Annotated in this window: 97 protein-coding genes and 1 tRNA gene (2 of these 98 only partly in view); 55 read left to right on the top strand and 43 right to left on the bottom strand. The window is 34.2% G+C overall.

What is annotated here, in order from left to right; genetic code table 11:
• Together ACFSJT_RS06090 and ACFSJT_RS06085 are read right to left on the bottom strand one after the other, a co-directional pair.
• Nucleotides 1–1,217, bottom strand: partial view of an OmpA family protein gene (locus ACFSJT_RS06090; RefSeq protein ID WP_378319330.1) — the 5' portion only. The gene continues 181 nt to the left of window position 1, outside the view; 1,217 of the gene's 1,398 nt are visible here — the first part of the coding sequence; it begins with the start codon at nt 1,215–1,217; the stop codon falls past the left edge of the window.
• Between the two features lie 285 nt (nt 1,218–1,502).
• Nucleotides 1,503–4,655 carry a UvrD-helicase domain-containing protein gene (locus ACFSJT_RS06085; RefSeq protein ID WP_378319329.1) on the bottom strand — a complete coding sequence of 1,051 codons (3,153 nt, stop codon included), beginning with the start codon at nt 4,653–4,655 and terminating at the stop codon, nt 1,503–1,505.
• 191 nt (nt 4,656–4,846) lie between these two features.
• On the opposite strand from ACFSJT_RS06085, the gene ACFSJT_RS06080 reads away from it, so the two are divergent.
• On the top strand, nt 4,847–5,455 hold the full coding sequence (locus ACFSJT_RS06080) for a superoxide dismutase (protein ID WP_378319328.1): 609 nt from the start codon (nt 4,847–4,849) through the stop codon (nt 5,453–5,455).
• Between the two features lie 264 nt (nt 5,456–5,719).
• Here the strand turns inward: ACFSJT_RS06080 and ACFSJT_RS06075 are convergent, their stop codons facing one another.
• Both ACFSJT_RS06075 and ACFSJT_RS06070 read right to left on the bottom strand, forming a co-directional pair.
• On the bottom strand, nt 5,720–7,618 hold the full coding sequence (locus ACFSJT_RS06075; protein ID WP_378319327.1) for an amidophosphoribosyltransferase: 1,899 nt from the start codon (nt 7,616–7,618) through the stop codon (nt 5,720–5,722).
• A gap of 82 nt (nt 7,619–7,700) precedes the next feature.
• Nucleotides 7,701–8,630, bottom strand: a complete 930-nt coding sequence (locus tag ACFSJT_RS06070; RefSeq protein WP_378319326.1) for a PfkB family carbohydrate kinase — start codon at nt 8,628–8,630, stop codon at nt 7,701–7,703.
• A 375-nt stretch (nt 8,631–9,005) separates the two neighbouring features.
• Here ACFSJT_RS06070 and ACFSJT_RS06065 point away from each other — a divergent pair, with 375 nt between their 5' ends.
• Nucleotides 9,006–10,076, top strand: coding sequence for a carbohydrate-binding protein (locus ACFSJT_RS06065; protein ID WP_378319325.1), 1,071 nt, complete (start codon nt 9,006–9,008; stop codon nt 10,074–10,076).
• Between the two features lie 441 nt (nt 10,077–10,517).
• On the opposite strand, the gene ACFSJT_RS06060 is transcribed toward ACFSJT_RS06065, so the two are convergent.
• Together ACFSJT_RS06060 and purN are read right to left on the bottom strand one after the other, a co-directional pair.
• Nucleotides 10,518–11,153 (bottom strand): ribonuclease H1 domain-containing protein, encoded by a 636-nt coding sequence (locus ACFSJT_RS06060; protein ID WP_378319324.1) that lies wholly within the window; start codon nt 11,151–11,153, stop codon nt 10,518–10,520.
• Between the two features lie 253 nt (nt 11,154–11,406).
• Nucleotides 11,407–11,985, bottom strand: a complete 579-nt coding sequence (purN, locus tag ACFSJT_RS06055) for a phosphoribosylglycinamide formyltransferase (RefSeq protein ID WP_378319323.1) — start codon at nt 11,983–11,985, stop codon at nt 11,407–11,409.
• A 182-nt stretch (nt 11,986–12,167) separates the two neighbouring features.
• Here purN and ACFSJT_RS06050 point away from each other — a divergent pair, with 182 nt between their 5' ends.
• The 5 genes from ACFSJT_RS06050 to pyk all read left to right on the top strand — a co-directional run bounded on the left by ACFSJT_RS06050 (nt 12,168) and on the right by pyk (nt 16,508).
• Nucleotides 12,168–12,401 (top strand): acyl carrier protein, encoded by a 234-nt coding sequence (locus ACFSJT_RS06050; protein ID WP_024768509.1) that lies wholly within the window; start codon nt 12,168–12,170, stop codon nt 12,399–12,401.
• Nucleotides 12,402–12,419: 18 nt separating this feature from the next.
• A complete protein-coding gene (fabF, locus tag ACFSJT_RS06045; RefSeq protein ID WP_378319322.1) occupies nt 12,420–13,673 on the top strand; it encodes a beta-ketoacyl-ACP synthase II in 1,254 nt (417 codons plus the stop codon).
• On the top strand, nt 13,673–14,410 hold the full coding sequence (gene rnc, locus ACFSJT_RS06040) for a ribonuclease III (RefSeq protein WP_378319321.1): 738 nt from the start codon (nt 13,673–13,675) through the stop codon (nt 14,408–14,410). Before fabF ends, rnc begins: the two co-directional genes overlap by 1 nt.
• A gap of 179 nt (nt 14,411–14,589) precedes the next feature.
• The gene (locus ACFSJT_RS06035) at nt 14,590–15,081 is read left to right on the top strand and encodes an IPExxxVDY family protein (protein WP_378319320.1); all 492 of its coding nucleotides are present in this window, start codon (nt 14,590–14,592) and stop codon (nt 15,079–15,081) included.
• Nucleotides 15,081–16,508, top strand: coding sequence for a pyruvate kinase (gene pyk / locus ACFSJT_RS06030; RefSeq protein ID WP_378319319.1), 1,428 nt, complete (start codon nt 15,081–15,083; stop codon nt 16,506–16,508). Before ACFSJT_RS06035 ends, pyk begins: the two co-directional genes overlap by 1 nt.
• Before the next feature lie 46 nt (nt 16,509–16,554).
• On the opposite strand, the gene ACFSJT_RS06025 is transcribed toward pyk, so the two are convergent.
• The 6 genes from ACFSJT_RS06025 to ACFSJT_RS06000 all read right to left on the bottom strand — a co-directional run bounded on the left by ACFSJT_RS06025 (nt 16,555) and on the right by ACFSJT_RS06000 (nt 24,434).
• Complete coding sequence (locus ACFSJT_RS06025; RefSeq protein ID WP_378319318.1) at nt 16,555–16,968, bottom strand: response regulator; 414 nt, start codon at nt 16,966–16,968, stop codon at nt 16,555–16,557.
• Nucleotides 16,969–16,992: 24 nt separating this feature from the next.
• On the bottom strand, nt 16,993–18,444 hold the full coding sequence (locus ACFSJT_RS06020; protein WP_378319317.1) for a PAS domain-containing sensor histidine kinase: 1,452 nt from the start codon (nt 18,442–18,444) through the stop codon (nt 16,993–16,995).
• Nucleotides 18,445–18,492: 48 nt separating this feature from the next.
• Complete coding sequence (locus ACFSJT_RS06015; protein WP_378319316.1) at nt 18,493–18,888, bottom strand: DUF2721 domain-containing protein; 396 nt, start codon at nt 18,886–18,888, stop codon at nt 18,493–18,495.
• A 254-nt stretch (nt 18,889–19,142) separates the two neighbouring features.
• Nucleotides 19,143–19,718, bottom strand: a complete 576-nt coding sequence (locus ACFSJT_RS06010; RefSeq protein ID WP_378319315.1) for a hypothetical protein — start codon at nt 19,716–19,718, stop codon at nt 19,143–19,145.
• Nucleotides 19,719–19,813: 95 nt separating this feature from the next.
• Nucleotides 19,814–21,127, bottom strand: coding sequence for a helix-turn-helix domain-containing protein (locus ACFSJT_RS06005; protein WP_378319314.1), 1,314 nt, complete (start codon nt 21,125–21,127; stop codon nt 19,814–19,816).
• A gap of 454 nt (nt 21,128–21,581) precedes the next feature.
• On the bottom strand, nt 21,582–24,434 hold the full coding sequence (locus ACFSJT_RS06000; RefSeq protein ID WP_378319313.1) for a VPS10 domain-containing protein: 2,853 nt from the start codon (nt 24,432–24,434) through the stop codon (nt 21,582–21,584).
• Between the two features lie 224 nt (nt 24,435–24,658).
• Here ACFSJT_RS06000 and ACFSJT_RS05995 point away from each other — a divergent pair, with 224 nt between their 5' ends.
• The 11 genes from ACFSJT_RS05995 to ACFSJT_RS05945 all read left to right on the top strand — a co-directional run bounded on the left by ACFSJT_RS05995 (nt 24,659) and on the right by ACFSJT_RS05945 (nt 39,360).
• Complete coding sequence (locus ACFSJT_RS05995; RefSeq protein WP_378319312.1) at nt 24,659–25,951, top strand: aminopeptidase P N-terminal domain-containing protein; 1,293 nt, start codon at nt 24,659–24,661, stop codon at nt 25,949–25,951.
• Between the two features lie 170 nt (nt 25,952–26,121).
• A complete protein-coding gene (locus ACFSJT_RS05990; protein WP_378319311.1) occupies nt 26,122–27,777 on the top strand; it encodes a tetratricopeptide repeat protein in 1,656 nt (551 codons plus the stop codon).
• A 120-nt stretch (nt 27,778–27,897) separates the two neighbouring features.
• Entirely contained in the window at nt 27,898–28,200 is a 303-nt protein-coding gene (locus ACFSJT_RS05985) for a hypothetical protein (protein WP_378319310.1), read from the top strand.
• A 133-nt stretch (nt 28,201–28,333) separates the two neighbouring features.
• Complete coding sequence (locus ACFSJT_RS05980; RefSeq protein WP_378319309.1) at nt 28,334–29,827, top strand: autotransporter outer membrane beta-barrel domain-containing protein; 1,494 nt, start codon at nt 28,334–28,336, stop codon at nt 29,825–29,827.
• Nucleotides 29,828–29,886: 59 nt separating this feature from the next.
• On the top strand, nt 29,887–31,761 hold the full coding sequence (locus ACFSJT_RS05975; RefSeq protein WP_378319308.1) for a hypothetical protein: 1,875 nt from the start codon (nt 29,887–29,889) through the stop codon (nt 31,759–31,761).
• Nucleotides 31,762–31,831: 70 nt separating this feature from the next.
• Nucleotides 31,832–33,604, top strand: a complete 1,773-nt coding sequence (locus ACFSJT_RS05970) for a hypothetical protein (RefSeq protein WP_378319307.1) — start codon at nt 31,832–31,834, stop codon at nt 33,602–33,604.
• Nucleotides 33,605–33,797: 193 nt separating this feature from the next.
• A complete protein-coding gene (locus ACFSJT_RS05965) occupies nt 33,798–34,436 on the top strand; it encodes a hypothetical protein (RefSeq protein WP_378319306.1) in 639 nt (212 codons plus the stop codon).
• Nucleotides 34,437–34,474: 38 nt separating this feature from the next.
• Entirely contained in the window at nt 34,475–35,377 is a 903-nt protein-coding gene (locus ACFSJT_RS05960; protein WP_378319305.1) for a hypothetical protein, read from the top strand.
• A gap of 45 nt (nt 35,378–35,422) precedes the next feature.
• Nucleotides 35,423–36,040, top strand: coding sequence for a hypothetical protein (locus ACFSJT_RS05955; RefSeq protein ID WP_378319304.1), 618 nt, complete (start codon nt 35,423–35,425; stop codon nt 36,038–36,040).
• A 295-nt stretch (nt 36,041–36,335) separates the two neighbouring features.
• Nucleotides 36,336–38,837, top strand: coding sequence for a WG repeat-containing protein (locus tag ACFSJT_RS05950; protein WP_378319303.1), 2,502 nt, complete (start codon nt 36,336–36,338; stop codon nt 38,835–38,837).
• A 16-nt stretch (nt 38,838–38,853) separates the two neighbouring features.
• Nucleotides 38,854–39,360 (top strand): nuclear transport factor 2 family protein, encoded by a 507-nt coding sequence (locus ACFSJT_RS05945; RefSeq protein WP_378319302.1) that lies wholly within the window; start codon nt 38,854–38,856, stop codon nt 39,358–39,360.
• 101 nt (nt 39,361–39,461) lie between these two features.
• Here ACFSJT_RS05945 and ACFSJT_RS05940 read toward each other — a convergent pair whose 3' ends face one another.
• From ACFSJT_RS05940 to ACFSJT_RS05925, 4 genes are all read right to left on the bottom strand, one after another.
• Nucleotides 39,462–39,953 (bottom strand): hypothetical protein, encoded by a 492-nt coding sequence (locus ACFSJT_RS05940; protein WP_378319301.1) that lies wholly within the window; start codon nt 39,951–39,953, stop codon nt 39,462–39,464.
• 99 nt (nt 39,954–40,052) lie between these two features.
• Nucleotides 40,053–40,457 (bottom strand): hypothetical protein, encoded by a 405-nt coding sequence (locus ACFSJT_RS05935; protein ID WP_378319300.1) that lies wholly within the window; start codon nt 40,455–40,457, stop codon nt 40,053–40,055.
• 103 nt (nt 40,458–40,560) lie between these two features.
• The gene (locus ACFSJT_RS05930) at nt 40,561–41,136 is read right to left on the bottom strand and encodes a hypothetical protein (RefSeq protein ID WP_378319299.1); all 576 of its coding nucleotides are present in this window, start codon (nt 41,134–41,136) and stop codon (nt 40,561–40,563) included.
• Between the two features lie 27 nt (nt 41,137–41,163).
• Complete coding sequence (locus ACFSJT_RS05925; protein ID WP_378319298.1) at nt 41,164–41,409, bottom strand: hypothetical protein; 246 nt, start codon at nt 41,407–41,409, stop codon at nt 41,164–41,166.
• Nucleotides 41,410–41,774: 365 nt separating this feature from the next.
• Here ACFSJT_RS05925 and ACFSJT_RS05920 point away from each other — a divergent pair, with 365 nt between their 5' ends.
• On the top strand, nt 41,775–42,149 hold the full coding sequence (locus ACFSJT_RS05920; RefSeq protein ID WP_378319297.1) for a VOC family protein: 375 nt from the start codon (nt 41,775–41,777) through the stop codon (nt 42,147–42,149).
• A gap of 141 nt (nt 42,150–42,290) precedes the next feature.
• On the opposite strand, the gene ACFSJT_RS05915 is transcribed toward ACFSJT_RS05920, so the two are convergent.
• Complete coding sequence (locus ACFSJT_RS05915) at nt 42,291–43,634, bottom strand: cytochrome-c peroxidase (protein WP_378319296.1); 1,344 nt, start codon at nt 43,632–43,634, stop codon at nt 42,291–42,293.
• Nucleotides 43,635–43,753: 119 nt separating this feature from the next.
• Entirely contained in the window at nt 43,754–45,028 is a 1,275-nt protein-coding gene (brnQ, locus tag ACFSJT_RS05910) for a branched-chain amino acid transport system II carrier protein (RefSeq protein ID WP_378319295.1), read from the bottom strand.
• Between the two features lie 37 nt (nt 45,029–45,065).
• Here brnQ and ACFSJT_RS05905 point away from each other — a divergent pair, with 37 nt between their 5' ends.
• Both ACFSJT_RS05905 and ACFSJT_RS05900 read left to right on the top strand, forming a co-directional pair.
• Entirely contained in the window at nt 45,066–45,848 is a 783-nt protein-coding gene (locus ACFSJT_RS05905) for an alpha/beta fold hydrolase (RefSeq protein WP_378319294.1), read from the top strand.
• Between the two features lie 205 nt (nt 45,849–46,053).
• Complete coding sequence (locus ACFSJT_RS05900) at nt 46,054–46,323, top strand: hypothetical protein (RefSeq protein WP_378319293.1); 270 nt, start codon at nt 46,054–46,056, stop codon at nt 46,321–46,323.
• On the opposite strand, the gene thiL is transcribed toward ACFSJT_RS05900, so the two are convergent.
• Nucleotides 46,324–47,370, bottom strand: coding sequence for a thiamine-phosphate kinase (gene thiL, locus ACFSJT_RS05895; RefSeq protein ID WP_378319292.1), 1,047 nt, complete (start codon nt 47,368–47,370; stop codon nt 46,324–46,326). It lies immediately after the preceding gene.
• 161 nt (nt 47,371–47,531) lie between these two features.
• Between thiL and ACFSJT_RS05890 the strand changes: the two genes are divergently transcribed.
• From ACFSJT_RS05890 to sufD, 6 genes are read left to right on the top strand one after another with little or no spacing between them, the layout of a single operon-like run.
• Nucleotides 47,532–47,861: a HesB/IscA family protein gene (locus ACFSJT_RS05890; protein ID WP_378319291.1), complete on the top strand. Its 330-nt coding sequence runs from the start codon at nt 47,532–47,534 to the stop codon at nt 47,859–47,861.
• Nucleotides 47,862–47,921: 60 nt separating this feature from the next.
• Nucleotides 47,922–49,367, top strand: coding sequence for a Fe-S cluster assembly protein SufB (gene sufB, locus ACFSJT_RS05885; protein ID WP_378319290.1), 1,446 nt, complete (start codon nt 47,922–47,924; stop codon nt 49,365–49,367).
• 25 nt (nt 49,368–49,392) lie between these two features.
• A complete protein-coding gene (locus ACFSJT_RS05880) occupies nt 49,393–49,803 on the top strand; it encodes a hypothetical protein (protein WP_378319289.1) in 411 nt (136 codons plus the stop codon).
• Nucleotides 49,804–49,844: 41 nt separating this feature from the next.
• Complete coding sequence (sufC, locus tag ACFSJT_RS05875) at nt 49,845–50,597, top strand: Fe-S cluster assembly ATPase SufC (protein ID WP_378319288.1); 753 nt, start codon at nt 49,845–49,847, stop codon at nt 50,595–50,597.
• Between the two features lie 34 nt (nt 50,598–50,631).
• A complete protein-coding gene (locus ACFSJT_RS05870; RefSeq protein WP_378319287.1) occupies nt 50,632–51,033 on the top strand; it encodes a four helix bundle protein in 402 nt (133 codons plus the stop codon).
• Between the two features lie 43 nt (nt 51,034–51,076).
• Complete coding sequence (gene sufD, locus ACFSJT_RS05865; protein ID WP_378319547.1) at nt 51,077–52,390, top strand: Fe-S cluster assembly protein SufD; 1,314 nt, start codon at nt 51,077–51,079, stop codon at nt 52,388–52,390.
• A gap of 165 nt (nt 52,391–52,555) precedes the next feature.
• Here sufD and ACFSJT_RS05860 read toward each other — a convergent pair whose 3' ends face one another.
• Nucleotides 52,556–53,908: a serine hydrolase domain-containing protein gene (locus tag ACFSJT_RS05860; RefSeq protein ID WP_378319286.1), complete on the bottom strand. Its 1,353-nt coding sequence runs from the start codon at nt 53,906–53,908 to the stop codon at nt 52,556–52,558.
• A 79-nt stretch (nt 53,909–53,987) separates the two neighbouring features.
• Between ACFSJT_RS05860 and ACFSJT_RS05855 the strand changes: the two genes are divergently transcribed.
• The 9 genes from ACFSJT_RS05855 to ACFSJT_RS05815 all read left to right on the top strand — a co-directional run bounded on the left by ACFSJT_RS05855 (nt 53,988) and on the right by ACFSJT_RS05815 (nt 61,378).
• A complete protein-coding gene (locus ACFSJT_RS05855; protein WP_378319546.1) occupies nt 53,988–55,202 on the top strand; it encodes an aminotransferase class V-fold PLP-dependent enzyme in 1,215 nt (404 codons plus the stop codon).
• 206 nt (nt 55,203–55,408) lie between these two features.
• Nucleotides 55,409–56,374, top strand: coding sequence for a zinc metalloprotease (locus tag ACFSJT_RS05850; protein ID WP_378319285.1), 966 nt, complete (start codon nt 55,409–55,411; stop codon nt 56,372–56,374).
• Between the two features lie 181 nt (nt 56,375–56,555).
• Nucleotides 56,556–57,569 (top strand): zinc metalloprotease, encoded by a 1,014-nt coding sequence (locus ACFSJT_RS05845; RefSeq protein ID WP_378319284.1) that lies wholly within the window; start codon nt 56,556–56,558, stop codon nt 57,567–57,569.
• 37 nt (nt 57,570–57,606) lie between these two features.
• A complete protein-coding gene (locus ACFSJT_RS05840) occupies nt 57,607–58,323 on the top strand; it encodes a DUF4377 domain-containing protein (protein WP_378319283.1) in 717 nt (238 codons plus the stop codon).
• A gap of 40 nt (nt 58,324–58,363) precedes the next feature.
• Nucleotides 58,364–58,786, top strand: a complete 423-nt coding sequence (locus ACFSJT_RS05835) for a SufE family protein (RefSeq protein ID WP_378319282.1) — start codon at nt 58,364–58,366, stop codon at nt 58,784–58,786.
• A 47-nt stretch (nt 58,787–58,833) separates the two neighbouring features.
• Entirely contained in the window at nt 58,834–59,160 is a 327-nt protein-coding gene (locus tag ACFSJT_RS05830; RefSeq protein ID WP_378319281.1) for an SUF system Fe-S cluster assembly protein, read from the top strand.
• Between the two features lie 57 nt (nt 59,161–59,217).
• Nucleotides 59,218–59,655, top strand: coding sequence for a PaaI family thioesterase (locus ACFSJT_RS05825; protein WP_378319280.1), 438 nt, complete (start codon nt 59,218–59,220; stop codon nt 59,653–59,655).
• Entirely contained in the window at nt 59,655–60,164 is a 510-nt protein-coding gene (locus tag ACFSJT_RS05820; protein ID WP_378319279.1) for a DUF2480 family protein, read from the top strand. Before ACFSJT_RS05825 ends, ACFSJT_RS05820 begins: the two co-directional genes overlap by 1 nt.
• 281 nt (nt 60,165–60,445) lie before the next feature.
• Entirely contained in the window at nt 60,446–61,378 is a 933-nt protein-coding gene (locus tag ACFSJT_RS05815) for a DUF3078 domain-containing protein (protein ID WP_378319278.1), read from the top strand.
• A gap of 226 nt (nt 61,379–61,604) precedes the next feature.
• Here ACFSJT_RS05815 and ACFSJT_RS05810 read toward each other — a convergent pair whose 3' ends face one another.
• Together ACFSJT_RS05810 and ACFSJT_RS05805 are read right to left on the bottom strand one after the other, a co-directional pair.
• The gene (locus tag ACFSJT_RS05810; protein WP_378319277.1) at nt 61,605–61,802 is read right to left on the bottom strand and encodes a GNAT family N-acetyltransferase; all 198 of its coding nucleotides are present in this window, start codon (nt 61,800–61,802) and stop codon (nt 61,605–61,607) included.
• On the bottom strand, nt 61,803–62,033 hold the full coding sequence (locus ACFSJT_RS05805) for a hypothetical protein (RefSeq protein WP_378319276.1): 231 nt from the start codon (nt 62,031–62,033) through the stop codon (nt 61,803–61,805).
• A 140-nt stretch (nt 62,034–62,173) separates the two neighbouring features.
• Here ACFSJT_RS05805 and ACFSJT_RS05800 point away from each other — a divergent pair, with 140 nt between their 5' ends.
• Nucleotides 62,174–63,202, top strand: a complete 1,029-nt coding sequence (locus ACFSJT_RS05800) for a DUF3078 domain-containing protein (protein ID WP_378319275.1) — start codon at nt 62,174–62,176, stop codon at nt 63,200–63,202.
• Nucleotides 63,203–63,299: 97 nt separating this feature from the next.
• Here ACFSJT_RS05800 and hflX read toward each other — a convergent pair whose 3' ends face one another.
• Nucleotides 63,300–64,511, bottom strand: a complete 1,212-nt coding sequence (gene hflX, locus ACFSJT_RS05795; RefSeq protein ID WP_378319274.1) for a GTPase HflX — start codon at nt 64,509–64,511, stop codon at nt 63,300–63,302.
• Nucleotides 64,512–64,634: 123 nt separating this feature from the next.
• On the opposite strand from hflX, the gene ACFSJT_RS05790 reads away from it, so the two are divergent.
• Nucleotides 64,635–65,609, top strand: a complete 975-nt coding sequence (locus tag ACFSJT_RS05790; RefSeq protein ID WP_378319273.1) for an endonuclease/exonuclease/phosphatase family protein — start codon at nt 64,635–64,637, stop codon at nt 65,607–65,609.
• A 151-nt stretch (nt 65,610–65,760) separates the two neighbouring features.
• A complete protein-coding gene (locus tag ACFSJT_RS05785) occupies nt 65,761–66,240 on the top strand; it encodes a hypothetical protein (protein ID WP_378319272.1) in 480 nt (159 codons plus the stop codon).
• Between the two features lie 68 nt (nt 66,241–66,308).
• On the opposite strand, the gene ACFSJT_RS05780 is transcribed toward ACFSJT_RS05785, so the two are convergent.
• Nucleotides 66,309–67,031 (bottom strand): hypothetical protein, encoded by a 723-nt coding sequence (locus ACFSJT_RS05780; RefSeq protein WP_378319271.1) that lies wholly within the window; start codon nt 67,029–67,031, stop codon nt 66,309–66,311.
• Between the two features lie 336 nt (nt 67,032–67,367).
• Between ACFSJT_RS05780 and ACFSJT_RS05775 the strand changes: the two genes are divergently transcribed.
• Entirely contained in the window at nt 67,368–71,426 is a 4,059-nt protein-coding gene (locus ACFSJT_RS05775) for a T9SS type A sorting domain-containing protein (RefSeq protein WP_378319270.1), read from the top strand.
• A 110-nt stretch (nt 71,427–71,536) separates the two neighbouring features.
• Here ACFSJT_RS05775 and ACFSJT_RS05770 read toward each other — a convergent pair whose 3' ends face one another.
• The 8 genes from ACFSJT_RS05770 to ACFSJT_RS05735 form a co-directional block, all read right to left on the bottom strand.
• On the bottom strand, nt 71,537–71,788 hold the full coding sequence (locus ACFSJT_RS05770; RefSeq protein ID WP_378319269.1) for a hypothetical protein: 252 nt from the start codon (nt 71,786–71,788) through the stop codon (nt 71,537–71,539).
• A gap of 687 nt (nt 71,789–72,475) precedes the next feature.
• Nucleotides 72,476–74,098 (bottom strand): S41 family peptidase, encoded by a 1,623-nt coding sequence (locus ACFSJT_RS05765; protein WP_378319268.1) that lies wholly within the window; start codon nt 74,096–74,098, stop codon nt 72,476–72,478.
• Nucleotides 74,099–74,140: 42 nt separating this feature from the next.
• Nucleotides 74,141–74,518 (bottom strand): ribonuclease P protein component, encoded by a 378-nt coding sequence (gene rnpA, locus ACFSJT_RS05760; RefSeq protein WP_378319267.1) that lies wholly within the window; start codon nt 74,516–74,518, stop codon nt 74,141–74,143.
• A gap of 159 nt (nt 74,519–74,677) precedes the next feature.
• The gene (locus tag ACFSJT_RS05755; protein ID WP_378319266.1) at nt 74,678–76,507 is read right to left on the bottom strand and encodes a M1 family metallopeptidase; all 1,830 of its coding nucleotides are present in this window, start codon (nt 76,505–76,507) and stop codon (nt 74,678–74,680) included.
• 9 nt (nt 76,508–76,516) lie between these two features.
• Nucleotides 76,517–78,193, bottom strand: coding sequence for a S8 family peptidase (locus tag ACFSJT_RS05750; RefSeq protein WP_378319265.1), 1,677 nt, complete (start codon nt 78,191–78,193; stop codon nt 76,517–76,519).
• A gap of 8 nt (nt 78,194–78,201) precedes the next feature.
• Entirely contained in the window at nt 78,202–79,062 is an 861-nt protein-coding gene (locus ACFSJT_RS05745; RefSeq protein WP_378319264.1) for an MBL fold metallo-hydrolase, read from the bottom strand.
• A gap of 146 nt (nt 79,063–79,208) precedes the next feature.
• Nucleotides 79,209–81,473 (bottom strand): SulP family inorganic anion transporter, encoded by a 2,265-nt coding sequence (locus ACFSJT_RS05740; protein ID WP_378319263.1) that lies wholly within the window; start codon nt 81,471–81,473, stop codon nt 79,209–79,211.
• A complete protein-coding gene (locus ACFSJT_RS05735; protein WP_378319262.1) occupies nt 81,474–82,334 on the bottom strand; it encodes a universal stress protein in 861 nt (286 codons plus the stop codon).
• A 132-nt stretch (nt 82,335–82,466) separates the two neighbouring features.
• On the opposite strand from ACFSJT_RS05735, the gene ACFSJT_RS05730 reads away from it, so the two are divergent.
• Both ACFSJT_RS05730 and ACFSJT_RS05725 read left to right on the top strand, forming a co-directional pair.
• The gene (locus ACFSJT_RS05730; RefSeq protein ID WP_378319261.1) at nt 82,467–84,302 is read left to right on the top strand and encodes a cation:proton antiporter; all 1,836 of its coding nucleotides are present in this window, start codon (nt 82,467–82,469) and stop codon (nt 84,300–84,302) included.
• Nucleotides 84,303–84,421: 119 nt separating this feature from the next.
• The gene (locus tag ACFSJT_RS05725) at nt 84,422–84,673 is read left to right on the top strand and encodes a hypothetical protein (protein ID WP_378319260.1); all 252 of its coding nucleotides are present in this window, start codon (nt 84,422–84,424) and stop codon (nt 84,671–84,673) included.
• A gap of 34 nt (nt 84,674–84,707) precedes the next feature.
• Here the strand turns inward: ACFSJT_RS05725 and ACFSJT_RS05720 are convergent, their stop codons facing one another.
• Nucleotides 84,708–85,736, bottom strand: coding sequence for an endonuclease/exonuclease/phosphatase family protein (locus ACFSJT_RS05720; RefSeq protein ID WP_378319259.1), 1,029 nt, complete (start codon nt 85,734–85,736; stop codon nt 84,708–84,710).
• A gap of 176 nt (nt 85,737–85,912) precedes the next feature.
• Here ACFSJT_RS05720 and ACFSJT_RS05715 point away from each other — a divergent pair, with 176 nt between their 5' ends.
• Together ACFSJT_RS05715 and ACFSJT_RS05710 are read left to right on the top strand one after the other, a co-directional pair.
• Nucleotides 85,913–88,795 carry a carboxypeptidase-like regulatory domain-containing protein gene (locus ACFSJT_RS05715; protein WP_378319258.1) on the top strand — a complete coding sequence of 961 codons (2,883 nt, stop codon included), beginning with the start codon at nt 85,913–85,915 and terminating at the stop codon, nt 88,793–88,795.
• A 71-nt stretch (nt 88,796–88,866) separates the two neighbouring features.
• Entirely contained in the window at nt 88,867–90,216 is a 1,350-nt protein-coding gene (locus ACFSJT_RS05710) for a DUF5689 domain-containing protein (RefSeq protein ID WP_378319257.1), read from the top strand.
• A 24-nt stretch (nt 90,217–90,240) separates the two neighbouring features.
• Here ACFSJT_RS05710 and ACFSJT_RS05705 read toward each other — a convergent pair whose 3' ends face one another.
• The 4 genes from ACFSJT_RS05705 to ACFSJT_RS05690 form a co-directional block, all read right to left on the bottom strand.
• Nucleotides 90,241–90,687, bottom strand: coding sequence for a GNAT family N-acetyltransferase (locus ACFSJT_RS05705; RefSeq protein ID WP_378319256.1), 447 nt, complete (start codon nt 90,685–90,687; stop codon nt 90,241–90,243).
• Nucleotides 90,688–90,693: 6 nt separating this feature from the next.
• Entirely contained in the window at nt 90,694–91,605 is a 912-nt protein-coding gene (locus ACFSJT_RS05700) for a cation diffusion facilitator family transporter (protein ID WP_378319255.1), read from the bottom strand.
• Nucleotides 91,606–91,608: 3 nt separating this feature from the next.
• The gene (gene rpiB / locus ACFSJT_RS05695) at nt 91,609–92,043 is read right to left on the bottom strand and encodes a ribose 5-phosphate isomerase B (RefSeq protein WP_378319254.1); all 435 of its coding nucleotides are present in this window, start codon (nt 92,041–92,043) and stop codon (nt 91,609–91,611) included.
• 552 nt (nt 92,044–92,595) lie between these two features.
• A complete protein-coding gene (locus tag ACFSJT_RS05690) occupies nt 92,596–92,835 on the bottom strand; it encodes a DUF2007 domain-containing protein (RefSeq protein ID WP_378319253.1) in 240 nt (79 codons plus the stop codon).
• 470 nt (nt 92,836–93,305) lie between these two features.
• Here ACFSJT_RS05690 and rnr point away from each other — a divergent pair, with 470 nt between their 5' ends.
• The 3 genes from rnr to ACFSJT_RS05675 are packed head-to-tail and all read left to right on the top strand — an operon-like array spanning nt 93,306 to nt 96,970.
• Nucleotides 93,306–95,504, top strand: a complete 2,199-nt coding sequence (rnr, locus tag ACFSJT_RS05685) for a ribonuclease R (RefSeq protein WP_378319252.1) — start codon at nt 93,306–93,308, stop codon at nt 95,502–95,504.
• Between the two features lie 56 nt (nt 95,505–95,560).
• Nucleotides 95,561–96,235, top strand: a complete 675-nt coding sequence (locus tag ACFSJT_RS05680; RefSeq protein WP_378319251.1) for a head GIN domain-containing protein — start codon at nt 95,561–95,563, stop codon at nt 96,233–96,235.
• A gap of 39 nt (nt 96,236–96,274) precedes the next feature.
• Nucleotides 96,275–96,970 (top strand): LysE family translocator, encoded by a 696-nt coding sequence (locus ACFSJT_RS05675; protein WP_378319250.1) that lies wholly within the window; start codon nt 96,275–96,277, stop codon nt 96,968–96,970.
• Nucleotides 96,971–97,004: 34 nt separating this feature from the next.
• Here ACFSJT_RS05675 and ACFSJT_RS05670 read toward each other — a convergent pair.
• Both ACFSJT_RS05670 and folB read right to left on the bottom strand, forming a co-directional pair.
• Nucleotides 97,005–97,075: transfer RNA gene (locus ACFSJT_RS05670), tRNA-Cys, on the bottom strand.
• A 96-nt stretch (nt 97,076–97,171) separates the two neighbouring features.
• Nucleotides 97,172–97,528: a dihydroneopterin aldolase gene (gene folB / locus ACFSJT_RS05665; protein WP_378319249.1), complete on the bottom strand. Its 357-nt coding sequence runs from the start codon at nt 97,526–97,528 to the stop codon at nt 97,172–97,174.
• Nucleotides 97,529–97,667: 139 nt separating this feature from the next.
• On the opposite strand from folB, the gene ACFSJT_RS05660 reads away from it, so the two are divergent.
• Entirely contained in the window at nt 97,668–99,710 is a 2,043-nt protein-coding gene (locus tag ACFSJT_RS05660; RefSeq protein ID WP_378319248.1) for a glutamine--tRNA ligase/YqeY domain fusion protein, read from the top strand.
• Between the two features lie 55 nt (nt 99,711–99,765).
• Here ACFSJT_RS05660 and ACFSJT_RS05655 read toward each other — a convergent pair whose 3' ends face one another.
• From ACFSJT_RS05655 to ACFSJT_RS05640, 4 genes are all read right to left on the bottom strand, one after another.
• A complete protein-coding gene (locus tag ACFSJT_RS05655) occupies nt 99,766–100,275 on the bottom strand; it encodes a hypothetical protein (RefSeq protein WP_378319247.1) in 510 nt (169 codons plus the stop codon).
• 251 nt (nt 100,276–100,526) lie between these two features.
• Entirely contained in the window at nt 100,527–101,477 is a 951-nt protein-coding gene (locus tag ACFSJT_RS05650; RefSeq protein ID WP_378319246.1) for an SPFH domain-containing protein, read from the bottom strand.
• Between the two features lie 323 nt (nt 101,478–101,800).
• Complete coding sequence (gltX, locus tag ACFSJT_RS05645; protein WP_378319245.1) at nt 101,801–103,312, bottom strand: glutamate--tRNA ligase; 1,512 nt, start codon at nt 103,310–103,312, stop codon at nt 101,801–101,803.
• A gap of 94 nt (nt 103,313–103,406) precedes the next feature.
• Nucleotides 103,407–104,462: an alkane 1-monooxygenase gene (locus tag ACFSJT_RS05640; RefSeq protein ID WP_378319244.1), complete on the bottom strand. Its 1,056-nt coding sequence runs from the start codon at nt 104,460–104,462 to the stop codon at nt 103,407–103,409.
• A 100-nt stretch (nt 104,463–104,562) separates the two neighbouring features.
• Between ACFSJT_RS05640 and ACFSJT_RS05635 the strand changes: the two genes are divergently transcribed.
• The 7 genes from ACFSJT_RS05635 to ACFSJT_RS05605 all read left to right on the top strand — a co-directional run.
• The gene (locus ACFSJT_RS05635; protein WP_378319243.1) at nt 104,563–107,976 is read left to right on the top strand and encodes a DUF4175 family protein; all 3,414 of its coding nucleotides are present in this window, start codon (nt 104,563–104,565) and stop codon (nt 107,974–107,976) included.
• Entirely contained in the window at nt 107,969–108,388 is a 420-nt protein-coding gene (ybeY, locus tag ACFSJT_RS05630; RefSeq protein WP_378319242.1) for an rRNA maturation RNase YbeY, read from the top strand. Before ACFSJT_RS05635 ends, ybeY begins: the two co-directional genes overlap by 8 nt.
• An 86-nt stretch (nt 108,389–108,474) precedes the next feature.
• A complete protein-coding gene (gene mnmG / locus ACFSJT_RS05625; RefSeq protein ID WP_378319241.1) occupies nt 108,475–110,346 on the top strand; it encodes a tRNA uridine-5-carboxymethylaminomethyl(34) synthesis enzyme MnmG in 1,872 nt (623 codons plus the stop codon).
• Complete coding sequence (locus ACFSJT_RS05620; RefSeq protein WP_378319240.1) at nt 110,346–110,825, top strand: hypothetical protein; 480 nt, start codon at nt 110,346–110,348, stop codon at nt 110,823–110,825. Before mnmG ends, ACFSJT_RS05620 begins: the two co-directional genes overlap by 1 nt.
• A gap of 738 nt (nt 110,826–111,563) precedes the next feature.
• The gene (locus ACFSJT_RS05615) at nt 111,564–112,415 is read left to right on the top strand and encodes a class I SAM-dependent methyltransferase (RefSeq protein ID WP_378319239.1); all 852 of its coding nucleotides are present in this window, start codon (nt 111,564–111,566) and stop codon (nt 112,413–112,415) included.
• 229 nt (nt 112,416–112,644) lie between these two features.
• On the top strand, nt 112,645–113,178 hold the full coding sequence (locus ACFSJT_RS05610; RefSeq protein WP_378319238.1) for an OmpH/Skp family outer membrane protein: 534 nt from the start codon (nt 112,645–112,647) through the stop codon (nt 113,176–113,178).
• 308 nt (nt 113,179–113,486) lie between these two features.
• Nucleotides 113,487–115,343 carry the 5' portion of a T9SS type A sorting domain-containing protein gene (locus ACFSJT_RS05605; RefSeq protein WP_378319237.1) on the top strand. Its footprint extends 96 nt past the window's final position, so the window shows 1,857 of its 1,953 coding nt (coding positions 1–1,857); the start codon lies at nt 113,487–113,489; its stop codon lies off the right edge, out of view.

Here is a 115,343-nt window from a genome sequence, read left to right as displayed (position 1 = left end):
AGTTTATTACTACCAGCGCTATCAGTATGACCTTCTACGGTAAACTTAGCAGTAGGATATTCTTTTAAGATAGCGATAATATCATTAAGTACTTTGTTAGATTCAGCTTTGATACTTGATTTACCAGAGTCGAATAATACCTGAGCAGCATACTCATTAAGTGTTTTCTGTACTTCTTCTGTTACTTCTGGACATCCGTTGTTTGCAACAGTACCCGCAACATCAGGACAGTTATCATCTTTATCTAATACACCGTCACCATCTTTATCTTGGTAAGGACATCCATTGTTAGCGGCAGGACCAGCTTCGTTAGGACAACCATCTTTAGCGTCGGCGATACCATCACCATCTGCATCAGGACATCCGTTAAGTTCTGCTAATCCAGCAACAGTTGGACATTCGTCTTTAGGATCAGATACACCGTCACCATCAGTATCAGGACATCCGTTAAATTCTGCAGTACCTGCAGTATCAGGACAATCGTCTTTAGCATCAGTGATTCCGTCACCGTCAGTATCAGGACATCCATTGAATTCCTCTAAACCAGGAACATCTGGACATTCATCATCTTTGTCATAAACACCATCACCATCAGTATCTTTACCTCCAAAAGCGAAAGTAATTCCTGCTGAGTGTTGGAAGTGTGTTGGAGGATAATTATTTACTTCATAATCCTCGAATACATGCTTGTAAGTAGATTGAACATTGAATGCTAAGTTCTCAGTTAACCAGAAGTTAAATCCTAAAGAACCATTTAAAGTTCCAGCACCTATTTCATCCAACCAAGTGTACCCACCACCTACACCTAAGTAAGGGTCAAACCAACTCGTTTTTAAAACATTTTTAAGGCTGTAGCTAATTCTACCATCAACAGCATAGTAAGACAAATCGTCTGCGGTAACTTCTGTACCATCGGGAAATTCTCCCAGTTTTTCTATCTTGTTAACTGACCCAGAAGCGGTAAAAGAAAAACCATCTCCTATATATCTACCAACAGATATTTTGGAAACAGAAGGAAGGATGTTCCAGTGGTCACTAGCATTGAAGTATTCGTCGAAAATTTCTCCTTGAAATGGTAGATCACCACCCGTAGGAAAGATGTCAACGGCATTAACGCCTATAGAAACCGCCCAAGGATTGTTTTCATCTTGTGCATTCGCAGTACTAACCCCTAGTACTAGTAACGAAGCCACTAAAAATCTGCTAAGATGTTTCATATTCAATAATTTAATTTTTAAGTGTTAATTAGAGCAAATGTAATATGTTAAACATAACTGTCAAAGATAAATCTAATAAATTTTTCTTAATAGGCCAGTAAATATAGCTGTTTTCAAGGGTCTTGAAGTTTTTTCTTACAGTATCTTAAACCCAAACAAAACAAAAATTTTAACCTTTACAGAGAAAAATAATAGTATTCATCTCAACAATTATGGTACAATTATAAGATAAAAATACCTTTTATCCTTAAAATTCTTTTAGTAATTATAAAAATCGTATTTAATTTATACGTATTTTAAAGTGATTCTTTCATTAAAATAAATCAGGATTTTGTTTTCTATGACATATCCCATATCGATAAGAATATCACTATATTTATGTATCTGTTTTGTATGAGATTCATTATAAGTACCAGTCTTATAATCAATTATTGTTGTGCAATCATTTTTATCGACCACAATTCTATCTGGACGAAACAAGTTTCCATTTGAAATAATATCACGCTCATTATACACCTTATTTTCTTTGGAAAAATATTTTGATAATTTTGGGTGATTTGTGAGATTTAGTATCTCCTGAGCTAATATTTCTTTTTCAAAAATAGTTATTTCCCCTTTTGTAAATGCTTCTTCTATTACGCTATTTATGTCCTCTTTGGTATAAATTGAAGACATAAGATCATGAATTAGATTTCCTTTTTCTATGGCATTTTTTTGAGCTGTATCCCATAATTTACTCGAATTTGTAACAACATTAACCTTGTAGGTTCTAGAAGAATCGCCAAAATTAGAAAGTTTAATAGCTTTTGCTTCATGTTTTGTTTTTACAGCCATATCTGGTGGCTTCTTAAAATTACCGAATGAATATTGCTTAGTTTTAGTATTCCATTTTCCAACATCTTTTAAATATGCTATTAATTTTCCGGAAAATTTATTGGGATTACTTTCTCCTTTACTGTTGAGTTCTAGTTTAGAAATTATATACAACTGCTCTTTTGCCCTAGTTAGTACAACATATAATAAATTAAAGGTATCTAACTCTAACTGCGCTTGTCTTTCTAAGACCACATTATTGGCATCCTCACTATAATCGGCAATATTTTTACTGTAATCAACAAAAACTTCTTTAAATCCAAAATAGTCCTCTTTGGTAACACCAAGCCAAGTCTTGGGTTCTATTTCTCTATATATATCTATATTGGCGAAGGGATAAATCACACAAGGAAACTCTAAGCCTTTGGCTTTATGAATGGTCATAATCTCTATAGCTTCTTTGGTATCGGGTGCGACAATGCCCAACTTGTCTTTCTTATCCTCCCAAAACGAAAGAAAACCTATCATCCCTTCTGTATTGCGTTGTGTAAAAGTGAATACCACATCTAAAAAAAACTGAATATATGCAGGAGTAATTTGTGCCAAATTAAAACTACTAATTATATATTCTACAGCATCATATAGAGGTCTTATTGCCAATTGATCAAAATCAAAATCTATACCTAGGGCTTCTAATTGGGATAAGAACCCTATCTTATTTTTGCCTATCATTTTTTGCAAAAATGAGTGTTTTTCTTGAGCAGCAATATCTTTGGAAAGGAAATGTAGTACATCAACTTTTGCCTGAAGATTATCAGGTTGTACATACCATGTAATTAAATCAATGATAAATATAACCTCGGGAGCGTTTTTTATCAATAATGTTTCTGAAGAGATTATAGACAGCCCTTTGTCGGCAAGAAAATTGGCGATCACCACACCTTCTTTTTGTTTTCTTACAATAATACAAATATCATTGGGCTTGTATCCTTTATCTTGAAGTTCGATGATTGTTTCATAAACTTTTAGAGGATAAACTTCCTGTTCTTCGGTAGCATTTTTGGTATCAATAAAAGATATATCTACATAGCCATCTTTTTTAGAATTTACTTCTTGATTATTACCCAAAAGATAGAGTTGCTGATGTTTTTCATTACTAAAATCCTTAGATAAAAAAGTAAAAAAACTATTGTTAAACTTTACAATCTCTTCATGACTTCGGTAATTTTTTGGCAGATTAAGCACGCGTTTATCTTTCACCGAAAAAGGATTTTGGTCTGAAGATAGTTCTATAAATTGTTCTGCTTTTCCTCCTCTCCATCTGTAGATTGCCTGTTTCGCATCTCCAACAATTGTAATCCTCCCTCTTTTTCCTGTTAATGTTTCACTAGCCACGGCGTTATCAATAAGAGGAATCAAATTATTCCATTGCAGTTCTGAAGTATCTTGAAACTCATCGATAAAATAATCTCGATATCGCTCCCCTAACCGCTCATAAATGAACGGAGCAGGTTGTCCTTGAATACTTTTGCTTATAATTGAATTGAATTCTGAAATCAACAAAATTCTCCTTTCCTTTCGAATAGCTATTAATTCTTGATTAATAGTATTCAAAACAGATAGCGGAGTAAGGTTTTTGATACAGTTTTTAAAAAAATGATTCTGAGTCAACCCTAATTTTGTGGCTAAAAAAGCTTCTTCGATCGTAGGTCTAAGATGATCAATAATACTTTTTTTATCTTGATCCAATTTGTTACTGTAAAAGGAAGCGTTTCTTATATCTTGTTTCCAAACAGCTTTAAAATCGATATTGGTTTCTCCCTCTGCCAGCTTTTGAAAATGATTAGGGATCGATCCTCTTGTAAAGTCAGCATAATCAATTCCATTGTCTTTTAATATTTCAAGAACGCTTGCTGCCTTTGAAATAATAGTTTTTTTGTTTTCGGTGATTTTTTTATACAAAAGTTTTTTAAGCCCTTCAAAATCATCATATGTTTTATTAGAGAGGTTATTAAGGTGCTCCCGGTCATTTTCGCTAAAAAGAAGTCTCGCAACTTTATTAAGCTCTACTGTAATATCCCAGCTTTTGTCTTCTTCCAGTTTACTTATTGCAAAATCTATAATTAGTTTGGTAAGGGTATCGTCTAATCCGATTTTTGCTATCACATTATCTACAGCCTCTTCAATTAATTTTTCTGTATCCATTTCAATCTCAAAATTCATAGGTATTCCTAAATCATGAGCGAACGTCCTAAGTATTCTGTGTGTAAATGTATCAATGGTAACAATATCAAAAGCAGCATAATTATGAAGAATACTCTTTAAAACCCTATTCGCTTTTTGTTTAAGTTTTTCTTCAGTGATTTTGGTCTCGACAACCAGATCTTTGAGTATATCCTTATAATCAGAAGGAGTACTATGGTGGCTTATCGCAACTAAGTTTTCTAACACCCGCATTTTCATCTCGGCCACAGCCTTATTGGTAAAGGTAATGGCTAATATATTTTTATATGAATCTTGGTATTCTCCTTTTAATAAAGTAATAAGATATTCTTTTACCAAAGTGTAGGTTTTTCCAGCTCCGGCAGCGGCATTATATACAGTAAAAGCAGTATTTAAGTTCAACTATTTTTTTACTAAAATACTAAAAGAAGGTGTTTTTATCACATTTACTTAAATAATTAAATGTATAAATATCTATTTGGTTACCCATCAATGGTTTTAATTAATTTATAACAATTATTAATTTTTATTCATCCCACTAATTGTTAAATTTGGTGTCATTTTCATTTTTTATTAATCAAATAAATTAAAATATGTCATTCGAATTACCAAAATTAAACTACGCTTTTGATGCGTTAGAACCCCATATAGATGCCCGAACTATGGAAATTCACCATGATAAACATCATGCTGGGTACACCAAAAAATTAAATGATGCTATAGAAGGTACGGGCCTAGAAGGCAAAACAATAGAAAACATTCTTATTAACCTTGACATGTCTAACACTGCAGTAAGAAATAATGGTGGTGGATATTTTAATCACAATTTGTTTTGGGAAGTTATGTCACCAAATGGAGGGGGTAAACCTTCTGGCGAACTTGCCGATGCTATCAATTCTTCTTATGAATCTTTTGACGCTTTTAAAGATGAGTTTTCAAAGGCTGCAGGTACTCGTTTTGGTTCAGGTTGGGCTTGGCTATGCGTACATAGTGGCGGAAAAGTAGAAATATGTTCTACTCCTAATCAAGATAATCCTCTAATGCCAGGTGTTGGTTGTGGAGGAACTCCTATCTTGGGTATAGACGTTTGGGAACATGCATATTACTTACATTACCAGAATCGTCGTCCTGATTATATTTCTGCATTTTATAATGTAATTGATTGGAATGAAGTTTCTAGCAGATATGCTCAGGGAAAATAAATAAAAACGATTTTCAAAAAAAAGTAAAGAGTCGCAAAATTGCGACTCTTTTTATATGTAAATATTACGGAATTTCATAAAATAAAAAAAGGTGGAAAGTCCACCTTTTTTTGCCCCAAATCTACCATGAACTTAACCTACTTATGCTATGGCTTTGCTAATATAAGACGGAAAATCATTGTGGAAAAATGTTTTAGATAAAAGGTCAAAATAATTGTTGAAATACACAAATTAACCATTTTTAACATCAAAATATTTTTATTTTTAGTATGCTCTTTCGTTTTTACCTTCAAAGAAATTTATAAAAGCCTTGTTTACCACTCTATTACCACCAATTGTTGGATAATCTCCTGTAAAATACCAGTCACCAAGATTCTTAGGACAAGCCTGGTGCAGGTTATCTACAGTTTGATAAATAATCTTTACGTCGGCATTTACGGTCTTATCACTTAAAAGCTCAGCTATTTTATCGCTTATTTCCTGATCAGAAAATCCGCTGTAAATCTCTTTTACAAAATTTTGAACTTCAGCATCTGCTAGATTTTCTTGAGCCTTGCATTTTTCATAAACTTTTTCTACAAGGTCGTAGTTGCCATCTTCTTTCAAAAGCTCTAATGCAGCTTGAAAAGCAATTAAGCCTTCTAATCTTGCCATATCTATTCCATAACAATCCGGATACCTAATTTGAGGTGCAGAAGAGACAATAACAATCTTTTTTGGATTTAATCTATCCATCATTTTGATAATACTCTTCTTAAGTGTAGTTCCTCTAACAATGCTATCATCTATAATGACCAGATTATCGTCTGATTTTACGACGCCATAAGTAACATCATAAACATGCGCCACCAAATCATCTCTGCTGCTATCTTCTGTAATAAAAGTTCGAAGCTTTGCGTCTTTTATAGCAATTTTTTCTGTTCTTAATCTAGCAGAAAGAATTTCAGATAAGCGTTCATCCGTTAGTGTCTCCTTCTCAGATAGAATGGTTTCATTTTTTTGCTTATTTAATTCATCCTGTGCGGCCTCTACCATTCCATAAAAAGAAGTCTCTGCAGTATTCGGGATAAAGGAGAAAACTGTGTTCACTGTATCATGATTGATTTCTTCCAAAACCTGAGGCATTATTAACTTCCCTAGATCCTTTCTTTCTTTATAAATTTCTGCATCACTTCCTCTAGAAAAATATATTCGTTCAAACGAGCAAGCTTTACGCTCTAGGGGTTCGATGATTCTTTTTACAGAAGTATCTCCGTTCTTCTTTACAATAATTGCTTTGCCTGGGTCTAATTCTACTATTTTAGCGAAAGGAACATTAAATACGGTTTGTATGACTGGTCTTTCTGAGGCAACTACCACCACCTCATCATCTTTATAGTAGTATGTGGGCCTAATTCCTGCAGGGTCCCTAAGTACAAATGCATCACCATGGCCTAACATTCCCGCCATGGCATATCCACCATCCCAATCCCTGGAAGATTTTCTAAGAATTTTGGCAACATTTAACCGCTCTACTATTTGTGGAGAAGCATCAATCTTGTTATATCCTTCTTTTTTTAATTGTTTATATAATTTTGCCACTTCAGAATCAAGGAAATGACCAATCTTTTCCATTACGGTAACAGTATCTACTTTATCTTTAGGATGCTGTCCTAGTCGCACAAGATTGTCAAACAACACATCATTGTTTGTCATATTAAAATTACCTGCAACAATAAGATTACGATGCATCCAGTTGTTCTGCCTTAAAAATGGGTGAACACTCTCAACACTATTTTTACCAAACGTTCCATAACGTACATGTCCTAGAAGAACTTCTCCTATATAGGGTATATTTTTTTTCTGAAGAGTAACGTTATCTGTATATTCTGGATGGTCAACAAGTTCTTTGTTTATTCTATCATTTATTTGAGAGAAAATATCCTGAATTGGTTGCGCTGCAATAGAACGCACCCTGCTTATATATCGTTCCCCAGGAGGAGTATCTAACTTAATGCTTGCAAAACCAGCACCATCCTGGCCGCGGTTATGTTGCTTTTCCATCATTAGATACATTTTATTCACTCCATAAAATGCACTACCATATTTCTCTTTATAATACTCTAACGGTTTTAATAGTCGTATAAATGCAATCCCGCATTCGTGTTTTAACGCATCACTCATTGTATTCCGAAATTCTAAGTTGTTGTGTTGAGTATATCATAATTAAAAAATCCCTAAAAACTTTGTTTCAAGGTCAAGTTAATTAAGACAATTCTATTTCAAATTGTGTTAATTCTTTAAATTGTTTAAGCCTCTTCTGAACTTCTTCCCTATCTAAGTTCTCCATGCGTTCTGTCCCAAACTTTTCTACACAAAACGAAGCTAAGTTAGATGCATGAATAATTGCATTTTTCATACTCTCGAAAGAAATATCTCCGGTCTGTGTCAAATATCCTGCAAACCCGCCTGCAAAAGTGTCTCCAGCACCTGTTGGGTCAAAAACTTCTTCTAAAGGTAATGCAGGTGCAAAGAAAATTTGATCTTCATGAAATAATAATGCCCCATGTTCACCTTTTTTAATCACCACATATTTTGGGCCCATTTCTTCTATTACTCTTGCTGCTTTTACCAAAGAGTATTCTCCACTTAACTGTCTGGCCTCTTCATCATTTATAGTGATAACATCTACCTTGGAAATTACTTTGCGAAGATCATCAATGAAAGCATCTTCCATCCAAAAATTCATAGTGTCAAGAATCGCAAGTTTTGGTTTGCTTGTAAGTTGATCTAAAACACCAAGCTGAACTAATGGATTCAGATTTCCCAACACAACAATCTCAGCATCCTTATAGGGATCAGGAACAACAGGATTAAAATCTGCCAGCACATTAAGATGTGTTTCTAAAGTGTCTCTAGAATTGAGATCATTATGATATTTTCCGCTCCAGAAAAAAGTTTTCCCCCCTTTGACCACCTCGATGGCAGACGTATCGACATTTTTTTCTTCTAAAGTTTTAAAATAGTCTTCTGGAAAGTCTTCTCCAACAACAGAAACAATAGCTGAGGAGATATTGAAATTAGATGCAGAAAGTGCGATATATGGTGCTGCCCCGCCTAAGATTTTATCTGTTTTTCCAAATGGGGTCTCGATAGCATCAAAGGCCACAGAACCTACAATTAATAATTTGCTCATAAAAATAGCGTATATTTTTTTTGCAAATATAGGTTTTCCTTTGCATAAAACCTTTCCATTTTTAGAAAGCTATAACCACGTGGATAAAATAGTATCCAGAACAGATCCTATCCTAAAAAATTTATAAGGGTTTCAACCAAAATTATGCATTAAAAGGTATGTACTCCTGAAATAATAAAGCTTTGACTTCTTTTTTCTTAAGATTAACAATACACTTTTTGTTTATACTATGAAACAACTCTTAAAATTTTAACATTAAAAATCCTAATAATTCGACATAATTTTAGATTTTTAAGAAATTTTTATGAAATATGTGAAAGATCTTCTTCATGAAGACACTTCATTGTTTAATCACAAACTCAAACTTAAATTAATATGAAAAAAGTGAATGTAGCGAAGCTATTTGTAGCAATTTCGGCTTCGTTTTTATTGTCAAATTGTGAAAAAGAAGCTGTTGACGATGTTGTAGCAACAGATCAATTAGCAGCTTCAAAAAGTATTCCTCATGTATGCATTGCAAAATGGGACATGCATAATGGTGCAAAAGCTGCCAGTATTAAAGTAAAACAATGGGAACCTGGTCAAACTATTAGAGTTAAATTTTTGAATGGAAATAATTTTGTTCAATCAAAAGTTAGACAGTTTGCAGTAGAATGGGAAAACTATGCAAATCTTAAATTCGAATGGGTATCTTCTGGTAGTAGTGCCAACATAAAGATTGCATTTAGAGAAGGGCAATATGCTAATGAAACCGGTTCTTGGTCCTACTTGGGAACAGACTCTAACAGCTTTGCGCATAGTATGCATTTTGGTTGGTTTGACAATAATACTACCGATGAGGAATTTAGAAGAACAACAATTCATGAATTTGGACATGCACTTGGATTAATTCATGAACATCAAAACCCGGTTGCAGGAATTAATTGGGATACCGAAGCTGTTTATGCCTATTATGCAGGACCACCAAATAACTGGACAAGAGCTCAGGTCGATAATAATCTTTTTAGACGTTATGAAGCGAATATTTCCAATTATAGCCAGTATGATCCATTATCAATTATGCATTATCCTATCCCTGCAGAGCATACATTAGATAGAGTTGCTGTAGGTAGAAATACCCGTTTGTCAGACACGGATAAATCTTTTATTGGTACGATATATCCATTTTCTGGTACTGGAGGAGATATATGTGCAGGTGTAGATGAATATGTAAGTGGAAGATCGTATGCCGTAGGTGATAAAGTAACGTATCAAGGAACATTGTATCAAAGAACAGCTAGTGGGTGGAACAACCTAGGTCCTTGTCCTAGTAATGACCCATGTGCAGGTATAGCAGCATATGTGAGTGGTCGATCGTATGCTGTAGGTGATAAAGTGACTTATCAGGGATCATTATATGAAAGAACAGCTAGTGGATGGACTAATTTAGGACCATGCGGAGGATAACAAAAAGTAAATCTTGCTAAATTAGCTTGATTAAAATAAATAAAAATACCCGGGAGGTAACTCCCGGGTATTTTTGTATGTAAAATTGATAAAAACATTATATCTATTTTCTTGCGACCTTTGGAATAACAGCTTATGAAAACCGATTGTCAAAATAAAAAGTAGTTTCCAGTTCCAAGTAATTCTGCGCACTGTATGAAAATTGCGATATTATCATCACTAGAAACGAAAAAAGATTTTAAAGCCTCTAGAATTTTAATAATGAATCCTTCAGAATATCCAAAAAGTATACACATTTAATGATTCTACAGAACTTACTTAATTTGATCCTGACTTATATTTCCAAAAAATACTTAAGCCTAAAACCGTTTTTATAATAAGATACTATTATACAGTACACTCATCAAATTCCTGTAGCATTGCTCTGGTGTGCCTTAGCGTTTATTTTCTCCCGAAATCTGCCGGGATTTCTCCCCAGGCTTTGGTCTCCCATTTTACAATTTTGGTAGTATACGTGTTTTCTTTGAGCCATTGTATCGCCCGGTCAACCAAATCGAACATTTCCTTGTTTTTAGAAGTTCTCTTTAATTTTGTTCTGCACATTTTTTGTTTTACCCATCCTATAGCAATCTTAGAATCAGAGTAAATGATACGATCACTATTTTTCTTTTTAAGATATGCCAACCCGTGTACAAGAGCCAAAAACTCTCCAATATTATTTGTACCTTGCTCAAAAGGCCCTTGGTGAAACAATTGTTTTTCTGTTTGTGTATCAACGCCTCGATATTCCATTCTACCAGGATTACCGCTTGATGCTGCATCTACAGCAATAGAATACAGGTTGGGTTCTCCTATCTTTGACAACTGCGCCGCAGTAAGTGTTCTTTTGGGTTTGCTCTTGCCTTTATAATCTTCATAATCCCCATTATATGCCTTTTTGGCTACATCAAAAGAATCAAAAGATTTATATTTTGCCATGGGATATCCTTTTACAGCTGCTTTGCAATCATCCCATTTGGTATAAATCCCAGGTCTGTGCCCTTCCCAGACTACATAAAATTTTTCTTTTTTTGCCATTACTTAATAGTTGATTGTTGTTTCTTGTTTGTTGATAGAAATTATCTTCTAGAAGTTTTTTTGCGTTAGGGATTACTCATTGATTTCAGCTGTTTTAAGAAATCGTGAATGCACAGCATTTGCAGCGGTATCCCTTTTATTTCGTACCCTTCGAGAACCTCAGGGTACAAGGTAAAAAGATATAACGAATAGCCTGCTCAAACGCTATCAGTAAACCCTAACGGCTTATTCTCCCACACCCTCATTTACTGCCTCATCCATCATCTCTCAAACCTAAAACCTTTTCTATAACGGCTGGAAAGTATTTATATTCTAGCTCATGAATTGCTTTTGCCACATCTTCTGCAGAATCCTCCTTATGTATAGCAGTTTTGGCCTGAAAAATAATCGCTCCTTCATCGTAATGTTCATTTACATAATGAATGGTAATTCCGCTTTCTTTTTCTTGATTTCTTACAACTGCTTCATGAACATGACGCCCATACATTCCCTTTCCTCCATATTTTGGTAAAAGTGCCGGGTGAATATTGATCACTTTATTTGGAAATACATCGATGATCTTTTTGGGGAAAATCCATAAAAACCCTGCAAGTACAATGAGATCAGGATTAGCATCTTTTAAGATGTTAAGTACATCATTTGTATTATAAAATGAGTCTGCGTCAAAGTGTAATGCCTTTACTTTGAGATCATGAGCGCGTTTTAAAACTTTGGCATGCAGGTTGTTAGAGAACACATGTGTTACCTCGGCAATGTTTTGCTCGTGGAAGTATTTGATGATGTTTTCGGCATTGGTACCAGAGCCGGAAGCAAAAATTACAATACGCTTCATAGTGTGAAAGGTTGTTAATTAGAGAGTACAAAAAAAATAATTATTATTCAATTTTAGGCAGCAAAAAAGCCAATACTTCCCTATATTTGATAAAAACACAAATACATTTTTGCGGGATTATGGGGTTTTAAAATAAAGTTTTTTATTTTTGCCTCCTAAATTAAAAATTAAAATTAAAAATTATGTCAGACATTGCATCAAGAGTAAAAGCGATAATCGTTGACAAATTAGGTGTAGACGAAAACGAGGTTGTAAACGAAGCAAGCTTCACCAATGACCTGGGTGCGGATTCGCTAGACACCGTAGAATTGATTATGGAATTCGAAAAAGAATTCGATATTCAGATTCCAGATGACCAAGCTGAGAACATTGCAACAGTTGGTCAAGCAATATCCTATATTGAAGACGCAAAGTAACAAACTTCACAACAAAGTATGAGCCTTAAGCGAGTTGTAGTCACAGGACTGGGTGCCTTAACACCCATTGGTAACAATATTGAAGAGTACTGGGAAGGATTATTAACCGGAAAAAGCGGTTGTGCTCCTATTACTTATTTTGATACCGAGAATTTCAAGACTAAATTTGCTTGCGAAGTCAAAAATTATTCTCCAACAGATTATTTTGATAGAAAAGAAGCACGCAAACTTGATAAATTTGCCCAGTATGCCATTATAGCTTCTGAAGAAGCTATAAAAGATGCTGCTATTGATCTTGAGAAGGTGGACAAATTTAGAGTAGGTGTAATCTGGGGTGCAGGAATTGGTGGATTAGAAACTTTTCAGGAAGAAGTAATTGGCTATGCCAGAGGAAATGGAACACCTCGTTTCAATCCATTCTTCATCCCGAAAATGATTGCCGATATTGCTCCCGGACATATCTCTATAAGAAATGGTTTTATGGGACCTAACTATACCACGGTCTCTGCTTGCGCTTCTTCTGCAAATGCGATGATAGATGCCTTAAATTATATTCGTTTAGGACATTGTGATATCATTGTTACAGGAGGTAGTGAAGCGGCAGTAACCATAGCTGGTATGGGAGGCTTTAATGCAATGCATGCCTTATCTACAAGAAATGAAAGTCCAGAAACTGCTTCTAGACCCTTTGATGCAACCAGAGATGGTTTTGTCTTAGGAGAAGGCGGTGGTGCGCTTATTCTTGAAGAATATGAACATGCAAAAGCAAGAGGTGCTAAAATCTATGCCGAAGTCGTTGGTGGCGGAATGTCTAGTGACGCATATCACATGACAGCACCACATCCCGACGGAATAGGTGTAGAGCGCGTGATGCTTAATTGTTTAAGAGATGCAGATGTACAGCCAGAACAAGTAGATACCATAAACACTCATGGCACCTCCACTCCATTAGGAGATGTCGCAGAATTGAAGGCTATTACTAAAGTTTTTGGCGATCATGCACCTAACATCAATATAAATTCAACAAAGTCTATGACAGGACACTTGCTTGGTGCAGCTGGAGCTATAGAAGCAATTGCTTCTATTCTGGCAATGCAAAAAGGTATTGTGCCTCCTACGATCAACCATACTACGGTAGATGAGAACATAGATCCAAGTTTGAATTTGACTTTGAACAAAGCGCAAAAACGTGATATTACCTACGCAATGAGTAATACTTTTGGTTTTGGAGGCCATAACGCTTGTGTGTTATTCAAAAAATTAGATGAATAATGAACGTTATTCGCAACATATTAAATTCCCGCTCTGAAAAGAACGGGAATTTTTTTTCCAAAATTCAAAAAATACTTGGGTTTAAACCCAAAAATATTAAACCATATGAAAAAGCCTTTACCCATAGATCTTTAAACCTAAAAGATAAAAAAGGAAATGCCGTCAACTATGAAAGATTAGAGTTTCTTGGAGACGCTATGTTGAGTAGCGTTATCGCTGCTCATTTATTTAAAGAAGTTCCTGAAGGTAATGAAGGATATCTTACCAAAATGAGAGCTAAAGTGGTAAGTAGAAAACATCTAAATGAACTTGGAAAAGACCTAAAATTGATTAATTTGGTGAGAACCAACATCCCAAAATCCCAATTTGGAGTAAATATTCATGGAAACCTTTTTGAAGCGTTAATTGGCGCTATCTACCTTGATAGAGGATTCTCCTATTGCGAACGGTTTATACAAGAAGCGGTAATTAATCCTTATGTAGATATCGAAAGCCTGGAAGGGCAAATCATTAGCTATAAAAGTTTACTGATAGAGTGGTGCCAAAAAGAGAAAAAAGTGTTTAACTACGAAATCTATGAAGATACAGGAAAGGATGAAATGAAACATTTTGCTGTAAAACTATGGATCGATGAAAAAGTGGTTGCAAAAGCTAGAGCCACCTCAAAGAAAAAAGCTGAAGAGAAAGCTTCAAAAAGAGCTTTTTTTGCGTTTCAATCTAGGATAACATCCTCATAAACATTTGATTTTTTATTATCTTTTTTATCAAAACCCTTTTTAACTGAAGACTTTCATTTTTCATTTCTAAAAGATACTAACTCAATCGTTTTCGTTTAATATCTTTATGTTTAATTAAACCTGTTAGGGTATTTTATTTGTATATTTCGCGTTAATTCTGAAAACAAAATTAGTTTAAAGTGGCTATTCAAAAGTTAGTTTTAGATACGTTTGATGATGATGATTACGAATTAATTGCCATTCATAGCTCATTACCTTCCTACAGGCTAGCCTTTTTGTTGAATAAAGCCCTTAATCTAGCACTTTTCAGAAAAAAAGAAGACATTAATTTTAAGTACGATAATATCGTAGCTAATTTTCCAATATATCAATATCGTGATCACCTGCAATACAACACATATCATCTTTTGGGAAACAAATTTACAATCAAGATAGCGTCTAAGAAAGATGCCTCTGAGGGATTATTTGCCGTCAAGGAGGATTCTTATGTTACAAAATACTTAATTCCAGAACTTAAAAATGTCGATTATTTTTTAAAGATAAATACAGAGACATCGACTTTTTTAAGTAAACCACAATTAGCAAAGATATTAGATATCTCTCAAGTTATTACGGCTTACAATGTCGAATATGCTACACTTAAATCGAAGAACAACTTAATATTTGAATAATGCCAAAACGTAAAAGAACTAAAATAGTCGCTACCCTGGGACCAGCTACTAGTACTAAAGAGACTTTAAAAAAAATGATGGAGGCAGGTGTAAATGTTTTCAGAATTAATTTCTCGCATGCAGACTATAATGATGTTAAAGAGCGTATAAAAATGATACGAAAACTGAGCGAAGAGCATGGATATAATGCAGCAATTCTTGGAGATTTACAAGGTCCTAAGTTACGGGTTGGTGTTATGAAAGGTGATATCATAGTGGATGATGGAGATCTTATTGATTTTGTGACGGGAAAACCTTTTGAAGGAACTGCAGAGAAGGTATATATGAATTATGAAAACTTTCCGAAGGATGTAAAGGCTGGTGAACGAATACTATTGGATGATGGCAAACTTATTTTTGAAGTCGTTTCTTCTAATAATAAGGATACTGTGCAGGCTAAAGTGATACAAGGTGGACCTTTGAAGTCTAAAAAAGGAGTTAACTTACCTAATACTAATATTTCCCTTCCTGCATTAACAGAGAAAGATGTTAAAGATGCCATTTTTGCTTGTCAGCAAGAAGTAGACTGGATTGCATTATCCTTTGTGCGTCATGCCCAGGATTTGATGGGGCTTCAGGACTTGATCAAAGAACATAGTAAGCATAAAATTCCTATTGTTGCCAAAATCGAAAAGCCAGAGGGTGTAGACAATATTGATAAAATTGTTGCCTACTGTGATGGTCTTATGGTCGCCAGAGGAGACTTGGGCGTAGAAATACCTGCACAAGAAGTTCCTTTGATTCAGAAAAAACTAGTTCTTAAAGCCAAAACAGCAAGAATACCGGTTATCATCGCCACACAGATGATGGAAACGATGATCGATAGTCTTACTCCAACAAGAGCCGAAGTAAATGATGTGGCTAATTCGGTAATGGATGGTGCTGATGCCGTTATGTTATCTGGTGAAACTTCTGTAGGTAAATATCCGGTACAGGTAATCGAAACGATGACGAAGATTATTCGTAGTGTCGAAAATTCTGATTTAATTACTGTTCCTCAAGATCCTCCACATATTAGAACTAATAGATTTATTACTAAATCCATTTGCTATCATGCTGCGCATATGGCGAATGATATTGAGGCAAAAGCCATTTGTACTTTAACTAATAGTGGATATACAGCATTTCAGATCTCGGCCTGGAGACCTAGTGCACATATTTTAGTATTCACCAGTAATAAAAGAATACTTTCTCAGCTTAGTCTGTTGTGGGGTGTAAAAGCTTTTTTCTATGATAGATTTGTTAGTACAGATGAAACCGTAGAGGATATTAATCGAATTGCATCAGAAAAAGGGTTCGTTGTCCAAGGCGATATGTTGATTAATCTCGCCGCTATGCCAATTACCGCAAAGGGAATGGTAAACACTTTAAGAGTTTCACAAATTTAGGACTCTAAAAAAACAATAAAGTGGCTTCTATAAAATGAAGCTGCTTTTATGTCCTTTTCCCTGAAAATATAGTTTCAAGGTCATCGATAGTGACCGGTTTTATGAGATAATCCTTTACAGAATTAATACTCTTGGCTCTTTCTATATCAACAGGATTAATAGAAGAACTTACCACATAGAGTGTGATTGCTTTTCCTAATTTGTTTTTAATCCTGGTAAAATTATCTAAAAACTCCCAACCATCCATTACCGGCATATTTAAATCTAAAAAAATGATTTCTGGGATGCTTTTTTGGTCTAAATTGCTTAAGATTACTTCAAAATAATTGAGTGCAGCTTTTCCGTTTTGAAATACCATTAGATTTTGACAAAGATTTTTGGCTTCGATGATCTTTTTTACCAAGCTTACATACATATCATCATCATCGATAATACACGCCAATGCTATTTTATTACTCATTATAAGTGGGGTTTGAGCGTTTATCTAAAATTCTATAATAAATGTTGTACCATTGTCTACTTCGCTCTCTACTGAAATAGTACCATTTAACGATTCAACCTGATTCTTAGTTAAAAACAAGCCGATCCCTACTGCATCTTTATTGTAATGAAATGTTTTATACATACCAAAGACTTTATCTTTAAATAATTTCATATCTATTCCTCTACCATTATCTTTCACCTCTAAATATTCATTGTTTTCTTTTGAATAGGTCTTAATGTGAATAATCGGATCTCTATCCTCATGCCTATATTTAATAGAATTTGTTATTAGGTTAAGTAATATACTTTCTAAATAGGCGGGTATGTAGTTAATCTCTTCTAAATCATTAAAATCTGCTTCTATTGTTGTTTTGCTTAAAGCAATCATTTGTCCGATACCACTCATCACCAAATTAAGAGCATCTTGAAACTTAATTACTTTTTTTTCTTGATCCTTATTGGTATGTATTGCTACAATCTCATTAAGATGTTCTATTGTTGTATTGAGGCTATGCGATATCTGTTTAACTTCGTTAACTAGCTCTATTTTTTCTTCTGGATTATCTATATCTTCTATCAACTGAACAAGTAGCGAAAGATTACTGGTATGAGATCTAAGATTATGGGATACTATATGGGCAAAATTGAATAATCTTGAATTCTGAGATGTAATAATATCCATGGATCTTTGAAGTCGTAGTTCTTTTCTTTTTATATCATCAATATCCTGAAAAACACCTCTAATCCCAATAATTTCTTTGTTTTCATTATATACGGGTTTTCCAATGGCTCTCACCCAAAATATTCTGCCATTTGCAGTGACCATCTTTATCTCTGTATTAAAAGGTGTGCCAACCATAGCGCAGTTAAAAAACAGATCTGCAGCTTGTTGCCTTGAGTCTTCTGCATAATAATCGGCAGAGTCTTTAAGAGAAGGAATATAATCGTCTGGATATTCTAAAATTCGTCTCGTCTCAAAATCCCAATAACTCTTTCTTTTATCAAAATCGACATACCAGCTACCCGTAGAGGTCATCTGGGCTGTTTCTTTATAGTAGAAATTATCTTTTGTAATGTCCTGATCGGGCTCTAGCTTAATTTCGAAAAAAAATATACGATTTATTTCCGATTTTATATTTACTGGTAATTGATCATTCGTAGCACATCGAAAGAGCTTATAATCTCCTTGTTTTGTAACAATCCTAATATGCTGCTTAAAATCAACATTATTTTTTCTATAATTAAGAAAATTATCCCTGAAAATTTCTACATCTTCCTTGTGGATTAAATACTCTAAAAAGTAATCGATTGTTGATTCTAATTCTTCTTTGGCGTATCCTATACCTTCATAGAATTTTTGGGACCAAACTTCTTTATCTGGATCAGTATACAATTCCCAATATCCAGCATTGAAATCCCGTATTACATTATTAAAAAGCTCGTTCTGAAGCATTCAAAGAGAAATTAGCAAATGATTTTTTTACAACAAGATAAGGATTTCTTAGGTACTCTCTTCGATCTTGTCTAATCTAATTGATAATGCTTTTGTGGAAATTTGAACCTCAATGAAGGATAAAAATAATGAAATCATAAGACAAAATAAACTAATGCCAAATACGATATTGGCCCAATTCATCTGTTCTATATATAACAAAAACATAGTGATTACACTAGTCAAAAAGCTTATGATCGCTATCGCTTGCATGTTTCTAATCAACCATAAACGCTTTCTCAAATTTTTTATTTGCAATACCGTATTTTTTGATCGTGAAGCCAAATATTCGTTGTACAATTGTCTAATTAAGGCCGCAATGGCCAAGTACCTTGCATTATAAGCCAGCATCGTTAGTGATATTGCAGGAAATAACAATGCCGGAATCCCCATGGTAAGTGTCATAACAAATTTTTATAACCACTAATTTATGTGAAAAGATGAAATAATCGTGTAATTCTAGGACTCTATATCTTTAATTTAACAGCTTTTAGATTTCCAGTTAGCCTGTCCAATTAATCAAATCGTTAGGTTGTAAAAAAAAGAATAGTGAATGATGTATCATTCACTATTCTGATATTAAGAACATTTTACGGAAATCCTAAATCATGTCCCTAAGAAAATATTTTATTCTAGTTTAATAAAAATATGGATCGCAATCATTCAGATATTTTAAATAACTCTACAAGATCATTATAGGACATGTTTTGATAATCTGTTGCAGATTTTGCTACTCCCCCTGGGATTATGACATATCTGAAATCGTCAAAGAATGTAAAAAGATTTGATCCTCCATCAGTAGTTCTTACAAGTACTTGCAAAGAAAATCCGCCCGTAGCCGTAAGCATACCAAATCCATAATATTCATTTTGAGAAGTAAGAATGAAAGGTAATTGATAAATATCCGCACCAGTTTCTCCATCTCTTCTTCCGTAAACAAGTACTACATCTGCATTTTCGTTAAATTCGCTATCATCAAGTACTTCTAATCCCTGAAAGTTTTCTTCAACAGCACCTGGAAGAAAAAAGTTTCTGGGTATCCAATCAGAATAAATTACATTGGCAGTTCCTGGAACTCCCTGATCTCCTTGCGGTCCCGGATCACCCTGATCTCCTTGTTCCCCTTGTGGACCTTGTGGTCCTATGGCACCATCTTCACCATCAGAGCATGAAAAAATAAGTATTGATAACGCTACTACTGTAATACCTTTCATTAAATTTTGCATTGCTTTCATTTTTAAAAATTTTTAAAAGTTAATGCCGCAAACTTAGAAATGGGATTTTCGATACATGTCCCATAAATTTGAATTTCAAAGAATCTGGACTTATTTTAAGGGGTTTTCCTAAATTCTTTAGGGGAAATACCGGTCGTTTTTTTGAAGGCATTATAGAATGTAGACTTAGAATTAAAGCCCGACTCCAATGCTATCGAAAGAATGGTATAGTTAACAAAAAGAGGGTCTTTTAGCTTTTTTTTTGCGTCTTCTATTCTAAAACCATTAATATAATCGGGGAAACTTTTTCCGCTTAGCTTATTTACAAGCTGAGAGAGGTAATTACCACTTATTTTTAACTTACCTGAAATGGTTTCTAAACTTAAATTAGCATCTCTGTAAATTTTTGCTTCAGACATTAAAAAGTTTAACTCTTTAAAATACATATTATCATCAGTTATAGTAGAAGAGGATCTTTGCTTTATTTTTTCTAACTTTTTAGATATTAATTTGGCAATAAACTGAAATAGAAAAACATGCTGGTCGTTAAAATAATTTTTTATAGAATTTTCTGAATCCAACACACCAAAGATTTTTTCGTTAAGAAAAATAGGTACTGCTAATTCTGATTTTCTTTTTTTGTCATCAACAATGTATCGTTCATCTTTGGTTACATCACCAATACACTCCGAGATACCGGTTGCTGCCACACCCCCAACAATACCTTTTCCCAAAGGTATTTGGATGGGGCTTAGAATCATGCGTTGTCCTTTGTTTTTAGTCCCGTAGGCAGCCGTTTGCTTTAGTAGTTTAGTTTTTTCGTCCAAAATGTAAATTACAGCATCTTCCAAATGAAGCTGAGCGATGCAATTTTCGGTTATGTCCCAAAGAATATCTTTTACGTCATTTTTATCGAACAGAGATGTGGCAAAATAACTTAAAATGCCAACAACCTCTGAAGAATTTGATTCTATCTGCTTTAATTCCTCCTTAGAAAAAATAGTACTTAATCCTGCAATTCTAAATTTATTAATAGCCTCTTCCTTGATATTGGCCTCTGGATTTAGAAATTTTCCCCTATTCTGAATATGCTGGACGCCATAATAAAGGAATGCAAAATAAAACAGCAAGTATAATATCCAATAGGGATAATAAGGCATGTGACCATGAATATCTGTTCTTATATAAAAGAGTACTAGCGTTAGTAACCATAAAACATTAAAAACAATTAATACTGCAACCAGGTTTTTTATCCATTTGGTTTGTTGTTTTACTTTCAGAAATGAATATCTTCCTAATGATTTTTCATATTTTGTAATCATTAAATACATCCATATACCAATTATGGTACTAAAAGAAAGAGCAGAATTCTCATCTATTTCGGTATGCAAAATGGTTACTATATTTTTTGATATCCAAGAATATTCCAAAAATATATTGACTTTTAAAATAGTATATAAAATAAAAAACGCAATAAACGGAAGAAAAAGATATACTCGATATTTACGATAAACAGATTCTTTCCCTAAGTAGTAACAGACAAATGCAGTAAAATAAACCGGGGATAGATACTGAAATGGTATAAAAAACAGTACAATTATTGGGTATGTTTTTACGAGCCTAATATCAAACATCAGAACCATTAGGACCACCAAGCTTGAAGTGATCAGAAAACCATAAAAATAATAATAAATCTTACGTTTGTTAGGAGTGGAAATAAATTTCCAGATGCTGATTATTAACAAACACAGATAGCCACAAAGAATTATCGAATTGAAAAAATTAATTTTCATAATATAGCACTAATGAGACACCTTATCAATTCTTAAAATTATTGCTTTTTCTAAGATTTAGAATTGCCCAGTAAGTTGATATTTAGTAAAGTTATTTGACTTCTAAGGTACTTTTTTCTCTGTTTTTTGAGTTAAAAACTTCTATCTGATAAACCCCAACCGGAAGGTAGTAGCTACCATTTTTTCTTTCTGAAATTTCTTCCTCCTCAAATTCTTTTTCCAGAATATTTTTACCTTTTTCGGTAATCGTTAGATCATACTCTGTATAATTAAGCCCTGTGCTAGCATCAGCAGAAAATTCCTGAAGTACTTTCCCACTTTCGGTGGTAATTTGTACTGTATATTCACCAGAATTTTTTGCATAAAATTTAATGATAGAAGACGGTGTGTAGTGATCAAACCACTTACTCCAGGAAACTCCCCAACGCTCTGACCATTTAACAGTTGGCACTTCAAAAACATACAGTGTCTTGTTCATTACTTCGTCATCGAGAATTTGTAAAGGTTCAACATTCGTTTTATAAATGCTTCTACCATGGGTTCCTAATAGCAAATCGTTTGCTTTAGGATGAATAACAAGATCGTGTACCGCCACATTGGGTAATCCTTTAGAAAATACTTGCCATGTTTTTCCTTTATCTAAAGATACATAGGCTCCATTATCGGTTCCTAAATACAATACTTTTTCATTTTTAGGATCTTCTTTAATCACATTTACCGGAGACGCTGGAAGGTTTTGACTTATATTTTCCCAAGTCTCGCCATAATTGTCACTTGCATAAACATAGGGTTTAAAATCGTCCCAGCGATACCCGTTTAAGGTAACATATATCCTTTCTTTTTTGTGTTTAGATGCTACAACTCTAGAGACCCATAAGTCCTTCGGAAAAGAATCAGATATTTTCGTCCAGCTACCGCCCGCATTTTTGGTTACGTATACCAACCCGTCGTCACTACCTGTATAAATCAAACCAAACTGAAATGGTGATTCTGAAATCGTTGTTAAGGTCCCGTATGCTACATTTCCCTTTTTACCTCCGTTAGTTAAATCTTCAGAAATTGGGGTCCAATCATCCCCTTGATTCATGGATCGCATTAACTTATTTCCTCCAAAATATATGATATCTTGATTATGAGGGGAAAGCAATATGGGTGTTTGCCAATTAAAACGATAAGGTGATTCTCCCAATTCATGTTTTGGCTGAATAAACGTTTGCTCACCTTCTGCCCGATTCAATCTAAAATAATTTCCAAACTGAAAGCCTGTATATACAATATTAGCATCTCTATTATCGATTTGTACTTGCATTCCATCCCCGCCCATAATACTTTTCCAGGGATAATGTCCACTCTGGTGCCATGAAGCATCTTCTTTACTGTTATGAGCACCTACCCAAACACCATTGTCTTGCAATCCTCCATATACATTGTAAGGGGTTTCGTTATCGACATTGATCGCATAAAATTGTCCTACATTGGGTTGATTAGCCTTGATCCAGTTTTCGCCATCATCGTAAGTAATATTAACTCCACCGTCATTACCATTAACCAAATGTTTAGGGTTATTTGGATTGATCCATAAGGCATGATGATCGGCGTGCACATTTTCTGCACTTATACTTTTAAATGTTTTACCACTGTCTTTAGATTTCAAAATAGGTACTCCAGAAATATAGATATGATCTTTATTTTTGGGGTTTACCTGTATTTGGGCAAAGTAATATCCGTAGCTATAAAAAATGTCATCCAAAAAGTCTTCGTGTGTCTTTGTCCATGTTTTTCCTCCGTCATCACTTCGGTAAACCTCTGCACCTATTACGGGAGTATCAAATAACATCGAATTGGCATCTTCTAGATATTTGGCAAGATCTATGGGCTTTACAGTACCACCTCTTACCATTTGCTTTACATTGTCGGCTCTATATTTTTCCTGAAAACCATTGGTTTTTAAAAAGCTATTCAACTTTTTGTCATCAATCTTCAGAAAATCTTCGGTTGACATCGTTTTAAAATCTTCTTTAGTTAGCTTATCGCCTTCCTTTTTCAGATCACTTTTCTTTCTTCTAAATTGATTATCATGAACCGCATACAATGTATTTTCGTCAAAGATGGCAAGACCAATCCTTCCCACACCTTCTCCTGTTGGGAATCCACTTCCGTCTACAGAAATTTTGTTCCAGGTATTCCCTGCGTCTACACTTTTATAAATGCCTGATCCAGGCCCATTACCTTCAAAATTCCATGCTTTGCGATCTTTATCCCATGCAGCAGCATACATCACATTAAAATTATTAGGGGCGAACGCAAGATCAATAATCCCAGTCTCATTGTTAATAAATAATGTTTTGCTCCAGGTTTTTCCACCATCGGTGGTTTTATATACACCGCGTTCTTCATTAGCAGAGTACAAATGTCCCGTTACTCCTACAACTACCTCATCGGGATTGTTAGGATTTATTACAATTCTTCCTATACGATGCGAATCTGTTAGTCCCATATTTTGCCAGGTTTTACCTTTATCTACAGACTTCAAAATACCTATCCCGGCATAGGATGATCTTGATGAGTTATTTTCTCCTGTTCCTACCCAGATAGTTCCATTTTTCCAATCTACCGCGATATCACCTACAATAATAGTTTCTGCAGTATCTAAAACTGGTTCGAATGTGGTTCCGTTATTCACAGTGTACCACAATCCACCAGAGGCATAACCTACATAAAACTCTGTTGTATTATCTGGATTAACAGCTACATCTACCACACGACCACTCATTACTGATGGTCCAATGTTTTCAAAAGGAACATTCTTTACGAGTGATGATGTTTCCATCTGTTGTTTTTGCGATAATCCTTTAATGACTGTTTCAGAATTTGTAGCGGGTTGCTGAGCAAAAAGAGATAATGAGGCAATAAAGAAAAATAAAGTAAGTGTTTGTATTTTCATTTTGACGGTTATTTAGTGGGCTGAAATAAACCATGAGTCAAAGATATACATCCTTACGTTTTCTCAATATGGCGAATTCCAACTGACCTTTTTAAAATAAATAATAGTTGATGAATGTAGATATTGTTAAAGTAATCTCAAAATTTTTAGATATTGTTTAACAATACATCCTTTTGGCTTTAGTATTTTTGGAAATCCATAATGACTATGTAATACGTTATATAATGAAATACCATCCCATAGATCGCAACCTTTTTATCAAAAACCGAAAGAATTTTACGGCACAGATGAAACCGAATAGCATTGCTGTTTTTAATAGTAACGATACATATCCAATAAGTGCAGATAGCACTATGCCATTTGAGCAGCACAGAGATATCTTTTATCTAAGCGGTGTTGATCAGGAAGAGAGCGTTTTGCTTTTATTTCCTGATGCACCCCATGAAAAACATAAAGAAATTTTGTTTTTGAAAGAAACCAGTGAGCTTATTGCTATTTGGGAAGGAGAAAAACTTACTAAAGAACGTGCTTTTGAAGTATCGGGTATAAAAACAGTATATTGGTTACAGGATCTGGAAAAGGTTTTCTTTGAAGTGATGACTCAATGTGATACAGTATATGTGAATACCAACGAGCATTATCGATCTAATGTAGAAACCGAAACCAGAGAAGATCGCTTCACCAAGTGGTGGAAGAATAAATATCCCGCCCATTCTGTAGCCAAAAGTAATCCCATTTTACAACGACTTCGTTCTGTAAAAGATCCTATAGAAATCGATCTCATGCAAACGGCTTGTAATATTACTGAAAAAGGATTTAGAAGACTTTTAGGTTTTGTAAAACCAGGAGTTTGGGAATATAATATTGAAGCAGAACTCTTACATGAGTTTATCAATAACCGATCCAAGGGGTTTGCCTATACGCCCATTATTGCAAGCGGTAACAATGCCAATGTATTACACTATATAGAAAACAACCAAGAGTGTAAAGCGGGAGATCTTATCCTTATGGATATAGCGGCAGAATATGCCAATTACTCTAGTGATTTATCAAGGACAATTCCTGTTTCAGGAAGATTTAATAAACGTCAAAGACAAGTATACGATGCGGTGTTACGAGTTAAAGATGATGCTACCAAAATATTGACACCAGGGACCATTTGGGCAGATTATCACATTGAAGTAGGAAAGATGATGACGTCAGAATTGCTTACCCTTGGACTTTTAGACAAAGCCGATGTGAAAAATGAAGATCCCGATTGGCCGGCATATAAAAAATACTTCATGCACGGCACATCACACCATATTGGTCTGGATACCCACGACTACGGAGTTTTAACCGAGCCCATGCAAGCCAATATGGTATTTACGGTAGAACCTGGTATTTATATCCCAGATGAAGGCTTTGGAGTACGTTTAGAAGATGATGTGGTAATACAAGAAAAAGGAGAACCCTTTAACCTCATGGCCAATATTCCCATCGAAGCTGATGAGATTGAAGAGTTGATGAATCAGTAGTAAAAGCAATAATGTATAATACTAAACAGGCCTCTGAAATACTAGAGGCCTGTTTTTTTTTGATATCAATTTTGAGGCTAATTATTCTTTATAAACTTTATAAAAGCAATATATTTGATAGTATATTAAACTAATTAAAGAATTATTGTCTTTTTAGAGTTTCATCAAAAATGCCAAAGTCCCTGTATCTTATCATTATCGTAATCTTAGTAAACGCTTCTGCAAATTTTGCTCAAGATCATTCTGTTGTAGATTTTTCTCTGTATAATCAAAAAGTTATTTCACCAAATGACAGTATTGCCAAATACAAGCAATTGTTAAGCACATCGAATCGTGCAGGTGATTTGGAGGCGTTTAAAAAATACAGTCATATCATTTTTCATATTGCTGAAGCCAACGAATTAAAAGAAGATCAGGTTGCTGCATTGGTGTACCTAGCAATTTATTACCAGCAAATAGATCAATATGAGGAATCTCTAGCCAGGTATCTTGAAGCTGAAAAGCTAAGTAATTCTCTTCCTGAGAATTCATATTCGAGAATTCTTGTACAGGTAAACCTTGGGAATTTGTACAATAGCATTGAGAATTACGAAAAAGTAAAAACCTCAATGAAAAAAGTTATAGTATTAGCCAAATATCAAAAAAATCCAGATAGTTTCATTATTTCGGCATATAATTCTTTGGGAACAGCAAATCTCAATCAAGGTAATTATGCTGAAGCTTTGGAATACATGTACAAGGCCAAAGATCTGGCTCAAAAAATGGACAGAAATGATAGAATCATAGGGGCCTTGATCAATATTGCTGAATGTCAACGTCATTTAGGTCAGTACGACCAAGCTATAGAAAACAGTCAAAAAGCTTTGAACAAAATTGACAAGAATGAGTCTATAGAACTTAAAGCTTCTGCCAATTGTGTAATGGGTATTTCTTATTATTTATCAAATCGACCAGTAAATGCACTGACTAGATTAAAAAAAGCTCGTGATTTGGCTACACAAGGAAATTTTTTGAATATCAAAATGGAGTCCCATGAATATTTAGCCAAAACCTATGAGGCATTAGACAGTATCAAAAACTCCTTAAAAGAACAAAAAGCTTATATCAAAACCAGAGAAAAATATTTAAAAACTCTTTCAAAGGCTCAAAGGTTAAAATTAGAAGAAGAAACAAAAGACAAAACAAGAATTATAACAGATCAAAAACAATCAATAACCCTTTTAAGTCAAGAAAAACAACGCTACGTTTTCTTAGGGGTTGTTTTGGTGGTTCTGTTATTAGTATCCTCAATTATTTATTGGAATAAGCGTAGAAAACTAGCAGAAGAATCTTTACAGCTACAGGGTGATAAATTATTATTACAAAACGAAAATGAAGCCCTCAAAGATACTTTGAACGCATTAGCCAAAGAAAATCAACAGCGAGAGTTTTCTGAAGAAACTAGCGAAGCACAACAGCCAAAAAAGTCTTCGCTTAGTCGAGAAGATCAACAAAAATATATGGCACTTATCTTAGACTATATGGAAGAAGAAAAACCATATTTGGATCAAGAAATCAAACAATCTGATATTGCTGATCATTTACATATGAGCGTACATCTTTTTTCAGAGGTTTTGAATGTTTGTTTTCAGAAGAATTTTAACAACTTCATTAACCTTTATAGGGTCGATACCGCAAAAAAAATGATGAAAAATCCGAAGTTTAAACACTACAAAATTTTGGCTATTGGATATGAAGCCGGTTTTCCGAGCAAGACATCATTCAATAGAATATTTAAAAACCTTGTGGGACTCACCCCTTCAGAATTTCAAAAGAAATATATCTAAACTCTACATCACAAGATAAATAGACGCTCCAATTTATAATTTGAACCTTTTTCTTTATCATTTCTTTTTACTTTCGGCGCGATATTAAGATACTTTGTCATCAGTCAGAAATAAAAATTAATGAAAACACTTAAAATATTTCTAAGTATACTTTTGCTTTTTTCCTTTCTTTTTCTTGGGTTATTAGTACATACTGTATATTACTCCAACCACGGTCCTGATGGTTTGGGTGGGTTTTTTGAAAGTATTTTTTATGGAGGAGCATTTTTAATTTGTGCTATTGTTTCGATAAGTCTTGGTACCATAATCTTATTGCCCAATACTTCTAATATGCTTCGATTTATTGTTGCTACATTGGTTTCTTTACTTACAGTTTATGTTGCATTAGCTTTGACCATTTTACCCGCTATACGTATTTGGTAAAAGCCTGATTTGTCTTAAAAACTATGCGTGCCAAATTATAATCTGGTACTCTTTTCTATTTCTTCTCATCTACATTTGAACAAAATTATTCAAAATCATTTTTTAGAAAACTATAACCTAGATCTTAATAACTATGAAAAATTTTTGTACTCATCTTTTTTTAATTACCCTTTCAATATTTATATTCTCATGTAACGGCGAAGACGGTATGGATGGCATTGACGGCGTTGACGGAGTCGATGGTGTTGATAACGGATTAGGAATTCTTGCTTTATCTGGCGAGATTACCAATGAGGAAGCAGCAGAAATAGTAACTGAAGGGTTTGGAACCAACACCCACACGATATTAATAACGAATACTACAAATCTAACTGCTTTAGACTTAAGCAACATTTCCAGTTTGGTCAAGCTAGAGGTTTCGGATAATGAAAATTTACAAAATCTATCATTACCTGATCTGGAATCTACCGCCGAAAATATAACTATAAACAATAACCCAACACTGGAGCGCATAGATTTTCAAAACCTCAGGACGACATTAGGATCCTTATCTGTAAGTTCTAATGCTATGTTAACTTCAATTAATCTAACGAGCCTTACGAGTACTTCAGGATTGAGTTTTTTTCAACATCCATTACTTGAGAATATAAATTTGCCCTTATTAGTTAAGGTAGACGGTAATTTAAGTATTTCGAATCATGCAAACTTAACAAACTTAGAATTGGGCGTTACCGAATTGGGATTTCTTAATATTTCAAGAAATGATAACCTACTGGCAATTAATCTGCCGAATATTATAAATGCTAAGGGGATTGGTGTTTCCGGTAATTTAGTACTAGAAAACATAAATTTACCTGTGCTTGAAACCATAAGCTCAGAAGGAACATCTAGGCTTAACATTGACGGAAATACTAATCTAACCACAATAAATATAAGTAATTTGACCCATGCTGGTATTATTTCTATAACGGGCAATGCAAACTTGACGGCGTTTAATGCCGATGTATTGACAACGGTTAACTCTATAAGAATCGATAGAAACCCTAGCTTGATTACAACCTCATTTCCTAATCTAGAGAGCGGTGGTAGCATCTCTATCAATCGAAATGGAGCGTTAACAGGTTTCAATTTCAACAGTTTAACGCTGCTTGATATCGGTTTGACCACTACAAGTAATAGCGCACTAACAGCACTGTCTTTCCCTCTTTTAAGATCGATAGGCAGTGAGAACAGGGTTGATTTTGTAATCAGGAATAATGGTTCAATCAATAGTATATCTTTTCCCAGCTTAGCAATTTATGGTGGTAATAACACAGGAAGTATCGAAATTAGAGAAGTTGGTTTAGAAACAGTAAATTTTGCTCAACTTGCTACGATTTCTAGTTTCACTATTAATTCTAATACTACGTTAACTACTGCAGACTTATCTTCTATTCAAAATTTTGATAGGATCAGTTTTACCAGACTTTCAACAGCCGTAATTGATACTATTATTACCCAATTAGTAAATATTACACCAGCCATTACCGGTAAAAATATCTCTATTACCGGAACTGCATCTGCACAAGCCTTGATCGATATAGAAACCTTAAGAACTAACGGTAACACGGTGAATATTGTAGAATAAAGTGTAGACTAAAAACTTTTTAAAATATAAATATGAATACTACCCAAAATCATTTAATTATGAAATATATATTTCTTAGAATTTTCATGGTAACCCTTGCTGTAACTATTTTTTCTTGCAACCCAGAAGATGGTGAAGATGGCGTAAACGGTATAGACGGCATAGACGGCACAGAAAGCAATGGCGCTGGATATCTCGTAATTTCTGGAGATATGACCAATGAAGAAGCGGTTGCTTTGGCTGCAGGAACAGCCGGAAAAAATACGCACACCCTATTGATAAAAAATACGACAAATATCACTTCAATAGAGCTGCCAGAAATCTCAACCCTTGTGAAACTAGAAGTCGTGGGTAACGAAAACCTACAAAGATTGTCTTTGCCTAATCTAAATGCTTCTTATGAAAATATTTCAATAAACAATAATCCAATGCTAACAGCCATTGATATGTTAAGTTTGGAGGCAACTTATGGAGGTTTTGCTATTAACGGCAATCAAACTTTGGAAAGTATTAATTTGCCAAATCTGAATACTTGTGAAAGTCTTCGAATTGGAGACACCCCATTATTAGAAAGTTTAAATTTACCGTCAGTATTGGAAATAGGGACACTACGACTAGAGTCTCTAGAAAACTTAACAACTGTAAATTTAAACACAGTAGAATCGATTATCTTTCTCAATTTTCGACGAAATGAACGGCTAACGACTCTCAATCTTCAAGCATTAAGAACTACCAGAGAAATTACGATTTCTGAAAATTCGGCTCTAGAAGTAATTATTCTACCCTCCTTAACCTCCAACATCGCAAATCAGAATGATCTTTTTTCTGATGAAGATCAAGGTATTAATATTACCAGAAATGCCAATCTTACAACCATTAATCTTAATAATCTAGTAAGTACAGGAGGAATACGAATTGATAACAATGAAAACCTCATCACACTCAATACCGATGCTGCGCTATCGCCAGGGTTTATTTCTATTTCGGATAATCCAAACCTTAATGAGATATCATTTCCGGTTGCAACGAGTGTTTCTGGGGTGCTCGTTCAAAAAAATGGAACTTTGGCCAGTTTGGCGTTTCCAAATGTTACAGAAAATGAAGGTCGTATAAGTATTTCAGAAAATTCTTTACTAACTAGCATAGACTTTCGCAGATTAACTACTTCGAGCGGTGTTGGCGTTTCAGAAAATGGAATGTTAACCAGTATCAATTTTAATGCATTAGTAAATAATGATGGTTTTCTTACTATATCAAATAATCAAAATTTGCAAGTTGCATCTTTTCCTGGGTTGACAGTTTCAACAAGAAACTTTGTGATTTCGAGAAATGCTGCTTTAACTACGGCAAGTTTTCCTGTACTCGCTACAATAGGAAATGATACGCGTTCTAATCTTACCGTTTCAGATAACCCGTTAATGACCGATCTTGATTTTTCAAGTTTGACGACCTTAGACATGGGACTTTTGATCTCAGGAAATAGTGCCTTAACTACATTGTCATTTCCTCGATTGACTACTGTTGGAAATGAAAATTCGCTCAGGTTCATAGTTTCAAATAATAATGCAATGACGAGTCTTTCATTTCCGAATTTAGAAACAGTAAATACTATTTCAACCATTAGCATTAGTGAGAACCTTTTAGCAACCATCAATTTTGATAGGCTCAACACCTTTGCTACTTTAGATGTGGACTCCTCGGTTTTAGTAGAATCTCTAACACTTTCGTCCCTTCAGGATTTTACACGACTAAGTTTAAATACTCCTGGAAGACTTTCTACTGCAGTAATAGATGGCATTTTAACACGATTAGTAAATATCACACCTGCCATTAGTGAGAAAAGCATATTCATTACTGGAGTTGCCTCTGCACAAGCACAAACCCAGGCACAAACCTTGAGAGATAATGGTAATTCGGTAACGATCACAGAATAATTTTAAACAATTTAATAGAACACATTGTATTCAATCTGTTCAAAAAAATAAAAACTTAAATCATTTGATTATGAAAAATATATTTATCAGGTTTGTCGTGATATCTCTTGCCATAACGACCTTTTCATGTAGTGATGGTGAAGATGGTATTGACGGTGTTGATGGTGTAAACGGCTTTAATGAAGGGCTTGAATATCTAGTGTTTGCTGGCGATATTACCGATGATGAAGCTGCACAAATTGCCTTAGAAAATAAAGGAAAAAAAACACACACTGTTCTGGTGATTAACACCACCAATCTAACTACGCTCAACCTTTCTGGCATATCAGGATTAATAAGACTAGAAGTGAGGGATAATGAGAATCTACAAAGTCTTTCTTTGCCTGATCTTGAGTCTGTTGTCGAGGATATTGAAGTGTATTCTAATAGTGCCTTATCTACACTAAATTTTGAAAATCTGGGCACCATTAATAGCCTTTTTGTTGAGGGTAATACTGCACTTACTTCAATCAATTTAGGAGCAATGACAACAGTGACCAGGCTAGATTTTGAAGTTAATCCAGCTCTAGAAACGTTAAGCTTTCCAGCGCTTACTACTCTGGAAAGACTGAATATCGAAACGTCAGAAAATTTGTCAAATCTCGATATCTCTAATCTAGAAACCGCCGGAACTTTGTCTATTGAAAAAACAATGCTGTCTCAAATTAATTTTCCTGGATTGCAGACATTAGGTGGATTATTTATAGAAGACAATGAGAATCTGCAAACTATTAATATCCCCTCTGTTACCAATACGCCAGAAGATGGTGCTAGTTTTACTATTGAAGATAATGTAAACTTGACTACTGTAAGTCTTGGGAGCTTAAATAAACTCGATCGATTAAGTGTTGAGGATAATGAGAATCTAACATCTTTTGAAGCTAATTCGGTGGTGACTATTACAGATAACTTCTCTTTAGACAACAATCCAAGGCTTCTTACTTTTGCAATGCCTAACTTAGTCACCTGTAACTCGAGAATAAGCGTTCGTCAAAGCAATTTGACTACTATACGTTTTGATTCGTTAGAAACTGTAGAAGGAGGGATAAATTTTTCGGAAAATCCTGAATTAGTCGCTTTAGAATTTCCAAATCTTAGCACTACTTCTGGAATTACAATTTTAGAAAATCAAAAATTGACTACTGTACAATTTGATGGTTTGGTAACTATGGGCACTTCTTTAACTATTTCAAACAATCCTGCCCTGGAAAGTTTATCCTTTTCAGGATTAACTACATTGGGAACACCAGATATTCGTAATTTCTTAAGCATAACCAATAATTCGTTGATCAATAGTGTAAATTTTTCTAGTTTGACGACTTTAAATGGAGGGTGTTCTATAACAGGAAATAGTGCATTAGTATCAATTTCATTTCCTTCTTTAACCACAGTGACCGGTAGTGATACTTTTACTGATCTAAGGATAAATAATAACACTTCTATTACTAGTATTGCTTTTCCAAGTCTGGAAACGCTTACCAGTATTCGCAATCTTGAAATTAGCGAAAACCTACTAGAAAATGTAGATTTCAGCAATCTTTCAACATTCGATAGATTAACTATTAACTCTTCGGTATTATTAACCTCGGTAAACTTGTCTTCAGTCGTCGATTTCACATCAATAGATATACTTGGTATTGGTGGACTATCTACCCCTGTTATTGATCAAATATTGGCAAGATTAGTAAGTATTACTCCGGCAATTACAGGTAAAAGAATACGCTTGCGAGGTGACTTATCTGCACAAGGAGCTACTGATAGGGACACTTTAGTTGCCAATGGAAATAGTGTGTCTATATTTTAATGGATAATGAAGTATCATAGATAAGCATAATTAAAGAGGCTGTCTAGAAAGTCGTCATTTCGAGAGAAGCGAAGGAATCTGTTAAATTTAAGTTACTGATAAACAGATTACTTCTCCGTCCAAAGGCGGATCGTAATGACGTTTTCTTATCCTTTTTAGACAGCCCCCCAAACTATCAATAAGAATATAAATCATGTGGATATCAGTTAAAGAATATGTTATTGAAGAACGCAAGTTCAATTTACTAACCAAAAATTGTTCCTCTGGGAAAGTGCTGCTTCAATTGAAACGGAGAGACGTGCAAGCTTCATTTTTTCTTTTCCCCAAAAAAGTAACCGAACTCATCTGCATTGACACAGGTAAGCAAATAAAAAAATCTGATTGGACTATAGAGATCAAAGAAACAGCAGCAGAAATGAAAAAAAGCCTGAAAGTTCCAACCTGGGGATATTGGACTGCCGGCATCGTAGTACTATTACTTTTTGTTGCTGTTCCTATTGGTTTTTATTCTGAAATCAAGAGTAATGACGTTTATCAAGAGTCCTTTATGGCTAAAAGCAATCAAGAAAAGAAAATCGTTTTAGAAAAATTAGATGCTGGAGACTTGGTCGCCACTATGAGCAAAGTATATAAGATACAGGCTGTAGATGCTAAATCTATAGTCTTACTTGAAAGCAGGAACCCTGCGCCAGAAAGTTTTACAGAGGGATTGGCCAACGAGGCATATCCCCAGACATCATTTACAAATACCAAACTTGAAGTGCCTAAAACCGTATTTCTTAACGGAATGATTTCAAATAGCGATATAATCCTGAATGTTTTGGATAATTAAATGCTTATCATTGAAAACAGAAATAATACAACAAAATTATGAAATGGGTTGTAACGTTAATTTATTGTTTTACCATATTCATCACCAACGGGCAGTCCCTGAAAGAACAATTATGGGATTTCGCAACAACTTGTAACGAATCGTTAAGACAAGGCTATGAGATGAATCATGGTTTTCTTCCCACAAGTCTTAACCAATATTGCACTACCTGTATTGATGATGCAAAAAATGGATATTTGTTTATAGAGGGCACTTATCCAACCTGTGGATGTTATTGTAAAAGCCAAGTAGGTGCCTACAAAAAAGCCAATGGCAACTATGTTCTTGTAAAGAACGAGTTTTGGTCATGCGACAACAATTACGGTATATATTCTACAGAAACTATCGATAGCATAATGCCTGCGGGTTTTAATCTTAGTAATTTTAATCCGAGTATTCAAAAAGATGTGCTTTCATATTTTTATACAGAGATTAAAATTCCAAGGATAGGAACAGATACAGAGATCACTTTAAAACCTTTTGCTTTAGGTCAAGTCGGTACAGGGAATAAAGGATTTTCGTATAATACCAAGAACTCTAAGATAATATACTCAGATCTTTTTTCTATAAAACATCTTATCGTCGAAACCTTACAAGATGAATCTCAACTGAATTTACTTATGGAGAAAAAAATAAATCTACTAACTCAAAAAAATCGACAAAAGGTTTTACAAATGATCGGAGAAAAAAAGGAATTCAAGTCCATTAATGAATTAGTTGAGAGGTTACAATTTATCAAGAAAATCTATGAACACTATGTATCTTTAGGATATACAAAAATGATATTATCATGGCATAGAGAAGAAGGAAGGTTTATAATCAAAAGTAAATCAGGGAAACCTGGTAAGCTAAAATTTATTGATTTCTTAAAAACTACGCCTTGTTTTGCCTATCTCTGTTAATTCTAAATAGTTAGAAAACTTAAATTAATAGTAAAAATGGAATCGATGCTGAATATTAATGTGTCAAATATTGTTATGGCTTTATTGATTTTAGGCCTTGCGTCCTGCACTCCTAGAGAAAACACTAACAGAAAAATAAAATTACCAATAGCATATACACATGCGCTACATGATCAATTATCCCCATATGAGGTGTATTTAGATAGTTTTAAGGTTGAAAATGCTACTGACACCCTTTTGGTTCAGCGTAAAAGCAGGATTTTTTATTGTGGTACCGGAGCTTTAGAATACTATAAGGAACTTAAAGAAAAACGACTACATCAATATTTTGAAGAATACGGTGATTTGGTTCAACATCCTAACTTTATTGAAAAAATGGAATCCAATAATAAAGCTAAAATACTTTGGGTAAACCGTGGTAATGAAGGTGAATTAATGCAGTTAGAAGATAACAACTTACACAAAAATGATGTGCTAGAAAAACAACTTTTTAAAGAAAAACTTTTTATTCAAATTACAGAAAATCCGATTTCTATGAACAGTGTAGAAATTTATACCATTATCACGAATCCTTTTATAAATAAAACCACTAGAATTACACACAACATCACCAAAAAAAATGGCAACTGGAAAATGAAACAAACCAAGAACGAATCTTGGTAAGACGAAGAGAGAGACAAGTATAGTAGGTTTATCTTTAGAAGTAATTATGGCAGAAATGACTAGCTTGTATAAAAAGAAATCATGTCGGGAATATTAGGTTGAATATTAATGCTAACACCTGTATCCAGGATTTACTATGGGATAGCATGTTTGACCATTGCTTTAATAGGGGTCTTAACAATGTCATCTTGTCAACAAAGTTGGATTTATAAAACGGTTGTAACAGTTGTTATCATAGGGATATATGTTGTATTATATTAGTAGCCTCCTTTCTATAAACAATGTAATAATAATCATGACGAATATTAAAATGTTCAAAAACTTAACTTTAAAATCAATACTGATAGGTCTAGTGATGTTTGCCTGCTCATATACTTTTGGACAAAATAAGTCAAATAGTATTCCTAAGTCAGGATATTATGTTATAGATAGTTTATCACACAATATTCCTCAAGATATTATGCGATCTGTAAAATGGAGCATTTCTATAGACTCACTACCACAACAATCCTATTATATTTTAGAGACCAAACCTGAAGCTTCTTTTATCAATGCGTACGCTTTAGAAACTATAAAAAAGGATAGTATCGATTTTCGGGCGCTAAAGATTATGGACGGATCTGATAACACCTTACGTCTCATAGACGAAAATCAGTTTGTTATTCAATTGAATATGAGTTTGTCATTAACAGAGCCATCTAATTTTGCAATCAAAATGCGATTAAAAAAAGTCGCTGAAAGCGATGCCCTATTGGCAAATATTAAGACTAGCATTGAAGAATCAAATAGAAAGAAAAAGAAGGAAAAAGATCGATTAGTAAAAAACTTTTTGTCTGCCGCTCAGCAATCTACAGTGGGATATGTTACCGCTATCGATATAAGTGATTATGGACTTGCAATCCCATTACTATATACAACGAAGTCTCTAAGAGAGTCAGGAGAAAAAACGTCTTTATATGCCTTGAAAAAAGACAGCTTTCTTGGCGGTATCACTTTTGGAATGTACAATAATCATTTTTATGGGCATACCAATATTGGAGTAGTAACTTCTAAAAAACCAATTACAATAGCTGACTATATTGCCGTAGCACCTAATTACAGGCAAGAGGAATTCTATAAAAGTGATAGCCTGTTATTATATCGGTTTTTTGAGGATTATAGATTTATCGCCATCAAAAAAATAGACAAAAATACCTATGCTATCGCAGAAGCTGAGAGTGAAAATAAGAATATTCAAGAATTAAAAGAGTACTACAGTATTTTTAATTCTATAAACACTATTTCAAAGGTAAATACCTTGGATTTAAAGTCACTTTTTCTAAAAAAAGCCGATTTTCTAGAAACAGACAAAGAAAAAAACTTGTTTTTAAGAATAGAAAAAGAGGTGAATCAAGAGGTAAAAGAAAAGATGGAACCTCACAACTTCGTTACAAATAATTCACCAGATAGTTTCTATCTAGAAGAATTCAATACGTATGCAGGAGTTTTTTCGATAACCGATGTATCAATTAAAAAAGTACAAGAAGAAGTTCTAAAAAAATATCCTGAGGCATCTGTTATTCTTAAGACCAAAGATGGGATTGTATTACAACTACGAGATAAGGGCTACAGACCTTTTATATTTAAACAATATCAAGGGTATACTTTACTTTTTCAGATAAAAGAAGGTGTGTTTTCAAAAAGTATTCCTCTTAAAATAGCAGTTAAATTTTATCAAGTAACGCAACGTTTAACACTTAAAGAATATCCTATCTACACCCATTTAAAACCTTACTTTAACAAATTTCAATCAGCCTATAGAGATCGAATTGACTCAACTTATATTTTTATTAAAAACGAAGGCTGGAATACAAGAGGGATTCTTTCGGATAAAGGAAATATTGTTTTAGCTCCAAAATATGAAGATATTAGAAGCTATGAAAACGGATTTATGATAACTATTGACAGCCTCGTACATGAAGGTACTAAAGTCGAAAAAAAGAAGGAATATACCGGATGGGCAAATAGAAAAGGTAAAATTATTCTAAAACCTATATACAAAAATTTGTATCCCATTGAAAAGACCCCTCTTCTAAGTGTTAGAGACTCCCTCTACGGAATTTTTGATGTAGATATGAATCAAATGATTATTCCATTATCCTATGAGTCAATAATTTTCCATAAAGAGGCGCAGCGCATAGAACTCCAAAAAGAGAGTGAAGAATATTTTTTGGCAGATTATAAAGGAGCCATACTTCACAAAGAACCTTTCAAGGATATTAGGGTATTGGGGAAAGAAGCTCCTGTGACTTTTATGGCTACCAGAAATGATAAAGACTTTTTTATTGATCGCGATGGAAAACCTGTAAACGATAATCGATATGATATGTTATATCCACATTATAAGGAAAAGGTGGTATATTACCGTATAGGTTCTTACAATTCTGTTGATAATGAAGATGGTTATTTGGATTATCAGGGAAATATAGTAGAGGAGTTTTCCAGAATTTGCAAAGATATTAACCGAAAAATCACGACGCGACCCAAAGAAGTTTTTATCGCAGATTTAAGCGGAAAAAAATTGCATAAATCTACATTTAAAAACGTGTTTAGAATTCCAGGTAAACCCTTGTTTATAGTAACTCAAGGCAAAAAAATGTTTATTACTGATGATTTAGGTATGCCTATCAACAAAAAACGCTACGACCAATTATTTCCTGTAGTCCCCAGAAAAAGAATTTTTTATAGAATTGGCAAAAAGGGCGAAGACAATACTAAACAAGGATACTTGGATTTTAATGGTAATGAGATTGAATAATTAAAAGGATAAAAACATGAGAATTTATACTTCAATTAAAAGTGCCATAATATTGATATTACTATTTCTTTTGATTTCTTGTAAAGAAGAAAAAAACAAAGTACAAGAAACTAATGATCCAAAACGAAATGAAACTGAAGCCAGGACAACATTGCAAAAACTACTTATGTCTATCGAAAACAAAGATCTGGAGTCTCTTAAAACCACCATGCCCCCCACTGGAAAAATGGAACTAATTATACCTGGCAGAGCGATAACCTATACGGTTGATGAGTTTGTAGAATTACATCAAAACTGGTTCAAAGATACTACTTGGACCATGCAAACCAATATTCTGAACCTAAAAGCAGATCAAAACATAGCGTTTGCTACAACCGATGCCATGTATAAAGAGCCAGAAAGAAATGGCAACCCTTACTTTAACCATATGGTGGTAAGCTATGTTCTGGAAAAAATTGATCATAAATGGTATGTAATAAAGGATCACGCTTGTTCTCTAAAAAAATCTACTGATAAGTTGTAATAGTATCCAAGAGTCTACTTCATTACGAGAATTACATAATTTTATTCATTTTAAAAAAGACGCTTACTACAACTTTTTAGACTAACCGGCAAACCCCGCGGTCACGGTACTTTTATAAAATACTTTTCTTCTAAGGCCTCATCTTGCCAAAAAGCTAATGGAAACTTCCAATAAGGTTTGTCTTCATAAATTACATGATAATCTCCCCAAGTATATTCAAAGGGGTACTCTTTTTTATGTTCTTTTATAAATACTGTCCCAAAAATATATGCTGAAGTGGTACCACTAACCCTTCCGGTATGAAACTGTACCGATATGATTTTAAATTCTGTACCAGCCGGAATGTCTGCTATTTTCTCAATATTTTCAATTCCGTAACCTGTATTGTCTTCAATAATATGAGAATATTTTTTAGGATTAGAAGCAGGGTTTTTAGCAAGTACTACAGGTGTTTTTGTTATTAATTTACGATGAATTAGATCGCTAAATGGTTTTTCTGAAGATACATCTGATTGCTTCGGCAAACAAGAATTAAGTGATAGTATGCCCAAACATAGTAGTATGGCAACGGCAAAATAATTTTTATAATTCATTTGTATAAATAGTTTTTAATATGACTTTGTCAATAAAATATTTTAAACAATTCACCCAAATACAACTGATGTTCTATAATCTAAATAGACCTGTATTTATCAAATTTTTGGTCCTTTGAAAGATGTTCTTACTAACCGGTTGAACTCTTTTTTAAGAGGCTTAAACTCAATATTATGTTCGATACTTGCTTTTTTTAAAGCCGTCTTTACAATTTTCTGCTTTTTGTAGGCCTTAATCCCTATGACAATGAGTAGCCCTACAAAACACATCATAATAATAACCATAGTTGTTTTAATGGTATTAAAATCTGATATACTATAATTATTTCCGGCAAAACCAAGATTATAAATTAAAACAGTGCCCAGAACACCAAAAATCACAAATCGTACGTACAAATAAATTTTTTGATAGTCGCCATATAGATCAAGTATGGCTTTCAATTTGGATTCAGGTATGTTTTTGAGTAGTAGATATTGATTTTCCTGATTAGATGTGCTGTTCATGGTAGTTTACTTTTCTATGTAATTGATTCTTAAGTTTATACTCTGCTTTAATAAATATCTTACATTCTTGCGTACATATTTATGATAAGCAATAAGCTTATTTTTATGACTTTTTAGGTATTTTTTTTCTATTCTTTGATGTAAAACCTATATACTTTATTCCTAAAGAATCTTGTAAATCACTAAGATCGAATTTATAACTAAGTGTATATAGACAATGACAAGAACAATTTTCTCCATAATCAATATAACTTAATGTAATGGTATCCGTAGCAAGATATGCTTCTCCCAGAAAATGATTACAACAATAGGAAACTACTGTTACGTCTACAGTTAATATATCATTTTCACGTTTTAGAGATACAATTCTTCGGTGTTCATCGTATAAATTATCAATACTCAGCTCATCTTCACTACAAGGCTCTAGCATCTCCAGGCTAATTGCTCGCACTCCGTTTAAAGAAAGACTGCTTAGTTTTTTAGAATTTTTAAGAAGAGATGTACCTGTAAGTACCTGTGTACTCCAGCTGGTGCCAGCCGGCATTACTATAGTATCTGTTTCATATTGATCATGATAATACATTGGTCTTTTTATAAACACCGTGTCATATTTTATTTTTTGAGCATAAATGGAGCTACTATAAAATATCCCTAAAATAATGATCATAGCCTTTATCATAGCTTTGTTTTATTATAAAAAATTAAATTATCCAATACCAAACATTTCGAATCCTCCTAGCATTGCGAAAATTAAGTATATGGCAATCACAGAAAGTATTGTGGCTACAAAAAATTGAATCCATTTAGCTTGTTTCGACAATACACTTAGTACTAAAAAAATAACAAAGCCTATTAAACTTATAATAAACAATATCCCCGAAATCATAGCTAACAAAAAACCGCCAAGTCCATCGGCTCCATGATCAGCATAATGTATTATCAAATAATACATGATATAGAAGGATATAGATGATATTAAGAAAATCAGAAGAGGTATCTTATATTTTTTAAAATTCATTCGATGAACTATTTTTATTAAAAACTTTTAAATTGAGCCTTATTGGTAAAAATAGCCAATATAGATAATGTAGAAGTATCAAATTATAATCTGGAACTTGATTCTTATATAAAGAGTCATTCCTTAAAAAGTTGTCGAATTATTTGGGATGTATCTTTTCCTCAAATGTAACCTGAAGACGTTGGATACCCACAAACACTTCGTTTCTTGATCAAACTTCATTCTTTTATTAATTCTCATAGAATATTTATCTGTATTCGTTCGTTACAAACAAAACTTGCTTTCTTATTATGCAACGAATGAAAATTACAGCAGGTCATCAACAAGCGATGCCTTATTTGGTTATTGAAAAAGCCGAAGACTTTATAGATTTTATCAGAAAGATTTTCAATGCACAAGAAATGATTCGCACCCTTGATACAAATCATAGAATTCGCCATTCAGAAATTAAGATTGGAGATAGTACCATTCTTCTTGCCGAAGCTTCAAAAAGCTATCCATCACATCCAGGGTCAATGTATGTATATGTTAAAGATACAGACCAGACCTACTATGATGCCATAGATGCAGGATCAAAATCCCTCATGGAACCTATGGAAGAAGATTATGGTGCTCGTGGAGCTGGTTTCGAAGATCCTTTCGGAAATACTTGGTGGATCGCTACTTTGAATTGAAGATATTATTGTCTCTTCTGATTTTTTCAACAAAAAGCATCAAGGAACAATCTAACTTGTTTTCTTATAGCAAAGCAGGTCTTTGCTGTAATTCTTCTTTTAAGTCAAAATGATTTTTACTGATCTGAATTTTATATTTTATTAATCACATCCAAGATCACTTTTGGACTGCTCGTCATTATTTGGAAAACAAAAACCAGAGTTTATTGTTTCGGGTACATATCTTCTTAAATTTGGATCTCTTAACCCATTTTCGATAAAAACGGTGATATCATCAATCTCCTGATCGGTTAAATCAATAGTGCCAAATTGTGTTGCTAGATTTTCAAATGGCACCTCTGTCGATTGCGGTATTCCATTATTTTTATAAGTTACCACATCTTTAACAGAAGTAAATGTTCCCCCATGACCATAAAATCCATTGTCTATAAGATTATAGAGTGTTGGTGTTTTAAACTTGTAATTATCCTCCTCAATTTTTGTAAAACCTCCCCTTCCTTTTTTAACATTATCAAATCCCAAATCGTCCAGGATAATGGCTTTACCTGTATTATCAAAATCTCCCATTCCAAAAGCATAAAAACCAGTGTCATTCAATGCCGGACCTGTATGACACTCGTAGCATTTTCCATTACCAAAAAAAGCAAGTGCTCCTCTTTTTTCTGCATCACTCATGGCATTAGTTTTCCCTTTTAACCATTCTTGCCATGGAGATTGATTAGCTAATAATGTTCTTTCGTAAGCTGCTATTGCCAATGCCGCATTTAATGTGCTATATCGTTTGTTTTCTTCTATATCGCCAAAAGCTGCATCAAACATTGTTTTATAGCCGAAGGTATTTACAAATTCATCATCTACCAATAATCTATGCACACCCTGACCTTTTAAAGCTTGTACTTCGATTCCCTGAAATCCTAAGAAGTTTTCCTGAATTTGTTCCCAGTTAGCCTCAGTACCCTCATTGGTACCGGTACCTCCAAATTGACCATTCCATAGCATTACATCTTGATAAGCAACATTAAGTATTGTTGGCGAACGTAATGGTTGAATATCGACAGATTCAAGTGGTACATTCGGATCGATCGTTCTTTCGTTTCCATTAAATCCAAAACCAATACCACACTCGCCAATACCTTGTCGTAAACCAGAACTAAATCCAGCACTGGCTTGATGACATGAAGCACAGGAATAGGTGCCTTTCATCTCTTCTATTTTAGGATTTCTACCAAGTGCCGTTTCATGTAGCAATAGTTTTCCCAAAGTAATTTTTGCATCCGTAATCGGGTTCTGGGGGTCCTGAGGAATCTTTGCATAATCATCACTATTGGGCAGTGTATAATAAAGGAGTCCTTTTCCTTCAGAAATATCGACAAGACGCATTCTTAATTCAGTATCTAGATTTGACACTACAGGCACATAATTATCATCATTAGCGCAAGAAAATAAAATTAATGCAATATTTGTGAGTGTAATTATTCTTCTCATAAATTCCCGTTTGTTTTATTATAGGTTTGGTTTTTTACTTTGCGGTTGTTTTTCAGGTGCGAAAGTACCAAAAACCTATACAAAGTAAAAGGGGAAATTACCCCAAAGTTTTGACATAATCATTTTGTACTCATCAGTGAAAATATATTCATGATCACCAACGAAACCAAAGCAGGTACTAGCCATGCAAGACTATAATTGCCAAATGGAAGTATATCTAATACTGGTTGCACTTGTTCTTTAAACCCTATAGAAGCAAAAAAATCTGGGATACTAAATACAATGGTTACAGTAACAACAGTTTTGAAGACTAATGGAGTGGTTAACTTTTCTGTTAGAATATTTAAAAGTATTAAAACAATAGTTACAGGATAAATCAACATTAAGGCTGGGACAGCTACATTAATAATATAGTTAACATCAAACTGACCCATTAAAATGCCCAGAATGCTTCCGGTGATAGCAGTGATTACATAAGCTTTTTGAGAATTTCCGAAGATTCCTTTCATAAAATCGGCTGTTCCGGTTACTATTCCGACAGCGGTCGTAAAACAGGCCAAGGCAACCAAGATACTTAAAAGTACCTTTCCTATATTTCCTAATGTCTTTAAACTTAATCCTGATAGTAATTCTGTTCGAGTAACATCTGGTTCAAATTCTGAGTAAAACAACGCACCATTATAAACCATCCCCATATAAATAATCAAAAGACCAATACCTGCAACAATACCCGATTTTATCATCAAATTACGGTTTCTCATCATATCATTTTCTCCTTTAATTTTTAAAGAAATAATGATTACTCCTCCTACCACTACAGCACCGATTGCATCAAAGGTTTGATAGCCCTCCAACAAACCATGAATTACAGGTGTTTGAAAATTTAGCTCGGCAACAGTGGTTTCTGTTGCAAATATCCCGATGCAAACAACACTTAGAATAACAATAAATATGATGGGAGATAAAAACTTACCCAACAAACTCAAAACTTTAGATCGATTAAGCACAAAAACCAATACCAGGGCAAAGTAGATTCCACTTGTTACCCACGAACTTATATCAAAAAAAGGTTGGATTGCCATTTCATGAGTGACAGAAGCTGTTCTCGGCGATGGTAAAGCAATAGAGACACTATATACTAGCAGACAATAAATCAGACTAAAAGTAGGTGAAACTTTTTTTGCAAAATCTAACATTGTCCCCTGTAGCTTTGCGTGTGCAAAGATTCCTAACAACGGAATAACAACTGCAGAGACTGCAAACCCAACTGTAACTAAAAACCAGGTATCTCCCGCCTTAAAACCCAACAGTGGAGGAAGCATTAGATTTCCTGCACCAAAAAACATCGAAAATAATGCAAATCCCGCAACGAAAGTTTCTTTATTAAATCTCATTTAGTTAGGTTTATGTGCCTAAAAATAGAATTTCAAAATGATTTTAACGTATAAAGGGATCAAAATAAATTATAATATAGTCGGCAAGGGCAGATCAATAGTTTTTTTACATGGTTTTTTAGAGAATTCTACCATATGGAAAGAAACAGTTGCTCTTTTTTCAAATCAATATCGCTGTATCTCTATCGATTTGTTAGGTCACGGCGATACAGAGTGCTTAGGATATATTCATACAATGGAGGATATGGCTTATGCAGTTAAAGCAGTATTAGATCATCTTGAAGAGTCAAGTGTAATATTGGTAGGTCATTCAATGGGGGGATATGTTGCTCTTGCATGTGCTGAACTTTTTCCAGATTTAGTTAGGGGATTAGTCTTGCTTAATTCTACATCTTTCCCTGACAGTGAAGAACGAAAACTAAATCGTTCCCGAGCCATTAATGTAGTCAAGAAAAATCCTAATGCATATACAAGCTTGGCAATCTCTAACTTATTCGCAGAAAAAAATCGATCAAAACTAGTCAAAGAAATTGAAGCGATTAAAAATCAAGCTTCAAAAACCCCTTTACAAGGAATTATATCTGCTTTAGAAGGAATGAAAATACGAAAAGATCGTACATCAGTTTTATTTAATTTTAAAGGTCCCAAAATACTCTTTTCTGGAAAAGAAGATCCTGTTTTGGAACATAGGCAAAGTATTAGGGAAACAGAACAACTCCAGATCGATCTAATCAGTTTTGATGGCGGCCACATGATCTATATCGAAAACAAGGAGAAATTTCTATCAGAGTTAGAGAATTTCTTGAAATTATTCGAATAAAACAAAAATATCAGCACCAATACAATATAGATGAAATACACTTTTTACGGCCCAAAAACCATCAAATGGAAGTGTTTTAGTTAAAAATCAATAGGTTAAGACAAACTTTTCTTACAAAAACATTGTTAATTAGAAAAAAAATATTATTATTGTATTGATAATGAACCCTTAACCTTTTTCTATGCATTAATACCCTCAAACAATAATGAAAAAATCTACCCCCAACTCCGCTTTCTCTTTTTCAAAAATTTACTGCTCTCTTTTTGGTCACGACTATGTTCTTAGTAAAAATGTAACACATCACATCAAAGAATATTCTTGTTCACATTGTCGAGAACAAGCTACAACAAATAGTAGAGGTCGATTAGAAATAATGACTCCAAAATTAAAAGAGATTAATGATGCTTTGGCTTCTGTCCATGCCAAAAAAATAGCAAGACGTAAGTCTAATAGTTCTTTTCAAGCGGCATCATAATTATTCATTAATAGGATTCCATCCTTGAGCTTTTAGCTCTATTTTTTCATTTGCCCTGGTCACCAAGCCGATCCCGCTTTTTTCATCGGTCATATGACCAATAATTGTTAAATTAGGATTTGCTTTAATTTTTGGATAGTCGTCTTGTTTTATGGTAAATAGCAGCTCATAATCCTCTCCGCCACTAAGTGCAACTGTGGTGCTATTGAGTTTAAATTCTTCACAGATAGAAATTACTGCAGGATCCAGTGGTATTTTTTCTTCAAATAAATTAACTCCAACTTTTGATTGTTTGCAGAGATGTATCACTTCAGAAGATAACCCATCACTAATGTCAATCATACTGGTTGGCATTACCTCTAATGCTTTAAGAAGTTCTGGAATATCTTTTCTTGCTTCAGGTTTAAGTTGTCTTTCAATGAGATAAGTATATCGATCCAGATCGGGCTGTGAATTTGGATTTACCTTAAATACCTGCTTCTCTCTTTCTAACACCTGTAGTCCCATATAGGCCGCACCTAAATCACCAGTTACTACTAAAAGATCATTATCGTTTGCTCCGCTGCGATAAACCAAATCATCTTCTTTAGCATAGCCAATAGCCGTTACACTAATAATCAATCCAGTGGTTGACGAAGTTGTGTCACCGCCAACAACATCTATGTTATAAAGTTTAGCGGCGGTATCGATCCCAGCATACAATTCTTCTAATGCTTCTAGAGGAAATCTATTTGAAACCGCAATAGAAATGGTAACTTGCGTCGCGGTTGCATTCATTGCATAAATATCAGAAAGATTGACGATCACAGCCTTATATCCTAAATGCTTTAAAGGAACATACGATAGATCAAAATGAACTCCTTCAATCAATAAATCTGTAGACAATACACATTTTTTATTCTTAAAATCTAAGACAGCGGCATCATCTCCTATTCCTAAATTTGTCGATTTTTGTTTGATCTTAAAATTTTTGGTCAAATGATCAATCAATCCAAATTCTCCTAAATCAGATATCTGCGTTTTCGATGTATTTTTGTCTTCAATCATTTTGCAAAGGTAACTAATTGTCTTATTTCTTTTGTAGATTATCTATTCTATAACAAATGCTTATTTTAACATTTGTTATATATATGTTAGCATTCGTGAATAAAATCTACTTATGTAGTATATTTGCAACTCATTTAGAATTAATCTATTTATAAAGAAGTATGATTAAGGTATCAGACATAGCAAAAAATAAGGTCGTCGAGTTGATGAATGAAGATGGGTACAGTGCTACTACCGACTATGTAAGAGTTGGAGTTAAAAGTGGCGGATGCTCTGGTTTGTCCTATGACCTACAATTTGATAAAGAACAACAAGAAGGTGATAAAGTATTTGAAGACAACGGTGTAAAAATCATTGTAGATAAGAAAAGCTTCCTATATCTTATTGGTACTACCTTAGAATATTCAGGAGGTTTAAATGGTACCGGCTTTGTTTTTAATAACCCAAACGCTAGTAGAACCTGCGGTTGCGGAGAGAGTTTTTCCCTATAGATAGATAACATACTGGATTTCCAGTAAAAAAAATCCTGAAACAAGATCAGGAATAAAAAGATGGCATATACAGAAGACGATTTAAAAAAGGAGTTAGAAACCAAAGAATACGAATACGGGTTTTATACAGATATAGAGTCTGATACATTTCCTGTGGGTCTTAGCGAAGATATCGTTAGAGCAATTTCTAAGAAAAAAGAAGAGCCAGAGTGGATGACCGATTGGAGACTCGAGGCTTTTCGAGCCTGGAAACAGATGAAAGAGCCAGAATGGGCAAATGTAAACTATGAGAAACCTGATTTTCAAAACATATCATATTACTCTGCTCCCAATAAAAAGCCTAAATACAATAGTATAGATGAGGTAGATCCAGAATTATTGGAAACCTTTGAAAAACTAGGTATTTCTCTTGAAGAGCAAAAGAAATTAGCCGGGGTAGCAGTTGATATCGTTATGGACTCGGTTTCTGTGGCAACTACTTTTAAAGAAACATTGGCAGAAAAAGGTATCATTTTTTGTTCAATTTCTGAAGCCATACAGGAACATCCAGAGTTAGTGAAAAAACACATTGGTTCTGTAGTCCCACAAAAAGATAATTTTTATGCTGCATTAAATTCTGCAGTATTTAGTGATGGTTCGTTTTGTTATATTCCTAAAGGAGTACGATGCCCGATGGAGTTATCTACCTATTTTAGAATTAACCAAGCAGGAACCGGTCAGTTCGAGCGTACGTTGGTTATCGCCGATGAGGGAAGCTATGTAAGTTATCTAGAAGGTTGTACGGCTCCCTCGCGAGATGAGAATCAATTACATGCAGCTGTCGTAGAATTAATCGCTCTGGACAATGCAGAAATTAAATACTCAACCGTACAGAATTGGTATCCTGGTAATGCCGAAGGAAAAGGTGGAGTCTATAATTTTGTGACCAAAAGAGGTATTTGTGAAACCAATGCCAAAATCTCCTGGACACAAGTAGAAACAGGCTCTGCTATTACATGGAAATATCCGTCTTGTGTGCTTAAAGGAGATCATTCGGTAGGAGAATTTTATTCTATCGCTGTAACCAATAATTTTCAGCAAGCAGATACCGGAACGAAAATGGTACACTTGGGTAAAAACACTAAAAGTACTATCATCTCCAAAGGTATTTCTGCCGGAAAATCACAAAACAGCTATCGAGGACTTGTGCAAATAAACAGTAGAGCAACAAATGCTCGTAATTTTTCGCAATGTGATTCTTTATTGATGGGCAATGAATGTGGCGCACATACGTTTCCTTATATAGAAGCAAAAAACAAAACTGCTCAGATAGAACATGAAGCTACTACAAGTAAAATAGGCGAAGACCAAATTTTTTACTGTAACCAGCGAGGTATTGATACCGAAAAAGCGATTGCTTTGATTGTTAATGGTTTTAGTAAAGAGGTGTTAAACAAATTGCCTATGGAGTTTGCTGTAGAAGCACAAAAACTTCTGGAAATTTCTTTGGAAGGTTCTGTTGGCTAAATTGTGTAACCATCAAAAGTATATAATGAAAAAATCTTTTCTTCTCATTGCCATTAGTTTATTAATTCTATCATGTAAAAAAGAAAAATCTAAAACCGAAAATATAGAGCCTAGTTTAATTAGAGGAGAATTTATTTTGATTGATGGAGCGGCAGTAATAATGGGTAAGGATTTTATTTATGGTGTAATCATTAACGAAATGACTAAAGAATTGGCAGAAAAGGTTGAACCATTACAGCGAGAAGAATATGATATGGTTCCGGTTGTAGTAAAGGGGATTATAAGGCCGAATGATTCGAATGGTATAGAAAAATGGAAAGAAATAGTAGAAATCAAAGAAATCATTGGGGTAAGTGCTCCCACCTCGGAGCTGCCCACCAAAATTAATTCATCAGAAGCTGACGAAAGCCCGAATGATGGAATTGAAGAAGAATAAAATACATAAACGATATCTAGAGATAAAAGAAATTATACAGCATGTTAGAAATAAAAAATTTACACGCTAGTGTAGAAGGAAAAGAAATTTTAAAAGGCTTGAACTTGAATGTCAAGGCTGGTGAAATTCATGCCATAATGGGTCCTAATGGTGCAGGAAAAAGTACCTTAGCCAATATTGTAGCAGGTAAAGAAGAATACGAAGTAACAGAAGGAGAGATTCTATTAAAGGGGGAAGATATAGAAGAATTGGCTGCCGAAGAACGAGCCCACAAAGGTGTTTTCTTATCGTTTCAATATCCTGTAGAAATTCCAGGAGTTACCGTTACGAATTTTATGAAAACCGCTATCAATGAAACTCGAAAAGCACAGGGTCTTGAAGAAATGCCAGCAAAGGATATGCTGAAAAAGATTCGTGAGAAATCTGAGTTACTGGAGATCGATCGTAAATTCTTATCTCGCTCTCTTAATGAAGGATTCTCTGGTGGTGAGAAAAAACGAAACGAGATTTTTCAAATGGCAATGATGGAACCAAAATTGGCTATTCTTGATGAAACCGATTCTGGATTGGATATCGATGCCTTAAGAATAGTAGCAAATGGAGTTAATAAATTAAAAAACCATGATAATGCCATTGTCGTAATTACGCACTATCAAAGATTGCTAGAATATATTGTTCCAGATTTTGTGCATGTATTGTACGATGGTAAAATCGTAAAGTCCGGAACTAAAGAATTAGCCCTAGAGTTAGAAGAGAAAGGATACGACTGGATTAAAGAAGAAATAAAAATTTAATAAGTTTCAAGTTTTTTGTTTTAAGTTTCAAGTTATGGCAACTATCAAAAGGTTTGAAGATTTAGAAATTTGGCAAGAAGCTAGAAGGTTAAGTAAAAAAATTATTTACATAGTACAAACTTCAGAATTACAAAAAGATTATAGACTTAAAGACCAAATAAGAGCAGCATCAGGTTCTGTAATGTATAATATTGCTGAAGGTTTTGAAAGAGATGGAAATTTGGAATTTAGACAATTCTTGTCAATAGCCAAAGGATCTGCTGGAGAAACAAGATCTCAATTGTATAGAGTCTTTGATTCTGAATATATTGATGAAGAAACCTTAAAAGTTTTAGTGAGTGATTATGAGATCTTAAGTAAGAGGATTTCTGGTTTTATAAGCTACTTAAACAAAAAGGAATATATGGGTAATAAATTTAAAAAATCTGAGACCTGAAACTTGAAACTGTTTCATTAGAAACATAAATATGAAATTAAAAATGGAATTGAAAGAAAAATTAGTATCTTCTTTTTTGGCCTTCGAAGACACGGTTGACATAGACGCTCCGGTTCATGATATCAGAAGTCAGGCAATTAAAGTTTTTGAAGAAAAGGGATTTCCTACCAAAAAAGAAGAAGCCTGGAAATATACATCTCTAAATGCAATTCTTAAACATGATTATAGTGTTTTTCCGAAAGAAGAAAATGCTTTAGAGTTCAGGGATGTAAAAAAATATTTCCTTCATGATCTCGATACCTATAAAATTGTATTTATAGACGGTAAATACTCTTCCCATCTTTCTGAGACTACTCACGATAAGATTGATGTCTGTTTGATGTCTGCTGCATTAAACAGGGATAAATATAGACCAGTAATCGAAAATTATTTCAATAAAATAGCACGCCAGGATGGTCTTAGCTCCTTAAATACAGCTTTTTCTAAAGAGGGTGCCTATATTTATATTCCAAAAAACAAATTGGCAGATAAGCCCATCCAGATCATACATTTTTCTACTGGAAAAGAATCTTCTCAATTATTACAGCCTCGCAACCTGATTATTGCTGAAGAAAATTCTCATGTTCAAATCATCGAACGTCATCAAAGTCTTACCGATAATCCTGTATTAACCAACTCGGTAACTGAGATTTTTGTGGATAAAAGAGCTCATGTAGATTACTATAAAATTCAGAACGATAACCAATATGCTTCCTTGATTGATAATACATATATTGAGCAACAAGCACAAAGTTTGGCGTCTGTACATACGTTTGCCTTTGGCGGGAATCTCACCAGAAACAATCTAAACTTCTTTCAAAAAGGAGAAGGTATCGATTCTGTACTTAATGGAATAACCATTATAGAAGGAAAGCAACACGTAGATCACAACACTTTAGTGCATCACACAAAACCAAACTGTGAAAGTCATCAGGACTATAAAGGTATTTTTGACGAAAAGGCTACAGGCGTTTTTAATGGAAAAATAATCGTGAATAAAGAAGCACAAAAAACAAACGCTTTTCAGTCTAATAATAATATTTTATTGAGTGATAAGGCAACGATTAATTCAAAACCTCAACTAGAAATTTTTGCAGACGATGTGAAATGTTCCCACGGTTGTACCATAGGTCAATTAGATGAAAACGCTCTATTTTATATGAGATCTCGGGGTATTGGTGAAAAAGAAGCCAAAGCTTTGATGATGTATGCTTTTGCGAACAATGTATTAGAAAGTGTAAAAATACCAGAATTAAAAAGTAGAATCAATAAACTAATCGCCAATAAACTGAATGTGAATATTGGTTTTGATTTGTAATACAATTCGACTTAAAAGTTAAAAGAGGGTGTCTAAAAAGTCGTCATCCGAGAGAAACGAAGGAATCTGTTGAGCTTAAGTTACTGATAAACAGATTACTTCAAAATTAAAATTTTTCGTAATGACATTTTCTAAAACTTTTTAGACAGCCTCTTTTTTACTTAACTATTTTATCGCACCTACTATTTCCCTCAAAAAAGTATTAAAATCTACTCCCGCATCTCCTATTAATCCAAAACGAACAATCACCAGATCTTTTGATGGAATTATAAAAACGCGCTGTCCCTGATATCCATTTGCCGAAAACATGTCTCTTGGCGCATCTGGATAAAATCCTCCTGCATTTAACCAAAAATGTGCCCCATAGTCTCCTTCAGAAGTTGGACTGGGAGTAGTAACATAATCTACCCATTCTGGATCAAAAATTTGTTGTCCGTTCCAATTCCCTTTATGAAGATATAAGAGTCCAAATTTACCCCAATCTCTAACTGTAGCCCAAGCATAAGAAGAGCCCACATAATTACCAGCTAGGTCAGTTTCTATCAACATAGAGTTCATTCCAATTTTATCAATAAACTCTCGGTAAGGGTAATCTAAATATTCCTGATAATTATCAAAATGTTTTCGAAGAATCCCTGATAATAAGTTGGATACTCCAGATGAATAATACCAATATTCACCAGGTTTATAAATCGCTTTCTTATGAATTTGTGATGTGGTCATATCTGTATCTAAATACAACATTTTCGTAGCATCAGAGAGACTACCATAATCCTCTTCCCACTCCAAACCACAATTCATTTGTAGCAGATTATTTATGGTGATTTCTTTTCTGTTATCATTTTTCCATGCTTCGACAGGTGCCTTGTTGTTCATATTGATCGCTCCTTGTTTCTGTAATACTCCATAAACGGTGCATAAGACGCTTTTGGTCATAGACCAACCCAGTAACCTAGAGCTTTTGTTCAAACCTTCGGCGTACTTTTCTGCTATAATTTGATCTTTGTACAATACCAAAACAGCTCTTGTTTTGTTTAAGTATTCGCCATTAGTATCAAAAACCGAACTAACGGTTTGATTTATCTTTTGGTAATCAATATTATCAAAAACAGTATCTTTTTGTGATAACTCTCCAAAGGGATATGGCATTTCAGTTTTTATACGAGTCCTGTTGGGAACTTGAGTAGATGAGTTTTCATCATAATCCTCATTAATCAATACACTACCTACTCCTCCTCTGTAAATTGCCTTTCTTTTTTTAAGTCCAAAGACAGAAGCAACAGATGTTTTTTCCTGGATGTTTACTACATCATCTGCCAAATGAACCGGAGGAAAATTATTGTCTACAGAATCTGTAAACGCTGTCGTTCTGTTACCCACAAAAACTGAAGAATTCATGTGCTTAGCAGAATATCCTGTGAGTATCGTAAGCTTAGGGTAATTAAGCAGTACTGCAACGCCAATTCCAATAAATGAAAGAAGAAAAACAATACCAATAATTTTTTTAAATCGCCGCATAAGAAAGAAAGATTAAACCAATCTAAAAATAGGCAATCCTAGTTAGAAATACTTAGTACTTTTGCAGAAAGAAATTGCAATGTTTGATGTACATAAAATTAGAGAAGATTTTCCAATTCTTAAAAGAACCGTTAACGGAAAACCTTTAGTCTATTTTGATAATGCCGCTACCTCACAAACACCACAAGTAGTTATCGATACCATTGTAGATTATTACAGTAACTACAATGCGAATATTCATCGAGGAGTTCATACTTTATCACAGGAAGCTACCGATGCTTACGAGACGGCACGTAAAAAGATTCAACATCATTTTAATGCAAAACATACCCATGAGATTATCCTAACTTCAGGAACAACACATAGCATTAATATTGTAGCCACCGGTTTTACCAATTTCTTATCTAAAGGAGATGAAATCATCGTTTCTGCACTAGAACATCATTCAAACATAGTGCCTTGGCAAATGCTTTGTGAACGTACTGGTGCTATCCTCAAAGTGATTCCGATGAATGAAGAAGGAGAATTGTTGATGAATGTATATGATCAATTACTTTCTGATAAAACCAAACTCGTTTTTACTAATCATATTTCCAACGCTTTGGGCACCATAAACGCTATTGAAGAAATTATTGAAAAAGCCCATAAAGTAGGTGCTGCCGTACTTATTGATGGTGCACAATCATGCCCACATATAAAACCTGATGTTCAGGCTTTGGATGTAGACTTTTATGTAGTCTCTGCACATAAACTTTGTGGCCCTACAGGAGTAGGTATGCTATATGGTAAAGAAGAATGGTTGAATAAACTTCCGCCTTACCAAGGTGGTGGTGAGATGATCGATCAAGTAACCTTTGAAAAAACTACCTACGCGGGTCTTCCTCATAAATTTGAAGCCGGCACACCCAATATTTGTGGAGGAATAGCATTTGGGGCAGCCCTGGATTACATGAATACTATTGGTTTCGATAACATTGCTACCTACGAAAATGAACTCCTCGAATACGGAACAAAACGATTATTAGAAATAGAAGGGCTGAAAATCTATGGGACCTCAAAAAATAAGACGTCTGTCATATCTTTTAATCTAGAAAACATCCACCCCTATGATGTGGGTACTATTGTTGACAAACTTGGTATTGCCGTTCGTACAGGACATCATTGTGCGCAACCGATCATGGATTTTTATAAAATACCTGGTACAATACGGGCATCCTTCTCATTTTATAATACAAAAGAAGAAATAGATGTTTTGGTTGAAGCCGTAAAAAAAGCTAAAATGATGTTGAGTTAAGTAACATTCTTTTTGTAAATATTACGTATTATTTTCTTTACTACACTTCCTGTCCAAAGGGTTTACGGTTTATCAAAATCTTGAAAAAGGGAATCCCACACATTTAGATATAACGTTGTTAATTTTTTGTTAATTGATTATCGCGCTATTTGAATATTAGCAAACTTGTAGATAACTAATTACACAAACTTATAAAACTCAACATCATGAAAAAGCTATCTTTGTGCATTCTTGCACTGAGCTTGATTTTCGCAACCTCTTGTGAAAACGAAGAAAACTTAACAGAATTAGAAAATTTAGAACCTACCAATGAAACTGTCGCTACAGAGCGTAAATGTTTCTCGTCAGAAATATTGGAAAAACAACTGGCAGAAAATCCCGAAATGTTTAAAAGGCTAGCCCAAATCGAAGATCAAACAAAAAGATTTTCTGAGGAAGACCTTAAAGCCCCCAACGGTACTATCGAAATACCGGTAATAGTGCATGTTATTTATAGAACCAATCAACAAAATATAAGCAACGCTCAAATTAGATCACAAATCGATGTACTTAATAGAGACTTTTCTGCAACAAACAGCGATGTTTCTAATGTACCCTCAGAATTTAGAAGCCGTGTGGCCAACGCAAATTTTAGATTCACTTTAAAACAGGTTACTAGAAAACGTTCGTCAAGAAGTTCGTGGGGAACTAATGATAGAATGAAATTCGCTTCCGGTGGAGGCGTGAATGCTATTGATACTCGAAGAAATCTCAATATTTGGGTGTGTAATATTGGAGGCGGAATCCTGGGATATGCTCAATTTCCTGGAGGAAGAACAGCTACAGATGGAGTGGTGATTTCACCTCAATATTTTGGCACACAAGGGTTTGTATCTTCTCCTTTTGATCGAGGAAGAACAGCAACTCACGAAGTTGGGCACTGGTTAAATTTAAGACATATTTGGGGTGATGGCAATTGTAACCGTGACGATCGCGTAGCCGATACTCCTGTTTCTAATGGCCCCAATTATGGCTGCCCAAGATACCCAACGGTGCGATGTGGATCTAACGATATGACCATGAATTATATGGATTATGTAGATGATAGATGTATGTATATGTTTACCAATGGTCAGAAAAACAGAATGAGAGCTTTGTTTTCTCCGGGAGGACCAAGAGAAACTCTTCTATAATCTCTGATACTCACAAACAAAACAAGAAGCACCATTGTCGTAATGGTGCTTCAATTTTCTAATAGCCAAACTGTTAAACACTTATAATTTCTGTTAACGTTTAAAACAAATTGTATATGTTTTCCGTTTTTGTGTGTAAACAGTAATGCTCTGATAGCGCATACACTTAATATCCCCAGCAATGCAAAGAACCATTTTAATTTCGGTATTTTTAACACTAGCGTACTTTTTCTTATCCGGTTGTGGGAATTCAAAAAAAGAAAAACAAGAAGTGAATAACGTTTCAGAAGAAACCGAAAACCCTCATAATACACAAAAAGATTCAGTTATAAGATGCAGTACCATGGAGGTGCTACAAAAACATATGGCAAAGAATCCCGGTTTACGAGAAAAAATGGAAGCCATTGAAAATCACTGTCAGACATTCGTTCAACTCAGAAAAAGTGGAAAGATGCAAGATTTAGACACCATTATGATTCCGACAGTAGTTCATGTTATCTACAGTAATGAAAATGAAAATATAAGTGACGAGCAGATATACTCACAAATAGAGGTTCTGAATCAGGACTTCACAAAATCCAATACCGATCTTGATCAAATTCCTGAAGAATTCTCTTCTCTTTCTACAAATACAAAAATACATTTTGATCTTGACAGCATTATAAGGGTTTCTTCTACGAGAACCGCCTGGGGGACTGGTGATCAAATGAAGTTTTCTTCCGTTGGGGGATCAGATGTAATCGATTCTTCAAAAAATTTGAATATCTGGGTATGTAATATTGGAGTAGGAATTTTGGGATATGCACAATTTCCTGGTGATAATGCAATGACAGATGGTATTGTAGTTTCCCCTCAGTTTTTTGGTACCATGGGATCTGCAACGGCCCCTTTTGATAAAGGAAGAACCACTACTCATGAGGTAGGTCACTGGCTTAATCTCAGGCATATCTGGGGTGATGGAAATTGCTCTTTGGATGATTTTGTTGAAGATACACCACCATCAGATGGGCCCAATTATGGTTGTCCAACCTATCCCACGGTACGTTGCAACACCAATGATATGACTATGAACTATATGGATTATAGCGACGATGCGTGTATGCATATGTTTACCGAAGGTCAAAAAAACAGAATGAGAGCTGTATTTGCCGAAGGAGGCCCAAGAGAAAGTTTTGTAAAATCAATGATTCCATAATATCTTTATCCTAATGTTGAGAACACAAAAAACAATTATGAATAAACTTCTATTGATTTTGAGTTTTGCTTTCTTATGCGTATCCTGCCAGAAACAGGAAACCAAACGAATATATATTGCCGATCGTACAGTGGATTGCGATGGAGTGGCTCCTCAACAATGTATGTTACTAAAGGATGCTCAGTCTCAAGATTGGACCTATTTTTATGATACTATCGAAGGTTTTGATTATGAAGAAGGATTTACATATGAACTCGAAGTTGCCGTTAATACCATAGAAAACCCGCTTGCCGATGGTTATTCAACACAATATTCTTTGATAAAAATAATTTCAAAAAACCAGAATAGTGCTATAAGCCAAAACATAGTTCTTCAAAACCAAGAGTCGCAAGAAAATGTTTCAAGTATTGTTTATGAAGCTAGTACCAGAGGTTCTTTCCTACGTATAAAAGTTGATAAAAACACTATACAAAAAACAACAGACAGAAGTTTAGAAAATGTAACCGAAAAAAGGTGTTCAAAAGAAGATTGGGCTACTATTCTTTCATTTCTAGAAAATATCCAGCTTAAAAATATTGATGATCTCATCGCTCCAACCCAAAAAAGTAGTGTTGATGCAGCGCTACAGGCAAAATTAAAAATTACTGCAATGGGGGACACGTATAGCTCTACAAATTTTGATCATGGCAATCCTCCTCAAGAAATAAAACAATTAGTTAATACTATACTATCATTGTCAGAAAGTATTGAATAGCAACAATTCTTGTCGTATTTTTGTTGAAAATTTGTGAGTAATGACTATACAAGAAATTCAGGAAGAGATTGTCGATGAATTTAGCATGTTTGATGACTGGATGCAACGATATGAGTATATGATCGAATTAGGAAAATCCCTTCCTTTAATTGAAGAAAAGTACAAAACAGACGACAATATTATTAAAGGATGTCAAAGTAAGGTTTGGGTCCATGCCGAAATGAATGACGATAAAGTTGACTTTACTGCAGATAGCGATGCTATTATTACCAAAGGTATTATTGCGATCCTTATACGAGCATTTTCTGGACAACATCCTAAAGATATTATTGAAGCTGATACTAGCTTTATCGATGAAATTGGTTTAAAAGAACACCTTTCACCAACTAGAGCTAACGGTTTGGTAAGCATGATCAAGCAGCTAAAAATGTATGCCATTGCTTATCAAACACAATTAAATTAATCATTTTTGAAAGGTATAACCTTTCAAAGTCGACCAAAAAGATAACCATGAGTGAAACTGCTATAGATACAAATGAACTAGGTGAAAAGATTGTAAGAGTTCTTAAAACCATTTACGATCCTGAAATCCCTGTGGATATATACGAGCTGGGATTAATTTACGATGTATTTGTAAATGAAGATCTTGATGTAAAGATACTCATGACACTTACATCACCAAACTGCCCTGTGGCAGAATCATTGCCAGAAGAAGTGAAAGAAAAAGTAAAATCTCTGGATGCAGTAAACGATGTAGAGATGGAGCTTACTTTTGATCCGCCGTGGTCACAAGATTTAATGAGTGAAGAAGCTAAATTAGAGCTTGGAATGTTATAACCTTTAACGTTAATTATTTGAAGTATTAAGTAACTACGCTTTCTAAATATCAAAAAGATGAGTAAAGAACATTATGATAAATTAGAAAGAATGTATTTGCAGGCAAATATTAATACTCAAATATTCGACACTACGACAGTTAGAATATCAGAAGAAATGGCTCAAATCGGACTAAAGATATCTAATAAATATTTTCATGCTTTGGGAGCTATTCATGGCTCGGTATATTTTAAATTATTAGACGATGCTGCCTTTTTTGCTGTAAATTCTATGGTAAAAGATGTTTTTGTGCTTACAAGCTCTTTCAATATCAACTTACTAAGACCTGCAAATACAGGAATCATAACAGCTGTAGGCAAGGTAAAATTTAAATCTCGAAATCTATTTGTAGCAGAAGCTACGTTATACAACGAAGACGGTAAAGAAATTGCTTTTGGAACTGGAAATTTTACAAAAAGTAAAATTGAATTATCAGAAAAAATAGGATATTTATAATGGAAGAAGAAATCGTAAATAGAGTTGCAAGCAATCAAAATCTGATCACTTTCGACCTTGAAGATTATTATCCACAGGGTAAACGTGTTTTATTTGATATCAAAGAGTGGCTCTTTGAGGGGTTGCTTTTACGAGAGAAAGACTTCAGAAAACATGTTGCAGCTCATGATTGGAGTCAATATCAAGATCAGTATGTTGCATTGACTTGTTCTACTGAAGCAATAATCCCTGGATGGGCATATCTTTTATTAACGAGTTCTTTGATTCCATATACCAAAAAAGTGGTGGTGGGTTCTCTAGAAATTCTAGAAACGATCCTTTATGCTGAAATTATAAATGACTTAGATGTTTCAGAGTATCAAGATAAACTCCTAATTATAAAAGGTTGTGCCAATAAACCAGTACCTGAAGGAGCCTATATCTCTTTAATTCAAAAACTACAGCCTGTAGCCAAGAGTATTATGTATGGAGAAGCATGTTCTTCAGTTCCTTTATACAAAAGAAAATAGGTGATTTTGTCTGTTAATTCTGTTTTTTATCGAAAACTTTCAACATGCTAGAGACTTTTTTATCCTTCAAAGTTTGATTACTTTAAATTTGATGAACGAAATGAATAAGGTGGTCTTAAGAGTCTAAAAACATTATCATCCTAAATTTATGTCAGAATCTTTATGCTGAAAAACATATAATTATAAGATCCTGAATCATGTTTTGGATGACGAAACAATACTTTTTAGATGTTTCCTTTATTCTTTTTTAACTATAATCGAAATTTTAAACCCAATTAACGATGAAGAAACTTCTTTGCATAACTGCTTTATTCCTAACAGTAACCACATTATCAGCACAAACTGAAGAAGAGTTGAAAAAAGAACAGGCTGCTAAAAAGGATTCTATTGCCGCCATACAAAATAGAATAAATGCTATTCAGGCAAAATTAGACACCATTTCCGGTTGGAAAATAGGTGCCTTTGGTACCGTAGGAGGAAGTCTATCTGGTTTCAATAACTGGTTTGCTCAAGGAATTCCCAATAACTCAGCTGGAAATATTGGTGTTACTTTTAATGGATACGCCAACTTATTACAAAAAAAATACTTTTGGAGAAATAACCTGAACGTAAATCTGGCTTGGGTCAAATTAGATGACAAAGATGATCCAACAGATAATGATGGTTTTAGAGAAGCGACAGATGTTTTTAACTTCTCTTCTTTATTTGGATATAAGCTCACTAAAACCTTGGCAGTTTCTACATTGGCCGAATATAGAACCACCGTTTTAAGTAATTTTAATGATCCTGGCTACTTAGATATTGGTGCGGGTATTACCTGGACTCCTATTAACAATTTAATAATAGTGGTTCATCCCGTAAATTATAATTTTGTCTTTAGTGAAGGTGCAGCAGAATATGAATCTTCCTTAGGAGCCAAGCTTGTAGCAGATTATACTCGTAAAATCGGTGCTATAAACTTTAAAACTAATCTTTCTGCATTCTTAAGTTATGAAGATACTGATTATTCTAATTGGACCTGGACAAATTCTTTTTCTTATACACTGTGGAAAGCCATAGGAGTAGGGTTTGACTTCGGTTTAAGGAGTAATAAACAAGAAGCATTTAACTATGCATTAGCTCAAGTACCTGAAATAGTACCTACACCCACTTTAGAAAATACAGATAATGAATTGCAATCCTTCTGGAATTTAGGAGTAAGTTATACTTTTTAAAAAGAGCAGGTTAAACTGATAACAGGTCTGAAAGTTCGAATAAAACTTTCAGACCTGTTCTATTTTGACAACATTTCCATTAATACCAGTTCTTATATGAAATTGCTGATATACGAATTGAACTATTTTGATTTTAGGCAAGGCAAAAAATTTATGGATAGCCATAGCTATCGATTAATTTTATAACGAAGCATCAAGTCAAAAGAGACAATTTTATACGGTAATTTCATGTGAGAAATGGTATAAACTCATGATCATCGGCTCCTACAATTTTAAATCCATGTCTTTCATACAAAAACCTTGCTGGATTTTTCTTCAGAACTTTTAAATGTAACGCAATATCTAAAGATTTTGCCTTGGTCATCAGGCTATTCAGCACTTGCTTTCCTATGCCCATGCCCTGATACTTAGGTAATAGTTGCAACTACAATATTTCTATCCCTTTTTCATCAACCTTATACTTTATTAAGCCTATTCGCTTATTCATTTTCAAAATAAGATAGAAATTACTGAAATTTTTACTTACCCCGGCTTTATGTTCCTTTTCAGACAAATAAATACCTGCTCTTTCCAGGTACGGTACCATCGTTCGTTTTCTCAAATTAAGGAGAAAAACTTTGTCGGCCTCTTTTGCTTTTACGAGTTCTATTTTCAATTCTTTACATGAATATCTATTGTCTCTACAAATATATCGTAATCTCTAACCATAAACTTTTAGACTTCAATAGAATGATAATTTGATAAAGCTAAACGCATCTTGTATATTTGCGCATTACCCCTGCAACGATAGATCCAATGAAAAGGTTATTATTAGCTGTTTTTTTATTGTTTTTTGTATCGAAAACCTTTGGTCAAGAAAAGAAAAAAGTGAAACAGCTTGATTCTATTCAATTGAATTTAAAGCGTTCTATTGATAGTCTTTTGAAAAATACTACTCGAGAACTTAATATTATTGTTTTAAAGAACGTTCTAAAAGAAATCACTCCCAAAAAGCCAAAACCGCCAGAACATGTAGGCTGGAAAACCAAAGGAAAATTCTCGCTGCTTTTTAACCAGTCTGCTTTTAATTTTGATTGGCAAGGTGGGGGAACTTCAAATATTGCAGGTAATGCAGTTAGCGATGTTGAATTTAATTACAAAAAAAATAATTTAACATGGTATAATAAAATTTTAGCAGACTACGGATTATCCTTTATAAAAGATGAAAAGTTTGCCCGGAAAACAAGTGATAGAATCGAGCTCAATTCTCGTTTGGGAAAACGTATTGGAAATGGTAACTGGAACTATTCATTTTTTGCAAATCTCCTAACCCAATTTGACAAAGGATTTAGGTTTGAAGCCGATCCCGAAACTGAAGAAACCATACGTATTGAAGAAACTCATTTTTTTTCTCCGGCATTTTTAAAGGCTGGTCCTGGTATACTTTGGAAAAAAAGCGATGACCTTAATATCAACCTTGCCCCTGTCACCTCACGTATCATTTTTGTAGATAAAGAATTTACTAATGTCGAGGGATATCAGGATGGTGATTATTTTGGTGTAGATGCAGGTGAGAGCACAAGGTTTGAGTTTGGAGGGTCTTTGGTCGCTAATTTAAAGTTTTCATTATCAGAGAATTTTTATATAAATAATGCATTAAGCCTGTATTCTAATTATATAGAAAATCCCGAAAATATCGACATTGATTATACCTTTAATTTAAACCTAAAGATTAATCGCTATATCTCTTTCAGCTTTGTGTTTCAGAGTATTTATGATGATAATGCTACCGGGGCATTTCAGATACGCCAAATAACCGGTATTGGTCTGGATTATAAATTCTAAATTTACTCGATAATTGAGATTTAAATATTACAGGCGTACCTCGTAATCAAGATTGTTTTTCAATGCAATACCTCCTTATCTTGTGCTGAGGGGTTATTTACTCTTCTACAATAATTTCAGGATATAAAAAATTATTATATGGAAAGCGAGTAACATGAATATCTCTAACTTCTTTGTATACCCGTTTTCTAAATTCATCCATATTTTCTTTATTTATGGCCGAAATAAATAATGCATTATCGCCTATTTTGCTCATCCAGGTATGTTTCCATTCTTCCAAAGTATAATGCACCTTTGTCTTTTCGGTAGTGAGATCGTCTGTATCGATAGTTTCATGAGTATACGCATCAATTTTATTGAATACCATGATTGTAGCTTTATCTGTGCAATCTATTTCACCCAAAATTTTATTTACAGAAGCTATGTGATCTTCGAATTGTGGATGAGAGATGTCTACTACGTGCAACAATAAATCAGCTTCTCGAACCTCGTCTAGTGTGCTTTTAAAACTTTCGACCAGCTGCGTAGGTAGTTTTCTAATAAATCCAACGGTATCACTCAACAAAAATGGCAAGTTACCAATCACTACTTTTCGAACTGTGGTATCTAATGTCGCAAAAAGTTTGTTTTCTGCAAATACTTCACTCTTAGCAATAACATTCATAAGGGTAGATTTACCAACATTGGTATAACCCACAAGGGCAACACGAACAAGTTTACCGCGATTACCTCTTTGTGTTGCCATTTGTTTGTCAATCGTTTGTAGTTTCTTTTTTAATAAAGAAATACGATCCCTTACAATACGGCGGTCAGTCTCTATCTCTGTTTCACCTGGGCCACGCATCCCTATACCCCCACGTTGTCTTTCTAAGTGAGTCCATAACCCTGTAAGTCGAGGTAGTAAATATTGATATTGCGCCAACTCTACCTGTGTGCGAGCATAGCTAGTTTGGGCACGTTGCGCAAAAATATCGAGAATCAAATTGGTTCTATCTATAATCTTTGCTTTTAAAATACGCTCTATATTACGCAATTGAGCTGGCGATAATTCATCATCAAAAACAACCGTACCAATTTCATGTTCTTCTACATATGCTCTTACTTCTTCCATCTTACCAGTACCGATAAATGTTTTGGAATTGGGCATATCCATTTTTTGAGTAAATCGTTTTACCACTTCGCCTCCTGCTGTATAGGTAAGAAACTCTAATTCATCTAAAAATTCTGTGAGTTTTTCTTCGTCTTGATTTTTAGTGATTATTCCTATCAAAATTGTTTTTTCGTATGCAATTTCCTTCCTCTCTAACATGTACTAAACTTATCTTCTATTTCTTAAATTGTTATATTGTACTGTAAACCCAGTATACAAAAATACGACAATTATATACTTGAAAGTTTATAATATAGAGGGTTTATCATAAATTTAATGATAATGGCAAACAAGTATTATTTCAAGAAAAAAAACACAAAACACTATACTATTGCATTTTATAACCTCGAAAACTTATTTGACACCAAAGATGACCCAAAGGTCCTGGATGAAGACTTTTTACCTAATTCTGAAAAACGATGGAACCGTAAACGATATGAGAAGAAGATTACCAAATTAGGAACAGTCATTTCTAATATTGGATTTTTAAAAACACGAAAACCCCCTATTTTGGTTGGTGTGGCTGAAGTAGAAAACAGAAAGGTTCTTGAAGATCTGGTAACCACAAAACACTTAAAAAATAAGGATTACGGTGTGGTTCATTTTAACTCTCCAGACGAACGGGGTATTGATGTTGGTTTATTATATCAAAAACAGCACTTCGAGGTTATTGCCTCTGAAAATATACCTGTTCTGGTAGATAATCAAAATGGTGAAAGAGATTATACACGAGATATTTTATGGGTAAAAGGTGTTTTAAACACCGAAGAAGTGAATATTCTAGTTAATCACTGGCCCTCCAGAAGGAATGGAGCAGAACTTACAGCATATAAACGAATAACAGCTGCAGAAAAAAATCGTGAGATTGTTGATAAAATTACTTTAGAAAAGACAGATGCAAAAATTATTATTATGGGTGACTTTAATGACGACCCTTACAGTGAAAGCATCAAAAAGCATCTGGTGAAAAATGATCTTTTCAACCCTATGGAAAAATTGCTTACCCGATATCAAGGTAGCTTGAACTATAGAAGTCAATGGAATTTATTTGATCAGATTATCTTCAGTAATAATTTCCATAAATATGAACAAGGAAAACATTGTTTTTCTGATGCAGCCATCTTTGATAAAGATTTTTTAAAAACTTATAAGGGAAGATACAAAGGCAATCCTTTTAGAACCTATGTCGGCAGAAAGTATACCGGAGGTTATAGTGATCATTTTCCTGTTTACATAAGGATTAAGTATAATGTGTAAGTATTCTAGCCGTTATTTAAAGGTGTTTTAACGCTGAAAAAACAGGTTAAAAACCCTAAAAAAGTCCGAATAGTTTGATTTTCAAACTATTCGGACTTTTTTGATACATCCTAATTATATATTGGCTTCATAAACCATAAAAATATTAAATATGAAAACACAAAATTTAAAAAAGTTAGTTCTTTTATGTGCAGGGTTTCTAATTATATCCTGTAGTAAATCTGACCTCTCTGAAACCGACGAAACAGTGGTTCAAGAAAAAAATGACGTAGAAATTGTAGATAACCCGGAAACCAAAAATATTATAATTGGCTTACTCCCTGGTATTTATGGTAAATCCAGTGTTGACGCCTATGAAAGTGCGACCTACAGTTACATTTTAACACAAGCCGAACAAAATGCAGTTCCTAGTAACTTAAGAAAGTTCAAGGTTCGGTTTCAAGTAAAATCTGGTGGTTCCTGGATACATAAAAAAACGTATACAAACCAACCTAGTACTGTAACTGTTAAATTTCCTAAATATGGAAATGGTAATGTGGTTACCTGGAGAATTGGATTCCAGATGTATAATAAAAATAATGGTACGACATACAGCCAAAAATGGAAAAACGTAGTTGTCTATAATAACTAATTAGAAATTAAAAAGGCCAAAGCCGAGTTTTCAGCTTTGGTCTTTTATCACTCTATAACTAACTAAGATTAAAACTCTAATTTACCATATCCTCCACGTTTTTGGTAACTATCCCAGCAATTAGCACAAGTGTTATCTAGCCAAACATTAGGGAATGTATATATGTTTGTGTTCCCAGACGCAGGAACGGTTTGATCCTCGGTAACCATATAGGTGTGAAATTCTTTTACAAACCATCCGTCAGTTCCTTGTAATTGAATTTTTGAAGCGATTATTTTTACCCAGTTTACTGCTTGACCAGGAAAAGATGCCTTAAAAAGATAGTAATCCCATTTTCCTGTTTCATGATCATCACCTGGGTTGTTTAAAATAATATTCTGAATATTCAACACTCCTTTATCAGTTTTAAAATAAGCACCTGCTCTTACATTGCCGTCGGTGCCATTGCCTGATTGCGTTCCAGTATAGGTTGCAATTCTATAATACCATTCTGTGCTTACCCCTTTAATTGGTTTATTACTTTTTCTCATATATTCTGCAACCACTCTATCAAACTTGGCAGTAGCTTCTTTTTCACTTAAATCACCATTAAGCCGTATGTGTAATAATGGAATTTCTGTCTCTTTCTGATCTTCAATGATTTCATCACTATTTCCTGTTCTACTCATGAAGCCTCCATGCTCGTTGGTATTTATAAAATCGGCTTCTCTGTCTGGTTGTTCGCAGGATACAACACATACAATAAACACTGCACCCCACATAACTCTCATGAAATTTCCCCCTTTTTTCATTTTGATTTATGATTATAGTTACTATAATTTTTTTGAAGTCCTAAAGTGGTCAAAATATTTGATAAGAATCTCCTAAACAAATTTAAAAAACTGGTAATCAGTATAAAAGAGTTGATAATCCCAATCTAGATGGGTCTTTTTACCCTACTTTACCTTTTATGTTAATTAAACTTATTTTTATCTTTCTAATAGCCTATCTTTCAAATGTTTGATTAATAAAGGGCTATAAAAGAATTGTTAATTTGTTGATGTTTTTTTAACACTGCCAGAGTGTTAAAATCGTTATAATGCTATACCTTGCGCTACGCAAAAAATCACACAAACAAATTAATCATCATGAAATTAAAATTACTTTTAATTCCATTCACTATTCTATATTTTATAGGAACTCAGAATGGATTTACACAGTCTGTATTTATCAATGAAATACATTATGATAATGCAGGTACAGACGTAGATGAAGCTGTCGAAATCGCTGGAGCGGCAGGAACAGACCTTACCAATTGGAGTATTGTTTTGTATAATGGATCAAACGGAACGGTTTACAATACAATTCCTATTTCTGGAACACTCCCTGATCAGCAAAATGGATTTGGAACCTTGGTAGAAATACTACCGGTCAACGGGCTTCAAAATGGGGCTCCCGATGGGATTGCATTGATTGATAATAACAATACGGTTGTTCAATTCTTAAGTTATGAAGGGGTTATTACTGCGACCAATGGTCCCGCGTCTGGACAGACTAGTACAGATATCGGTGTGTCTGAATCCAGTAGTACTCCTGCTGGTGCTTCTTTACAATTATCAGGAGCAGGAACAGTAGCTTCAGATTTTACATGGGAAACCGTCCTCACAAATACATACGGCGTCGTAAATACAAATCAAACCTTTGGAACCGTTGTCATACAACCGGTAATCAATGAATTTGTATTTAATCATACCGGATCAGATACCGATGAATTTGTAGAAATATTAGCTGGAGCAGAAACTGATCTAAGTGAATATTGGTTATTAGAAATTGATGGGGATAGCAATGCTGCCGGTACTATCGACGAAGTTATACAATTAGGTATTACAGATGAAAATGGATATTTTACTACTGATTTTGGTAGTAACACCTTTGAAAATGGAACTGTAGCCCTGCTTTTAGTGAAAAACTTTACCGGAAGCTTAAATCAAGACCTGGATACCGACGATGATGGTGTTTTTGATAGCACTCCCTGGGAAGAACGTATGGATGATATTGGTGTTAATGACGGAGGTGTTGCAGATTTTAACTACGCAACTGTCACCTTATTACAGTCTTTTGATGGCATATCATTTACTGTGGGAGGAGCTTCAAGATTTCCTAACGGAAAAGATACCGATGTTGCCACCGATTGGACAAGAAATGATTTTGACGGAAGCGGATTGCCTAGTTTTCCTGTTGTAGAAGCAGAAGCTGGTGAAGCCGTAAATACCCCAAATAGAGAAAATGTTGTAATTGATGATGGTGGTAGTCCTGATACTACCATACTTATTAACGAAATTGATGCCGATACTCAAGGTTCTGACGCCCTGGAATTCGTAGAATTATATGATGGTGGAGCCGGAAACACTTCTCTTGATGGGTTTGTTCTGGTAAATTATAATGGAAATAACAATACTAGCTATAATGCCATAGATCTCGATGGCTTTTCAACCGATGCCGAAGGATACTTTGTCATCGGTAATGCCGATGTTACTAATGTTGATCTTGTCGTACCGGGAAATTCTTTTCAAAATGGAGCAGATGCCGTAGTGCTTTATTTTGGTGATGCCACTACCTTCCCTAACGGTACAGCAGTTGTAACTGAAAACATCATTGATGCTATTGTATATGACACCAATGATGCTGATGATGCAGAATTATTAGTCCTGCTAAATGCAGATCAACCGCAAGTAAACGAAGATGAAAACGGAAATAAAGATGCAGAATCTTTACAACGGGTTCCCAATGGTCTAGGAGGTGCTCGTAATACAGTGTCCTATGTTGCCAAAGCCCCTACTCCCGGGATCAGTAATGATGGTATCATTGTAGTTCCTGGTGAACCCATTACTATTGCTGAAGCTAGAGCAACAGCAGAGGGCACGCCTGTAACCATAGCGGGTGTACTTACTGTTACTGATAGTTTTAACGGTCCCGCGTTTATTCAGGATGCAACAGGTGGTATCGCTGTGTTTGATGAACAAGTACAAGCTAATGCTACTTTAAAAGTAGGAGATTCTATTACCTTAACAGGAGTTCGAGCGGCTTTTAATGATCAGATTCAAATTAGCGGTATTGTTGAGGTTGTAAATAACGGACTTCCTCAAAACCCTATTATTCCTCAAGAAATTACACTTTCTGAAATCGCTAATCACCCAGGTGAATTGGTACGTGTTTTGAACACTACCTTCCCAAATCCGGGGGATCTTTTATTCGGAAACTCTAATTTTACCCTTACAGATGCAAGCGGAACAGGAGAATTACGAATCGATAATGATGTAGAATCTATCGTGGGGAAAGTACAACCTGTTACTTGCCCTGAAATAACGGGAGTAGTAGGACGTTTTAGAGAGTTTTTTCAACTATTACCCAGAGCGTTTAGTGATATCCCTTGTGCATTAGAATTTATTCCTCCTGGTGATACTATCGGCATTCCAAAAGAAGATACTTTTGATGCCGTAGCCTGGAACATCGAATGGTTTGGAGATGAAAACAACTCTCCTGTGGGTCAAAATCCAATGTCTGATACTATTCAAAGGGATAGTACAGCAACAGTTCTTCAACGATTAAATGCCGATGTATATGCAGTTGAAGAAATAGCTGATGACGCTTTATTTGCCGAGCTGGTAGCACAATTACCAGGATACGATTATATCTTGTCTGATGCCTTTTCAAATCCAGGGGGTACACCTCCTTTTCAAAAATTAGGGTTTATTTATAATACTGAAACCGTTTCTGTAGTCAACACCAGGGCTATGTTTACCTCAATTCATCCTCTTTATAACGGTGGCGATGATTCTGCTCTCGTAAACTATCCAAGCACAACCTCTCGTTTCTTTGCCAGTGGTAGATTACCTTTCTTAATGACAGCAGATGTTACTATTAATGGTGTAACAGAACGAATTGATTTAATCGCGTTGCACGCACGGGCAAATAGCAGTAATGATCCTCAAAATCGATACGATATGCGAAAATATGATGTTGAGGTACTAAAAGATTCTTTAGATGCTAATTTTGCCAATAATAAAGTTATTCTGTTAGGAGATTATAATGACGATGTAGATGAAACCGTAGCCGATATTCCTTCTACTATTTCTAGTTTTCAGGAATATGTAGATGACACCGCTAATTATACCATTGTTTCTTCGGCCTTAAGTGAAGCAGGGTTACGTTCTTTTGTTTTCAGAGAAAATATGATCGATCACATTGCCATTACCAATGAGCTTGATGAAGCCTATATTGAAAATTCTGTAACGGTACATTATGAGGTATACGATGCCGATTATGCATTTACAACTTCTGATCACTTCCCGGTTTCTGCACGATTTTTATTAGAACAACCTTTTGTAGATAATCAATGTGTTGGTGGATCTGTAGTATCTTTTGAACAAGGAAAAAGAAAGGACGGAAGAAAAATCTCAAGGCTTAGGAGTAATCCAGAGCGTGCCTTAGGAGCTCCAAATGAAAGAAAATACTTTGATTTTGTAAGTTTAGGTTTTGGTGGATCAATTACTGTAGAGCTGAATAACGAGATTTTTGATAATAAAGACACCAACGAATTTGCTGTATTTGAATCTACTGGGTTCTTTGGTAATATCCCTTGTCAGTATTTTCCAGAAACTGCTGAAGTCTTTGCATCACAAGACGGAATTGAGTTTGTTTCTTTGGGAACTACATGCCAGGATGGAGAATTTGATTTGGCAATTGGTAATTTGAGTTCTGCAAAATATATCAAAGTAGTAGACACAAGCGATAGAAATATCTTTCCCTGGTTTGCCGATGGTTTTGACTTGGATGCTATTGTTTGCCTGGAAAACGGAGAAAATGTTTTTGCCAAGCAAGCTGTTATGCCTGCAAAAAACCCTACTGCTTTTGAAAGTGAGTTAATGGAGGAAGGTTTTGGATTAGAAGCGGTAAAAGTTTCCATTTCTCCAAACCCGGTTGTAGGAGATTTATTTCTAGACTTTAATCTACTTTCAAAAAGTGATGTTGATGTTGTAATTACTGATGTTATGGGTAAAACGGTTTATCATCAAACGATTCGATTAAATGTTGGACAATCTAAATTATCTGTAGATATGAGTCGTTTTCCTAATGGGTTTTATATAGTTCGCACCTCTGATGCAAAAGGAGCGTTTAGAAAGACAGAAAAAATCCTTAAAAACTAATATTTCTGTTACGTCAACCCTTTTGGCTACTCTAAGGGAGATCAATTGATGTTACATCTATTTTTAATAAAAGTAAAGGGCCGAATTGATTCGGCCCTTTTTGTTTATTGTCATTTCTTATTTTCAAGCTCTCGCTTTTTTCTTTTTGCTTCGCGCTCACGCTTTTTTTGCGCTCTTTTTAATTGTCTGAGCTCCTTTTTTGATAGCTTTTTGGTTGCTACCTTTTTTTGAGTCTTTTTTACAGTAGTGGCGGTTGCTTTTTTTGCAACCGTAGTCTTTTTCTCTTCTTTTTTCTTGTCACCGCAAGCAACTACCGCTATCACAAGCAGTATTACTACGAACCACTTTTTTAAAGTTTTCATGATACAACATTTATACGTTTGTACAGTGTATAAAACGCAATAACCCATAAAATGTTTTATAATTGGCTTAGGGACAGGATTTATGGGCTTTGACAAGCATACAGTCGTGCTTTTTTTAATCCTGAAACCCTTCTACAAGTATTCTCATCAAAAATCTTTTTAAAATAGCCTCGCTCAGACTCGTATTGTTGCATATTTTAACTTCTAATGGGCTATTTTTATATAAGATATTAGAATATTGTGGTCATATAAAAGTGTGGTAGATATGATTTGGAGAGTTCTAGTGGTGTTTTTATCCCTTTAATAGTAATTTTTAGAGTTAAATGAACATTATGCACGCATTGAACTTAATTATTTTAAAAAAGATTTAGAGTAGCTCAAGCTACTTTTACAGAAGAACAAAAAAATTAAATCTTAAGAAGTTAAAAAGTGTATGTTCGATTTAAAATTTATTGAGAATCCGTTTTTTTACGAATCCTGATAGTTCCTTCTCCTTTAAGGTGAAGGTTAGGATGATGGGACTCTTAGATGAAACCTCTAACCTTAATCCTATCCTGAAGAGGAAGTTCAACAATTTCAAATTTCGGTCATACCGAGCTCGCATTAACCAATACGTTCAGTTTCCTTCTCGATGAGAGGGTTATTTTAAGATATTAAGAGGTATTTCTCGCTATGTATGAAGCATATCTACTTCAAAATCTCCTGATATTTCTTCTCGTTATTTAATATTTCTTTGCTTTTGGCAACTTCAGGATTATGTTCTACATAGTAGTTATACAATCCCTCTCTATAAAAATAGCGCTTTATAATCTCATCGGTAAGCAAATTCACGATTTCATTTTTATGGGTATCTAGTGCTTTTTCTTTAGATGCCTTTATAGCAGCAAGGAGTGCATCATAACTCGAGGCGATTGCTCCATCTAGCTTTTCTCTTTTAGCCGTGAGCAGGGATTTTCTAAAAGCTCTCTCTGTATCCGTTTCAAAATCGAAATCACTTTGTTTTACAAACTTTTTAAAGTCTTCGTAATCATTATTAGTAAAGGTAAAATCTCCCGCATCTTTTAATTGATGAGCATAGTAATATTTTGTAGCATAACTAAAAATAGCATCAGATTTAAGCAGTGCTGTGGTAATGTCGCTATACTTTGAAGTTTCCATCTCAATATCAGGTTCTATTCCACCACCATCATATACTGTTCTTCCATTTTTGGTTTTGAAGGCTTTAAAGTCTTTTTCATCTATACGAACCGCATTGTTATTTTTATCACGGTGCCAATAATCTAATGACTGTATACATCTACCGCTTGGAGTATAATACCTGGAAATTGTAATTTTCAATTGTGTGCCGTAAGTAAGTTTTTTGGGTCGTTGTACCAATCCTTTTCCAAAACTTCTAGCACCAATGATGACTCCTCTATCCAAATCCTGAATACCCCCAGCTACAATTTCGCTAGCAGAAGCACTTCTACCATTTACTAGTACAACAAGAGGTATTTGAGTGTCTACGGGATCCTTTTTTGTGAAATATTCTTTATTATACTTTTTTACTACAGACTTGGTCGTTGTGATTAATTCTCCTTTGGGAACAAAAATGTTGGTGACATTGATCGCTTCGCTTAGTAGTCCTCCTGGATTTCCTCTTAGATCCAAAATAATTTTTTCGGCTCCTTTGGCTTTTAAGTCTTTTAAAGCATCAATCGTTTCGCTCGAAGCTTTATTGTTAAACTTTGATAAAACAATATATCCTGTATTGTCATCTAAAATCGTATAAAAAGGAACAGCATTCACCTCTATCTCTTCTCTGTTGAGGACCGTAGTTTTGGTTTCTCCTTGTCTTTTATAGGTGATGTTCACTTTGGTTCCACTTGCCCCTTTAAGAAGTTCTCCTGCATCCTCTTTAAAATCGGCAACTTTAATATCTCCAATCTGAATGATTTCATCACCCGCTTTAAGACCCGCTTTATCTGCCGGATAATCTTTATAAGGTTCAATAACAATAATTTTATCTTTTATGGTTTTAACCGTCGCACCGATACCTGTATACTCTCCTGCATTCCTGATTTTTGAGGCCTCAACGTCCTGCTCATTCCAATATTTGGTGTAAGGATCAAGATCATCTAACATAGCTTTAATGGCAGTATCCATTAGCTCGGCAGGATTGGTTTCATCTACATAGTTCATGTTTAATTCTTTAAACATCGTAGTGAAAATCTCTATCTGTTTGGCGATTTCAAAAAAATCTGATTTAAAACTTACTGTAGTTAAAAAAATAACTACGACAATGGCGGGGTAGATTATTCTCTTTTTCATAGATATATTTTTATAATCACAATCAAATACTAAGTTTAGAAACTATATTGATGCTATCTCTTGTTCAACAAATTTTTGTAATATTCCTTTTATTCTAGATTCTATTAATTTATATTCTGGTATTTCTTTACCAGAATATAAAAACATAAAAGCGAATTGATGAGTAGTGTTGGGTACAATATACTTATTTTTTCTATAACTTTCACGCAATAAACGTTTTATACGATTACGATCAACTGCATTTTTAAAATGACGTTTACTTACTGATACAGCAGCCTTAATGTTGGTGCCATCTTCAAAACAGGTTTTCTTATAAACAAGCCTAATGGGATATTTAGAAATAGACTTTCCTTCAGAAAAAAGTAGCTCAATCTCTTTTTTACTTTTAAGTCTTTCTTTTTTGTTAAATGTCGCCTTCATTGGCCATAAATGTAGTGATAAGGTTCATATTAGAGCATATAGAGTAGCGCCTATTAAAATACAATGTATTTAAACGTCACATTTCGTTTACGCTCAATATGACAGATAAACATTTTTTTTCGTCAACCTAGAAAATTTATTGCTTCTATTACATACCTTCTAATTAGGGTAGTTGTTATTACTTGGATTTACATCGGCCATAGTGCGAGTGATATCAATAGCTACCGCTTTAACTTCAGAAATTGGCTTGGGGATCTCTACAGAATATGTGGGGTTGGTCCATGGCCAATCTAATAAAACCGTTCTATTTATAGAGGGAATGGGATTGTCTTTCTCCCCACGCATCATTCGTAACGGTGCATAAAAAGACTCTATAGTTCCATCCTGATACTCGACATAAAGATCTATGGGCATAGGCATGGGCCCTAGACGTTCTAGAGTAATTTTAGTTTTGCTATTTACTTCTTCAACCTCTTTGATACCATAATCTATCCAATTAGTAGTTTGAGTCCAATCTGTTAAGTACCAGTCTAACTGAATTCCTGATACCTTCTCTGCTACTCTCTTAAAATCATTGGGTGTTGGATGTTTAAATTTCCATTCATCATAATATCTTCTTATCGTCTTTGCGAGGTTATCTTCACCGATTACATATCCTAGTTGAGACAAAAAGACTGCCCCTTTAGAATACGCTGAGGCCCCATACGCAGCGTTATGAGCATAACGATCTGCCTGCGTGGTTTGCGGTTGTTCTACTCCCGAAATTGCCAATTGAAAGTAACTTTTGTATGATCCTTTTAAGGAATTGGGGTTGTTTTGTTTCATGACTTCATTCATAGCCAACGTAGAAATATAACTTGTAAACCCTTCATCCATCCACTCATGTTTAGACTCGTTGGTGGCGAGAACATGCTGAAACCAGGAATGGGCCATCTCATGAGCTGTCACCCCAACCAGACTTTCAAAACTACGTTCACCTGTAATTAACGTACACATCGCATACTCCATACCACCATCGCCACCTTGAATAATTGAGTATTGAGTGTACGGATACGTTCCAATCTTTTCGCTAAAATACTGCATCAATTCAACAGATTTTGGCTGTAAATCTTTCCAATTATCTATAATTTCGGCATTGTTTTTATATAGAAAATGAAGTGTCGGCCCATTAGGCACTTTTACCATATCATGTAAAAATTCTGGATCGGCCACCCATGCAAAATCATGAACATTTGGCGCTTTAAAGTGCCATGATAACTTTTCTGTTTTCTTTTTTACTTTAGTTCCCGGTGACTCATACCCATGGCCTATTTCTTTTGGGTTTTGTAAATAGCCTGTACCTCCTAAAACATAATTTTTATCAATATTAATAGTTACATCAAAATTTCCCCAAACTCCATGAAACTCTCTTGCTATATACGGATGAGCATGCCAACCTTCAAAATCATACTCTGCCATTTTTGGATACCACTGGGTCATTGATAAAGCAACTCCCTCTTTATTGTTACGACCAGAACGACGTATTTGTTTTGGTACTTGCCCAAAAAACTGCATTGAAAAAGTCACTTTTTCACCTGGAAGAATCGGTTTATCTAATGTAACCTCTAAAACCGTTCCTGCTACTTTATAGGTAACGGGTTTTTTGTTCTGCGACAACGAAGAAACTTTTATAAAGCCTATCTCTTGAGGTGACAGTTTATTTATTCTGTCTTTAACTCTGGGGTCTGGATCGGGAAGGTTTCTAGAACGAACATCCATCTCGCTACCGGGTTGAAATGCATTGAAATATAAATGATAAAATACTTGATTTAAAGTATCCGGAGAATTATTCGTATAAATCAATTCTTGTACACCTTCGTATTGAAAATTGTCAACATTCATGTCAACATTCATTGTATAATCTACATGTTGCTGCCAATAAGAGGTGTTATTCTGAGCGGTAACACTGCTCACAACAAAAGAGAAAACTAAAGCAATTTTTTTAATCATAATGTAATATTATTTAGACATCTTATCTGCCATGATAAGAGCATTATAAAGGTTCACCATTCTACCTGATTTAGATAATTCTGAAAAGCTTTTCACATTTGTAGCATCATCACCAACTGTAACCTTTGTTTTTGTGCTCAAGCCGCTATCCATTAGAATCTTTTTAACCTGTGAAGCCTTCAGTTTAGGATAAAAGGATCTTATTAAGGCGGCTACTCCAGACACAGCAGGGGCAGCCATCGAGGTTCCCTGTAAATACTCATAAGAATTATTAGGTGTTGTAGCCCAGATTTTAACTCCAGGAGCAAATACATCTACATTACTTTTACCAATGTTCGAAAAATCAGCGACAAGGTCAGATCCATACTCATAATTTAAAGCTCCAACAGTAATAAAATTATCTGCAACCTCTGAAGTGTTGTCAATTTGATCATTTGGATATACTGCCTTTTGATCTAGGTCCTCGGCTTCATTTCCTGCTGCATTGACAATAAGTACATCTTTTGATGCCGCATAAGTAATCGCTTCTCTCACCCATTCTGGATGAGTGCTAAAATATTTACCAAAACTTGTATTTATTATTTTGGCGCCATTATCGACAGCATATCGTATAGCAAGTGCGATATCCTTATCGTATTCATCACCATTAGGAACAGCTCGTATTGCCATTATTTGTACATTTCGAGCAACACCATTCATCCCAATGCTATTATTTCTTTCTGCAGCTATGATTCCTGCAACGTGAGTTCCGTGTTTAATTCCTTCTTTTTGTGGGTCTGGTCCCATCACATTATTATCACCATATCTGGTGTCGGTAATATCATCGACATTATCTCCTACTACTTTTCTTCCGTCTAGTTCTACATTTAAGTTATAATCCAGTTGCTCGGTAAAATGTTCAATACCTTCTTCAAGATTTTTTATAAAATCTGGAATAGTATCTCCCGGATCTAGAAAGCTAAACATTTGAGAAAGAAACGCCATATGATACTCTATTTCCTTGTTTTCCGGATCAAGTTTTAATAGTTCTTCTTGTGAATAATCTTCTTTGTCTAAGGCTTTTGTTATTGACTCGTGAGAAGCTTTCGCTTGTACTAATATTTGTTCATATTGTTGTTTATTTGAAAACGCCTCTTGATATTCTTTTTCAAACTCTGCTTTAGCTTCGATATATTTTTGGTATTCGTCTCGATCTTCTTCCGGGATAGACGCTAAATATTTGCCGTCATATTTAGGTTTCAGTTTTTTCATTATACGAACATATTCTAAATTTTCGTTCTCTGCATCTCCAAGAAAATTCCAACCATAAATATCATCTATATACCCATTATCATCATCATCCTTACCATTTCCTTTAATCTCGTCGCTGTTAGTCCAAATAACATCATCCAGATCTTCATGTTCTATGTCTACACCACTATCAATTACTCCTACAATTATAGTCTGGCCTTTTCTGTTTTTAATAATCTCATTATAAGCTTTTTCAACACTCATCCCTGGTATAGTGTCAGAAACTAAATCATAAAAAGTCCACTCTTTTAACTGGTTTTCTGTAAGTGGATTAATTTTAAGTGGAATATTGTCAATATTCTCAATAGGAGTTGAGATTATGGCAGGGGTACCACATCCCACCAAAACTATTGATACAGCGGCAATACAAATTTTATTTAATCGGGTCATCTTCATATTATATATTAATTGAATACTTCATCACAAGTGAAGACTTCTTTAAGTCGTACACCTTTTTCTGTATGTTTTACGGTTATTATTTCATTATGAGCATCATGCTCTAAAAACAAATACCATCCTTGATTAGCTGCATTTTCAAGAAACAATTTCTTTTCATCTAATGTTAATAATGGTCTTGTGTCATAACCCATTACATAAGGTAAAGGTATATGGCCTACGGTAGGTAATAAGTCTGCCATAAAAACTACGGTTTTACCTTTATATTCGATATGCGGAATCATTTGTTTCTCGGTATGACCATTAACAAATAGCACACCAAAACCCAAATCTGATTCTTTTTGAAACGTATTGTCGTCTCTGGAAACAAAATGTAGCTGCCCACTTTCCTGAATAGGTACAATATTTTCTTTTAGAAATGAAGCTTTTTCTCTGGCATTGGGTTCTATTGCCCATTGCCAATGCTGTTCATTACTCCAAATCTTTGCGTTTTTAAACGCCAATTCGTAACCGGTTCTATCATTATTCCATTGCACAACACCGCCACAATGATCAAAATGTAGATGTGTTATAAATACATCGGTTATATCGTTTCTGTGAAACCCCTTTTCCTGCAATGATTTGTCTAAACTATCATTACCCCATAGAGAATAATAACTAAAAAATTTTTCTGATTGTTTATTTCCCATTCCAGCATCAATAAGAATAAGCTTGTTGCCGTCTTCAACTAATAAACATCGAGCAGCAATATCAATGAGGTTGTTTTGATCTGCAGGGTTTGTTTTATTCCACAAAACTTTTGGGACTACACCAAACATGGCGCCTCCATCAAGTTTAAAATTTCCCGCTTTTATGGGATATAAATTCATCTGTTAAAATTTATTGTTTTCAGAAGTCAGAGGGCTCTGATAGCTATCGGAACAGCGATAATCTCTTAGGCTTATCTTCACCTACTTGCTATGGCTTATTTCATAATCTTCTAAAAATCTTTGCAAAATAGAAAAAAAGGCAGGTATTAAGATTTAATTTTTGGACTTTTTAACACTATTTCACCATGTTTCGTGCTTGATATTATGCTTTCCAGGCGAGTTCCGTAATCCAATAGAGCTTTGATTTCTTTAATACTTGCCAAACGTTCTTTATGCATTAGTAACAATGTTCTACCATTAGACTCTACATGATAATAAGGATTACTTTCAAAAAATAACACCAATTCATCAGTAAAAAATGATCGTATTATTTCTGGGTTTTCACCTATGAGAAAAAATCGTCTAGAAAAATCGGGATGACCAGGAATATCGATATCCTTAAATCCGGCTAATTTATATACAAATTCCAATAGTCCCTCTTTGTCTAATGTAAATTTAGGAATTTCTTCTTTCAACTTTATAGTTAGAACGGTTGTTCTAACCGATGTTCTTGCTATAAATTCTCCTTCAGAAAACTCAACATCCGAAATTTTAAATACAGCTTTGGGATCAAAGATGGCGTTGTTTGTATAGTTAACCTTCTTTATTTTAAAGAATAAGAAGTCATTTAATGTTACAATATCCTCGTTCTTTTTGGCTTCATAGCGCCATGAAAAGTCGCTTGCTATTGTCTGCAAGTCTTTTTGTCTTTTGGTAAGATTTGATTTTGACCCTATTTCGATTTTTTTTGAGAATGGTAGTAAACTTCTTACGGCCAGAGGATGTTCTGAAGATGACCCATGAATGTCCAACCCGGTGATCTCAAAAGAGCCCCCTTTTCGTTTAAAAGTCTCCTGGTAACCTAATAAACTTTCCTGAACCGTATAATCTACAAAGTTGCAAAGAGAAAAGTCTATCACTGCGTCCTGATTTTCTGGTATCGTATCTAATTTTCGTTTTAATCGAAAATAATTAAGAAAGGTTGAAAAATTCTTTACGCTTACAAAATACGTTTCATTCACTTCTTCTTTAAACATAAGAATATTGGGTTTAAAAAGATTTCGAGCAAAAAACATGATATTCTTATTAATCAAAAAGTGAATAATAATGGTAATTAAAATTCCTATTACTATCCCGGTGATCAAGTTTGTGGTAATGGTTGCAATTACTGTGGCGAAGAAAATTAAAAGTTGTTCTTTTCCTATTTTTGCTACATCTTTTAAATTTCTGGGTGCAGCCAGCTTATATCCTGTGTATACCAAAATTGCTGCTAAAGCTGTAAGTGGAATTCTTCTTAACTGATCTTGAAATAGAACTACGAACAGCATTAAAAATATGGCGTGAAAAAAGTTTGAAGATCTGTTTATGCCTCCATTATTAACATTTACAGAGCTTCGCGCGATTACAGTTACTACATTAAGTCCTCCTAAAAAACCACTTGCAATAGATGCTATTCCTAGAGCAGTTAGGTCTTTATTTACATTTGATCTTCTTTTTAAAGGATCAAGTTTATCAACTGCTTTAGTACTCAATAAAGATTCTATACTAGAAATCAACGTTATTACAAATACGACCCCCATAAATTGAGCAGTAAGCACATTAGAAAAATCAGGAGTGGGAAAACTGGAAAACACTTTGTTTGGTATTTGTACCAAAAGTGACGATTCTATAGGATAGGCTTCACTAGAAAAAAGCTCATAATAATAACTTAAGCCAACGGCAATAAGGACAATCCACATAGGCGCAGGAACAAGTCGAAAGTATTTGTTCCTGATCTTGCCATAAAAAAACATGATCAGGAAACTACACATTCCCACGATAGCAGCAATCACTAGATTGTTAAACTCTGGCTTGAATAGCATTAAAATACTGGCAGGAATATCGGTTAATAACGAAATTGTATCTCCTTGAATACTATTATTGGCAAGCATCACATGAAATTGTTTTGCAAAAATACTAATCCCTATTGCGGCGAGCATTCCCTGAATCGCTGAAGAAGGAAAAAAGTCACTTAAAATTCCAAGGCGTAGCTGTCCAATAATAATCATGAGTGCACCAGAACATATAATTGCAGCTAGTGTGGCTATATAGCCTTGATATAAATCGCCATTGGCAAGTGTAGTAATGGCCCCTAATAAGACTACCACTAACCCATTTCCTGGCCCGGTAATGGTAACGTTCGATCCTCCAAAAACTGACACTATTATTCCTCCAACAATTGCTGCAATTACTCCAGATATCGGTGGTGCCTCTGATGCCATGGCCAAGCCAAGACCTAACGGTAAGGCAATCAGGGAAACTACAAAGCCTGAAAATATATTTTTTGGTAATTTTGTTACAAAGCCAGATGTACTGTTTCTTGTCTCTTCCATCTATCTCATTATTAGAACATCTGTTGGTAATTCTGATAAAATATGTTCTAGATCATGAACGAATATGCGGTCTAAAAAAGTCGTTTTTTTTGGTGCGTTCATTATTAACAAATCTGCCGCTACTACCTTGGCATAATGACCTATCGAATATCCTCTTCTTCCAAAAATAGATTGTGTTTTGATTAAAATTCCTTTTTTAAGATCTTCAGAAACATTGTTTACGATATCATATACCCTTTGATCTTCTTTCTTGGAAAGTTGTTCTTTAATTAACGTATCCTTAAGCAGTGATTGGTCATCTTCTACCACGACTTTTACTTCTTGATGCGAGATTTCTTCAACAATCGTTAATTTTTGAGCACCCAGATTTTGTGCTACCTCAAAAGAATGAAGAATCGTTTGTTTAGTCTTTTCATCTTTTAAGCCATTCACAACAATGTGGTTACATGGTCTTAAGTCTTCTGAAGGTTTTATTAACAACAATACAGAACAATGTGCTCTTCGGGTAATTTTTCTGGCTATAGACCCTATATAAAATTTAAGAAAATCTTCCCGCGGTATTGCGCCCAGCATAATAAGATCTGCTTTTTTTTCTTTAGCAATCTCAATAATTACCCGAACAGGACTCCCTTGTCTCCAGATAATTTTTACCTTTTCGTCGTCATCTTCGGCAAATCCCGAAATCAATTCTTTGATGGTGGCTTCTTTTTCTTTTGTTTTCTCTCCAACATGCACAATAATAAGCTTGCAATCAAAAAAATCTACCATGCGCATCGCCTCAAAAATATTGTTTTTTAGATTAGGTGAAAAAGCAACTCCAATTAGAATCGTACTAAATTTATGATGTAGTGAATCGCCCAAGAACTCTATTTTATTACATATTACAAGGGTAGAATATAAACTTAATTTTTCAAATTATAAAATTGTCTTTATTTCTCTTATGTTTGAAAAAAATTACGATCTTTCTTCAAAAAACAAGATTAAGCACAATACATGATAGAACTCGCAGGAATTATTATATTAGGAATATTAGCACAGTGGGTAGCCTGGAAATTTAAAATTCCTGCAATTCTACCACTCATATTAATTGGGCTTTTAGTAGGGCCTGTTGCAACTTTATTGACTGAAGATGGTAAAAAGTTAATAGAACCTATTTGGGATGGCGCTAATGGACTTTTTCCGGGAGAAAGCCTATTCTATTTTGTGTCTTTGGCTATTGGTATTATACTTTTTGAAGGAGGACTTACGCTTAAAAAAAGTGAAATACTCAATGTAGGGCCTGTTATTGTAAAATTAATAACTGTAGGGGTTGTCGTAACATTTTTTGGAGCAGGTTTGGCGGCTCATTTCATTTTCGATTTAAGTTGGCCTATCTCTTTCTTGTTTTCTTCTTTGATAATTGTTACGGGACCTACTGTAATTACACCAATACTAAGAAATATACCGCTTAAAAAGGATGTTTCTGCGGTGCTAAAATGGGAAGGGATCCTTATTGATCCTATTGGGGCACTGGTTGCTGTATTGGATTTTGAATTTATTAGAGCTGGTGTTGGTGAAGACTTTACAGTTACTGCTCTGATCGAATTTGCCAAAATTATTCTTGTCGGATTTACTTTTGGATTTACTTTTGCCCATGCTTTGGCACTAGCGATAAAGAAAAAAGTCATCCCTCATTATTTATTGAATGTATTTACGCTGGCAGTGGTATTGGCTGTATTTGTGCTTTCAGACACTTTTGCTCATGAGTCAGGATTACTTTCTGTGGTGATTATGGGTATGGTTTTAGGCAATACCAACCTACCTAATATCGAAGAGTTGTTGTATTTTAAAGAATCTTTAAGTGTCCTTCTAATTTCTATACTTTTCATTTTGCTTGCGGCCAATATTAATATCGAAGATCTCAAATTAATTCTTAACTGGAAGGCTGTATTGCTTTTTGGAGTCGTAGTTTTTGTGGTAAGGCCCATTGGTGTATTCTTAAGTTCTATAGGATCTGGGCTCAAAACAAATGAAAGGCTTTTTATTAGCTGGGTAGGACCAAGAGGAATTGTAGCCGCGGGTATAGCATCACTATTTGGGCTAAAACTTTCAAAAGTAGGTGAACCCGGGGCAGAGTATATTACTCCGCTGGTTTTTATGATCGTTTTGGGGACAGTCTTGCTTAATGCGACAACTGCCAGAATGTTTGCCAAGATCGTAGGGGTTTTTCTCAAAACATCTGAAGGAATTTTAATCATAGGTGCATCCAAAATATCCAGATTGATTGCAGCTTATCTCAAAACTAATAACCGTCATGTTGTTTTGGTTGATAATAACAGAAGCCATATTAATAGAGCTAAGGATTTGGGTTTAGATGCAATAGAAGGCAATATATTTCGAGATCAGCTTAAAGACAATATAGAGTTAAATGATGTAGGGTACTTGATGGCACTTACAGGAAATAGTGACATCAACAGGTATGCGATCGATAAATATAGAAACCAATTTGGAGAGAATGGATCTTATCGCTTAATAACTTCTGAAGAAATGAAAGATCCTGAAAACAACCCAGAAGAAGGTCTATTCTCTCGTACAGATGATTACTACAAGCTTATGGATCTTGCTGAAAAATATCCTGGTATTCAGGAAATAAAAATAAAAAATCATAAGCATTATAAAACACTTATTGATCTCACTCAAGATGATAATGAGATTATCCCTCTATTTTTAAAAGATCCAGATAATAAAATCACGATCTTATCGTCTGACAGTGATCAGATACCACAAGTTGAAGAAGATAGTTATTTAGCTTACATAGGTAAGCCCATCGACATTGAAGAAGTCAAATAATATTTCGACAAAAAACATAAATTGTCGACCAAAAACATTTTTTTAACATAAAAATTTGTTAATGTAAGTTATTCACGTATATTTGGGGCGGTAAAAATTTAAACTTAAACCCCCAAATTATGAAAAAATTAATGTATGTGGCAGTATTTGCCTTAGCTCTTGGATTTACTTCTTGTGGTAGTGATGATGATGGTGGAAACTGTAGAGACTGTTCTTTACTTGGTGCTCCTATTTCTATTTGCGATAATGGTGATGGAACCGTTACAACTTCAGGTGGTGGCGAGTCAGAAACCATTACACTTCCTGAAGGAGTAACTTTTGAAGAGTATGCAGATACACTTTGTTCTGGTACTATTACTATAGGATTATAGTTAACTGATAACAAAAAAAGTGACCAAAATTTGGTCACTTTTTTTGTTTAATCAAGTACATATACACCGGGAAATGATCACTATACCCCCCTGTGTAACTCCCGTTAGCATAACTACGAAAGGGATATCCTTTATATTTTCCTTTTTGAGTAATTAAAAAATCTTCATTAAATACCCCTGCCTTAAAATATCTATAGGTTGTATAATCGGTATCCAAAAATGCTTCTGACAGGATGATTTGATCAAATATTGCCCAAGTATCCCGCCAGGCATGGGTACCTATCCCTTTTTTGGCGACATTGTACATAGGGTTGTATAACTCTTTTAGTGCAACGTTATTCTTTTTTGACTTTGCCTGAAGTATTTTTTTTATGCTTTGATCATCGGGAGTATCATTAAAATCACCCATAGTAATAATCTTTGCATAAGGATCAATTGCAAAAAGAGAATCCATAATTTTTTTGTTTAATCTCGCTGCTTTTTCTCTTTTATATAAACTTCTTGCTTCTCCACCTCTCCTACTTGGCCAATGGTTTGCAATAAAATGCATTAAATCTCCATCAAGATAACCACTCACTACCAATTGATCTCTTGTATATATACGTTTACTATTATCATTGCTGTCGTAGATTATCAATTCGTAGTTCCTCATTTGTTTAGGTTTAAATAACGACTTTTGATATAACAATGCCACATCAATCCCTCTTCTGTCCGGTGAATCAAAATGTATAATCCCATACTTCCTTTTTATTAGTGAGGTTTGGTTGACAAGGTCTTCCAGCACCTTTCTGTTTTCAATTTCACAAACACCAATAATAACGGGAGAGTTTTGGGTAACGTCTGTTCCTATTTTAGAAATCACCTCAGCCATGTTTTTTAGCTTTTGTCTATAGACTTCTTCTGTCCAATGATCCTTTCCGCTAGGTGTCCTGTCGTCATCAAATGTTAATGGATCATCTTGCGTATCAAATAAATTTTCAAGATTATAAAATGCAACTGTATGGATCTTGTATGTATTTTTTTCTTGAGAAAAAAGAGGAATAGAAAACACTAACGTCAACATCAATAAGTTTTTTAAAATCATCATTACTTTTTTAAAATAAAATAGTCTTCAACCCTATCTCGCCAAAAGAAAAAAAATCAGCTATCCAAATCGAGCACAAAGATTAATTTTTCCAGTTTCAAAAAATGAAACTGGCATCTTTTATTATTGCACTTTGAAAAGTAAATAATCTCAAAATGCTTCTAAAACCTCATGGTTTAAAATACATATTTCTGTTTTTCTTGTTTTTTAGCTCAATTAGTACTGCACAATTGGCAGAGTTGAAAGGAAGAATTACAGACGCTATAACCCAAGAAAATATTGTTGATGCCCTGGTTTCTCTGGAGAAAACTGATATTTCAACAACAACCAACGTTTTTGGTGTTTTTGATTTCAAAAATTTGACACTTCCTATTGGCGAACAAATTCTTGTCGTATCAGCAAAAGGATATATCACAAAGCGTTTTCCGGTAACAATTAGTGAAGGATTTCCTTTAAACCTAAAAAATATCGAACTGGATTACGATTTTAAAAATGTACAGCAGCAAATAGGTACTATTAGTCTTTCTGATGTAGAACTTAATGATGATAATGATGCAGCTTTCAATATGTCTTGGCTATTGCAAGCGAGCAGGGATGTATTTCTTAATGCGGCCGCGTTTGATTTTAGTACTACTTTTTTTCGCCCAAGAGGTCTTAATAATGAAAATGGAAAAGTGTTAATCAATGGCATCGAGATGAACAAATTAAGTAACGGAAGGCCACAATGGGCGAATTGGGGAGGTTTAAATGATGTGCAGCGTAATCAGGAATATTCTTTTGCAATTTCTCAAAACGATTATGCTTTTGGAGATCTTCTAGGCACTTCGAACATCATTATGAGAGCCTCAAAATATAGAAAAGGAGCTAGGATTTCTTATGCTTCTTCTAATCGAAGCTATCAAGGTAGAGTAATGGCCACTTATAATTCTGGGGTAAACTCAAAAGGTTGGGCTTTTTCGATATCAGCTTCTCGTAGATTTGGAGAAGAAGGATTCATTGATGGTACCGGATATGATTCAAATTCCTTTTTCGTATCCATAGAAAAGAAAATTAATAAAAATCACAGCCTAAATCTAACAGGTTTTTATACCCCAAATCGTCGCGGCAGATCAACTGCTATTACTGAAGAAGTTTTTAATATAATGGGCAGCACTTATAATCCAAATTGGGGATATCAGGGAGGAAAAACCAGAAACTCCAGAGAACGTCGTGTCGAAGAGCCAGTGGTAATGCTAAATCACTATTGGGATATTAATAAAAACACCAACCTTAACAGCAACATTGCTTTTCAAACCGGCAAAATTGCAGATAGTAGAATCGACACAGGCGGTAGTGATCTAATTTCTACTGATTCTGGAAACATCTATCTAGGGGGTGGTAGAGGAGCCAATACAAATCCTGTACATCCTGATAATTTACCAAGCTCTTTTCTCAAAGAAACGAATATAACAGCAATAGATTATCAAAATGCATTCTTAGCACAACAAAATCTTATTAATAATGGTCAGCTTCAGTGGGATCAATTGATAAAAGCTAACCAACAAAACGCCGCGCAAGGAAATAACGCAACATATATTTTATATGAAGATCGAACAGATGATACTCAGCTTACAGGCAACTTGATTCTAAACAGCAGATTAAATAAACATTTCACTATTAATGCAGCGCTCAACTACAGGAATCTTAAAAGTCAAAACTTTGCAGAGGTAAAAGATTTATTGGGTGGGTCAGGTTTTCTTGATATTGATATGTTTGCATTGTCGGCTTCTGATTTATCTACTGAAGCATTAGAGAATAGGGCTCAAAGTGATTTACAAAACCCTAACCGTATTGTGCAAACAGGAGATCGATATGATTATAATTATGAAATATATGCATCGACTATTAATGGATATGCACAAGCTCAATTCAAATATAAAAAAATCAATTTTTTTCTGGCAGGAGATATCTCTCAGGCCTCTTATCAAAGAAACGGTCTTTTCGAAAACGGATATTTTCCAAGACAACAATCTTTAGGAAAAAGCCCGGCTGTAGAGTTTAAAAATTACGGAATTAAAGGAGGTGCCAGATTAAGGATTCATGGCCATCATTCTTTAGACTTAAATACTGCATATTTTACTAAGGCTCCTAGCATTAGAAATACTTTTGTAAATGCACGACAAAGCAATGCATCTGTATCTCAATTAATTGGTAACACCCAGGAAAATGAAAAAATTGAATCTATTGATGCCAGTTACATATTTCGTTCTTCAAAAATTAAAGCAAAAATAACAGGTTATTATACTAAAATCCTGGATGCTTCAAACATATCTTTCTTTTTTACTCAGGCAATTTCAGGGTCGGGTGCTGGTTTTGTCCAGGAAATTCTAACCGATGTTGATAAATTACATATTGGTGGTGAACTGGGTATTGAATATCAAATTACTCCTACAATAAAACTTAAAAGTGCTGCTGCTGTTGGACAGTTTACTTATAATAACAATCCCGAACTGGCACTTGCCAGTACTAGCGAAATTTTTACCGATTTTCAGGGAATACGATCCTTTGGAAAGTCTGCCCTAAAAGGCTATTATCTTTCTGGTGGGCCTCAAAATGCAGCTCAATTAGGTTTTGAATATCGCGATCCTAACTTTTGGTGGTTCGGCGCTACTACCAATTACTTTTCAAATGCGTTTATAAGTGTTAGCCCGTTTGCAAGAACCTCAAATTTTAACCAAGACGAAGATGGACTTCCATTTAATGATTATGATGAAACCATTGCAAAGTCGCTATTACAACAAGAACGTTTTGATGATTATATTTTGGTTAATGCTATTGGGGGTAAATCCTGGAGAATTAAGAAATATTATGTTGGTTTTTTTGCCTCCATTAACAACGTCCTTGACCAAAAATACAGAACTGGCGGTTTTGAGCAGACTAGAAATGCTAATTATAGACGTGCCTTAGAAGAGTCTCAGCGAGAAACCCCAGTGTTCGGACCGAAATATTATTATGGCTTTGGCACATCTTATTACCTCAATTTTTACATACGATTTTAACCATTAACACGAAGAATATGTCTATTAGAAATTTAAAAACAGTTTTATATGTGTTTATAATCTCAATAAGCATGCTTAACTGTACTCCCGAAGAAGATTTTGCGACACCCCCTCTTATTATAGAAGAGCCATCAATAATTGGAACTGTTATTGGTATAGAGGCTGTACTGGGTATTATGAATCAAGAAATAGAAAAAGAGGGTGAAAATGCAAAAGCTACTTTTAAGAATACTAACAACTATATTGTTGGTTATGTGATTTCAAGTGACAAAGGAGGTAATTTTTTTAAAGAACTTATACTTCAGAACAGTAATATCAATCCAACTGCAGGAATCCGATTATTAATTGATAACGCTCCTTTATATACCTCTTATGAGTTTGGTCGTAAAGTATTTGTACAATTAGACGGGTTGTCTGCAGGCATAGAAAATGGCGTACCTACACTAGGAGTTTTGAACGGAAATACCGTAGAGCCTATTCCTTCTTTTACTGTCAATGATATGATTACAAGATCTTCCGAAGTGTTTCCTGTTACACCTTTTGAAATTATTATGGAAGATTTTACTGATCGCTTTTTAAACCTTTATATCAAAATTAATAACCTTCAATTTAATAAAAATATTGTCCTTGATAACAATGCATTTACGTTTGCTGCTGAACCCAATGATGAATTTGATGGAGAGCGCATGCTTGAAAGTTGTGAAACCGGAAGATCAACCATTTTAAGCACTAGTACTTTCTCAGATTTTAAAGGGCTTACACTGCCTGATCAAAAAGGAAGTTTTACAGGTATATTAACTAAAAATTTTCGTGGAGATGCATTCAATCTTGTGCTTAATGATCCTAATGGGTTGGTTTTTGACGCTGAAAGCAGATGTGATCCTACAGTTCTTGAATGTTCCCCTGCTGAAGAAGGAAATACTATTCTTTTTAAAGAAGATTTTACCGGACTAAAAATAAAAGATCTCGAGGAATCCGGATGGATTAATATAAATACAACAGGAGGTAAATTAGATTATGAAATAGGTAGTTTTGCAGAAAATCAATATGCACAAATAACAGGGTTTAGATCAAAAGAACCTATATATGAAGTTTGGTTGCTATCTCCAGAAATTGATCTGAATAATTCGACTGCTGAAACGCTAGATTTTGATGTGCAGACCGGCTATGATAACGGGAATATTCTAGAGGTTTTTGTTGCTAGTGACTTTACGGGTGACATAAAAACCGCTACTTGGGTAAAACTAGACGCAAACCTTCCCCGAGGTCCATTTAATGCTTTTGGTGATACTGTACCTGCCGGACCGGTAGGGCTATCGTGTGTTGAAGGCCAGATAAGAATAGGTTTTCGATATATTGGAGGAGATCCCAGGGCAACCACTCGGTATCATATTGATAATGTTATTGTCAAAGGTAATTAATACTAATATTCAATTATCATATACTTATTCTCGAATCATACCTATATGTGGTATGCCGTCTTCAAGATATTCCTCTCCTATTTGAGTAAATCCATGCGTTTCATAAAACCTTTTTAGATAGGTCTGAGCCGATATTTTAATACTTTTGGTATTAAAATGTTTTTCTATTGCAGCAATACTTTCTTTAATAAGATCATGGCCATAACCAAATTTTCTTTCGTTTTGAGATACTACTACCCTACCAATACTCGCTTTTTCAAAATAATGGCCGGCATCAAAAATTCTGGTATAAGCCACCACTTCTCGATCTTTATAGCCTATGACATGTAGTGCGCTTTGATCTTTGTTATCGATATCTTGATATACACAATCTTGTTCGACCACAAAAACGGCTGCGCGTAAGCGCAAAATTTTATACAATTCAGATGTTGATAGCTCGTTAAAACGCTTAACTTTAAAGGTCAATTCCATACTTAATTAGTCTTGTACAATAATGTCTTTGCTGTCCTTTTTGCCAAACTCTGGCTGTAATGTTACATGATTAATTCCAAAATTTTCATGAAGTATATCTTCTATTTCATGAAGTATTTTTCCGAACTCTGAAACATTAATATCGCCATTGAAATCAATATGGGCTTCTAAGTGTGTTTCTTCCTCATTAAGTTGCCAAACATGAATATGGTGGATGCTTTTTACCTTAGGCAATGCATTTACCAGCTGCACAATTTCTTTCACCTGGATTGTATCTGGTGTATATAGCATTAAGACCTTGAAAGATTTTTTTAGTAAATCATATCCAACTACGATTAGATAAATGGCTATTACAAAAGTGAGTACGCTATCAACCCAATATAATTCATAAAATCGCATCAATAAACCACCAATCAAAACTGCAACCGATGCCATTAAGTCTGTAATGAGGTGTAAGTATGCAGAACGCATATTCATATTTATCTTGCTATCTTTTCTAAGTAACAAAACACTTAATCCATTTCCTAAAATTGCAATAGCAGAGAGCATGATTACAATACGAGCACTTATCGCTTGTGGGTTTTGCAATCGCTCAATAGCTTCAAAAATTAAAATAATCGCAATAACCATAAGCGAAGCAGCGTTGATAAATGCTGCCATGATTTCGGCTCTTTTAAATCCGAAAGTCCTTTTGATTGACGCTTCCTTTTTTGCCAATCTATTGGCAAAATAACTTACAACCAAAGAAATTACGTCGCTAAAATTATGTAGTGCATCTGAAAGTAACGATAAGCTACCAGACACCAACCCACCTACTACTTGAGCCGCTGTTATGCCAATATTTAAAAAGATAGAAAATAATAAATTTCGCCCTGTGAGTTTTTGATGAGAATGATTATGAGCGCGATGATGTGCCATAGTTTATATGCATGCAGGTATTTTATTTACTCGTTTGAGGTGTCTACCTCCTTCAAAAGCTGTGTTAAGAAAAACCTTAACCATTTCTATGGCCTGGGGTTGGGAGGTAAACCTGGCAGGTATACATATTATATTAGCATCGTTATGTTGTCTTGTTAATTCTGTGATTTCTTTTGTCCAACAGAGTCCCGCTCTCACATTTTCATATTTATTTGCGGTCATACATACGCCATTACCGCTACCACAAATTAAAATACCGTAGTCAACATTTTTAGAATCTACATCTTTCGCTACTGGATGTACAAAATCAGGATAGTCTACACTATTTTCTTCATTAGTACCATAGTTACTTACTTCTATTCCTTCTGACTTTAAATATTCAATTATTGCGAACTTATATGCTGTTCCTGCATGATCGTTACCTATGGCGATTCTCATTTTTATATTCTTTTTATTCTTTAAACAAAGATACTTTAATCTAAAAAAAGTAATGTCCAAAAAATCAATAATTTAATCTATTGTTATGTCAGTGTTAATAACTCTAGTCTCTCTGTTAACATTGAATGTCAACAAATAGTTACTAAGTTTCTGAAAGTTTTTTTGCTCATTTTGTTTTTTATTAGAATACAATGTCATCTACATCAAATCAAAATTTAAACTCACTTTTTTTTGGATAAGTTTTTAAGTGTTAAGTAAATGTTATGAACTACGGTTTTTCCGTAAAAGTATTAAAATTTTAATGTGTTCATTATCTATCAACAGCTGTTAATTACATTTTATTTTTAGAACATCTTCAATGTATTACAACATTAATATCCTGTTCATATGTTTGTGAAAATTTAGTTTAACTTAAAAAGCAAATAAAATGTCAAAAAGTTATACCGCTATCCACACTACATCATAACCACCATTATTAATTTTAAATTTCAAAAAAGAAAAATGATATATTTAATATATGTTGAAAACTATACTATAATTTGAGGAAATAATTTATACTATTCTTAAATGTGAATTTGTATTTAGGTCATTTATAATTTCTAGTACTTTGGTTTTATCTTTTTGATGTACTTTGAGATTAATACCGCCTAAGGCATTTGAATAAAATGGAAAAACCCCTATCATTGTTTCATTTTCAAAGAAATAAGAGACCCCTTCCTGATCCAGAAGAAGTTTTAATATCGCATATTCGTATGGATAAGTGTATGTTTTTATAATGATAAAATCTTTCATTAAATGAGCCAGATAATTATAGATTACCTAAAGATACAAAATCTAAAAAAAACTAATTTATTTGTATAGCTTCACGGTCTATTGGAGCAGCACCTTGTATTTCAGATTCGTGAACTGTATCTTTTTTTTGATCAATGGTATTATTTATGTAAAGGGTAAAGGAGTATATACCCAAAAGAAAAATCAGGAAGAAGAATAAAATGATTTTATGTATTTTTTTAATTTTTAGCATATTAATTAAAACAATAAACGTGTAGATACAAAATCTAGTGTAATAAAATTAAGTAAATTTTAAGAAAAATTATAAATTTTGTTCAGAATTTTTAAATGTAAATACTTGATTTACAGATTGTGTATTTTTTACGAATTGAACAGTTATTCATTTTAATGATTAATAAAAGTTTAAACCTAAAATTATAGATGTTGAAAGATAAGCTGTACTTTTATCAGATATAATATAATTGATATTAATGAAAAGAAAGAGTAGAAGAATAAAAAAGTCTCCAAAAATAGAGAATATCACCCAAGGAATACTCAAAATATTAAAATCTGAACCTAATCAATCCTTTAATTATAAGCAAATTGCATCTAAGTTTGGAGTAAACGATGCAAGTAGTAGAAACCAGATTATAAAAAAATTATCACAACTTGCAGCCAAAAAGCAAATTGAAGAAGTAGGACGGGGAAAATTCAAAATAATACCCAACATAAATACATATTCTGGGATTTTAGACATTACTGCAAAGGGAAGTGGATATGTCATAGTTGAAGATTTAGAAGATGATATTTTTATTCCTAATAATAATTTAAATAAAGCATTACATGGTGATGAGGTAGAAGTATACGTATATCGTAGAAAAAGAAGAGGGAAAAGTGAAGGGGAAATTACTAGAATCATTACTCGTAAAAAGAATGAATTTGTTGGCGTTATAGAGATTCAGAAGAACTATGCATTTGTGAATATGCAGGATCCTAAAATGTATACTGATGTCTTTGTTCCTAAAAATAAAATTGGCGAAGCCGAGGATGGAGATAAAGTATTGGTTAGATTAGAAGATTGGCCAGAAAAGGCAGATTCTCCCTTCGGAAAAATAGTTAAAGTGCTAGGAAAGCCAGGAGAACATAATACAGAAATTCACGCTATTTTGGCTCAGTATGGATTACCTTATGATTTTCCAGAAGAAGTTGAAGAATATGCAAATACTCTAGATACAAGCATACAGGAGTCTGAGATAAAAAAACGTAGAGATATGAGAGATATTCTAACGTTTACCATTGATCCAAAAGACGCCAAAGACTTTGATGATGCATTATCATTTCAGGTATTAGATAATGGTAATTATGAAATCGGAATTCATATTGCAGATGTATCTCATTATGTTAAACCTGGAACCATACTAGACGATGAAGCTTATGAAAGAGCAACTTCGGTTTATTTGGTAGATAGGGTAGTCCCTATGCTACCAGAAGTTCTTTCAAATAATGCATGTTCACTAAGACCTAATGAAGAAAAATATACCTTTTCTGCGGTTTTTGAATTGAACGATAAAACCGAAATCAAAAACCAATGGTTTGGTAGAACGGCAACGTATTCTGATGCACGTTTTGCATACGAAGAAGCACAACATATTATTGAAACCAAAGAAAATTTAATTCCTGCAGAGATTTCTCTTACTGGAAAAGCTTATAAAACCGATCAAAATATTGCCGATGCAGTTCTTAAATTAGATGAATTAGCTAAAATTATGCGCAGCAAGAGAATGCAGCAGGGAGCTATTTCTTTTGACAAGGTAGAGGTTAAGTTTGGTTTAAATGAAAATAACGAACCGATAGGAGTGTTTTTTAAGACCTCTAAGGATGCCAATAAACTTATAGAGGAGTTCATGCTACTAGCCAATAAAAAGGTTGCAGAATTTATCGGAAAACAAAATCCTAAAAAAACATTTATATATAGAGTACACGATGAACCTAATGATGAAAAATTAGCAGCTTTACAAAACATCATTGGTAGATTTGGATATAAGCTGGATCTTAGGGATCGAAAAACAACCACCAAATCGCTTAATGGGTTATTGAAGGATGTTCAGGGAAAAAAAGAGCAGAACTTAGTGGATACCCTGGCAATTCGTAGTATGAGCAAGGCAGAATATACTACCCATAACATTGGTCATTACGGATTGGCGTTTGATTATTATTCTCATTTTACTTCTCCCATACGAAGATATCCTGATGTTATGGCACACCGTTTGTTGCAACATTATTTGGATAAAGGTAAATCTGCTTCAGAAGAAGAGTACGAAGAAAAGTGTAATCATAGCAGTAGTATGGAAAATCTTGCAGCTAGCGCAGAGAGAGATTCAATAAAGTTTATGCAAATAAAATTTATGAAAGATCATGAAGATGAACAATTTCTTGGAGTAATTTCTGGAGTAACAGAATGGGGTATATATGTAGAGATTATAAGCAATAAATGCGAAGGAATGATTCGTCTTAAAGATATGAGTGATGATCATTATATTTTTGATCAGGATGAATATGCAGTAATTGGACAGACTTCTAAGAAAATATACCAATTAGGCGATGAAGTCTATGTAAAAGTAAAAAACGCAGATTTGGTTAAAAGACATTTAGATTTTACTCTTTTAGGGAGTAAAGAGGATATAGAATAAGTAATATTTAAAATAAAACACAAAAATCTTAAGTCTAATTTTAAAACTAAAACAAGATGCAAAAGCTAGTATTTCTTTTGGTAGTTGCAATTGTAACTACCGTGCAAGGGCAGGATAAAATTACAAAGAATGTAGGTGATTTTAACGAATTAAAAGTATTTGATAAAATTCATGTGATTTTAATTCAGGGAAACGAGAACAAAGTAGAAATCACTGGCAATAAAAGAAGAGAAGTTGAGATTGTTCAAAATAACGACCTTTTAAAAGTTAGAATGTCTTTAGATAACCTTTGGGATGGTGATAATACTAAAGTGGTAGTATATTACACTGAAATTAAAAAACTTGACGCCAATGAAGGTGCTAAAGTAAAAGTAAAAAATCTTCTTAAAGCGACATCTCTGGACATAAGAGCTCAGGAAGGAGCAACTATTGTGGCCAAGATTAATGCAAATTATTTATATAGTAAGGTGGTCACTGGAGGAGAAGTAGAACTTTTTGGTGAGGTAAAAGAACAGGAAGTTATCATTAATTCTGGCGGACAGTATTATGCTAAAGATCTTCAAACAGATGATACTAAGGTTTCACTAAGTGCGGGCGGTACCGCTGAAGTAAATGCCAAAAATTATGTTAAAGCGAATACTAATGCAGGTGGAACTATAAGAATTTTCGGTAATCCAAGAGAAATGGATACCCAAAAACTTTTAGGTGGAAAAATTATTGAAGTTAACTAAGTAGTTTTTTTAACTTTGTAAGAAACACTTAAATATTCTATGCTTCAAGATGCCCAGGCTGCTATACCTTTAGGATTTTTATTAGCATTTCTAATAGGACCTGTTTTTTTCGTACTATTAGAAACTGCGGCGATAAAAGGTTTTAGAGCAGCTCTAGCAGTAGATTTAGGTGTAATTTTGGCAGACATTGTATTTATTTTGATTGCTTATTTTAGTACAAATAAGATTCTCGAAAAAATAAAAGATGATCCTGCATTATTCATTTTTGGAGGAGTTTTATTAGCTACGTATGGGATAATTTCTTTTATTCAAGAGCGAAAAAATTATAATAGACTCAGAGATACCTCTGTCGAAATTATCAATAAGCATAACTATTTGAAACTTTTTGTAAAAGGATTTTTACTCAATTTTATTAATATTGGAGTCCTTGGTTTTTGGTTGAGTATTATCATCGTTATAGGTCCACAATTGGATATGGATACGAACAGAATAGCATATTTTTTTGCTGTAGTCTTAGGCACGTATCTTTTTATAGATGTTTTCAAGATGCTGTTAGCTAAGCGACTAAAAAGAAAATTAACTCCAAAAAGAACATACATTATTAAAAGGATAATTAGTATTATGATGGTGGTATTTGGTGTGTTTTTGATATTAAAAGGTATAGTTCCTGATACCGTAGAACAAAAGATTCAAGATAGATTTGAAAAAATAAGACCAGAAAGAAATTTTAAATAAAAAAATCCTGTAAATAAGTTACAGGATTTTTTTGAGGTGTCGAGCGGATTCGAACCGCTGTAGATGGTGTTGCAGACCACTGCCTAGCCACTCGGCCACGACACCGATTTTTGGTTGGTTGGCAAATGTAAAAAAATTTATGAATACTTCTCAAATGATTTTACATTAAAACACAACTATCAGCAATTTAATAGTATAAAGTTAACGATTTTTACTTCTGGTAATCGTTACCATTTCAACATTCCCTCCTATTGGCGGGTTAATTTTAGAAACATCTATTGTTACTTTTTCCACCATAGGAATTTCGTTTAATATACGAACTAAAATACGTTCTGCAGCATGTTCTAACAATTTAGAACGAATTGCCATCTCTTCTTTTACAATGTGGTTAAGATGAACATAATCTACTGTGTCTCCCAAACGATCGGTAGCCGCAGAGGATGTTAGATCTGCCTTTACCTTTAAATCTACCCTATAATCAGAACCTATTTTTTTTTCTTCAACCAGGCACCCATGATAGGCATAAATCTTAATATTCCTTAATTTTATTAATCCCACCTAATTTTTTGACAAAGGTAAACAGTTTATTTTTATCTATGTACGGGAAAACAACCCTTTTTTTAATAGAAACAAAAAGAAGTTTATATTACTTAGCAAGATTAGATTTTTAGTAGTTTTGTATCAGATTTTATACAGAATGACAGAGGATAAAAAATCGCTCAATTTTATAGAGCACATTATAGAAGAAGACCTTAAAAATGGAATGAATCGAGATGATTTACGTTTTCGTTTTCCACCAGAACCTAATGGGTATTTACACATTGGCCATACCAAAGCTATTGGCATTAGTTTTGGTTTGGGTCTAAAGTATAATGCGCCGGTTAATTTACGCTTTGATGATACAAATCCAGCAAAAGAAGAACAAGAGTATGTAGATGCTATCAAAGAAGATATTGCCTGGTTAGGATATAAGTGGGATCAGGAGTGCTATTCTTCAGATTACTTTCAACAATTATATGATTGGACCGTTCAATTGATAAAAGAAGGGAAAGCTTATGTAGATTCTCAATCTGCAGAAGCCATTGCAGATCAAAAGGGAACGACTACAGAACCTGGTATTAATAGTCCTTACAGGGACCGCTCTGTTGACGAAAACCTGGATCTTTTCAGGAGAATGAAGCAGTGTGAGTTTGATGAAGGAGAACATGTAGTACGAGCGAAAATAGATATGGCAGATCCCAATATGTTAATGCGGGATCCTTTAATGTATAGAATCCTTAAAAAAACACATCATAGAACGGGGGATGAATGGTGTATTTATCCCATGTATGATTGGACTCATGGAGAGAGTGATTATATAGAAAATATCTCTCACTCATTATGTTCGCTTGAGTTTAAGCCACACAGAAAATTATATGATTGGTTTTTAGATCAGGTTTATAGCAATGATATTCGTCCGAAGCAACGAGAATTCGCACGTCTTAATTTAAGTTATACCATTATGAGTAAACGTAAATTACTCAGATTGGTCGAAGAAGGAATTGTATCAGGTTGGGATGATCCAAGAATGCCCACAATTTCGGCATTGAGAAGACGAGGATATACACCCGCATCTATAAGAAAGTTTGTAGAGACGGTAGGAGTTGCAAAACGAGAAAATGTGATTGATGTATCATTACTGGAGTTTTGTGTACGAGAAGATCTTAATAAAATAGCGCCAAGAGTGATGGCTGTTTTAGACCCTGTTAAACTTATAATCACGAATTATCCTGAGGGAAAAGAAGAGTGGCTAGAAGCAGAAAATAATCCAGAGGATGAAATTGCTGGTTCCAGAATGGTGCCTTTTTCAAGGGAATTGTATATCGAAAAAGAGGATTTTAAGGAAGAAGCCGGGCGAAAATTCTTTAGACTCACCTTAGGAAAGGAAGTGCGCCTAAAAAATGCATATATTATCAAAGGAGAGCGTGCTGTAAAAGATGCTGAAGGAAATATAACAGAGATTCATTGTACATATGACCCAAAGAGTAAGTCGGGTAGTGGTACTGATGAATCTAAGCGTAACGTAAAGGGTACGTTGCATTGGGTTTCAGTAGCCCATGCTATTCCTGCAGAAGTAAGAATATACGATCGATTATTTAGTGATGAAGCGCCGGATGGTCATAAGGACAAAGATTTTATGGAGTTTTTGAACCCTGATTCTTTAAAGGTAATTACAGGATATGTAGAGCCAAGCTTAAAAGAAGTGAAACCGTTAGATCAGTTTCAGTTTCAAAGACTGGGATATTTCAATGTGGATCCAGATAGTAAACCTGAGGCATTGGTATTTAATAAAACAGTGGGTTTACGTGATACCTGGGCCAAGGTTAAACCAATTTCGGAAAAACAAAACACTGTAAAAACACCACAAAATACTCAAAAAGAGATACCCGCAATAGAAGAAATTAAAAGGGCAGGGAAAAAGTATACTAATTTACCTGATGATAAAAGAGAAATACTTAAAAATAAGATAAAGGAAGCCGCAAAAAATATATCTATTGAGGAGCTAGAACCTCTATTTGAAACTGCTGTAAAGAAAGCCGGAACTCGTATTGCTACTATGATTTCTTTGGGTGTAATCCTTAATAATAAGGGAATTCAACCTAACGGGCTGGCTAAAGATTTTATCAATAAAGCACTAGAGGATAGGAATGAATTATTACAAAACGAAGCTAGGGAACTGGCTTCAAAATATTCATTATAAATAATAAATCCCGAAGAACATGAGTTGTTATTTCGGGATTTTTATTCTTTCTTTTCTAGTTATCCGCGATATGCTCGTCTAAAGGAATCTCTATATCTGTTCTAAACCGTGGAAATAATTTTTTTGTTTCCGGATCATCTAGTAATTTGTTTGATTCTACAAAGTACCATTGCTCTTTTTTATCGTTATAAAAACCAAATAATGAGCTTTTTAGAATTACCGATCGTCCACTAAAGTCCATCTCTGTTGTGGTTTTAACTAGACAACGATACTCCCTGTTTTCTTTTCTAACATCGGTTACTTCATCAATTTCAGAGCTAACGATCTTTATTTTTTGAGCATCCATGGTTCTAAAAATATCATTCATAGTAGCCATAAGTTGTTTTTCTCCGTATGCTTTGTAAACTTTAGGATGAGTATATTTTAAGATGGTGCTTAAATTTCTATCGATAGATGCTTGTGAAGTTGCTTTAGCATCCCTGGCCGCCTGTTTTTTTAATGTCTTGATATTTTGAGAAAAAATGCTTCCCGAAATAAATAGTAAGATAATTAAGTAATTTTTCATGGGGATAAATTTTTATAAAGATAAGGATTTTTTTACACCATAGTATATTTTGATGGTTTTATTGATATTTATTAGTTTTTCTTATTAAATATAGCTTTGTATAAAGCGATTTAATGCCTTTATAAACATTGAGCTTATAATTTTATTGTATCTAGGGATGCAAATTAATTAGAACGCTTTAAATAGATTTTAGTAAGAAAATAACCCGATCACAAAATGTAACCGGGTTAAAATTTCAAACTTGAATTATTTTATTGATCAGTACCTGGTTTTTTTCCACTGATACCTTTTTTGGTATTTTGTTTTTTCATTTCTTCACCAATTAGATTTGAAGCTGTGAATGAGGCAATCATATTATTTAACATATCGCTTCCTGCTTGTGGTGAATTGGGCAACAAAATTAAATTAGTATTTGTTTCTTCCCCTATAGATTGAAGTGTATCATAATGTTGAGTAACAACAATTAGAGCAGAAGCTTCCTGAGAATTGATGCCTACATTGTTTAGGACGTCTACGCTTTCTTCAAGGCCTCTAGCTATTTCTCTACGTTGATCAGCGATACCCTGACCTTGCAATCTTTTGCTTTCTGCTTCGGCTCGAGCTTTTGCAACAATTTTAATACGCTCTGCTTCTGCTTCGTATTCTGCAGCTACTTTTTCGCGTTCTGCTGCGTTAATACGGTTCATTGCTTCTTTTACCTGCATATCTGGATCTATATCGGTAACTAATGTTTTTATGATATCATATCCATAATTCACCATAGCTTCGTTAAGCTCTTGTTTTACTGCAATGGCAATATCGTCCTTGCGTTCAAAAACATCATCGAGTTTCATTTTAGGAACTTCTGCACGAACTACATCAAATACATAAGAGGTGATTTGATCATGTGGATTTTCTAATTTGTAGAAAGCATCATACACTTTCTCTTTGATAACCTGAAATTGAACAGATATTTTGAGACGCACAAATACATCATCTTTTGTTTTGGTTTCTACCAAAACATCTAGTTGTTGAATTTTTAAATTGATACGTCCCGCTATTCGATCAAATACAGGAATTTTAAAATGCAACCCAGAATTTCTAATGCTAAGAAACTTACCAAAGCGTTCTACAATCGCTGCGGTTTGTTGTTTAACAGTAAATATTCCTGATAGTAGAATAATAAAACCAAAAATGAATACTGGAATTAAATATAGAGCCATTGTTTTTTTGTTTAAAAGTTAGTGTTTAAATAAAATGAAATGTACTGAAAAAACCTGAAAAATAAAGCTTATTTACGAATTGTTATCATAGCTGTTGACATTTCTGAACTGCCTGATGTATCAAAGGGGATAGAAAGAACTTCCCGGCCATATTTTTGATATTGTACAGGATGTCTTTAACCTCTTTTCTTAGTTTTCCCATTACCCAAAAGTTTATAGCGTCGTATAGTATACGTATGTGGTATACTGAAAACGTTACACTTTTTTAAAATAGATAGTCACAACAGAATCAAAAAGACAGTTACTTTAAATTTTTTATTAAACTATAGCTTTTCTATAATGTTTTCTATTCTTTGTATGGTTTCCCTTTTTCCAATTACTGAGGCAATCAAAAATAAATCGGGTCCTTGTAGAGATCCCACTAGAGCTATACGCAAAGGCATCATTATTTTACCAAAACTAATTTCTTTACCAGTTATCCAGCCTTTGACAGAGTTAGAAACATTCTCTTTTGAAAAAATGGTAATATCGTTAAGTATTCTGATCAACTCATGCATGAGCGTTGGCGTATCTTCCTTCCAGGCTTTTTTAACAGCTTTTGGATCATATTCATTGGGAGCGATAAAGAAGAAATGACTAAGATCCCATAAATCTCCAATAAAAATAGCTCTTTCTTTTATAACATCTATTATAGTTTCAATATCAGCTTGAGTAGATATATTTTTTTCAGAAAGGATAGCCGTGAATTGTTTTGCTAAAAAGCTGGAATCTGTTCTTTGCAAATGTTGTTGCTGAAACCATTTTGTTTTTTCGGGATCAAATTTAGCACCGGCTTTGTTGACGCGCTTAAGATCGAATTCTTTGATAAGCTCTTCTAACAAAAACAATTCTTGTTTTGTACCTGGATTCCAACCTAGAAAAGCAAGCATATTGATAACTGCCTCTGGTAGATAACCATCTTCTCTATATCCCGATGAAATTTCATTGGTTTTAGGATCTTTCCATTGTAATGGAAATACTGGAAATCCCATTTTATCACCATCGCGTTTACTTAATTTTCCTTTTCCTACAGGTTTAAGAATAAGCGGCAAATGAGCAAATTTAGGAGAATCCCAACCTAAGCAACGATATAAAAGAATGTGTAGCGCTAGAGAAGGCAACCATTCTTCGCCCCGAATTACGTGAGTAATTTCCATTAAATGGTCATCTACAACATTGGCCAGATGATAGGTGGGCATACCATCACTTTTAAACAATATTTTATCATCAAGAGTATTGGTATCAATTTGTATATCACCCCGAATCTCATCAAAAAAATGTAAGGTCTCATCTTTAGGAGCTTTAAACCTAATTACATAGGGTTCTCCTGAGTTGATTTTAGAATTAACTTCTTTAGAAGACAATGACAAAGAGTTACTCAACTTTTCTCTATTGTGCCAATTATAAATAAATGTTTTTCCGCTGGCCTCATACTCTTTTCTGTGTTTTTCAAGATCCGTGGTCGTGTCAAAAGCATAGTATGCATGTCCGCTATGTATAAGTTGGTCTGCATATTGTTTATACAAATGTTTACGCTCACTTTGTCGATAAGGTCCAAAGCCTCCATCTTTGTCAGGTCCTTCATCAAAAGGAATAGTACACCAGTCAAGAGCATCTTTTATGTATTTTTCTGCTCCTTCAACATAACGATTTTGATCGGTATCTTCTATTCTAAGAACAAATACACCGTTGTGTTTTTTGGCAAAAAGATAATTAAATAGTGCTGTTCGTACACCTCCTATATGTAAGGGCCCAGTAGGACTGGGTGCAAATCGTACCCTAACGTTCTTTGTCATGATTGTGTTTTTATAAACCTAATACGTTTTCAAAAATAGAACGACAAAGATACAATCTTAGCGACGGTATGTAAACGTTTTTGTCTTTGAAATTTTAGGCTGGATTTTGTGCAATGTCTTTCATTTCACGTGGAACATGTTTGTTCATAATCAGAAACCACAAGGGTGGAATAAGTGCTAAGACCATCGAGGTAGGATAACCAAAAGGTAACTGCGGACTTTGATCATGGTGATCTAGTATTTGATATTTTTTTGATGCACGGTGATGATGGTCACTATGTCTTGTTAGTTCGTAAAGCAGAACTCTACCAAGAGTGTGATTAGAGTTCCAGGAGTGAATTTCTTTAACGCGTTCATATCGGCCAGATGAAGTTTTCTTTCTAACCAATCCATAATGTTCGATATAATTTATGGTTTCTAGTAACAAGAAGCCTACTATTCCACTGAATAAAGCAACCTGTAATCCAAAAAAACCAAAAGTAAAATAGACTATCGTTAAATATGAGATTGTGATTAAGAGGTACCATAGCATATCATTTTTAATAGAAAAAAACGATAATTTGTTTTTTTTAAGTAGCAACGTTTGAATTTTCCAGGCACTAAAATATTGTCCAATAGCCGAGGTTATCCAGAAAAAATAAACGAGTTGGTTGTATTTGGCGGTAGCAGGATCTTCTGTGGTTCCTACTTTTTGATGGTGTCCAAAATTATGTTCAACATAAAAATGCATATATAATGATGGAAGAAGCAGTGCTTTGCCAATGTATCGCTCTTTAGTAAAACGGTGACCCAATTCATGTCCAACGTTAATTCCATTTGTTCCAAATACAATTCCAGTTGAGATTACGATCCCAACAATTTCATAGGTTTCTAATTGGGTGGTTGTGCAGATGTGTAAAGTTAAAAATAAAAGACCATACACAATAGGAAGGTTGAGATACAGCAACCAGTCAAATAGTTTTTTTTTGTTTTTTGAAAGCCGTTCTTCTTCGTTTAAATTTTGTTTAGAAGAAGGAGTAAAAAGCTCAACTACAGGAATGAAACCAAAAGCATAGATAGGTGTTAGAAACGTGAAAATATCCTGTAACCACAAACCTATTAAAGCCATAACAGGAATGGTATATGCACAGATGTATTTTAAATCTTTCATAACAAGTTAATTGTTAACGGGTTGAATTATCATAAATATAACAATTCTATTGGAAATAAAATTGTAGTTTTAAAGGTTAATGAAAAAGTGATGGGTTGCTATGGATAATTTTGAGCATATAAAGAGAAAGCTAGAAAGGTTTATCAAAAAATATTATGCCAACGAATTAATAAAGGGTATTATTCTTTTTTTCGCGATAGGAGTTGTATATTTTTTGGCCACCTTGTTAATTGAGAATTTTTTGTGGTTAGGTAGGTTAGGAAGAACCATTTTGTTTTGGTTGTTTATCGCGGTTGAAATAAGCTTGTTTATAAAATTTATAATTTTACCGATTACCCAGCTTTTTAGATTAACAAGAGGAATTAGTTATCAAGACGCATCTGAAATTATAGGGGACCATTTTCCAGAGGTAAATGATAAGCTTTTGAATTTGTTGCAGCTAAGCGAGAACGATTCTTCTTCTTCCTTATTATTAGCGGGTATCGAACAAAAATCCAGTGAACTACGCCCCATTCCTTTTAAAGTAGCGATTAATTTCAAAAAAAATCTGAAATACCTAAAATATGCAGCAATCCCCGTAGTTTTGTTTTTAATATTAGTGATTTTTAATAAAACTAATTGGATTTCAGATAGTTATGATAGAGTAGTGAATTATCAGGTTGCCTATGAGCCGCCAGCACCTTTTCAGTTCTTTGTTGTGAATGACAAGCTCAATGCTTTTGAGAATAGGGATTATCTTCTTCAAGTCAGAGTGGCCGGTGAAATAATTCCAGAGAGTGTTACTATTTCATACAATGACGAAGTTTACTTTTTGAAAAATAGTAAACCTGGAGAGTTTGAATACACATTCATACAACCAAAAGAGTCTTTGGAATTTGTATTAGAGGCGAACGGGATTTCATCAATTCCATATAATCTATCGGTTGTGCCTGTGCCTTCTTTGTTAAATTTCGAAATGAAGTTGGACTACCCAAGATACACGAGAAAGAAGGACGAGGTGTTGAAGAGTACGGGTAATGCAACTATTCCCGAAGGAACAAAAGTTGGATGGACGGTATTTACCAAAAACACAAATAAAGTTGAGATAAAGACTAAGGATTCTATGTTGAATCTTATAAAAGAAAAGAATGTATTTATCAAGGAAATGCCTGTGTATTCGAGTATGGATTATGAGATTAGTACGTCAAACGATAATGTAAAGAATTATGAGAATCTTTCCTTTAATTTAAATGTAATAAAAGATCAATTTCCAGAATTGAACCTTAAGTCTGAAAAGGATACGGTTGATAATCAGACTATATATTTTTTTGGAAGGGTAAGTGATGATTACGGTCTTAGCAAATTAAGGTTAGTGTATTATAAGGCTACCGATGCTTCTAAGAAAGTATATGAAAATATACCCATAGAAAAAGCAAGTTTTGATGAATTTATATTCGCTTTTCCATCGAGCTTAGATGTAGTGTCCGGTGTTTCATACGAATTTTATTTTGAGGTTTTTGATAATGATGTTTTTCATAATTATAAAAGTACCAAAAGCCAGGTTTTTGATTTCAGAAAACTTACAGAAGATGAGTTAGAGAATAAATTACTACAAAAACAGAATGAGGCAATTTCTGGACTGAATAAATCACTAGATAAATTTAAAAAACAGGAAGAAGAACTTAAAAGCCTGAGTAAACTGCAAAAGGAAAAGAAGAGATTAGATTTTAATGATAAGAAAAAGTTAGAAGATTTTTTAAATCGTCAGAAGCAACAGGAAAAAATGATGCAGGATTTTTCGAAAAAGTTGAAGGACAATCTTGATCAGTTAGATAAGAAGAAGGAGGAAGAACCATTCAAAGATGCTTTGAAAGAGAAGCTAGAAAGAAACGAAGAACGTTTAAAAAGAAATGAGAAGCTCTTAGAAGAAATTGAACGTTTGGCAGATAAGATTCAGAAAGAAGAGTTAACAGAAAAACTGGAAGAGTTAGGAAAGGAAAACAAAAACATCAAGAAGAATTTAGAGCAACTATTAGAGTTGACAAAAAGGTATTATGTGATAGAAAAGCATGAGAAATTGGTTAAGGCACTAGAGGATTTAGCAGAAAAACAGGAACAACTTTCAGAAAAAAAAGAAGAGGAAAACACAAAAGAAAAACAGGATCAATTAAACAAAGAATTCGAGAATTTTCAAAAGGAGATGGAGGAGCTGAGAAAGGAAAATGAGAAACTCAAGAAGCCGATGGATTTGGATCAAGAGAAGAATGAAGAAAAAGAAATTAACGAGGAACAGCAAAAGGCAAGTGATAATCTAGAAAAAGAAAATAAATCTGAGGCGAAAAAGAACCAGAAAAGTGCTGCGCAAAAGATGAAGCAGATGAGCAACAGTATGCAAATGCAAATGCAAATGGCTGGCGGCGAACAGCAGCAAGAAGATATGGAAATGTTAAGACAGATCTTAGATAATTTAGTGGACTTTTCTTTTGAACAGGAGAATCTAATGACCGGGTTTAAAAAGATTAATAAAGATAATCCTTCATATTCAGGTAGGCTTAAAAGGCAAAGTGTTCTTAGAGAAAATTTCATTCATATTGATGATAGTTTATATGCTTTAGCTATGAGGACTCCGCAGATAACCGAGGAGGTTACAAAGAAGTTAACAGACATAGAGTTCAATATAGATAAATCTTTAGAAAAGTTGGCAGAGAATCAAATTGTACAGGGCACCGCCAATCAACAGTATACGGTTACGGGCGCTAATGACTTAGCTTATTTATTGAGTAGAACGTTAGAGCAAATGCAAAATAGCATGGCTGCTTCCGGCAAAGGTAAAAGTGGTTCAAGCCAAAACGAATTTCAGTTGCCTGATATAATCAAGAAACAAGAAGAGTTAAATGAAAAGATGAAAGAGGGAGCAGAGAAAGGAAAAAAACTAGGTAAAAAAAAGGGCGAAAAACAAGGTGAAGGTCAAGGACAAAAAGGAGAAAAAGGTGAGCAGAAAGATGGTGGAAAGGATGGAAAAGAAGGCGCAAAAAAGGACGGTGATAATGGTAAGAAAAATAGAAACGGCACAAAAGATGGAGGTGGTGAAGGAGAAAATCAAGAGGAGTTTAATGAAGACTTAAATGGAGAGCTTTATAATATTTACAAAGAACAACAACAGCTTCGAAATGCACTGGAGAATAAAATAAAGGAGGAAGGAATAAATAAAAAAATAGGCAGTGGTTTATTAAAAAAGATGAAACAGGTGGAGCAAGAGCTGTTAGAAAAGGGTTTCAATGAAAACACAATCTCAAAGATGGTTGATCTGAAACATGAATTATTAAAATTGGAAGAAGCTACATTTGAGCAAGGTGAGGAAGAAAAGAGAGAAAGTGTAACAAATCAAATGCAGTTCGAAAATCAAGTGAATCAACAATTGAATAAAGCCAAACAATATTTCAATACTACTGAGATATTAAACAGACAAGTATTACCTTTGCGACAAAATTATAAACAAAAAGTACAGGAATATTTCAGAAAAGGCAATGATTAGTTTTTTTTACGAAACAAAGGTTGAGCCCCTAGATGAGAAGAAGTTATCCTCTTGGATAAGTGATGTAATATTGTCGGAAGGAAAATCTGAAGGGGATATCAACTTTATACTTTGTGACGACAATTATCTTTTAAAAATAAATCAGGATTTTTTGGGTCACGATACGTTTACTGATATTATTAGTTTTGACAATACTTTAGGAAAGCAACTTCATGGGGATATATATATTTCTTACGAAAGGGTTGTCGACAATGCTATGACATATCAAGTTTCAACAGAGGAGGAATTAAGAAGAGTAATTATTCATGGGATATTACATTTCTGCGGTTATAAGGACAAAGAGGATGAGGAAAGAAGAGTCATGAGACAAAAGGAGAACGAAAAATTAGCAATGTTCCACGTGGAACATTAATAATCAGAATATATATTTTGTTCCACGTGGAACAAAAGTTTTTAGTACAGGTTTAACGTTCCACGTGGAACAATGCAGTAGAAATTATGTTTGATAAGGAGTATGATGTAATAGTTGTTGGTGCAGGGCATGCAGGAAGTGAAGCTGCGGCGTCAGCCGCTAATTTAGGATGCAGCACATTGTTGATAACAATGAATCTTCAAAACATTGCACAAATGAGTTGTAATCCTGCCATGGGAGGTATTGCAAAAGGACAAATTGTTCGAGAAATTGATGCCTTAGGCGGGTATAGTGGCATTGTAAGTGACCGTACCGCGATTCAATTTAAGATGCTGAATAAATCAAAAGGACCGGCGATGTGGAGTCCAAGGGTGCAAAGTGATAGAATGCGTTTTGCTGAAGAATGGAGATTGCTTTTGGAACAAACACCAAATCTGGATTTTTATCAGGAAATGGTGAGCGGACTTTTGGTTGAGAATGGACATATAAAAGGAGTAAAAACTTCGCTCGGAATCGAGGTAAGAGCAAAAACCGTAGTGTTAACCAACGGAACCTTTTTGAATGGATTGATTCATATTGGAGAGAAACAATTTGGTGGTGGAAGAGCAGGAGAAAAAGCAGCAACAGGTATTACTGAACAGCTGGTTGATTTAGGTTTTGATTCGGGAAGAATGAAAACAGGAACGCCTCCAAGAGTTGATGGCCGATCGTTAGATTACTCCAAAATGGTAGAACAACCAGGAGATGAAAACCCTGAAAAATTTAGTTATACAGATTTAACAAAACCACTTTCAGAACAAAGATCATGTTACATGACGTATACATCTAGTGAGGTCCATGATGTGCTTAGAGAAGGTTTTGACCGTTCGCCAATGTTTAATGGAAGAATAAAAAGTATAGGCCCGAGATATTGTCCTTCTATTGAAGATAAAATTAATCGATTCGCAGATAAGGATAGGCATCAGCTTTTCGTAGAACCTGAAGGATGGAATACGGTTGAAGTTTATGTAAATGGTTTTTCGACTTCATTGCCAGAGGATGTTCAATTCAAGGCACTGAAATCTGTTGCAGGTTTTGAAAAGGTAAAGTTTTTTAGGCCAGGTTATGCGATCGAATATGATTATTTTCCACCCACTCAATTAACACATACACTAGAGACAAAATTAGTTTCTGGATTGTTCTTTGCGGGACAAATTAATGGAACTACTGGATATGAGGAAGCGGCTTCTCAAGGATTAATAGCTGGTATCAATGCGGCATTAAAAGTTAAGGAAAAGGATGTGTTTATACTTAAAAGAAGTGAAGCATATATTGGTGTGCTGATCGATGATTTGATTACAAAAGGAACAGAAGAGCCTTATCGAATGTTTACATCTCGTGCAGAGTATAGAACATTACTGAGACAAGACAACGCAGATTTTAGATTAACACCAAAATCTTATGAAATAGGTTTAGCTTCAGAAGAAAGAATGAAGCGAATGGAAGAGAAGGAAAAGAAAGCTAGCGAGTTTGTTCAATTTTTTAAAGAAACCAGTGTCTCACCAGAAGAAGCGAATCCGGTCTTAGAAGCAAAGAATTCTTCACCGGTTAAACAAAGTGGAAAGATGTTTAAATTATTTGCTCGTCCGCAAATCACCCTGGAGGATATTAAACATTTTGAAAAAGTAAAAGCATATATAGAAGCAAAGGATCTCGATAAAGAGGTTTTAGAGCAAACAGAAATCCAAGTCAAATATTCGGGGTACATAGAGAAAGAAAAAAATAACGCCGACAAACTAAACCGATTAGAGGATATAAAAATCCCTAAGAATTTTGATTACACAAAGCTAAAATCATTGTCGTATGAGGCTTGTGAAAAGATGTCAAAAATTAAACCGGCGACCATTTCTCAAGCATCAAGAATTAGCGGAGTATCACCAAGTGATATTTCGGTACTTTTAGTATACATGGGTAGATAATGAAGACTGTAATTTGTAAACAAGAAAGAGCGCTTAAAGGAAGGATTCTCTCCTATATGGTATTGGTGTTTTCTGTTTTATATTTATTAGTTGTGTCAGAACCTTTTTTACCAAGAATAATACTTTTTTCAGTTTCTTTATTTGTCTTCGGTTTTTCGACATCTTTTAAAATTAGTTCTGCTTTTGATAATGAAAAGTTGTATTGTTTTTTTGGCATTACTTTGTTTACAACCAAACTGGATATAGAGTTTCCTGATTATATATCTGTTTTCTCTACTTCTCTTACCTCAGATAATGAGTGGGGCGCTATCGCGGCTATTGGAACCAAGGAACGGTTGGATAGGTTTGTTGTTCGTTTTTTTACAGCGAACAAGAATTTTACGCTATATAGAACGTCAAAACAGAAAATAGCACAACAAAAAGCAGAATCATTAAGTAAACTACTCAATGTTGAACTTTATGATACTACCAAAGAATAGTTCCACGTGGAACAAAACTGGAAATTTAATGAATCGTATTTAGTAGTTCACCCTTCGAGTACCTCAGGGTTCAAACGGTTTTCTAATTTTGGAATAAAAGTAATTAGTGAAAGGTGAGGTGCTTCAGCGTGCCATTTCTTTAGTTATTTAAAAAGTGTATTTTTTTGGTATTTCACCCTTCGAGTACCTCAGGGTTCAGAAATAAATTATTTGATTTTATAATAAAAGCGCTTAACTAAAGATGAGGCTCTTCAGCGTGTCATTTCGTTAGTTATTGGAAAAATATATTTTGGGTATTTCACCCTTCGAGTACCTCAGGGTTCAAACGGTTTTCTGATTTTGGAATAAAAGTAATTAATGAAAGGTGAGGTGCTTCAGCGTGCTATTTCTTTAGTTATTTAAAAAGTGTATTTTTTTGGTATTTCACCCTTCGAGTACCTCAGGGTTCAAATGGTTTTCTGATTTTGGAATAAAAGTAATTAATGAAAGGTGAGGCTCTCGAACCTTAAGCGAAGTCGAAATATAACTATAAGATTAATTCTAAATAGTTTTATAGAAAATATGTTTTGATAACGAAAGGATTAGAAATACTTTTGTTTTGGTTTTTTATCAGTAAACCCAAGAACATTACGAATTATTAGTTTCAAGAATAATTTTGTGTCATGCTGAAAAAAGTTGAGAATGATAACGGGGTTTCTAAAATTCAGAAGACATTCATAAAAGGTATTCAAAAAAAGAATGAACAAAAAACAAAATTTAGAAATTTATATGATCTGCAAAGATCATAGTGTGTCAGGGGAAGAATTTCAATTACTTTATAATGTCGACTATGATATGTTGATTACTTCTCCAAAACCAAATGATGATGTGTTAGGGAAATATTATGAAAGTAAAGATTACATATCTCATACCGATGCAAAACGTTCTCTTTTTGAAAAGTTATATCATGTGGTAAAGTCATACTCACTTAGAAAAAAAGTGAAGTTAATTTCAAGACTAAATAATGGTCCAGGAGAGCTTTTAGACATTGGAGCCGGGACTGGTGATTTTCTGGTTGAAGCAAAAAAATGGGGGTGGAATATATTTGGAACCGAACCCAATAGCCAGGCCAAAAAACTAGCAGAACAAAAAGAAATTGGGTTAGCTTCTGAAACTTCAAATTACCAAAACCAAAAATTTGATGTAATTACGATGTGGCACGTTCTAGAACATGTACCAAATCTACAAAACCAAATAATAGAATTAAGAAGACTTTTAAAACCAAATGGACATTTGATTATTGCTGTTCCAAACTTTAAGTCTTATGATGCAAAATATTACAATTCATTTTGGGCAGCCTATGATGTACCAAGACACCTTTGGCATTTTTCGAAAAAATCGATTCAAAAGCTTTTCAGTGAAAAAGATATTAAATTAGAGAAGACGTTACCCATGAAATTCGATTCATTTTATGTGTCATTATTGTCAGAGAAATATAAAAACGGTAAAATGAATTTTTTAAAGGCTTTTTGGGTGGGATTGAGATCAAATTTAAAAGCGAAACACTCTAAGGAATTTTCTTCGCATATCTATGTGCTTAAAAAACAATAATTCTTTTTTTACGAGCTTTTTAATAAGTTTTGGGAGTCTGCCACATAAACTGTATCACTTTTTTATAAAAAAGCTTTAAAACGCTTTATTTTGAATCTATTTTCATAGTTTTTTATTATCATTTTGTAGAAAACAATCGTTTTTTCTTATATTTAAATATTTTAGAGCCATATTATCAATAACATCACCCGAACTTTGATATTTTTGCGCAGAACTAAATTTTTGAAAGATGAAAAAATTTTTATGGATGGCAAGTGTGGTTTTGATTTTAGCCTCTTGCAATCAACAAACTGAAAAAACAGGTTTTGTAAATAATACCAAAGTTGTCTCCGATTATACAGAAATGAAAGAGGCTCAAGACAAATGGACGAAAAAGAATAATGAAGTACGAGCAGAACTAGAAGAAAAAGCAAAACAGTTTCAGATAGAGGTACAAGGATATCAGAATATCATGAAGTCTATGTCCAAGGCAAATAGAGAAAAGAAAGAACAAGAATTAATGGGCAAACAACAATTATTGCAAAGAGAACAACAGACTAGAATGCAGGAAATTCAGCAAGGTAGTCAAAAGGAAATCGACTCAATAATTGGAAAAGTAAAGGAATTTATTAAGGAGTATGGCAAGAAAAATGGGTATACCTATATCTATGGAGAGACTGAAGTAAGTAATATTCTATATGGTAAGGAAGAGCTGGATATTACAGAAGAAATAATTAAAGAACTGAACGGAGGAAAGGAAACTGTTTCTGATGAAAAGGAGTAGTGCTTTTGTTAATAAATTTTGAAGGCCCCATTGATTAGTCAATGGGGTTTTTCTTTGAAAAGTAGTAGCGATGAATTGAGCTATGATTTACGGTATTCCCACAAATATAGTCGATAAAAAACGTTTTTTATCGACTATATTATTTGTACCGGGTTCGAAATAAGAGTGTTAGAAAACTGTTTTATTTCTTAAATAATTGATTATCAAATTTTTGAAACCACGTTAAATAACAAAAAATTAACTGAGCCCAATCCTTTATGAAATTTTTATCAATTATTTTGTAGGAATAATCTTAAAACCTTTTAATCATGAAAAAATTCATTTTACTTTTTTCGATTTCAATTAGCTGTTTTGCCCAGCAATTGGTGGAACCGCCAACTATTATTCAAAATCCAATGAATTTAGAACAACAGTTTGGTTCTAGAATAGCAATAGAGGGTAATTACTCCGTCATTGGCTCGAACTATGAAACAATTGAGGTCTATGTATATGAGAAATCTAATACTAATACATGGTTTCAGAAGCAAATATTGACAATATCTGGTATAACAGTTGGTGACGGTTTTGGAAATTCTGTTGCCATATCTGGCAATACTATCATTATTGGAGCAGAAAATAAACCAAATTCTTCTAATGGTACTGGTGCAGTTTATATTTTTGAAAAAAATGTAAATAATATTTGGGAAGAGAAACAGGTGCTTTTTAGAAATAACCCCACTCCTTTTTCTAATACAAATTTCGGAAATCATGTGGCGATCAATGGCAACTTCATTATTGTAGGCGGATCGTATGGCATAGTAAGTATCTATACTAAAAACCCCACTGGATCTTGGGAATTTCTTCAGGATATAATACCATCTGACGGTATCATAGATACCGGTTTTGGCAAAGGTTCTAATCCCATTGCCATTAACAATAACTACATAGCTATAGGCAATTTTAAGAAAAACAATGAGGGTGTCGTATATACCTATAGTAAAAATGGAAACACATGGCAGTCAGACACAGTAATATCAATTCCTAATACATCATTTCGGGGATTTGGATATGCAGTAGCACTAAACGAAAGTGAACTTCTAATTAGCGCTCCTTTTGATGGCGGAAAAATAGCTTTCTTCGGTAGAAATAACACAAATACTAATTGGGAAGAAAAAGGAATATTTACTTCTAACACGCCCAGTGACACCTATTTTGGGGATAATGTTGCTCTAAGTGATTCATATGCGTTGGTTGGAGGCTTTGATAGCACAGGGGGCTTTTTTGTCGCTCATTTAATGGCTAAAAACGATCTTGGAAATTGGGAATATATCGAAAGAAAAAGTCCTTCAGACAACTTTGCGACTGTAGAGGCCGAATCTGGATTAGCAGTTAGTGAGAATAGTGCTTTTATTGGTGCAGGTACCTGGAATGAAGTATATATTTATGAAATCGACCCAGGAAGTCCTACTTGTACCGATATATCTATCCCTGACGCTGTTTTTGAACAATGGCTCGTAGATCAACAAATGGATAGTGATAATTTAGTAAACGGTATTATAAGCAGTTGCGATGCAGAAAAAGTAACTACGATAACGATTAATCCCTTGCAAGGCATAACTAACCTAACAGGAATTGAAGGTTTTATAAATCTTGAGACTTTATACATACCAGAAAATGATTTGGTTATCTTGGATCTATCACAAAACACAAAACTTATCTCAGTAAATGTGTTTTTTAATTTTTTAGAGCAAATTAGCGTTAATAATGCAAGGTTAGTTTCTTTAAATGTTTCGGATAATTTCTTTACAAGTTTGGACATATCTGGAATTAATAATTTGCAAAGTTTAGAAGCTAGATTTAATACCAATTTAACATGCATACAAGTTAGAGATTTGGCTGAAGCATCAGCGAAAAGCTCTGGTAGACGACCCGTCTGGAGAGTAGATGACACATCGATCTTTAGCCTTGCTTGCCCAAGCCCTGTACTAAGGTCACCACTAAGTAAAAGCGAAAAAACAGAGATTAGGAATATGAATGTAATCGAGAACAATATTCTTATATTTCCAACCCAAATAACCAATAATAAATTAACGATTTTGACTAATGGAGAGGCTAATTATAATGTCCAGATTTTTGATATTTATGGCAATGCCATCCAAGAGTATAAGCAAGTATTGTCTCAGAGA

It is taken from the genome of Aquimarina celericrescens, from assembly GCF_042682765.1.
Taxonomy (GTDB): domain Bacteria; phylum Bacteroidota; class Bacteroidia; order Flavobacteriales; family Flavobacteriaceae; genus Aquimarina; species Aquimarina celericrescens.
Note: the sequence above shows the minus strand (reverse complement) of the source record. Positions and strands in the feature narration are given on the sequence as shown.

Excerpts from the sequence above, each read along its gene's own strand:
- ACFSJT_RS05830 (WP_378319281.1), top strand. The coding sequence starts at position 58,834 with ATGAGTGAAACTGCTATAGATACAAATGAACTAGGTGAAAAGATTGTA.
- ACFSJT_RS05615 (WP_378319239.1), top strand. The coding sequence starts at position 111,564 with ATGAACAAAAAACAAAATTTAGAAATTTATATGATCTGCAAAGATCAT.
- ACFSJT_RS05610 (WP_378319238.1), top strand. The coding sequence starts at position 112,645 with ATGAAAAAATTTTTATGGATGGCAAGTGTGGTTTTGATTTTAGCCTCT.
- ACFSJT_RS06015 (WP_378319316.1), bottom strand. The coding sequence starts at position 18,888 with ATGACACTTACCATGGGGATTCCGGCATTGTTATTTCCTGCAATATCA.
- ACFSJT_RS05915 (WP_378319296.1), bottom strand. The coding sequence starts at position 43,634 with ATGAGAAGAATAATTACACTCACAAATATTGCATTAATTTTATTTTCT.
- ACFSJT_RS05820 (WP_378319279.1), top strand. The coding sequence starts at position 59,655 with ATGGAAGAAGAAATCGTAAATAGAGTTGCAAGCAATCAAAATCTGATC.
- ACFSJT_RS05965 (WP_378319306.1), top strand. The coding sequence starts at position 33,798 with ATGTGGATATCAGTTAAAGAATATGTTATTGAAGAACGCAAGTTCAAT.
- ACFSJT_RS05770 (WP_378319269.1), bottom strand. The coding sequence starts at position 71,788 with ATGAAAACTTTAAAAAAGTGGTTCGTAGTAATACTGCTTGTGATAGCG.
- ACFSJT_RS05755 (WP_378319266.1), bottom strand. The coding sequence starts at position 76,507 with ATGATTAAAAAAATTGCTTTAGTTTTCTCTTTTGTTGTGAGCAGTGTT.
- hflX (WP_378319274.1), bottom strand. The coding sequence starts at position 64,511 with ATGTTAGAGAGGAAGGAAATTGCATACGAAAAAACAATTTTGATAGGA.
- ACFSJT_RS06070 (WP_378319326.1), bottom strand. The coding sequence starts at position 8,630 with ATGAGCAAATTATTAATTGTAGGTTCTGTGGCCTTTGATGCTATCGAG.
- ACFSJT_RS05845 (WP_378319284.1), top strand. The coding sequence starts at position 56,556 with ATGCAAAGAACCATTTTAATTTCGGTATTTTTAACACTAGCGTACTTT.
- ACFSJT_RS05975 (WP_378319308.1), top strand. The coding sequence starts at position 29,887 with ATGAAATATATATTTCTTAGAATTTTCATGGTAACCCTTGCTGTAACT.
- ACFSJT_RS05740 (WP_378319263.1), bottom strand. The coding sequence starts at position 81,473 with ATGGAAGAGACAAGAAACAGTACATCTGGCTTTGTAACAAAATTACCA.
- ACFSJT_RS05955 (WP_378319304.1), top strand. The coding sequence starts at position 35,423 with ATGCTGAATATTAATGTGTCAAATATTGTTATGGCTTTATTGATTTTA.
- ACFSJT_RS05990 (WP_378319311.1), top strand. The coding sequence starts at position 26,122 with ATGCCAAAGTCCCTGTATCTTATCATTATCGTAATCTTAGTAAACGCT.
- ACFSJT_RS05720 (WP_378319259.1), bottom strand. The coding sequence starts at position 85,736 with ATGTTGACGTTAGTGTTTTCTATTCCTCTTTTTTCTCAAGAAAAAAAT.
- ACFSJT_RS05785 (WP_378319272.1), top strand. The coding sequence starts at position 65,761 with ATGAAAACACAAAATTTAAAAAAGTTAGTTCTTTTATGTGCAGGGTTT.
- ACFSJT_RS05675 (WP_378319250.1), top strand. The coding sequence starts at position 96,275 with ATGCTTCAAGATGCCCAGGCTGCTATACCTTTAGGATTTTTATTAGCA.
- ACFSJT_RS05930 (WP_378319299.1), bottom strand. The coding sequence starts at position 41,136 with ATGATAAAGGCTATGATCATTATTTTAGGGATATTTTATAGTAGCTCC.
- ACFSJT_RS06050 (WP_024768509.1), top strand. The coding sequence starts at position 12,168 with ATGTCAGACATTGCATCAAGAGTAAAAGCGATAATCGTTGACAAATTA.
- ACFSJT_RS05900 (WP_378319293.1), top strand. The coding sequence starts at position 46,054 with ATGAAAAAATCTACCCCCAACTCCGCTTTCTCTTTTTCAAAAATTTAC.
- pyk (WP_378319319.1), top strand. The coding sequence starts at position 15,081 with ATGCCAAAACGTAAAAGAACTAAAATAGTCGCTACCCTGGGACCAGCT.
- ACFSJT_RS05860 (WP_378319286.1), bottom strand. The coding sequence starts at position 53,908 with ATGCGGCGATTTAAAAAAATTATTGGTATTGTTTTTCTTCTTTCATTT.
- sufD (WP_378319547.1), top strand. The coding sequence starts at position 51,077 with ATGGAATTGAAAGAAAAATTAGTATCTTCTTTTTTGGCCTTCGAAGAC.
- ACFSJT_RS05730 (WP_378319261.1), top strand. The coding sequence starts at position 82,467 with ATGATAGAACTCGCAGGAATTATTATATTAGGAATATTAGCACAGTGG.
- ACFSJT_RS05835 (WP_378319282.1), top strand. The coding sequence starts at position 58,364 with ATGACTATACAAGAAATTCAGGAAGAGATTGTCGATGAATTTAGCATG.
- ACFSJT_RS05940 (WP_378319301.1), bottom strand. The coding sequence starts at position 39,953 with ATGAATTATAAAAATTATTTTGCCGTTGCCATACTACTATGTTTGGGC.
- ACFSJT_RS06075 (WP_378319327.1), bottom strand. The coding sequence starts at position 7,618 with ATGAGTGATGCGTTAAAACACGAATGCGGGATTGCATTTATACGACTA.
- ACFSJT_RS05890 (WP_378319291.1), top strand. The coding sequence starts at position 47,532 with ATGATTAAGGTATCAGACATAGCAAAAAATAAGGTCGTCGAGTTGATG.
- mnmG (WP_378319241.1), top strand. The coding sequence starts at position 108,475 with ATGTTTGATAAGGAGTATGATGTAATAGTTGTTGGTGCAGGGCATGCA.
- ACFSJT_RS05680 (WP_378319251.1), top strand. The coding sequence starts at position 95,561 with ATGCAAAAGCTAGTATTTCTTTTGGTAGTTGCAATTGTAACTACCGTG.
- rpiB (WP_378319254.1), bottom strand. The coding sequence starts at position 92,043 with ATGAGAATCGCCATAGGTAACGATCATGCAGGAACAGCATATAAGTTC.
- ACFSJT_RS05920 (WP_378319297.1), top strand. The coding sequence starts at position 41,775 with ATGAAAATTACAGCAGGTCATCAACAAGCGATGCCTTATTTGGTTATT.
- ACFSJT_RS05635 (WP_378319243.1), top strand. The coding sequence starts at position 104,563 with ATGGATAATTTTGAGCATATAAAGAGAAAGCTAGAAAGGTTTATCAAA.
- ACFSJT_RS05710 (WP_378319257.1), top strand. The coding sequence starts at position 88,867 with ATGCTTAACTGTACTCCCGAAGAAGATTTTGCGACACCCCCTCTTATT.
- ACFSJT_RS05945 (WP_378319302.1), top strand. The coding sequence starts at position 38,854 with ATGAGAATTTATACTTCAATTAAAAGTGCCATAATATTGATATTACTA.
- brnQ (WP_378319295.1), bottom strand. The coding sequence starts at position 45,028 with ATGAGATTTAATAAAGAAACTTTCGTTGCGGGATTTGCATTATTTTCG.
- ACFSJT_RS05790 (WP_378319273.1), top strand. The coding sequence starts at position 64,635 with ATGGCAAACAAGTATTATTTCAAGAAAAAAAACACAAAACACTATACT.
- ACFSJT_RS05705 (WP_378319256.1), bottom strand. The coding sequence starts at position 90,687 with ATGGAATTGACCTTTAAAGTTAAGCGTTTTAACGAGCTATCAACATCT.
- ACFSJT_RS05985 (WP_378319310.1), top strand. The coding sequence starts at position 27,898 with ATGAAAACACTTAAAATATTTCTAAGTATACTTTTGCTTTTTTCCTTT.
- ACFSJT_RS06025 (WP_378319318.1), bottom strand. The coding sequence starts at position 16,968 with ATGAGTAATAAAATAGCATTGGCGTGTATTATCGATGATGATGATATG.
- fabF (WP_378319322.1), top strand. The coding sequence starts at position 12,420 with ATGAGCCTTAAGCGAGTTGTAGTCACAGGACTGGGTGCCTTAACACCC.
- ACFSJT_RS05640 (WP_378319244.1), bottom strand. The coding sequence starts at position 104,462 with ATGAAAGATTTAAAATACATCTGTGCATATACCATTCCTGTTATGGCT.
- ACFSJT_RS05750 (WP_378319265.1), bottom strand. The coding sequence starts at position 78,193 with ATGAAGATGACCCGATTAAATAAAATTTGTATTGCCGCTGTATCAATA.
- ACFSJT_RS05715 (WP_378319258.1), top strand. The coding sequence starts at position 85,913 with ATGCTTCTAAAACCTCATGGTTTAAAATACATATTTCTGTTTTTCTTG.
- ACFSJT_RS05980 (WP_378319309.1), top strand. The coding sequence starts at position 28,334 with ATGAAAAATTTTTGTACTCATCTTTTTTTAATTACCCTTTCAATATTT.
- ACFSJT_RS05840 (WP_378319283.1), top strand. The coding sequence starts at position 57,607 with ATGAATAAACTTCTATTGATTTTGAGTTTTGCTTTCTTATGCGTATCC.
- ACFSJT_RS05620 (WP_378319240.1), top strand. The coding sequence starts at position 110,346 with ATGAAGACTGTAATTTGTAAACAAGAAAGAGCGCTTAAAGGAAGGATT.
- ACFSJT_RS05950 (WP_378319303.1), top strand. The coding sequence starts at position 36,336 with ATGACGAATATTAAAATGTTCAAAAACTTAACTTTAAAATCAATACTG.
- ACFSJT_RS05660 (WP_378319248.1), top strand. The coding sequence starts at position 97,668 with ATGACAGAGGATAAAAAATCGCTCAATTTTATAGAGCACATTATAGAA.
- rnc (WP_378319321.1), top strand. The coding sequence starts at position 13,673 with ATGAACGTTATTCGCAACATATTAAATTCCCGCTCTGAAAAGAACGGG.
- ACFSJT_RS05935 (WP_378319300.1), bottom strand. The coding sequence starts at position 40,457 with ATGAACAGCACATCTAATCAGGAAAATCAATATCTACTACTCAAAAAC.
- ACFSJT_RS05780 (WP_378319271.1), bottom strand. The coding sequence starts at position 67,031 with ATGAAAAAAGGGGGAAATTTCATGAGAGTTATGTGGGGTGCAGTGTTT.
- ACFSJT_RS05850 (WP_378319285.1), top strand. The coding sequence starts at position 55,409 with ATGAAAAAGCTATCTTTGTGCATTCTTGCACTGAGCTTGATTTTCGCA.
- ACFSJT_RS05815 (WP_378319278.1), top strand. The coding sequence starts at position 60,446 with ATGAAGAAACTTCTTTGCATAACTGCTTTATTCCTAACAGTAACCACA.
- ACFSJT_RS05880 (WP_378319289.1), top strand. The coding sequence starts at position 49,393 with ATGAAAAAATCTTTTCTTCTCATTGCCATTAGTTTATTAATTCTATCA.
- ACFSJT_RS05690 (WP_378319253.1), bottom strand. The coding sequence starts at position 92,835 with ATGAAAGATTTTATCATTATAAAAACATACACTTATCCATACGAATAT.
- gltX (WP_378319245.1), bottom strand. The coding sequence starts at position 103,312 with ATGACAAAGAACGTTAGGGTACGATTTGCACCCAGTCCTACTGGGCCC.
- ACFSJT_RS05650 (WP_378319246.1), bottom strand. The coding sequence starts at position 101,477 with ATGGCTCTATATTTAATTCCAGTATTCATTTTTGGTTTTATTATTCTA.
- ACFSJT_RS05970 (WP_378319307.1), top strand. The coding sequence starts at position 31,832 with ATGAAAAATATATTTATCAGGTTTGTCGTGATATCTCTTGCCATAACG.
- ACFSJT_RS05775 (WP_378319270.1), top strand. The coding sequence starts at position 67,368 with ATGAAATTAAAATTACTTTTAATTCCATTCACTATTCTATATTTTATA.
- purN (WP_378319323.1), bottom strand. The coding sequence starts at position 11,985 with ATGAAGCGTATTGTAATTTTTGCTTCCGGCTCTGGTACCAATGCCGAA.
- ACFSJT_RS05745 (WP_378319264.1), bottom strand. The coding sequence starts at position 79,062 with ATGAATTTATATCCCATAAAAGCGGGAAATTTTAAACTTGATGGAGGC.
- rnr (WP_378319252.1), top strand. The coding sequence starts at position 93,306 with ATGAAAAGAAAGAGTAGAAGAATAAAAAAGTCTCCAAAAATAGAGAAT.
- ACFSJT_RS05825 (WP_378319280.1), top strand. The coding sequence starts at position 59,218 with ATGAGTAAAGAACATTATGATAAATTAGAAAGAATGTATTTGCAGGCA.
- ACFSJT_RS06000 (WP_378319313.1), bottom strand. The coding sequence starts at position 24,434 with ATGAAAATACAAACACTTACTTTATTTTTCTTTATTGCCTCATTATCT.
- ybeY (WP_378319242.1), top strand. The coding sequence starts at position 107,969 with ATGATTAGTTTTTTTTACGAAACAAAGGTTGAGCCCCTAGATGAGAAG.
- ACFSJT_RS06010 (WP_378319315.1), bottom strand. The coding sequence starts at position 19,718 with ATGAAAGCAATGCAAAATTTAATGAAAGGTATTACAGTAGTAGCGTTA.
- ACFSJT_RS06080 (WP_378319328.1), top strand. The coding sequence starts at position 4,847 with ATGTCATTCGAATTACCAAAATTAAACTACGCTTTTGATGCGTTAGAA.
- ACFSJT_RS06020 (WP_378319317.1), bottom strand. The coding sequence starts at position 18,444 with ATGCTTCAGAACGAGCTTTTTAATAATGTAATACGGGATTTCAATGCT.
- ACFSJT_RS05700 (WP_378319255.1), bottom strand. The coding sequence starts at position 91,605 with ATGGCACATCATCGCGCTCATAATCATTCTCATCAAAAACTCACAGGG.
- ACFSJT_RS05765 (WP_378319268.1), bottom strand. The coding sequence starts at position 74,098 with ATGAAAAAGAGAATAATCTACCCCGCCATTGTCGTAGTTATTTTTTTA.
- ACFSJT_RS05800 (WP_378319275.1), top strand. The coding sequence starts at position 62,174 with ATGAAAAGGTTATTATTAGCTGTTTTTTTATTGTTTTTTGTATCGAAA.
- ACFSJT_RS05855 (WP_378319546.1), top strand. The coding sequence starts at position 53,988 with ATGTTTGATGTACATAAAATTAGAGAAGATTTTCCAATTCTTAAAAGA.
- ACFSJT_RS05655 (WP_378319247.1), bottom strand. The coding sequence starts at position 100,275 with ATGAAAAATTACTTAATTATCTTACTATTTATTTCGGGAAGCATTTTT.
- ACFSJT_RS05870 (WP_378319287.1), top strand. The coding sequence starts at position 50,632 with ATGGCAACTATCAAAAGGTTTGAAGATTTAGAAATTTGGCAAGAAGCT.
- sufC (WP_378319288.1), top strand. The coding sequence starts at position 49,845 with ATGTTAGAAATAAAAAATTTACACGCTAGTGTAGAAGGAAAAGAAATT.
- ACFSJT_RS05995 (WP_378319312.1), top strand. The coding sequence starts at position 24,659 with ATGAAATACCATCCCATAGATCGCAACCTTTTTATCAAAAACCGAAAG.
- ACFSJT_RS05905 (WP_378319294.1), top strand. The coding sequence starts at position 45,066 with ATGATTTTAACGTATAAAGGGATCAAAATAAATTATAATATAGTCGGC.
- rnpA (WP_378319267.1), bottom strand. The coding sequence starts at position 74,518 with ATGAAGGCGACATTTAACAAAAAAGAAAGACTTAAAAGTAAAAAAGAG.
- ACFSJT_RS06060 (WP_378319324.1), bottom strand. The coding sequence starts at position 11,153 with ATGGCAAAAAAAGAAAAATTTTATGTAGTCTGGGAAGGGCACAGACCT.
- ACFSJT_RS05925 (WP_378319298.1), bottom strand. The coding sequence starts at position 41,409 with ATGTATTATTTGATAATACATTATGCTGATCATGGAGCCGATGGACTT.
- ACFSJT_RS05725 (WP_378319260.1), top strand. The coding sequence starts at position 84,422 with ATGAAAAAATTAATGTATGTGGCAGTATTTGCCTTAGCTCTTGGATTT.
- sufB (WP_378319290.1), top strand. The coding sequence starts at position 47,922 with ATGGCATATACAGAAGACGATTTAAAAAAGGAGTTAGAAACCAAAGAA.
- ACFSJT_RS05960 (WP_378319305.1), top strand. The coding sequence starts at position 34,475 with ATGAAATGGGTTGTAACGTTAATTTATTGTTTTACCATATTCATCACC.
- ACFSJT_RS06065 (WP_378319325.1), top strand. The coding sequence starts at position 9,006 with ATGAAAAAAGTGAATGTAGCGAAGCTATTTGTAGCAATTTCGGCTTCG.
- thiL (WP_378319292.1), bottom strand. The coding sequence starts at position 47,370 with ATGATTGAAGACAAAAATACATCGAAAACGCAGATATCTGATTTAGGA.